The 114,836-nt window shown below is 64.6% G+C and carries 98 protein-coding genes and 1 pseudogene (1 of these 99 running past the window's edge); 44 read left to right on the top strand and 55 right to left on the bottom strand.

Translation table 11 applies throughout. The features are described from left to right. The 4 genes from BLV20_RS25680 to BLV20_RS25665 form a co-directional block, all read left to right on the top strand. Positions 1-696: the 3' portion of a DUF1329 domain-containing protein gene (locus tag BLV20_RS25680; RefSeq protein ID WP_092305220.1), read on the top strand. It extends 663 nt beyond the left edge of the window; the window shows 696 of its 1,359 coding nt (coding positions 664-1,359); the start codon falls outside the window, past its left edge; its stop codon occupies positions 694-696. Between the two features lie 138 nt (positions 697-834). Then, positions 835-1,914, top strand: coding sequence for a WD40/YVTN/BNR-like repeat-containing protein (locus BLV20_RS25675; RefSeq protein WP_092305219.1), 1,080 nt, complete (start codon positions 835-837; stop codon positions 1,912-1,914). Positions 1,915-1,929: 15 nt separating this feature from the next. Beyond that, positions 1,930-4,464, top strand: coding sequence for an efflux RND transporter permease subunit (locus tag BLV20_RS25670; protein ID WP_092305218.1), 2,535 nt, complete (start codon positions 1,930-1,932; stop codon positions 4,462-4,464). Between the two features lie 7 nt (positions 4,465-4,471). Then, the gene (locus BLV20_RS25665; protein ID WP_092305217.1) at positions 4,472-6,250 is read left to right on the top strand and encodes an acyl-CoA dehydrogenase C-terminal domain-containing protein; all 1,779 of its coding nucleotides are present in this window, start codon (positions 4,472-4,474) and stop codon (positions 6,248-6,250) included. Positions 6,251-6,349: 99 nt separating this feature from the next. On the opposite strand, the gene BLV20_RS25660 is transcribed toward BLV20_RS25665, so the two are convergent. The 3 genes from BLV20_RS25660 to fabF all read right to left on the bottom strand — a co-directional run bounded on the left by BLV20_RS25660 (position 6,350) and on the right by fabF (position 10,303). Then, a complete protein-coding gene (locus BLV20_RS25660) occupies positions 6,350-6,610 on the bottom strand; it encodes a hypothetical protein (protein ID WP_092305216.1) in 261 nt (86 codons plus the stop codon). Between the two features lie 288 nt (positions 6,611-6,898). Next, positions 6,899-8,707, bottom strand: a complete 1,809-nt coding sequence (locus BLV20_RS25655) for a calcium-binding protein (protein ID WP_092305215.1) — start codon at positions 8,705-8,707, stop codon at positions 6,899-6,901. Positions 8,708-9,034: 327 nt separating this feature from the next. Then, complete coding sequence (gene fabF / locus BLV20_RS25650; RefSeq protein WP_092305214.1) at positions 9,035-10,303, bottom strand: beta-ketoacyl-ACP synthase II; 1,269 nt, start codon at positions 10,301-10,303, stop codon at positions 9,035-9,037. 126 nt (positions 10,304-10,429) lie between these two features. On the opposite strand from fabF, the gene BLV20_RS25645 reads away from it, so the two are divergent. Beyond that, positions 10,430-10,966 (top strand): winged helix-turn-helix transcriptional regulator, encoded by a 537-nt coding sequence (locus BLV20_RS25645; RefSeq protein ID WP_092305213.1) that lies wholly within the window; start codon positions 10,430-10,432, stop codon positions 10,964-10,966. 13 nt (positions 10,967-10,979) lie between these two features. Here BLV20_RS25645 and BLV20_RS25640 read toward each other — a convergent pair whose 3' ends face one another. The 7 genes from BLV20_RS25640 to BLV20_RS25605 all read right to left on the bottom strand — a co-directional run bounded on the left by BLV20_RS25640 (position 10,980) and on the right by BLV20_RS25605 (position 17,414). Continuing rightward, positions 10,980-11,393 carry a VOC family protein gene (locus tag BLV20_RS25640; RefSeq protein ID WP_092305212.1) on the bottom strand — a complete coding sequence of 138 codons (414 nt, stop codon included), beginning with the start codon at positions 11,391-11,393 and terminating at the stop codon, positions 10,980-10,982. Between the two features lie 207 nt (positions 11,394-11,600). Then, entirely contained in the window at positions 11,601-13,064 is a 1,464-nt protein-coding gene (locus BLV20_RS25635; RefSeq protein ID WP_092305211.1) for a GDL motif peptide-associated radical SAM/SPASM maturase, read from the bottom strand. Between the two features lie 151 nt (positions 13,065-13,215). Further along, positions 13,216-13,797, bottom strand: coding sequence for a DUF1842 domain-containing protein (locus tag BLV20_RS25630; protein ID WP_092305210.1), 582 nt, complete (start codon positions 13,795-13,797; stop codon positions 13,216-13,218). A gap of 53 nt (positions 13,798-13,850) precedes the next feature. Continuing rightward, positions 13,851-14,489, bottom strand: a complete 639-nt coding sequence (locus BLV20_RS25625) for a DUF1842 domain-containing protein (protein ID WP_092305209.1) — start codon at positions 14,487-14,489, stop codon at positions 13,851-13,853. A 35-nt stretch (positions 14,490-14,524) separates the two neighbouring features. Continuing rightward, complete coding sequence (locus tag BLV20_RS25620) at positions 14,525-14,713, bottom strand: DUF1843 domain-containing protein (RefSeq protein WP_092305208.1); 189 nt, start codon at positions 14,711-14,713, stop codon at positions 14,525-14,527. 1,260 nt (positions 14,714-15,973) lie between these two features. After that, on the bottom strand, positions 15,974-16,570 hold the full coding sequence (locus tag BLV20_RS25610; protein ID WP_092305206.1) for a TetR/AcrR family transcriptional regulator: 597 nt from the start codon (positions 16,568-16,570) through the stop codon (positions 15,974-15,976). Next, positions 16,563-17,414 carry a 3-hydroxybutyryl-CoA dehydrogenase gene (locus BLV20_RS25605; protein WP_092305205.1) on the bottom strand — a complete coding sequence of 284 codons (852 nt, stop codon included), beginning with the start codon at positions 17,412-17,414 and terminating at the stop codon, positions 16,563-16,565. The genes BLV20_RS25610 and BLV20_RS25605 overlap by 8 nt, the downstream gene beginning before the upstream one ends. A 170-nt stretch (positions 17,415-17,584) precedes the next feature. On the opposite strand from BLV20_RS25605, the gene BLV20_RS25600 reads away from it, so the two are divergent. Continuing rightward, the gene (locus BLV20_RS25600; RefSeq protein WP_092305204.1) at positions 17,585-18,598 is read left to right on the top strand and encodes an AraC family transcriptional regulator; all 1,014 of its coding nucleotides are present in this window, start codon (positions 17,585-17,587) and stop codon (positions 18,596-18,598) included. 23 nt (positions 18,599-18,621) lie between these two features. Here BLV20_RS25600 and BLV20_RS25595 read toward each other — a convergent pair whose 3' ends face one another. The 3 genes from BLV20_RS25595 to BLV20_RS25585 all read right to left on the bottom strand — a co-directional run bounded on the left by BLV20_RS25595 (position 18,622) and on the right by BLV20_RS25585 (position 21,526). Further along, on the bottom strand, positions 18,622-19,245 hold the full coding sequence (locus BLV20_RS25595; RefSeq protein ID WP_092305261.1) for an HAD family hydrolase: 624 nt from the start codon (positions 19,243-19,245) through the stop codon (positions 18,622-18,624). Between the two features lie 183 nt (positions 19,246-19,428). Then, the gene (locus BLV20_RS31160) at positions 19,429-20,541 is read right to left on the bottom strand and encodes a hypothetical protein (RefSeq protein WP_139192744.1); all 1,113 of its coding nucleotides are present in this window, start codon (positions 20,539-20,541) and stop codon (positions 19,429-19,431) included. Positions 20,542-20,878: 337 nt separating this feature from the next. Next, complete coding sequence (locus BLV20_RS25585; RefSeq protein ID WP_092305202.1) at positions 20,879-21,526, bottom strand: hypothetical protein; 648 nt, start codon at positions 21,524-21,526, stop codon at positions 20,879-20,881. Between the two features lie 279 nt (positions 21,527-21,805). Here BLV20_RS25585 and BLV20_RS25580 point away from each other — a divergent pair, with 279 nt between their 5' ends. Continuing rightward, the gene (locus tag BLV20_RS25580) at positions 21,806-22,570 is read left to right on the top strand and encodes a hypothetical protein (protein ID WP_092305201.1); all 765 of its coding nucleotides are present in this window, start codon (positions 21,806-21,808) and stop codon (positions 22,568-22,570) included. Positions 22,571-23,146: 576 nt separating this feature from the next. Here the strand turns inward: BLV20_RS25580 and BLV20_RS25575 are convergent. The 4 genes from BLV20_RS25575 to BLV20_RS25560 form a co-directional block, all read right to left on the bottom strand. Continuing rightward, complete coding sequence (locus BLV20_RS25575; RefSeq protein WP_007923747.1) at positions 23,147-23,548, bottom strand: type II toxin-antitoxin system HicB family antitoxin; 402 nt, start codon at positions 23,546-23,548, stop codon at positions 23,147-23,149. Between the two features lie 35 nt (positions 23,549-23,583). Beyond that, positions 23,584-23,766 (bottom strand): type II toxin-antitoxin system HicA family toxin, encoded by a 183-nt coding sequence (locus BLV20_RS25570; protein WP_009043086.1) that lies wholly within the window; start codon positions 23,764-23,766, stop codon positions 23,584-23,586. A gap of 369 nt (positions 23,767-24,135) precedes the next feature. Further along, positions 24,136-24,417, bottom strand: coding sequence for a hypothetical protein (locus tag BLV20_RS25565; protein WP_092305200.1), 282 nt, complete (start codon positions 24,415-24,417; stop codon positions 24,136-24,138). 534 nt (positions 24,418-24,951) lie between these two features. Further along, positions 24,952-25,665, bottom strand: a complete 714-nt coding sequence (locus tag BLV20_RS25560) for a hypothetical protein (protein WP_092305199.1) — start codon at positions 25,663-25,665, stop codon at positions 24,952-24,954. A gap of 327 nt (positions 25,666-25,992) precedes the next feature. On the opposite strand from BLV20_RS25560, the gene BLV20_RS31935 reads away from it, so the two are divergent. Then, positions 25,993-28,332: a YecA family protein gene (locus BLV20_RS31935; RefSeq protein ID WP_092305198.1), complete on the top strand. Its 2,340-nt coding sequence runs from the start codon at positions 25,993-25,995 to the stop codon at positions 28,330-28,332. 179 nt (positions 28,333-28,511) lie between these two features. On the opposite strand, the gene BLV20_RS25550 is transcribed toward BLV20_RS31935, so the two are convergent. Beyond that, positions 28,512-29,126 carry a hypothetical protein gene (locus tag BLV20_RS25550; protein WP_092305197.1) on the bottom strand — a complete coding sequence of 205 codons (615 nt, stop codon included), beginning with the start codon at positions 29,124-29,126 and terminating at the stop codon, positions 28,512-28,514. 263 nt (positions 29,127-29,389) lie between these two features. Continuing rightward, positions 29,390-29,938, bottom strand: coding sequence for a YniB family protein (locus BLV20_RS25545; RefSeq protein WP_092305196.1), 549 nt, complete (start codon positions 29,936-29,938; stop codon positions 29,390-29,392). 166 nt (positions 29,939-30,104) lie between these two features. Here BLV20_RS25545 and BLV20_RS25540 point away from each other — a divergent pair, with 166 nt between their 5' ends. The 4 genes from BLV20_RS25540 to BLV20_RS25525 all read left to right on the top strand — a co-directional run bounded on the left by BLV20_RS25540 (position 30,105) and on the right by BLV20_RS25525 (position 35,040). After that, positions 30,105-30,773: an ABC transporter ATP-binding protein gene (locus tag BLV20_RS25540; RefSeq protein WP_092305195.1), complete on the top strand. Its 669-nt coding sequence runs from the start codon at positions 30,105-30,107 to the stop codon at positions 30,771-30,773. Continuing rightward, positions 30,757-33,252, top strand: a complete 2,496-nt coding sequence (locus BLV20_RS25535) for an ABC transporter permease (RefSeq protein WP_092305194.1) — start codon at positions 30,757-30,759, stop codon at positions 33,250-33,252. The genes BLV20_RS25540 and BLV20_RS25535 overlap by 17 nt, the downstream gene beginning before the upstream one ends. Beyond that, the gene (locus BLV20_RS25530; protein ID WP_092305193.1) at positions 33,242-34,330 is read left to right on the top strand and encodes a lipocalin-like domain-containing protein; all 1,089 of its coding nucleotides are present in this window, start codon (positions 33,242-33,244) and stop codon (positions 34,328-34,330) included. Before BLV20_RS25535 ends, BLV20_RS25530 begins: the two co-directional genes overlap by 11 nt. Positions 34,331-34,452: 122 nt before the next feature. Beyond that, complete coding sequence (locus BLV20_RS25525; protein ID WP_092305192.1) at positions 34,453-35,040, top strand: hypothetical protein; 588 nt, start codon at positions 34,453-34,455, stop codon at positions 35,038-35,040. 389 nt (positions 35,041-35,429) lie between these two features. Here the strand turns inward: BLV20_RS25525 and BLV20_RS25520 are convergent, their stop codons facing one another. The 3 genes from BLV20_RS25520 to BLV20_RS25510 form a co-directional block, all read right to left on the bottom strand. Further along, complete coding sequence (locus tag BLV20_RS25520; RefSeq protein WP_092305191.1) at positions 35,430-35,720, bottom strand: addiction module antidote protein; 291 nt, start codon at positions 35,718-35,720, stop codon at positions 35,430-35,432. A gap of 1 nt (position 35,721) precedes the next feature. Next, positions 35,722-36,015, bottom strand: coding sequence for a type II toxin-antitoxin system RelE/ParE family toxin (locus BLV20_RS25515; protein WP_092305190.1), 294 nt, complete (start codon positions 36,013-36,015; stop codon positions 35,722-35,724). A gap of 234 nt (positions 36,016-36,249) precedes the next feature. Beyond that, a complete protein-coding gene (locus BLV20_RS25510) occupies positions 36,250-37,644 on the bottom strand; it encodes a 2-oxoadipate dioxygenase/decarboxylase HglS (RefSeq protein ID WP_092305189.1) in 1,395 nt (464 codons plus the stop codon). Between the two features lie 353 nt (positions 37,645-37,997). Here BLV20_RS25510 and BLV20_RS25505 point away from each other — a divergent pair, with 353 nt between their 5' ends. From BLV20_RS25505 to BLV20_RS25495, 3 genes are all read left to right on the top strand, one after another. Next, a complete protein-coding gene (locus BLV20_RS25505; protein ID WP_256577874.1) occupies positions 37,998-39,086 on the top strand; it encodes a diguanylate cyclase in 1,089 nt (362 codons plus the stop codon). 93 nt (positions 39,087-39,179) lie between these two features. After that, positions 39,180-40,424, top strand: a complete 1,245-nt coding sequence (locus BLV20_RS25500; RefSeq protein WP_092305187.1) for a M20/M25/M40 family metallo-hydrolase — start codon at positions 39,180-39,182, stop codon at positions 40,422-40,424. A gap of 707 nt (positions 40,425-41,131) precedes the next feature. Beyond that, positions 41,132-41,530 carry a carboxymuconolactone decarboxylase family protein gene (locus tag BLV20_RS25495; protein ID WP_092305186.1) on the top strand — a complete coding sequence of 133 codons (399 nt, stop codon included), beginning with the start codon at positions 41,132-41,134 and terminating at the stop codon, positions 41,528-41,530. 69 nt (positions 41,531-41,599) lie between these two features. On the opposite strand, the gene astA is transcribed toward BLV20_RS25495, so the two are convergent. From astA to BLV20_RS25460, 7 genes are all read right to left on the bottom strand, one after another. Continuing rightward, positions 41,600-42,634, bottom strand: a complete 1,035-nt coding sequence (gene astA, locus BLV20_RS25490) for an arginine N-succinyltransferase (RefSeq protein ID WP_092305185.1) — start codon at positions 42,632-42,634, stop codon at positions 41,600-41,602. 55 nt (positions 42,635-42,689) lie between these two features. After that, complete coding sequence (locus BLV20_RS25485) at positions 42,690-43,709, bottom strand: arginine N-succinyltransferase (protein WP_092305184.1); 1,020 nt, start codon at positions 43,707-43,709, stop codon at positions 42,690-42,692. Between the two features lie 191 nt (positions 43,710-43,900). After that, positions 43,901-45,244: an APC family permease gene (locus tag BLV20_RS25480; protein ID WP_092305183.1), complete on the bottom strand. Its 1,344-nt coding sequence runs from the start codon at positions 45,242-45,244 to the stop codon at positions 43,901-43,903. Between the two features lie 238 nt (positions 45,245-45,482). Continuing rightward, positions 45,483-46,235 carry an N-formylglutamate amidohydrolase gene (locus BLV20_RS25475; RefSeq protein ID WP_092305182.1) on the bottom strand — a complete coding sequence of 251 codons (753 nt, stop codon included), beginning with the start codon at positions 46,233-46,235 and terminating at the stop codon, positions 45,483-45,485. Further along, a complete protein-coding gene (locus BLV20_RS25470; protein WP_092305181.1) occupies positions 46,219-47,565 on the bottom strand; it encodes a type I glutamate--ammonia ligase in 1,347 nt (448 codons plus the stop codon). The genes BLV20_RS25475 and BLV20_RS25470 overlap by 17 nt, the downstream gene beginning before the upstream one ends. Further along, on the bottom strand, positions 47,562-48,206 hold the full coding sequence (locus BLV20_RS25465; RefSeq protein ID WP_092305180.1) for a cysteine hydrolase family protein: 645 nt from the start codon (positions 48,204-48,206) through the stop codon (positions 47,562-47,564). The genes BLV20_RS25470 and BLV20_RS25465 overlap by 4 nt, the downstream gene beginning before the upstream one ends. A 2-nt stretch (positions 48,207-48,208) precedes the next feature. After that, positions 48,209-49,063, bottom strand: a complete 855-nt coding sequence (locus tag BLV20_RS25460; RefSeq protein ID WP_092305179.1) for a MurR/RpiR family transcriptional regulator — start codon at positions 49,061-49,063, stop codon at positions 48,209-48,211. Between the two features lie 267 nt (positions 49,064-49,330). On the opposite strand from BLV20_RS25460, the gene BLV20_RS25455 reads away from it, so the two are divergent. Together BLV20_RS25455 and cobF are read left to right on the top strand one after the other, a co-directional pair. Beyond that, positions 49,331-49,909, top strand: a complete 579-nt coding sequence (locus BLV20_RS25455) for a histidine phosphatase family protein (RefSeq protein WP_092305178.1) — start codon at positions 49,331-49,333, stop codon at positions 49,907-49,909. Between the two features lie 79 nt (positions 49,910-49,988). Further along, positions 49,989-50,753 (top strand): precorrin-6A synthase (deacetylating), encoded by a 765-nt coding sequence (cobF, locus tag BLV20_RS25450; protein WP_092305260.1) that lies wholly within the window; start codon positions 49,989-49,991, stop codon positions 50,751-50,753. Between the two features lie 127 nt (positions 50,754-50,880). On the opposite strand, the gene ftrA is transcribed toward cobF, so the two are convergent. Next, positions 50,881-51,858, bottom strand: coding sequence for a transcriptional regulator FtrA (gene ftrA / locus BLV20_RS25445; RefSeq protein ID WP_092305177.1), 978 nt, complete (start codon positions 51,856-51,858; stop codon positions 50,881-50,883). Between the two features lie 103 nt (positions 51,859-51,961). Between ftrA and BLV20_RS25440 the strand changes: the two genes are divergently transcribed. The 4 genes from BLV20_RS25440 (at position 51,962) to BLV20_RS25425 (ending at position 56,146) form a co-directional block, all read left to right on the top strand. Then, a complete protein-coding gene (locus tag BLV20_RS25440; protein ID WP_092305176.1) occupies positions 51,962-52,396 on the top strand; it encodes a rhodanese-like domain-containing protein in 435 nt (144 codons plus the stop codon). 783 nt (positions 52,397-53,179) lie between these two features. Further along, positions 53,180-53,959, top strand: coding sequence for an ABC transporter substrate-binding protein (locus tag BLV20_RS25435; protein WP_092305175.1), 780 nt, complete (start codon positions 53,180-53,182; stop codon positions 53,957-53,959). A gap of 316 nt (positions 53,960-54,275) precedes the next feature. Further along, positions 54,276-55,367, top strand: coding sequence for a succinylglutamate desuccinylase/aspartoacylase family protein (locus BLV20_RS25430; protein WP_371914342.1), 1,092 nt, complete (start codon positions 54,276-54,278; stop codon positions 55,365-55,367). Positions 55,368-55,429: 62 nt separating this feature from the next. Continuing rightward, on the top strand, positions 55,430-56,146 hold the full coding sequence (locus tag BLV20_RS25425) for an alpha/beta hydrolase (protein WP_092305174.1): 717 nt from the start codon (positions 55,430-55,432) through the stop codon (positions 56,144-56,146). Between the two features lie 30 nt (positions 56,147-56,176). Here the strand turns inward: BLV20_RS25425 and BLV20_RS25420 are convergent, their stop codons facing one another. The 3 genes and pseudogenes from BLV20_RS25420 to BLV20_RS25410 all read right to left on the bottom strand — a co-directional run bounded on the left by BLV20_RS25420 (position 56,177) and on the right by BLV20_RS25410 (position 58,634). Next, the gene (locus BLV20_RS25420) at positions 56,177-56,752 is read right to left on the bottom strand and encodes a DcrB/PsbP domain-containing protein (RefSeq protein ID WP_092305173.1); all 576 of its coding nucleotides are present in this window, start codon (positions 56,750-56,752) and stop codon (positions 56,177-56,179) included. A 138-nt stretch (positions 56,753-56,890) separates the two neighbouring features. Then, positions 56,891-57,797, bottom strand: a pseudogene (locus tag BLV20_RS25415) (DMT family transporter). Between the two features lie 60 nt (positions 57,798-57,857). Beyond that, positions 57,858-58,634, bottom strand: a complete 777-nt coding sequence (locus BLV20_RS25410) for an AraC family transcriptional regulator (protein WP_092305172.1) — start codon at positions 58,632-58,634, stop codon at positions 57,858-57,860. Between the two features lie 253 nt (positions 58,635-58,887). Between BLV20_RS25410 and BLV20_RS25405 the strand changes: the two genes are divergently transcribed. Beyond that, positions 58,888-60,207 carry an Nramp family divalent metal transporter gene (locus BLV20_RS25405; protein WP_092305259.1) on the top strand — a complete coding sequence of 440 codons (1,320 nt, stop codon included), beginning with the start codon at positions 58,888-58,890 and terminating at the stop codon, positions 60,205-60,207. Between the two features lie 80 nt (positions 60,208-60,287). Here BLV20_RS25405 and BLV20_RS25400 read toward each other — a convergent pair whose 3' ends face one another. The 4 genes from BLV20_RS25400 to glcD are packed head-to-tail and all read right to left on the bottom strand — an operon-like array spanning position 60,288 to position 64,518. Continuing rightward, on the bottom strand, positions 60,288-60,689 hold the full coding sequence (locus BLV20_RS25400; RefSeq protein ID WP_092305171.1) for a heme-binding protein: 402 nt from the start codon (positions 60,687-60,689) through the stop codon (positions 60,288-60,290). Positions 60,690-60,701: 12 nt separating this feature from the next. After that, a complete protein-coding gene (gene glcF, locus BLV20_RS25395) occupies positions 60,702-61,940 on the bottom strand; it encodes a glycolate oxidase subunit GlcF (protein WP_092305170.1) in 1,239 nt (412 codons plus the stop codon). Positions 61,941-61,954: 14 nt separating this feature from the next. Continuing rightward, positions 61,955-63,019, bottom strand: coding sequence for a glycolate oxidase subunit GlcE (gene glcE, locus BLV20_RS25390; protein WP_092305169.1), 1,065 nt, complete (start codon positions 63,017-63,019; stop codon positions 61,955-61,957). Then, entirely contained in the window at positions 63,019-64,518 is a 1,500-nt protein-coding gene (gene glcD / locus BLV20_RS25385; protein WP_092305168.1) for a glycolate oxidase subunit GlcD, read from the bottom strand. Before glcD ends, glcE begins: the two co-directional genes overlap by 1 nt. Before the next feature lie 256 nt (positions 64,519-64,774). On the opposite strand from glcD, the gene glcC reads away from it, so the two are divergent. Together glcC and BLV20_RS25375 are read left to right on the top strand one after the other, a co-directional pair. After that, positions 64,775-65,539 carry a transcriptional regulator GlcC gene (gene glcC, locus BLV20_RS25380; protein ID WP_092305167.1) on the top strand — a complete coding sequence of 255 codons (765 nt, stop codon included), beginning with the start codon at positions 64,775-64,777 and terminating at the stop codon, positions 65,537-65,539. 103 nt (positions 65,540-65,642) lie between these two features. After that, on the top strand, positions 65,643-65,813 hold the full coding sequence (locus BLV20_RS25375; RefSeq protein WP_007930741.1) for a metallothionein: 171 nt from the start codon (positions 65,643-65,645) through the stop codon (positions 65,811-65,813). Between the two features lie 51 nt (positions 65,814-65,864). On the opposite strand, the gene BLV20_RS25370 is transcribed toward BLV20_RS25375, so the two are convergent. Next, a complete protein-coding gene (locus tag BLV20_RS25370; protein ID WP_092305166.1) occupies positions 65,865-67,091 on the bottom strand; it encodes an MFS transporter in 1,227 nt (408 codons plus the stop codon). Between the two features lie 409 nt (positions 67,092-67,500). Continuing rightward, positions 67,501-67,728 carry a DUF6555 family protein gene (locus BLV20_RS25365; RefSeq protein WP_092305165.1) on the bottom strand — a complete coding sequence of 76 codons (228 nt, stop codon included), beginning with the start codon at positions 67,726-67,728 and terminating at the stop codon, positions 67,501-67,503. A 214-nt stretch (positions 67,729-67,942) separates the two neighbouring features. Here BLV20_RS25365 and BLV20_RS25360 point away from each other — a divergent pair, with 214 nt between their 5' ends. The 3 genes from BLV20_RS25360 (at position 67,943) to BLV20_RS25350 (ending at position 70,192) form a co-directional block, all read left to right on the top strand. Next, entirely contained in the window at positions 67,943-68,725 is a 783-nt protein-coding gene (locus BLV20_RS25360; protein WP_092305164.1) for an AraC family transcriptional regulator, read from the top strand. Between the two features lie 296 nt (positions 68,726-69,021). Beyond that, positions 69,022-69,195, top strand: a complete 174-nt coding sequence (locus BLV20_RS25355) for a DUF1427 family protein (RefSeq protein WP_007930748.1) — start codon at positions 69,022-69,024, stop codon at positions 69,193-69,195. A gap of 40 nt (positions 69,196-69,235) precedes the next feature. Next, on the top strand, positions 69,236-70,192 hold the full coding sequence (locus tag BLV20_RS25350; protein ID WP_092305163.1) for a quinone oxidoreductase family protein: 957 nt from the start codon (positions 69,236-69,238) through the stop codon (positions 70,190-70,192). Positions 70,193-70,342: 150 nt separating this feature from the next. Here BLV20_RS25350 and BLV20_RS25345 read toward each other — a convergent pair whose 3' ends face one another. Both BLV20_RS25345 and BLV20_RS25340 read right to left on the bottom strand, forming a co-directional pair. Continuing rightward, positions 70,343-71,386, bottom strand: coding sequence for a purine-nucleoside phosphorylase (locus tag BLV20_RS25345; protein WP_092305162.1), 1,044 nt, complete (start codon positions 71,384-71,386; stop codon positions 70,343-70,345). A gap of 23 nt (positions 71,387-71,409) precedes the next feature. Then, entirely contained in the window at positions 71,410-72,363 is a 954-nt protein-coding gene (locus BLV20_RS25340; RefSeq protein ID WP_092305161.1) for a nucleoside-specific channel-forming protein Tsx, read from the bottom strand. Positions 72,364-72,842: 479 nt separating this feature from the next. Between BLV20_RS25340 and BLV20_RS25335 the strand changes: the two genes are divergently transcribed. The 3 genes from BLV20_RS25335 (at position 72,843) to mnmH (ending at position 85,746) form a co-directional block, all read left to right on the top strand. Beyond that, positions 72,843-83,384 (top strand): autotransporter-associated beta strand repeat-containing protein, encoded by a 10,542-nt coding sequence (locus BLV20_RS25335; RefSeq protein ID WP_092305160.1) that lies wholly within the window; start codon positions 72,843-72,845, stop codon positions 83,382-83,384. Between the two features lie 224 nt (positions 83,385-83,608). Beyond that, the gene (gene selD / locus BLV20_RS25330) at positions 83,609-84,643 is read left to right on the top strand and encodes a selenide, water dikinase SelD (protein WP_092305159.1); all 1,035 of its coding nucleotides are present in this window, start codon (positions 83,609-83,611) and stop codon (positions 84,641-84,643) included. Next, on the top strand, positions 84,643-85,746 hold the full coding sequence (gene mnmH, locus BLV20_RS25325; RefSeq protein ID WP_092305158.1) for a tRNA 2-selenouridine(34) synthase MnmH: 1,104 nt from the start codon (positions 84,643-84,645) through the stop codon (positions 85,744-85,746). Before selD ends, mnmH begins: the two co-directional genes overlap by 1 nt. A 118-nt stretch (positions 85,747-85,864) precedes the next feature. On the opposite strand, the gene BLV20_RS25320 is transcribed toward mnmH, so the two are convergent. Together BLV20_RS25320 and BLV20_RS25315 are read right to left on the bottom strand one after the other, a co-directional pair. Then, positions 85,865-86,920, bottom strand: a complete 1,056-nt coding sequence (locus tag BLV20_RS25320; RefSeq protein ID WP_092305157.1) for a permease — start codon at positions 86,918-86,920, stop codon at positions 85,865-85,867. A 780-nt stretch (positions 86,921-87,700) separates the two neighbouring features. Then, entirely contained in the window at positions 87,701-88,375 is a 675-nt protein-coding gene (locus BLV20_RS25315) for a histidine phosphatase family protein (protein WP_092305156.1), read from the bottom strand. 324 nt (positions 88,376-88,699) lie between these two features. Between BLV20_RS25315 and BLV20_RS25310 the strand changes: the two genes are divergently transcribed. Beyond that, the gene (locus BLV20_RS25310; RefSeq protein ID WP_092305155.1) at positions 88,700-89,404 is read left to right on the top strand and encodes a glutathione binding-like protein; all 705 of its coding nucleotides are present in this window, start codon (positions 88,700-88,702) and stop codon (positions 89,402-89,404) included. Between the two features lie 208 nt (positions 89,405-89,612). Continuing rightward, positions 89,613-90,455: a PhzF family phenazine biosynthesis protein gene (locus BLV20_RS25305; protein WP_092305154.1), complete on the top strand. Its 843-nt coding sequence runs from the start codon at positions 89,613-89,615 to the stop codon at positions 90,453-90,455. Positions 90,456-90,472: 17 nt separating this feature from the next. Here BLV20_RS25305 and BLV20_RS25300 read toward each other — a convergent pair whose 3' ends face one another. Then, positions 90,473-91,504 (bottom strand): AraC family transcriptional regulator, encoded by a 1,032-nt coding sequence (locus BLV20_RS25300; protein WP_092305153.1) that lies wholly within the window; start codon positions 91,502-91,504, stop codon positions 90,473-90,475. Between the two features lie 152 nt (positions 91,505-91,656). On the opposite strand from BLV20_RS25300, the gene BLV20_RS25295 reads away from it, so the two are divergent. The 8 genes from BLV20_RS25295 to BLV20_RS25260 all read left to right on the top strand — a co-directional run bounded on the left by BLV20_RS25295 (position 91,657) and on the right by BLV20_RS25260 (position 101,756). Then, a complete protein-coding gene (locus BLV20_RS25295; protein WP_092305258.1) occupies positions 91,657-94,155 on the top strand; it encodes a flavin-containing monooxygenase in 2,499 nt (832 codons plus the stop codon). Between the two features lie 347 nt (positions 94,156-94,502). Continuing rightward, positions 94,503-95,438 (top strand): Ppx/GppA family phosphatase, encoded by a 936-nt coding sequence (locus BLV20_RS25290; protein ID WP_092305152.1) that lies wholly within the window; start codon positions 94,503-94,505, stop codon positions 95,436-95,438. 42 nt (positions 95,439-95,480) lie between these two features. After that, the gene (locus tag BLV20_RS25285) at positions 95,481-95,894 is read left to right on the top strand and encodes an arsenate reductase ArsC (protein WP_092305151.1); all 414 of its coding nucleotides are present in this window, start codon (positions 95,481-95,483) and stop codon (positions 95,892-95,894) included. 269 nt (positions 95,895-96,163) lie between these two features. Beyond that, positions 96,164-97,135, top strand: coding sequence for a Bug family tripartite tricarboxylate transporter substrate binding protein (locus tag BLV20_RS25280; RefSeq protein WP_092305150.1), 972 nt, complete (start codon positions 96,164-96,166; stop codon positions 97,133-97,135). Position 97,136: 1 nt separating this feature from the next. Continuing rightward, positions 97,137-97,631: a tripartite tricarboxylate transporter TctB family protein gene (locus BLV20_RS25275; RefSeq protein ID WP_092305149.1), complete on the top strand. Its 495-nt coding sequence runs from the start codon at positions 97,137-97,139 to the stop codon at positions 97,629-97,631. Between the two features lie 23 nt (positions 97,632-97,654). Next, positions 97,655-99,163 (top strand): tripartite tricarboxylate transporter permease, encoded by a 1,509-nt coding sequence (locus tag BLV20_RS25270; RefSeq protein WP_092305148.1) that lies wholly within the window; start codon positions 97,655-97,657, stop codon positions 99,161-99,163. 233 nt (positions 99,164-99,396) lie between these two features. Continuing rightward, a complete protein-coding gene (gene nspC, locus BLV20_RS25265) occupies positions 99,397-100,494 on the top strand; it encodes a carboxynorspermidine decarboxylase (protein ID WP_053260613.1) in 1,098 nt (365 codons plus the stop codon). Positions 100,495-100,520: 26 nt separating this feature from the next. After that, positions 100,521-101,756, top strand: coding sequence for a saccharopine dehydrogenase family protein (locus BLV20_RS25260; protein WP_092305147.1), 1,236 nt, complete (start codon positions 100,521-100,523; stop codon positions 101,754-101,756). A 546-nt stretch (positions 101,757-102,302) separates the two neighbouring features. Here the strand turns inward: BLV20_RS25260 and BLV20_RS25255 are convergent. The 3 genes from BLV20_RS25255 to BLV20_RS32165 all read right to left on the bottom strand — a co-directional run bounded on the left by BLV20_RS25255 (position 102,303) and on the right by BLV20_RS32165 (position 104,138). Further along, on the bottom strand, positions 102,303-103,001 hold the full coding sequence (locus tag BLV20_RS25255; protein WP_256577873.1) for a DUF4225 domain-containing protein: 699 nt from the start codon (positions 102,999-103,001) through the stop codon (positions 102,303-102,305). Next, a complete protein-coding gene (locus BLV20_RS25250; protein WP_092305146.1) occupies positions 102,998-103,483 on the bottom strand; it encodes an Hcp family type VI secretion system effector in 486 nt (161 codons plus the stop codon). The genes BLV20_RS25255 and BLV20_RS25250 overlap by 4 nt, the downstream gene beginning before the upstream one ends. A gap of 232 nt (positions 103,484-103,715) precedes the next feature. Further along, on the bottom strand, positions 103,716-104,138 hold the full coding sequence (locus BLV20_RS32165) for an alpha/beta fold hydrolase (protein WP_371914341.1): 423 nt from the start codon (positions 104,136-104,138) through the stop codon (positions 103,716-103,718). A gap of 465 nt (positions 104,139-104,603) precedes the next feature. On the opposite strand from BLV20_RS32165, the gene BLV20_RS25240 reads away from it, so the two are divergent. Continuing rightward, on the top strand, positions 104,604-105,008 hold the full coding sequence (locus BLV20_RS25240; protein WP_092305145.1) for a DUF1801 domain-containing protein: 405 nt from the start codon (positions 104,604-104,606) through the stop codon (positions 105,006-105,008). 105 nt (positions 105,009-105,113) lie between these two features. Here BLV20_RS25240 and BLV20_RS25235 read toward each other — a convergent pair whose 3' ends face one another. Continuing rightward, positions 105,114-105,656 carry an Hsp20/alpha crystallin family protein gene (locus BLV20_RS25235; RefSeq protein ID WP_092305144.1) on the bottom strand — a complete coding sequence of 181 codons (543 nt, stop codon included), beginning with the start codon at positions 105,654-105,656 and terminating at the stop codon, positions 105,114-105,116. 496 nt (positions 105,657-106,152) lie between these two features. On the opposite strand from BLV20_RS25235, the gene hemB reads away from it, so the two are divergent. Beyond that, positions 106,153-107,127: a porphobilinogen synthase gene (gene hemB / locus BLV20_RS25230; RefSeq protein WP_053260515.1), complete on the top strand. Its 975-nt coding sequence runs from the start codon at positions 106,153-106,155 to the stop codon at positions 107,125-107,127. A 155-nt stretch (positions 107,128-107,282) separates the two neighbouring features. Here the strand turns inward: hemB and BLV20_RS25225 are convergent, their stop codons facing one another. Genes BLV20_RS25225 through BLV20_RS25215 form a run of 3 tightly spaced genes read right to left on the bottom strand, consistent with a single transcriptional unit; the run spans position 107,283 to position 109,871 of the window. Beyond that, positions 107,283-108,803, bottom strand: coding sequence for an FAD-dependent oxidoreductase (locus tag BLV20_RS25225; RefSeq protein ID WP_092305143.1), 1,521 nt, complete (start codon positions 108,801-108,803; stop codon positions 107,283-107,285). Positions 108,804-108,855: 52 nt separating this feature from the next. Then, a complete protein-coding gene (locus BLV20_RS25220) occupies positions 108,856-109,470 on the bottom strand; it encodes a LysE family translocator (RefSeq protein WP_092305142.1) in 615 nt (204 codons plus the stop codon). Between the two features lie 32 nt (positions 109,471-109,502). Beyond that, positions 109,503-109,871, bottom strand: coding sequence for a VOC family protein (locus BLV20_RS25215; RefSeq protein WP_092305141.1), 369 nt, complete (start codon positions 109,869-109,871; stop codon positions 109,503-109,505). 196 nt (positions 109,872-110,067) lie between these two features. On the opposite strand from BLV20_RS25215, the gene BLV20_RS25210 reads away from it, so the two are divergent. Then, entirely contained in the window at positions 110,068-111,168 is a 1,101-nt protein-coding gene (locus BLV20_RS25210) for a DUF1615 domain-containing protein (protein ID WP_092305140.1), read from the top strand. Positions 111,169-111,391: 223 nt separating this feature from the next. Here BLV20_RS25210 and BLV20_RS25205 read toward each other — a convergent pair whose 3' ends face one another. The 3 genes from BLV20_RS25205 to BLV20_RS25195 all read right to left on the bottom strand — a co-directional run bounded on the left by BLV20_RS25205 (position 111,392) and on the right by BLV20_RS25195 (position 113,521). Then, entirely contained in the window at positions 111,392-111,910 is a 519-nt protein-coding gene (locus BLV20_RS25205; protein WP_092305139.1) for a phage infection protein, read from the bottom strand. A gap of 356 nt (positions 111,911-112,266) precedes the next feature. Then, positions 112,267-113,055: a DUF4349 domain-containing protein gene (locus BLV20_RS25200; protein ID WP_092305138.1), complete on the bottom strand. Its 789-nt coding sequence runs from the start codon at positions 113,053-113,055 to the stop codon at positions 112,267-112,269. A gap of 43 nt (positions 113,056-113,098) precedes the next feature. Beyond that, positions 113,099-113,521 (bottom strand): NUDIX hydrolase, encoded by a 423-nt coding sequence (locus BLV20_RS25195; RefSeq protein WP_092305137.1) that lies wholly within the window; start codon positions 113,519-113,521, stop codon positions 113,099-113,101. A gap of 151 nt (positions 113,522-113,672) precedes the next feature. On the opposite strand from BLV20_RS25195, the gene BLV20_RS25190 reads away from it, so the two are divergent. Next, on the top strand, positions 113,673-114,086 hold the full coding sequence (locus tag BLV20_RS25190) for a PaaI family thioesterase (RefSeq protein WP_092305136.1): 414 nt from the start codon (positions 113,673-113,675) through the stop codon (positions 114,084-114,086). A gap of 456 nt (positions 114,087-114,542) precedes the next feature. On the opposite strand, the gene BLV20_RS25185 is transcribed toward BLV20_RS25190, so the two are convergent. Next, positions 114,543-114,836, bottom strand: a 294-nt coding sequence (locus tag BLV20_RS25185; protein WP_139192743.1) for an integrase core domain-containing protein, incomplete at its 5' end; no start/stop codon positions are given.

The following is a 114,836-nucleotide window of genomic DNA, read 5'->3' as shown; positions in this document are numbered from 1 at the left end:
TATTACCAGATGAAGCTGTCCTACACCGGCCCGGCGCGCCGGGCCGGCGAGGCGGTGATGCTCAAGGACGCCGCCAACCCGTTGCAGCAGCCCCGTCGCGCCTGGCAATACCTGCCTGGCCAGCGGCGGGTCAAGCTGGCGCCGAACCTGGCCTACGACACGCCCAACCCGGGCACCGCGGGCGCGGGCACTTATGACGACGTTTTCGTCTTCAACGGTGCGCTGGACCGCTACGACTGGAAGCTGGTGGGCAAGCAGGAAATGATCGTGCCCTACAACACCTACAAGTTGACCTACGCCCAGGACGCCAAGTCGCTGACCACCGCCAACCACCTGGCCCCGGACTACGTGCGCTGGGAGAAGCACCGGGTGTGGGTGGTGGAGGGCACCCTCAAGGCCGGCGCCCGGCATATCTACCAAAAGCGCCGGTTCTACCTGGACGAAGACAGCTGGACCGCTTTGGCCTCCGACCAGTACGACGCCCGTGGCCAGCTGTACCGCGGCTCCTTCGCGTTCCTCAGCCAGAGCTACGACAAGCAGATCCCCGACTCCACGCCTTTCATGATCTACGACCTGGTCGCCGGCTCCTACAACATCAACGGTGTGGTGGGGCCTTACGGCGGCATCAAGTACATCGACCCGCTCTCCAAGGCGCAGTGGTCGCCGGAGTCCCTGGCCGGCAGCGGTATTCGCTGAGCCAGCGGCGCCCCGGGCATTCCCAGGCGCCCCGGCCCGCCTTGCTTCAAGCGGCGGGCCGGGGGCGCATGGACGCCAGGCTTGAACGTCGGGCGGCACGCGGTGCATGCCGACGCAGTTTTCCGAAGAGGACGCGGTATGGGTTCGTACAATAAATGCCTGCAACTGGCGCTGGCCGCCGTGCTGGCCATGGCGCAGGGCATCGCCCAGGCGGGTGGATACGTCGATGTGCTGGACCTGCCGGCCAGGGCCAGCGCCCTGGCTGCCAGCAGCCCGTTGTCGGGCGTGGCGCGGGCCGGCGAGCGGCTGGTCGCGGTCGGCCAGCGCGGCCACATTGTTTATTCCGACGACAGCGGCCAGCACTGGAACCAGGCCAGCGTGCCGGTGAGTGCCGACCTCAACGCGCTGAGTTTTCCGTCCGCGCGGCAGGGTTGGGCGGTGGGCAACGACGGCGTGGTGCTGCACAGCCAAGACGCCGGCGCCAGCTGGCACAAGCAACTGGACGGGCGCCAGATCGGCGCCTTGCTGGTCGCCCATTACGGCGCGCTGGCCAGTGCCGAGCCGGGCAACGAGCAATGGCCGCTGCTGGTCGCCGAAGGCCAGCGGCTGGAAGCGCAGGGCGCGGATAAGCCCTTGCTCGATGTCTGGTTCGCCAACGAGCGCCTCGGCTATGTGGTCGGTGTGTTCAACCTGATCCTGCGCACCGAGGACGGTGGCCAGAGCTGGACACCGTTCCAGGACCGCACCGACAACCCCCAGGGCTTTCACCTCAATGCCATCGCCTCCACCGGCGATGGGCTGTACATCGCCGGCGAGCAGGGGCTGTTGCGCAAATGGAGCGAGGCCGAGCAGCGCTTCGTCGCGCTGCCGACGCCTTACCAGGGGAGTTTTTTCGGCGTCCTCGGCAAGCCCGGCGAAGTGCTTGCCTACGGCCTGCGCGGCAACGTGCTGCGCAGCACCGACCAGGGCCGCAGCTGGACCCCGCTGCAGACGGGCCTGCACGCGAGCATCAGCGCCGGCGTTGTCGATGCCGGCGGGGCTTACCGATTGTTCACCCAGGGTGGGCAGATGCTGCTCGGGCAGGGAGCGGGCGCGGGCCTGCGCCGGGCAGCGCAACCGGCCCCGGTGTCCGGCGCCGTCCAGGCCGCCGATGGCAGGTTGATAGTGGTGGGCAGCCGTGGCGTACAGGCCTTGCCCGACAAGACTCCCACCCCTTAGAGCGAGAACCCAGACATGGGCAATATCAAGCAAGACAGCATGCCGGTGATCCGCGATGTGCGTGACTTCGACCGCGACTCCGGCAACCGGCTCGAGCGCTGGGTGTTCAACTATCGCCCGCTGTTCATGCTGCTGATGGCGCTGGCCACCCTGGTGCTGGGCTACATGGCCGCCACGCGCCTGGAGTTGCGCCCCAGCTTCGAAAAAATGATCCCGCAGAGCCAGCCCTACATCCAGAACTACCTGGAGCACCGCCAGTCGCTGCGGGGCCTGGGCAACTCGGTGCGGGTGGTGGTGGAGAACACCCAGGGCGATATCTTCGACCCGGCGTACCTGGACGTGCTCAAACAGGTCAACGACCAGCTGTTCCTCAGCGAAGGCGTCGACCGCGCCTGGATGAAGTCGTTGTGGAGCCCGGCGGTGCGCTGGAGCGAAGTCACCGAGGAAGGTTTCCAGGGCGGCCCGGTGATGCCCGACGCCTACACGGGCGAGCCGGGGCAGATCGAACAGCTGCGGCAGAACATTTCCCGCGCCGGCATCGTCGGCAGCCTGGTGGCCAGCGACTACAAGTCAAGCATGCTGATCGTGCCCCTGCTCGACAAGGCGGTGGCCGGCGGCCAGCCCATCGACTACCACGCCTTCTCGCAAATGCTCGAAGAGCAGCTGCGCGACAAGCTCGAATTCGCCGGCGACAGCGCGGCCCGCAAGGCCGGGGAGGAGGGCAAGGGGCCGTACAAGATCCGCGTGATCGGCTTCGCCAAGCTGATGGGCGACCTGATCGACGGCCTGATCCAGGTGATGATGTTCTTCGGCCTGGCCGTGCTCACCTCGCTGGCCATCATCTACCTCTATACCCGCTGTGTGCGCAGCACCTTGCTGGTGGTCGGCTGCTCGCTGATCGCGGTGGTCTGGCAACTGGGCATCGTCGCCTGGCTGGGTTACGCCATCGATCCGTACTCGGTGCTGGTGCCTTTCCTGATCTTCGCCATCGGCGTGTCCCATGCGGCGCAGAAGATGAACGGCATCATGCAGGACATCGCCCGAGGCACCCATAAACTGATCGCCGCACGCTACACCTTTCGCCGCCTGTTCATCGCTGGCGTCACCGCGCTGCTGGCCGACGCGGTGGGGTTTGCCGTGCTGATGCTGATCGACATCCCGGTGATCCAGGACCTGGCCATCACCGCCAGCATCGGCGTCGCGGTGCTGATCTTCACCTCGCTGCTGCTGATGCCCGTGGCGCTGTCCTATATCGGCGTCGGCGCCAAGGCCGCGCAGCGCGCCCTGCACATCGACGACCGGGCGCAGGCGCACAAGGGCTTCGGCAAACTGTGGGACTGGCTCGACCGTTTCACCAGCGCCAAATGGGCCACCGGCGCGGTAGTGGTCGCGCTGCTGATGGGCATCGGCGGCTTCGCGGCCAGCCTGCACCTGAAGATCGGCGACCTTGAAAGCGGCGCGCCGGAACTGCGCGCCGACTCTCGCTACAACCGCGACAACGCCTACATCACCAGCCACTACCGGCTGTCGAGCGATCTGTTCGCGGTGATGATCAAGACGCCCCCGGAAGGCTGCCTGAACTACCACACGCTGATTCTCGCCGACCGCCTGGCCTGGGAGCTGCAGCAGCATCCGGGGGTGCAGGCCACCAGCTCGCTGGTCAACTCGGTGCGCCAGATCACCGCCGGCACCTACGAGGGCAACCCCAAGCTCAACAGCATCCAGCGCAACCAGGACGTCCTGAACTACGCCGCGCAGCAGGCTTCGGTCAACTCGCCGGAGCTGTTCAATACCGATTGCTCGGTGATGCCGGTGATTGCCTTCCTCAAGGACCACAAGGCCGAGACCCTGGACGCCGTGGTGGCGATCGCCGACACCTTCGCCCTGGCCAACAGCAGCGCCGATCGCCAGTTCCTGCTGGCCGCCGGCAGTGCCGGCATCGAGGCGGCGACCAATATCGTGGTGCGCGAGGCCAACCGCACCATGCTGCTGTACGTCTATGCGGCGGTGACGCTGTTCTGCCTGCTGACCTTTCGCAGCTGGCGCGCCACCCTGGTCGCGCTGTTGCCGCTGGTGCTCACCTCGATCCTCTGCGAGGCCTTGATGGTGGCCATGGGCATCGGCGTGAAGGTGGCGACCCTGCCGGTGATCGCCCTGGGCGTGGGGATCGGCGTGGACTACGCCTTGTACCTGCTCAGCGTGCAGCTGCATTACCAGCGCCAGGGCCTGCCGCTGGCGCAAGCCTATCGCAACGCCGTGTCGTTCACCGGCCGGGTGGTGGGCCTGGTGGGCATCACCCTGGCGGCCGGCGTGGTGTGCTGGGTCTGGTCGCCGATCAAGTTCCAGGCGGACATGGGCATCCTGCTGACCTTCATGTTCCTGTGGAACATGCTGGGGGCGCTGATCCTGATTCCCGCCTTGTCGTACTTCCTGCTACGGGGCCCGGCGCTGGCGCGCCGCTCCGTGGCGGATGGCCCTGCGGCGCACGCCGACCCAAGCATTCCCCCTCAAGACCCGGGCAAGCAGCACGCCCTTAGCATTGCGGAGTAAGCCAACGATGTCCGATTACAAACCACCCCTGCGCGACATGCGCTTTGTCCTCAACGAAGTGTTCGAGGTTCCCAGGCTCTGGGCCCGCCTGCCTGGCCTGGCCGAGGTGATCGATGAAGACACCGCCGCGGCGATCCTCGAGGAAGCCGGGAAGATCAGCGCCGAAGTCATCGCGCCGCTCAACCGCGGCGGCGACGAACAAGGTTGCTCCTGGAACGACGGCGCGGTGACCACCCCGGACGGTTTCACCGCGGCCTACCGGGCCTTCGCCGAAGGCGGTTGGGTGGGCGTCGGCGGCGACCCGCAGTTTGGCGGCATGGGCATGCCCAAGATCATCTCGGCCCAGGTCGAGGAAATGGTCAACGCTGCCAACCTGTCGTTCGGCCTGTACCCGATGCTGACCGCCGGCGCCTGCCTGTCGCTCAATGCCCACGCCAGCCAGGCGCTCAAGGAGCGCTACCTGCCGAACCTGTACGCCGGCGTCTGGACCGGCTCGATGTGCCTGACCGAGGCCCATGCCGGCACCGACCTGGGGCTGATTCGCACCCGCGCCGAACCCTTGGCCGACGGTAGCTACGCGATCAGCGGCAGTAAGATTTTCATCACCGGCGGCGAGCACGACCTGAGCGAAAACATCATCCACCTGGTGCTGGCCAGGCTGCCGGATGCGCCGACGGGGCCCAAGGGCATCTCGCTATTCCTGGTGCCCAAGGTGCTGGTCGAGGCCGATGGCTCGCTGGGGGCGCGCAATTCGCTGTCCTGCGGTTCCCTCGAACACAAGATGGGCATCAAGGCGTCGGCGACCTGCGTGATGAACTTCGACGGCGCGATCGGCTGGCTCGTCGATGCGCCGAACAAGGGCCTGGCGGCGATGTTCACCATGATGAACTACGAGCGCCTGGGGGTTGGCATCCAGGGCCTGGCGCAGGGTGAGCGCTCCTACCAGAACGCCGTCGAATATGCCCGCGAACGCCTGCAGAGCCGTTCGCCGACCGGCCCGCAGGCCGCCGGCAAGGCCGCCGACCCGATCATCGTGCATCCGGATGTGCGGCGCATGTTACTGACCATGAAGGCCTTGAACGAAGGCGGGCGAGCCTTCTCCAGCTACGTGGCGCTGCAACTGGACACCGCCAGGTACGGCGCCGACGCGGCCAGCCGCACCCGTGGCCAGGAACTGGTGGCGCTGCTGACCCCGGTGGCCAAGGCGTTTCTCACCGACATGGGGCTGGAGACCACGCTGCTTGGCCAGCAGATCTTCGGCGGCCATGGTTACATCCGCGAGTGGGGCCAGGAACAGCTGGTGCGCGATGTGCGCATCACTCAGATCTACGAAGGCACCAACGGCATCCAGTCCCTGGACCTGGCGGGGCGCAAGATTGTCGGCAGCGGCGGGGCGCTCTACCGTCTGTTCGCCGCCGAGGTTCGCAACTTCACGGCCAACGCCGGCACCGAGCTTGGCGAATTCTGCAGGCCGTTGAATGCCGCCGTGGACACCCTCGACGAGCTGACCGCGTGGCTGCTGGATCGGGCAACGAGCAACCCCAACGAAATCGGCGCCGCCTCGGTCGAGTACCTGCAAGTGTTCGGCTACACCCTGTACGCCTACATGTGGGCCATGATGGCCAAGGCGGCCCTGGGCAAGGAGTCGCAAGACGATTTCTACGCCAGCAAGCTGGGCACCGCGCGCTTCTACTTCGCCCGCCTGCTGCCGCGCATCCACTCCCTGAGCGCCTCGGTCAAGGCCGGCAGCGAATGCCTGTACCAGCTGGACGCGGCGCAGTTTTGAGCGACAGCGCAGCGAGGGTGGCTGGAGGGGCGTCATGAGCTCCCCTCCAGAGCCTGGAAATTTGCAGCCAAGGTGCCTGCTCGGCACCTTGGCTGTTCGTTACGAGAGCGGCTCGATCAACCGGCCCTGATCTTTCACGGCGTTGTTGTCGACTTCAATTTTGCTGCTGGCCTGAACGTAGTAAGGGTGTTGCGCGCCATTCTTCTTCAGGGAAAGCACGAAGCCACGGCTGTCGGACCTGTCCCAGGTTTCCTGCTTGCCGTTACCGACGGAAAAGAAGCTGGTGTCTCCGTCGCTACCCCAATGATTGATGGCGACTTCGATGGGGTTGGACGAATTGTTTGTAACGGTAATACCCATATCCATATCCTTTTTAGACTGAGAATTAGCTGGGCTGGCACCGATTACTGTCCAAAAGTTGCAGGCCGTTACGGCGGCCGGCAATGTAATTGGCTGGACCAGTCAGGGCGGGTGTTGCGCATTGGAGTCTAGTCACCCGTTCAGCGCCGGCATGCCCGGGTGAAGGGATAACGGGCGCAGCAGCGGTATTCCGGACGAGAGGTCAAAGTGCTCCAGCAGAAAAGGCAGGGCCCACCGCCAGGTGGGCCCTTTTTTGTGTCTCCAGGGGCAGGGTGCGCCCCTGGCGCGTCAGACCAGGCTGATCATGTCCGCGCTCAGTTGCGCGGCATTGAAGCCGACCAGGGTGATGCTGCTGTCGCCCGCCACGATCAGGCTGTCGCTGCCTTGCTGGCTGGTGGCGCTGAGGACGTCGGCCGTGGAGCCGAACAGCGACTTGGAAAACACCAACTGATCGAAGCCGTTCTGGTGAACGTTGAAATCGCTGATCAGGTCACGGCCGAAACCGCCTACGTCGAAGACAAACAGATCGCTGCCCACACCGCCGCTGAGCATGTCGTTGCCCTGGCCGCCGACCAGGATGTCGTTCTGCGCGCCGCCGTAGAGTGCGTCGTTGCCGATGCCGCCGAGCAGGGTGTCGTTGCCGTTGCCACCGTGCAGCAGGTCATTGCCCGCGCCGCCTTCGATCAGATCGTCGCCGCCCTGACCGAAGATCAGGTCGCGCGCGGTACCGCCCTTGAGCAGGTCTGCCAGTTGCGTGCCTTCGGTGGCCTTGGCGTAGCTCTTGTCCGAGCCGAACAGGCCTTCGAAGTCGAGCTTGCTGCTGGTCACGGTAAAGGCCGGAGTGAAGGTCTGGCCCAGCAGGCCTTCGAACTCCACATGCTCGACGTCGTGCAGCTCCTTGAGGCCGTAACGCCCGTTGGTGTCGTTGAGGAACAGCGTGCCATCGCTCAGGCGCACGGCTTCGTAGCTGGTGACGGTGCCCTGCAGGAAGACTTTGTCGTCGCCCACGCCGCCGGCGACGATGTCGGTGCCGGTGCTGACCCTGAAGCTGTCGTTGTCGGAGAAACCGTCGAGGAAGTCGTCGTTCCTGCCGTCCTGCAGCTTGTCCGCGCTGTCCGTGCCGAGCAGGAAGGCCGGGGTGCCGAAGTGGTTGGAGGTGGGGGAGTATTTGTCGCTGACCCAGGTAAAGCTGCGGCTGACCGGGTCGAGGTTGCTGATGATGATGGTGCTGTCACGCTCGATGTAGTCGTAGAAGGTCGACTGGCCGATACGCTGGATAGGGTTGATGAAAATGCCTTCCAGGTGTGCGACCCAGCCGTTGGGGTTGATCACGGAGAAGGGGCCGTTGGGCCAGGTGGGCAACGCATAGACCGTGTCGAACAGGACGATGTTGTCGGTGGTTGAGGTGTAGCTGGCGTCACTGCCCTGGAGGGCCGCGAGAATCGCGCCGCTCAGGTCGGTCTGTTCGCCGATGAGCCGGTGCACGATGTCGTTTTCAAAGCCGAAGTTGAAGATGCCATCGTTGTTGCTGGCCTTGGGCGACGCCATGCCGAAGTAGTCCGAATCCTTGAAGAAACCGTCGGCCAGGTCTTCCCGGCCCAGGTACATGCTGTTGGTCACGGAGCCGCCCTGGCTGTAGCCGGTGACCAGCACGTCCTTGCCCGTCAGGTTATGGCTGGTGGCGTAGTTCTTGATCGAATCGAGCAGGTAGTCGTAGCCGTGGATATAGGAGTTGTCGATCATTGCCGGATAGCCCAGCAAGTCCATCGGCGAGTTGGTGCCGGCAATCGAAAAGCCCATTTTCACCAGCTTGCCGCTGTCGTCGTACTGGCCGAATACCTTGGCCTGGGAGCCGGATACGTTTTCGCCCTTGAAACTGCCGGTCAGGTCGAGGTGACTGCCGTCGATGCCCAGGTCGCTGGCGCTGATCTCGCGCCAGCCCTTGGGCAGGACAAAGGTGTTGCCTTCGCCCAGGACCGCCCCGGGCAAGTGGTAGAGCGCGCCTACCGTCGCTACGCCGCTGGTGTAGGTGGCCAGGCTCCAGGCATCTGAAATCAGCACGCGGCCGTCTTGGCCCTTGTAGTCGAATATCGCCATGGTTCGTTTTCCCTCACAAACTGAGAAGTCATGAAAAAAAACAAGAGCTGAAGTCTTCTTGTTCTTCTTCGCTCGGATTTCAGAGCCTGGTGACTGCGCGCTCCGGAATCTGCGCCCAAGCTACTCATTCGTCTGGAAGGCGTGGGTCGGGCAGCCAGGTATTGGCACGATCGTCCTGGAAAAAGGCGGATCCAGCCGCAATAAATTTGTCTTTATTACACTTTGGTTACCTTGAGACGGGCCCCCAGCGGCATATTCCGCCGGGGCCGCCCGAGGTTTCAGCCAGGCAGCGCTGAAACCTCCCTTCGGGCGAGGGCCATGCCCGCCTTACGCCCAGCGCCGGAACAGCACGCTGGCATTCACCCCGCCAAAGCCGAAGCCGTTGGACAAGGCGTATTCCATCGCCAGCGGCTGGGCCTGGCCACGAATCAGGTTGAGGCCCTCGGCATCGGCATCGGGGTTTTCCAGGTTGAGGGTGGCGGGGACGATCTGGTCGCGCAGCGCCAGGATGGTGAAGATCGCCTCGATGCCGCCGGCGGCGCCCAGCAAGTGGCCGGTGGCCGACTTGGTCGAGGCGATGGCCAGGTCGCTGTGGCTGCCGAACACGCGCTTGATCGCCGCCAGCTCGCCCTTGTCGCCCACCGGGGTCGAGGTCGCATGGGCGTTCAGGTGCTGGACCCGGGACGGCTCGACCCCGGCCTGGCGCAACGCCTGCTGCATGGCGCGGCGGGCGCCGTCGCCGTCTTCCGGCCCGGCGGTCATGTGGTAGGCATCGGCGCTGGTGCCGTAGCCCACCAGTTCGGCGATTGGCGTGGCGCCCCGGGCCAGGGCGTGTTCCAGCTCCTCGATCACCAGCAGGCCGGCGCCTTCGCCCATCACGAAGCCGTCGCGGGCCTGGTCGAAGGGCCGCGAAGCGCGTTCCGGGGTGTCGTTGAAGTCGCTGGACAGGGCGCGCGCGGCCGCAAAGCCGGCCAGGCTGACCCGGTGAATCGTCGCCTCGGTGCCGCCGCAGACCGCGACGTCGATTTCCCCGGCGCGAATCATCCGCGCGGCGTCGCCGATGGCCTGCACGCCCGCGGCGCAAGCGGTCACCGGCGTGCCCAGTGGCCCCTTCAGGCCATGCTGGATCGACACATGGCCGGCGGCCATATTGCTCAGGAAAGACGGAATGGTGAACGGCGAAAGACGGCGCGGCCCCTTGCTGTCGGTGGTGCGCACGGCGTCGGCGATGGCCGGGAAACCGCCCACGCCCGACGCGATGATGGTCGCGGTGCGTTCCTGCGCCTCTGCGGTCTGCGGCGCCCAGCCGGCCTGGGCCAGCGCTTCCTGGGCGGCGGCCAGGGCGAACAGGATGAAGCGGTCCATCTTGCGCTGTTCCTTGGGCGCCAGCAGGGCGTCCGGATCGAAGCCGGCCTCCGGGTCTTCGCTGCGGTCGGGAACCTGGCCGCCGATGCTAATCGGCAGGTCGCCGATCAGGGCTTCCGGCAGTCGGCGGATTCCCGACTGCCCGGCCAGCAGGCGTTGCCAGATCTGCTCGACGCCACAGCCCAGCGGGGTCAATGCGCCCATGCCGGTGACGACAATACGTTTGCTCATGGTGGTTCAGCTCCTCGGTCTGATAAGGGTATGTCGCTCTATGGACGTCACTATCATCATGAAAGTAACATGCCCGCACCGTTACCCGCATCCTGAATCGGCAACCGCGAAATCCGAGGAACCACCATGCAACGCAAGACCCTGCTTCACGACGAATGCCCGATTGCCCGCAGCCTGGAACGGGTCGGCGAATGGTGGAGCATCCTCATCATGCGCGACGCCCTGCATGGCTTGCGGCGTTTCGAGGAGTTCTCCCGCAGCCTGCAGATCGCCCCCAACATGCTCACCCGGCGCCTCAATTCGCTGGTCGAGGCCGGCCTGCTGGAGCGCCAGGCCTACAGCCAGCGGCCGCTGCGCTACCAATATGTGCCGACGGCCCGCGGCGAGGATTTTCGCGTGGTGCTGATGGCCTTCGTCGCCTGGGGCAACCGCCATTACGCGCCGGAAGGGGAAAGCGTGCAGGTAGTCGAGCGCGCCACCGGCCGGCCGGTGCAGCCGATGATGGCGGACGTGGTCGATGGCCGCCCGGTGCCGCTGGAGCAATGCACGGTGCAGGCCGGGCCGCTGGCCAGCGAAGGCGTGCGCCAGCGCTTGGGGGCCCTGCGGGCGATGGAGGAGCGCCAGGCCCAAGGTGCCGCACAGGGCTGCGGCGCCTCGGGTTAACGAACGGCGCCGGTCACTGGTCCTTTTCGCAGTTGACCATCCACGAAGCGCCGAAGCGGTCCACCAGCATGCCGAAGCGTGCCGCCCAGAACGTGGCCTCCAGCGGCATCTGCACGGTGCCCTGGTCGGCCAGCGCGGCGAACACCCGCTCGGCCTCGGCGACGCTGTCGACATTCAGCGATATGGAGCAGCCGTGGATGCCCGAATACGGCCGGTCGGGCGTGCTGTCCGAACCCATGATCGCCTGGTCGCCGACCAGCAGGCGGGTGTGCATGACCAGGTCATGGCACTCGGCAGGAACATGCTCGCGGGCGGGGCTTTCGCCGAAGGTCATCATCACTTCGAGGGTGCCTTGCAGGCACTGGGCGTAGAACTTGAAGGCGGCGGCGCAATCGCCGTTGAAGATCAGGTAAGGGTTGATTTTCATAGTCGGTCTCCCGGGTGGACAGGGCGGCGGCGGACGCGCCGGCAAGCTCGCGCGCTGACGCAACCTGATGAATCAGACCCCACTAGCAAAGCCTAAACCCGGCTGGCAGGGGGCTTGTTTTTAGACGGTTTTCTTATGGTCTTGCGGCCACTTATCACCGTCGTTGCACCCCCGGGGCGCGCCGCCGGGCTGGCGGCGCGGCCCGGGCTACATCAATGGGGTACGGGGCATTCCCAGCAGGCCGGTCAGGCGGTCCATGATCGCCTGTTGCCGGGCGCGGTCGGCCAGGTAGCCGGCCTCGGCGTCGGCCACGTCCGCCGAGCAGTGCGGGCAGGTGGTTTCGTGGGCATGGATGTACTGCGAGCAACCGCGGCACAGCGCCAGCTGGCTGGGCAGGCGTCCTTCCTCGGGGGATTTCTGCCCCTGGTTGATCCACGCCAGCTTGATCACCTGGCCGCTGTCGCTGACGCTGCCGACCGTCTCGCCGGTGTCGATGCGCTCGGTGATCAGGTCGAAGCGGCCGACCGCGAACGACGCCTTGGCCGCGTCCTCGAGTTTCACGATGCGTTCGCGCAGGCCCTTTTTCTGCAGGTCCAGGGCGCGGTAGTGGCAGTACGGATTGTTGCCGGGCTTGCCCAGCAGCGAGTGCGAAGTCCAGGTGCAGCCGCCGCGGCACACGTCGTTGTAATAGCAGGTGCGGCAATACCCCCAGAGGTCGTCGACCGAGCGCAGCCGGCCAAAATGCATGCCTTCGCTGTAGTGCCAGATGTCGTGCAGGTTCATGTCGCGCACATTGCCGCCGGAGAACCCCACCGTGGCCAGCGACGGGCAGCCCTTGACCGTGCCGTCGGCTTCCAGGGCTAGCACCGTTTGCCCGGCGGCGCAGCCGCTCCAGTGCACGCGCTCGTCGCCGAAACCGCGCCACATATGCTCGTAAGGGCCGTAATAACCGATGTTATTGCCGACGTTCATCAGCAGGCCGCGCTCCAGGCCCTCGCGGTACAGGCGCGCGAGCAACGGCATGACCTCCAGCAATTGATAGGGTTGCAGCAGCAGTTCCGGGTGGTCCACCGCGTTGCCCATGGCCACCGTCAGCTGGATCTGCCAATGGGTGGCGCCCAGTTCGATGATCTGGTCCATCAACTGCGGCAGGTCGGGCAGGGTGGCCGCGCCGATCTGCGTGTTGACGCTGACCGCGAGCCCGGCCTGCTTGGCCCGGCGCAGGGTGTCCACGGCCTTGTCGAAGGAGCCCGGGACATTGCGCACGGCGTCGTGCAGGGGCGCCAGGCCGTCCAGGGAAACCCCCACGCCGTTGAGCCCGGCCTCCACCGCGGCCTGCATTTTCGCCGGGGTCAGGTTGCGCCCGCCGGTCTGGATCGCGCAGTAGATGCCATGGCCGTGGATGGCCTGGATCAGGCGGGTCCAGTCCTTGCGCAAATAGGCTTCGCCGCCGATCAGGGTGATTTCGCGGGTGCCGAGGGCGGCCAGGGCGTCGATCACGTCGAGGCATTCCTGGGTGTTCAGTTCGTTGGGGCGCCGGTGGCCGGCGCGCGAGCCGCAATGCAGGCACTTGAGGTCGCAGGCTAGGGTGATTTCCCAGACCACATGCACCGGTACATAACGCTTGAGGTCGGTTTCGCTGAGGTAGCGGGCGGGGCGATTGGCTGACATGGGCAGTCCCTGGGCGCACACCGGTGCGCGGCACAAAGCTGGCGGATGTCCGCGTCGATCCCGGCGCTGCCGGCCCGAGCGGACACAGGGTTTGTCAGTGGCAAGCCGGGCCTGGCCCCGGCAACGCAACGCCAGGCCCGGGCGCCACTGCTCAGCGCGCTTCGAGGCGGGCGATCTCGGCGTTCAGCTGCTGCAAGGCGCTGCGCAGCGCATCGCTGCTGGCCAGTTGCTGTTCGCCCTGGCGGACCACTGCCTTGAGCTGCGCCAGGTCACCGCTGCCTTGCGCCTGCTGCACCGCCACCGCATACAGCGGCACGGGATGATGCGGCACGGGCTCGGGGTGTGGGATCGACGCCTGGCTGACCGTGGCGTGCTGCACGTCCTGCCAGTTGCCCTGGTAGCAATATTGGTAGCTGGCGAAGCCGCTGGCCCAGTCGAGCTCGAGAATCCCCTGCAGGTGGAAGGTCGCGGCGATCTGGCTGGTAGGGCCGCTGGGGTTGCCGGTAAGGCTCAGGATGATGTGGCCTTCGGTCGACGGGTGCAGCTGTGGCTGGGAATAGTCGCCCCACACATCGGCAAAGAAATTCACCGGCGGGTAGGTGCTCTTGAACACACGGGCCACGCCGCTGACTTTTTTCTGCACAGTGTTGACCAGCAGGTCGAGGGTCAGGACGGGAGCACCCAACAGCGCCGTGGCGACTTGGATGCGGGTATGGAACAGTCCGGTTTGCATGGTGCAGCTCCTTGTTCTTGTTCATGGAAATCGGGTGCGGGCACACGCCGCGGTCAGCGCCGCTCGAGCCTGCCGATCTCGTCCTTGGCCGCATCCAGCGCGCTGCGCAGTTGCGGCAACTGGTCCAGTTGCTGCTTGGCCAGGCTGGCCAGGCTCTTCATCTGGCTCAGGTCGCCACTGGCGATGGCGCCATGGATCGGCGCGGCATACAGCGGCAGGATCGGTGGGTACGGGTAGAAGGCCGCGGTGGTTTCCTGGGGCGCTTGCAGGGCGTAGTTGTTGGGGGCCGAACCCACCAGATGGGCCGGCACGTTTTCCACCGTCACCCAGCGCTGGCCGTTGTAGAACTGATAGGTGGCGATGCCGCTTTTCCAGTCGTGGTCCACCACCAGCTGGATCTTGAAGCTGATGGGCGAGTTCGAGCCGGGCCCGCCCTGGTTGCCCTGGGCGGTGACCAAGATCTTGCTGGTGCTGGGCGGCATGACGGTCAGGTAGGTGTATTGCCCCCACACATCGGACGACAGCTCCAAAGGTGGGTTGACGGCCTGGGTCACCAGCGAGGTGCCACGCACGCTTTGCTCGGGGGTGTAGACCAGGAAATCGAGGGCCAGGCTCGGCGCGCCGGGGGTCGAGTTACCGATCCGGTAGCTGAGCGGAAACAGGCCAAGATTGGACGAAATGGATCCGGACATGATTGCCTCCAGTGCATTGGAAAATGGAAACCGGCTTAGCGCCGTTCCAGACGGGCGACTTCCTGTGCCAACTGCTCGTAAGCGCTGCTCAGTTCCTTGGATTCTTTTTTCGAGGAATCGCGTTGTTTGAGCAGGGTCTTCATTTGCGGCAGGTTGCCGAGGGAGATTGCTTCTTGAATCGCCACGCCATAAGGCGTGACGGGGTGCAGCGAGGATGAACTCATGGCGTTGCCTTCCGTGGGAGTTGTAGAGACTGCGCTATCCGGCAGCTTTTGCAGTTAAGCAGGCCGGGCACGGGGCAAAGGCGGGGGCCAATAACTAACTTTGAATAGCCGTTATCGGGAAAAAATATATCCAGGCGGAACAAGCCACTGGCGCGGCCCTATAGCGCGTTTGGCAATCAGCGACCCGCCGCTTACAAGCAATGAATTCAAGCAGGCGCCCCCAACCGCCTCACCCCTGTAGCCGCTGCCGAAGGCTGCGATCGAGCCGCAGGCTCGCGACGAACTTAAGGGCGCCGAAGCCCCTGCGGGCCTTATCGCAGCCTGCGGCAGCGGCTACAGGTCGGTGTTCGTCTATGGGAATGCAGTGCGGTCACGATAGCCGCGACAAGGCCGATTTCCTTTCATACCCAGCCACCGGCATCCCCTGTAGCCGCTGCCGCAGGCTGCGATCGAGCCGCAGGCTCGCCACGAACACAAGATCGCTGAAGCCCCTGCGGGCCTTATCGCAGCCTGCGGCAGCGGCTACAGGTTGGTGTTCGTCTATGGGAATGCGGTGCGGCAACGATAGCCGCGACAAGGCCACGATTTCCTTTCGTACCCAGCCATCGGCATCCCCCTGTAGCCGCTGCCGAAGGCTGCGATCGAGCCGCAGGCTCGCGACGAACTTAAGACCGCCGAAGCCCCTGCGGGGCTTATCGCAGCCTGCGGCAGCGGCTACAGATCGGTGTTCGTTTGTGGGAATGCGGTGCGGCAACGATAGCCGCAACAAGGCCACAATTTCCTTTCATACCCAGCCACAGGCATCCCCTGTAGCCGCTGCCGAAGGCTGCGATCGAGCCGCAGGCTCGCCACGAACACAAGACCGCTGAAGCCCCTGCGGGGCTTATCGCAGCCTGCGGCAGCGGCTACAGGTCGGTGTTTGTCTGTGGGGAATGCGGTGTGGCAACGATAGCCGCAACAAGGCCACAATTTCCTTTCATACCCAGCCACAGGCATCCCCCCTGTAGCCGCTGCCGAAGGCTGCGATCGAGCCGCAGGCTCGCCACGAATTTAAGACCGCTGAAGCCCCTGCGGGGCTTATCGCAGCCTGCGGCAGCGGCTACAGGTTGGTGTTCGTCTGTGGGAATGCGGTGCGGTCACGATAGCCGCGACAAGGCCACGATTTCCTTTCGTACCTAGCCACCGGCATCCCCCCTGTAGCCGCTGCCGAAGGCTGCGATCGAGCCGCAGGCTCGCGACGAACTTAAGACCGGTCGCGGTTCAGGCCACGGCGCTTTGCGAGGAGGGGGTCAGCAGTCGTTCCAGGGCGCCGCTGAGCAGTTGCTCCAGCAGGGTTTCGCGTTCGTGGTCGGTCAGTGGCTGCTCGTCCAGCCAGCCGGGGGCACTGTTGAGCAGGCTGGCCACGGCGTGACCGGTGGCCCGTAGCGCCGCGTCGCCGAGCCGGGGCAGCGGGCCGAGGAGCGTCAGCAGGCGGTGCTCGTAATGCTCGCGCAACTGGCGCACGCGCTGCTGCTGGTCGGGGTTGAGGCAGCCGCTGTCGCGCTCCACCAGGCGGAAATGCCGCGGCATTTCCCGGTGCAGTTTCAGGTGGGCGCGGATCAGCGTGCGCAGCAGATCGTCGGGCGCCTTGCGCCGTCGTTCGATGCGTGCCAGGGTGCCGAGCAGTTCGTCGTAGAACTCTTCGATCAGGTCCAGCAGCAGGTGCTGCTTGCTCGGGTAGTGGTGATACAGCGAGCCCGGGGCCAGCCCCAGGTGACTGGCCAGCTCGCGCATGCCGACCTGGCCGAAGCCCTTGCTGGCGAACAGCTCCAGGGCCTTGTCGCGGCTTTCGGCAAAACGCGAGCAACGCTCAGCCATAGGCATAAAAGCCACGCCCGCTTTTGCGTCCCAGGTAACCGGCGGCGACCATTTCCTTGAGCAGCGGCGCAGGCCGATATTTGCTGTCGTTGAAGCCGTCGTAGAAGGACTGGAGGATCGCCAGCAGGGTGTCCAGGCCGATCAGGTCGGCCAGGGCCAGCGGGCCGATCGGCTGGTTGCAGCCCAGGCGCATGCCGGCGTCGATGTCCTCGGCGCTGGCCAGGCCTTCCTGCAATACCAGGATCGCCTCGTTGATCATCGGCACCAGAATCCGGTTGACCACAAACCCCGGGCGGTTGCCGGCGGTGATCGCGACCTTGCCCAGGCGCGTGGCCAGGTCAATGGCCAGGGCGTGGGTCGCGTCGCTGGTCTGCAGGCCGCGAATCACTTCGATCAGGCCCATCACCGGCACCGGGTTGAAGAAATGCAGGCCGATAAACCGCTCGGGCGCGACGACACTGGCGGCGAGCTGGGTAATCGACAGCGACGAGGTATTGGAAGCGATGACGCATTCGACCGACACCTGGGCGGCGATCTGTTGCAGCACCCGTAGTTTCAGGTCGAGGTTTTCCGTGGCCGCCTCGATCACCAGTTGCGCCTCGGCGAGGCTGGCGTAGTCGGTGCTGGTGCGGATGCGCCCCAGGGCGGCGAGCTTCTGCGCCTCGCTCAGGCTGTCCTTGGCGATCTGCCGGTCGAGGTTCTTGCTCACCGTGGCCATGGCCTTTTGCAGGGCGCTGTCGCTGATGTCCAGCAAGGTCACGTCGAACCCAGCCAGGGCACAGACTTGAGCGATGCCGTTACCCATGGTGCCGGCGCCAATCACACCGATATTGTGCAGATTCATCGTGGTTCTCTTCCTTCGTCCGGGCGTGTCGCGAAGCCGCCTGACAGCGTCTTGTAATGCAACCTTCGAGGCGCGAGTCTAGTGCCCGCGCCAACCCCGGCCTATGCCAAAAGCGCTCAGCCGCGCTGGCATTTTTTGCCATGTCCACAGCCACAGAGAGCAGTCATTCCATGCGGGAAAAGGATTCGGTCGCGGTCTACTTCGTGCAGGTGATGGTCCACGCCTTGCGCGAGCGGCCCGAGCGCCTGGCGGCGGTGCTGGCCGAGGCGGGCATCGATCCGGCCCTGCTCGGCCAACCCGAGGCGCGGGTGCCGGCCAGCGCATTCGCGGCCTTGTGGCTGATCCAGATTCGCGAGCTGCAGGACGAGTTCTTCCAGCTCGACTCCCACGGCATGCCGCCGGGGGCGTTTGCCCTGATCTGCCGGGGGCTGATCCAGGAGCCCACCCTGGAAAAGGCCCTGCGCCAATGCCTGGCCAACTTCAGCCTGTTCCTGCGCGACTTTCACGGCAGCCTCAGCGTGCGCGGCAAGCGCGCGGTGCTGAGTCTCGACAGCCAGCCGCGCGACGCCGCCACCGGGCGTTTTGGCGAAGAGACGTTCCTGGTGCTGATGATCAGCCTGCTGTGCTGGCTCGGCGGGCGGCGCATTCCCATCGACCGCGCCGACTTTCGTTATCCGCGCCTGTCTTTGAGCGACGATGCCTTGCTCTGGGGGCCGAACCTGACCTTTGGCGCCGAGCGCACCGAAATCGAATTCGCCAGCCGCTTCCTGCGTTTGCCGGTGGTCCAGGACCTGGCCTCGCTCAAGGTGTTCTTGCGCAGCGCGCCGCAGTGGCTGGTGATTCGTTTTCGCAACCAGCACGGCCTGGCGAGCCAGGTCTACCAACGCCTGCGCCGCAGTCATTACAGCCAGTGGCCGACGCTGGAAGCCTTCGCCGGCGAAGTGCGGGTCAGCCCCAGCACCCTGCGCCGGCGCCTGGAGCGCGAGGGCGTGTCGTACCAGGAAATCAAGGACGAAGTGCGCCGCGCCATGGCCGTCGAACTGCTGCGCCAGAGCCGCGTGAGCATCGGCGAGATCGCCGAGCGCACCGGCTTCCAGGAACCCAGCGCCTTCCACCGCGCATTCAAGAAATGGACCGGCGAAAGCCCCGGGCGCTACCGCGCGCGCTACCAGCCGGCAAGCTGACGGGTTGGCGTTCGCGGATCATTTCAAGCCGTTACGCCCAACGCCTGCAACTGCCGCCGCGTCTCAGCCGCCGAGCGGTGCTCGATCGCATTCCAGCCCAGGGCCTTGGCGGCGACGATATTCGGCGCGTGGTCGTCGATGAACGCCAACTCCTGCGGCGTCACGCCCGGCAGGTGCGCGCGAATGCGCTGCAGGGCGGTGTGGTAGATCTCGGCGTCAGGCTTGATCTGGCGTTCCTGCCCGGACACCACGATGTCGCGAAAACGCTGGAGGAACGGATAGTTGTCCCAGGCGTAGGGGAAGGTCTCCTGGGACCAGTTGGTCAGCCCGAACAGCGGCATTTGCGCCTGGTGCAGCTCCTCCAGCAAGGCCACGCCGTCGTCCAGCTGGCCGCGGAGCATTTGTGGCCAGCGCCCGTAATAGGCTTCGATCAGCGGCGCATGCTCCGGGTGTTCGGCCACCAGGCTGCGGGTCGCTTCGGCCAGGGGCCGCCCGGCGTCTTGCTGGGTGTTCCAGGCCTGGGTGCAAATGGTGTCGAGGAACCATTGGCGGCGGGCATCGTCGGGGATCAGTTGGCGGTACAGGTGGTGCGGGCTCCAGTCGAACAGCACGCCACCAAAATCGAAAACCACAGCACGAATTGTCATCAGCAAGTCCCTTTTAGCGGTTGTGGGTCAGGCGACATCCTGCGACGGTGGGATGGGCAATGCAATTTGCTGGCGGCTCTGGCCCCATGTCGATTCCAGTATTCCTAGTTGAGGACTGCATTGAAGGAAACTGCTATTCGGTTTTTTATGAGTGGAAAAGCTCAGGTTTTCAATGTCCTATTTTCAAAAAATTAATGCCTCTTCAAAGCATACATCGCCAGTATATTTGTAGACTTCTAGAAGAGCTTTTTTTGCTGCTCTGATACAGGTGTCATCATCATTAAGGGCTGAAACTATTTCTCTTGGTTCATCTAACTCTATAGCGGCTTCATTGGTTTTTTGATTCCAGGTTATGTCAATGTTTTCGAGGTTTAATGCCTTTTTTGTTGTGGAGTAATAAGGGGACCATAGGTGCTTGTCTATTGCTTCTCGGAAGTCCTGAAGTAATACCCTGGTTTTTTCATGTGACTGGATTATATCCTTGAAGAACTCCTTGTTGAGGTCTTCTATTAGTTGTGCATTTTCTATGTGGAGTGTGGAGTATTCTTTTATTTTTTCTTTGAAGTTCTTTGCAGTGATAAATTTTATTCTGGAGGTGCTTTCTTTTTTGTTCAGTATGTACTTTGATAGGTAGTCTTCAGATTCTATTGGGGATGCAAGTATTTCATCGTTGTTGAACTTTAATCTGATTAGCTCGCTGTCAATAACTGATATTAGGTTGAATTGGTAGACGACTGGTTTTTTTCTGTTTTTATTGCTTGTGTTCAAGATGTTCAGTTCATATGCTTGAGCCTTCATTAAAGAGGTTACTGAGTTGAATATGTTTTTGTCATTTTGACAGGTTGATTTTTCTTTATTGATTTCTTGAAAAGCAAATATGTCTACTTCTGGAGGGCTGAAAATTCCAGGGCACATTTTAATCATTCTATTATGATAGTTTTCTTCCCAGTCAGGTTGCACTAGATAATAAGATGTTGCGTTGTCGCTACTATACCCCTTAAAAGGTTGCCAGTTTGTATTTGGGTCGTTTATTTCTATGTCGCGAGATAAAAGTGCCCAGTAATTAGATTCGCTTTTTTTGCAGCTTATAATGATTGCTGTATAGACGGGTATGCCTGATACTTTTCTACATTTGTAAGCGAGGATGTCAATTTCTCGTACTGATTCTTCATGATCGTCGAGGTAATATCTGTTGGTAATAAGTATCCAGCCTTCAGTGCGTAATATACTTGCAATCTCATGTTCAAGTTTGAAGCCGGTTTTACAGATGTTTTCTTTTATTTTTTGAAGGTCCATGTCAGTCGAGCCTGTCTGCTAGAGTGTCTGTCCCAATGCCATGGTTTGACCACTATGCGCGCCTGGGTAGGTAGAAAACTAGCAGGTTTTAGCTTGTGTGCTATTCGACTTGGAAGTTATGAGGGGACAGACCACTATCGATGTGTTTTACATTGCGAAAAGACAATAGCCTAAAGCGATGCGGAGAAAGGTCGTTGCTCCCTACAGCGGCGGATACAGATTGAGTAAGTTTTGATAGCGGTTTTTCGTTTTACGCTACCCACCATTGAATCACTTCCAACACTGCACAACCTTCCTGGGTAAACAGGTTCCCCGCCTGGCGATGCCCTGTCACTTATCAGTCGACAATCACCCGTTCGCTCGGGTCGTCGCCCAGGCACACGCTCAGCTGCTGCCCGGCCTTGTTGAATGCGCAGGTAGGCAGGGGCGGCTTGATGAAATTCAGTGTCGGGAGGATGAATACGCCGGCCAGGATCAGTGCACCCAGGGTTCGGAGAAACAGCACATCCACGCTGGTGGCGGCGGGCCGGGGTTTGAGGCGGCCGTGGCGGTACCAGTACCAGCCGCTGGCGACAAAGCCGCAGCCGATCGCCATCGCGTAGTCCAGCTCCCAGGACTGCGGGCTGAAGATCAGGTTGCCGTCGGCGTCGTCCGGGTAGTTGACCCGCCACCAGGCACCCAGCAACAGCGGTACCAGCCCGGCAACGATCCAGGCCAGGCGCGCGCCGGGCATGCGCGTGAGCAGGGCCAGGGTCAGGCCGAGGAGGCAGGCAAGCCACACGCCGAGGTACAGCTGGAAACCCATGGCCCCGCCAAACAGCGTGCCGCTGACGTCCCGCGGGACAATCAGTTGCAGGTCGGCGAACACCATCACCGCCAGCGGGGCGGCCACGGCGATTGCGCTCAGCAGCGCGTTGATCCATGAGCACAGGGTGAACAGGCGACGGATAAGCAGGTTTGACAAAGAGGGGGCGGGCGCCAACACGTTTCTTCCTTGGGTGGTGTTCGGGGGCGCGCAGTATGCAAGGCCGCCGGCGGTTTTGCACCCGTCGCCGAAGCCGTAGCGGCAAACCGCCATGGGCGGGGCGGCGTCGCTACCTTGATGGTGTTTTTTTGCGAGCCTGCACGCTGCCAGCCATGGCTGCGGCGGGGTTGGCCTGCGACGCACGGTTGGCCCGGCCACCGCACTTTTTGCGTTTTTGCGGTTCTATTCAGGGCCAGGCCGCGCCGACCCTCCGCGCGGCCAGAGTCCAGAACGGTGCCGATGGTTTATCCGCTTTCTCGTTATTTCCCGCGTTTGTTTGGCCTGCGTCTGCGGCGCTGGCCGCTGTGGCTGGCCGCTACCCTGGTGCTCTGCGCCACGGGTTGCAGCCAGCAGCAGGGGCGCGACATGGTCCAGCAGTTCAGCAATGGCAAGCCCCAGGAGTTCTTCCAGACCAGCGTCGACCGCATGGCCACCCTGAGCATGCGCGACAACCTGCAAAGCCTTTACCTGTTGATGAACAAGCTGTACCTGCGCAACCCCAACCAGTGGCGCGAGTGGGGCTACACCGACGCCACCAGCGCCCAGCGGGAAATCCGCCGGGCCATCGAGCAGCAGAAGTCCTTGCCGGCCCTGGGCGATCGCCGCGACCTGGCGGCGTTGAGCTACGCGCTGAGCCCGGAATTCCGTGGCGACCGGGTTGGCGCCTTCATCTACGCCATCGGCAGCATGCTGGTGACCGCCCATGGCGGGCGCACTGAGTTTTTCATGACCGACACTATCGATCCGCAGTTTGTCAGTAACGCGGCGCGCAATATTGAAAAGGCTACCTGGATGCTCAGCCAGCGGCAGGGGGCTAATGGCGAGCTGTTGTTGTTTTCCAATGAGATTTCCGAGGAGGGCAGCAATCTGAGTTTTGCTGTGGAGTTCGGCAAGATTGTGGCGCGCCTCGACCTGCTGACTCAGATGCTTGACGAGCGCTACCGGCGGATTGGGTTGAACTATGCGCAGAGCTTGTTGCTGATGAATTTTTTGCCGGTGCAGTAGGGGCTTGATCTTCTTGGGTACATATCCGTTGCTGCGCGGGCTTCTGTAGGAGCAGCCGGTCGACGCTCGATTGCTCGCGATGGCGGCCGTTCTGGCGCTGCATTTTTTGGACGGTGTACATATCCATTCCTGCGGTCACGGCGGCTGGCGGTGATGTTGTGGGCTTTTCTGTAGGAGCAGCCGGTCGACGCTCGATTGCTCGCGATGGCGGCCGTTCTGGCGCTGCATTTCTTGGACGGTGTACATATCCATTCTTGCGGTTACGGCTACTTACGGTTTCGCCCTTACGGCGACTCACTTTTTTCAAACGCCAAAAAAGTAAGCAAAAACGCTTTGCCCCACCACTCGGTCCCTCGCCTAGGCTCGGCATACCCGAACGAAGGCATTGATCCGTGGGCCGCCGCCACAGGCCATCCATGGCCTGGGGCGGCTAACCCGGCATCCCTGCCGGGTTACCCACGGCTCAATGCCTGCGTTCGGCCATCGTGGTTAACGGGGCTTTCAGATCAAAAGCAAAAGCAAGACGGCGGCCTGTCGGCCGGCCTTGGTGGAGTTGTGTAGGGCGCTTTTCGGTTTTTAACGCCCCAGCTTTTCCATCGCCGCATCCGCCAGGAAAGACGACCGGCTCTTGATGTTGTGCTCGCGCACAAAGCGGTCGATGCGTTGAATCACGTAACCCGGTAGGGTCACATTGACCTTCTCGGTTTTGCCCAGGTAAGGCGTGATATCGATATCCAGCATGCCCCAGCCCATCCCTTCGAAGTCGGGGTTGGCGCGGTGTGTGCCGGTGGGCGAGGGTAGGGGAATGGCTTGTCCCTCACGGGCCAGTTCTTCGAGCATGACGTGGGCGATCTCGATGGCGGCGCTATACGCGGCCTCGAAGGTGTCGCCGGCGGTTACCGCGCCAGGAATGTCGGGAATCTGGATGCCGGTAGCCGTGTGCTCGTCGCCCCACTCGATGCAGATGGGATATTGCACGGGGATCTCCTCATAAGGTGCGAAGGCCGAAGGGGCTATATCAGCCCGGCCAGTTTCTTGATGGCCCTGACCGTCCCCCGTGGCAGATCCTTCTTCGGGTGCGGCACCGGAACGGTCTCGGGCCGGTAGGGATGCTTGAACAGATGATGGCTGCCGGTGACGCGCTCCAGCACCCAGCCTGCGGCTTCAAGCTCCTTGATCAGCTGTCTGCTTTGCACCTCCATCTCCTTATTGGGGTGAGAGGTGCTTTATAACTCCAGGCGCATAATAACGCAGGTTGAATTGTGTGTCTGGAGTTATGTATCGGGTTCAGAGGGCACATCGCTATGGAATCGACGCCCTGTAGCCGCTGCCGAAGAATGAGGCTGCGATCGGCTGCGCAGCAGACGCAAGTCCTGCCTCCCGGCTTTACCTGTTACACCGCATGGCCAGGTTTGGCGTGCGCTTCGTCGGAATGCCGCCCAACCCAATCGCAAGCCGCATTCTTCGGCAGCGGCTACAAACAGCATTTCAGGTTTGATCAGAGACTCAAATGTCGGGGCCGCTGCGTGCCCCGACCCAGTTTCCTCGCCACAGCTCAATAGCGCTCAGGGCTCCTGCGCCGTACGCCACTGAATCACCTCCAACACCGCACAGCCTTCCCGGGTCAGCAAATGCACCCCACGCGTCACCCGCGTCAGATCGCAGTCGGAAATATCTTTCAGGTTAAGCGTGGACAGGCTGTCCATCAGGTCGCGCACCACGGTGAAACGATGGGCTGCACAAGCCGCCAGATCGCTCAAGGGCGCACTGCTATCGAGGTAGAAAACGGGAGCATCGGCGTCGTGGGTGTCGACGGGGGTGAAGCGGGAAGTTTGATGGTCAATCATCGGTGCAGCTCCTATGAATAGAGCAACCACCTTTCGCGGCCAAGCGAATTAGGGTGGCGGCTGTACGCGGGTTGGCCGACCGGGCATAGGACACCGGCACACCCGAAGGTGTCCCACGCACAGCCGCCATGACACAAAACCGCAGGCACAAAAAAAGCGCCTGCGATGGTGTATGGACGCTGATGCGTTCCTATGCTCGACCGGCCAAGGTCGTTCGCGGATTTTGCCGCGAGCGCGAACTATAGGGGCCGCGCTTGAGCGGCGCAACCGCGTATTGGTGGGGAATGTTTGAGTGGTTGTGTCGGAGCGTTAGTAGCGATGGCAGTGGTGCGTAATGCACTGACTTCACCAACCGTTTACGTGGGTAGTCCGCTCGTGAGCGGTCTTCTTAAGTGGCAAGAAGGAGTCAAAAACAACCATAGGTGAATTGGTGCTTCTGATCCGCTTCTGGCAGTACTCACAGGCATCCTTGGGTCGATAGCTGTTCCTCGCAGTGTTCAATTTCCGGCACCTGTTTTAAGTTTTAACGAACGCTCAGAGTTGAGAGTAGGCGGTGTCGAAATTGCTCAAAGCTTCTTTGACCTTATATCGAAGCATCAGCGATGCGGAAAGCTTGACCATTGCCTCGAAAAGCACGTGTCCTGATTGAATCTCACACTGACCTACACATCGTCCGGCATATTCACCGGACTCATATGCATAGAGCGTGTAGAAAACCCTAGAAGGTTCTCGGTTTAACCCGGCTGTAATATGTGATACCGAACTATCCCTAGCGGCATTTTCAGGCAACGAAAACTCCAGCACGTCATCAAATGGAATGAACATCGCAGAGGCGGACATCACAAACAGACTCGCGATATCCAGTGCCTCCTCAACTATTTCAAGCTCAGGTGTTTTATATTCATGCTCAAGAATATTTCGCATGTTAACTACTTTGCGCAAAAGACTGGGTGCCAATAACCCTAGCGCTCTCAATCGCTCTATTTTTTTCGGCACGTTCCATCTTAATGACGGGTAGCCAAAAGAGATTAGCAACTGATCAAGCTGACAGACTATCGCACGCTTCACATTAGTCGTTGCATTGACAAGTGCCGATAAACCGCCTCGTTCAAAATCGTCTTCCGCTAAACTCAAGAATTGGATAGGTGAGGTTTCCAGCTCCGTCATTGTGAAGCCGCCACCACCCGGCGCTACTGCACATTTGCTCATATCGAATTCATGAACGAGGCAAAACTCTTTGATATCCATCTCACGACCCAGCGAATGTGCGGCCCGAAGGGCTGCTGTCGAAGTAGTGTATCAGCGACGTCACTTGGATTATCAAGTCGACGCCTGTAGATAAACTCGAAGGCACTGGCTACCCAGAGAGTTTTAACCGGTCGACGTCACGCGAAAGTCAAAGCGCAGTGTACCGACCGGTTGAATCCACAGCCCAAAGCATCCCGTCGGATTCGTCTAGGAAATCACTAGCGATTCATAACTATGAACGCTAGACGTACAGATGCGACTACCTATGTCAAGCGAGTGAGGCTCGCTTTGGCAAATCCGAATTCATCAAATCAGGCTTGAATAGTTATGGACGAAAAAGAGCAGGAAAAGGTCGCTGTTTCTCTGTTGAGAAGCATGGAGGCCACCGCGGCCCGCTTACGCGAGCTGATTGTTTCAATGCCGCCGCATGATCTGCTCGGATACATTTACGCCCAGTACATGATGAAAGCGATGTCAGACCAGAGCATTGCTGAGGGGGAGGGGCAGCACGAAGTAAATGCTCCGTCTGATCTGATTAACCAAAATCAGTTTCTGTTGGAGTATGTGCACGCGGTTCTAGCATCAGATGCGGCCTCTGCGAATGTGACATTTGACGAAGTCCAGTGCGCGGAGCTTTTTGAGCTTTCCAGCAAACTGCGAGAGCAGGCCATGCTTTTCGCCGTGGTCTCATCAGCCAGTACTAAAGACGGCGTCTTCGGTCCAGACACGGCTGACATTGAATTCCGCGCGAAATCCACCTGGATCATGTTACGCGGGAACCGCTACCAAGTCCTGGAAGGCGAGTTCTATCGCTATGTTCTTGCACCTCACGATGACGTTTTGAAGGAAGTATACGGCGTCAGCGCTGCCGATATTGCTGAAGGTTTTCAGGCCATGGCTAATGCCACGCGTTCTGGGCATGCCGACGCTGTCTTGGTGATGATGAACCAACTCGAGGCGGCACAGGCCTTCGCCAAGATACAGGGAAAGCCCCTAGAACAAGTTATGGAGGCGTGGCTTGAGGCCAATGCCGAACAAACGGAAGCTGCCAGGCAAGCAATGGAGGACATGTTTCGGGGGGGTATTGCCAACGTGAGTAGGCATACAAAGTTGCCGTCGACACTACTGGCGGATTTGGCATACCAGCGCGGAGAAGAAACCGAGTTCTTCTCCGCGGGTGATTTCGCGGGAACACCCTACCGAACACTACCTGCCCGTAAGAAACCACTCATCCAGCTTGGATCGGACTACTACGCCGTCGACCCATGTTTCACCCGTGATTCGGGGTATCGTGCACTTCTCTACAACCTTCTTCAGCGAAAGCCCGACTACAAGAAGAGCTTTGAATATCGGCAGAAGATGATGAGCGAAGCATCATTCGCCGACATTCTGGCCGTGCAGCTTTCTGGTTCTATGGTTTTCCAAGAGGTCTACTACAAGGACCCTGTCACAAGGCAGTGGTCCGAGAACGACACGCTCGTCCTTCTTGATGACGTACTGTTTCTGGTTGAGGCCAAGGCTGGTGCGGCAGCGACCATCGCATCACCAGCGCTCGATTTCGGCCGCCACGCCCAGTCAGTGCAAGATCTGGTAATCAAGGCGTACAAACAATGTGAGCGTTTCTTCAACTATCTAAATTCTGCTGATGAGGTACCGCTCTATCACTTGGTGGACGGCAAGTATGAGGAATGCGGTCGCATTCGCCGATCCATCTATCGAGTGATGGTGCCGATGGGGTTGACGGTTGAGTCCTTCTCGCCCTTCTCGGCGTACTGCAAGGAATTGCCGCAGATTGAGCCGTTACTTGGGAAGCATGCTTTCGTCTCGTTATCCATTGACGACCTGTTTGTGCTCAGGCGTTTTCTTCCTACGACCGGAGGGTTCGTCCACTACATGGAGGTCCGGCAAGCCGTGGCAGGCATGCGTCAGGCTCATCTGTTCGATGAGTTCGACCACCTAGGTGCGTACCTGAAGAAAAACCGTTTCGATCAAACCATTGCCGAACAGATGAAGGGCGATGTGGGGAGCATGCTCATATGGGATGGTATGAGCGACATTGTCGACAGGTGTTTCGAGGGTGAAGACTGGGAAAGCAGACCTATCCCGATGCAGGACTTTCCGGAGGAAGTGCTGAAACTGCTTAACGTGCTTGATACCACCCGAGCAAGCGGATGGCTTTCCGCAGATAACCACATCCGAGATCTAGGACACGAAGGGCGGAAAAATCTGGCCAAGCTGCTCTCAGACCTCAGCCCAACTCTAAGCCGGTATCCTGCTCGCTACTTCACTCTGGGTGGAGAGGGGGAGCCGCTCTTCGTTTGGCTTCAACGATACGACCAACAAACTGACTGGGCCAAGGTAAACGACAAGGCCAGCGCAGCTGCCTTGGCCATTAAGGCTCCAAACGTCATCGGCGTCGTAGTAGAGGCTACAGCTGACGGGATCTACCACAGGGCAAGAGCATTTACGGCCCATATACCGCTAGAGCAAACAGAAGAAAATGCCAATATCTACGAGGATGCTGCGCAAATGACTCAACCTGGGCGGTCGTTGAGTCTTAATCGGCCCAAAATTGTCTCTCAGCCTTTGAAGATCAAGAAAACGGGACGCAACGATCCGTGTCCGTGCGGCAGTGGCGCAAAGTTCAAAAGGTGTCATGGTCGCTAAATACATGTCATAACGGACGATCAAGACCATTAATTCAGCGGCCTTGATTCCGGCTTTCGACGGCAAATTGAGAGGGCTGAAAACAGCCAGTCATGGGTGGCTGCTTCTGACCGGTTCTTGCCTGTCGCATAGAGACGGATCACGACCAATCGCACCCCCTCGTTGAGGGGTGAGGTGACCTACCTCACAACCACGTATTGGTCTGCGCCAACGGAATACTTGTATGGCACGCCACCGGTGATAAGAAAGTCCTCCGCAGTGGGATCTATACCATTGAGGGCAAGAAAGTGGATAAGGTAAATACCTGGAGTTTCGAGGTTCTGTACGAACGTGAGCTCGTAGCTTTCACCTGCTCCAACATTCACGAACGTTAGTGGCGTACGGTTGGGAGTTCCCGAATATCGACCCGAAAGGAGGTTGATTGGTTTCTGGTAGATTGGTTTCCCTTCAGTGAAGGTCACGGGCACAAGCGTCAAGGCATCATCATCCAGAGTAACTTTGCTTTCCTTGTTGCCGAGGTTGGACAGAATCACCTTAACCTGAAGCAAGTGCTGACCATCCATGAGTGGCTGAACCGTTGATTCAACCTTTGCCTGGATATGTGGTTTTTGTGTGGTCTTCTGATTCAGGTCCTTGAGTGTGTATTCAGTGACTTCCTTTTCCTTTTTTACATACATGCTGGAGTAATAACCCCACATCGCGACGATGATCGCAGCGATTATTGTCGTGGCTTGGGCGAGGATCTGAGTTCCAAGATGGACTTTTTCAATTTTGCTGAGCGAATTCTGTGACATTTTTGGCTCTCTGCTGAATAGACGAGGCACTATTACTTGGGTAAGCCAGGCTTGGCTTTGAACGGCTCTTCTATCAGTACGTATATATATGAACTGGGTTGCTGTTTGCTGCCGATATGATCATTGCTGCATGTGGACCATTTTGTGTTTTGGCTCCCATGGCGACTTCATGCATTAGAAACTCTCTGAAAAGGCCTCCGTGATTTGGCGCAACCCATGAACATCTATCACCGAGCACAGACAGCTCAATCCACCACCGGACATTACAAAATCCGCAACACCCACAACACCCCCAAATAAACCACCCCAATCCCCACCGGCAGCACACAAAGCAGCCGAACCTGCGAAAAGAACGAAGGCACGGCCTCCACCGGAGTCGAGTCTTCCAGTTGCTGCAACGTCATGACCGCGACACCTTCCTCCGCTGGCGCGTTGAGCCGGGCCTGGATCAGGGGTTCGACTGCTTCGACTTTGCGCATCAGGGTGCGGCCCCAGGTGAACAGGGCTGCGCCGATGAAGATCAGCAGGTAGATCACCAGGAATTTCCAGTGGGGCGGGTTGCTCAGGCGGATGAAGTCGGGGGTTGGGCTGTTGTCCCAGAACCAGTCCAGGGGGCGGGTGTTTTCGTAGACGGTGAACATGAAGTTCTTGATCGGGCGGTTGATGGTCGCCGCGGCGGTGGTGTAGCTGTCCAGGCGCCAGTGGAGCATTTTCAGGGTGGAAAACACGGTGGAGATCAAGGCGCCGGTAAACAGCAATGCGCCTGCGGCGATGGCCAGCCGGTATTTCAATTGGGCCTGGGTGTAGTTCATCTGTGCGTCCTGCGATGAAGAAAAGGGGGCGCAATACTATAGTTCTCGACCCCTGGCCGATAGGGCCGCGCCGGACGAGGCGGCCTTGGCGCCTGGCAGGTTTCAACGGGCCCACCTATAACCCGGGCTATCCTTGAACCCCATCTTCCGTTGGACACCCCCGCCCATGCTGCACGCGCAAGGCGTCTTCAAAAGCTACCCCACCCCCCAGGGCCCGCTGCCGGTGTTGCAGGGCGTCGACCTGCACCTGGAGCAGGGCGGCAGCCTGGCGCTGATGGGCGAGTCGGGCAGTGGCAAGAGCACGTTGCTGCATTTGATCGCCGGCCTGGACCGGGTCGATGGCGGCAGCATCCGCATCGGCGAGCAGCAGCTGGAGCGGATGAACGAGCACCAGTTGGCCAACTGGCGGCGGACCGAAGTCGGGCTGGTGTTCCAGCAGTTCAACCTGATCGGCAGCCTGCGGGTGGCCGACAACCTGGAGTTCCAGGCGCGGCTGGCCGGGCGTTTCGATGGGCGCTGGCAGGCGCAGTTGGTGGAGCGCCTGGGCCTGGGCGATTTGCTGCGGCGTTACCCGGAGCAGCTGTCCGGCGGCCAGCAGCAGCGGGTGGCCCTGGGCCGTGCGCTGGCCGGCAAGCCGCGCCTGCTGCTGGCCGACGAACCCACCGGCAGCCTCGACGAAGCCACCAGCGACGATGTGCTGCAGCTGTTGCTGGAGTTGCTGGCCGATACCCCCACCAGCCTGTTGATGGTCACCCACAGCCAGCGGGTGGCCAGCCGCCTGGGGCGCATTGCGCTGCTGCACGGCGGGCGCCTGGCTGATGCGGGCGGGCGCTGAGGTGCGGGTTTTCTGGCATGGCCTGCGGGCGCTGCTCAGCCATTGGCGGCGGCACCCGGTGCAGTTTTTCAGCGTGCTGACCGGGTTGTGGCTGGCCACCAGCCTGCTGACCGGGGTGCAGGCGCTCAACAGCCAGGCGCGCGACAGTTACGCCAAGGCCAGCCAGCTGATCGGCGGCGCGCCCCAGGCCAGCCTGGCCACGGCCAACGGCGCGGCGTTTTCCCAGGAGGTTTTCGTCGGCCTGCGCCGGGCTGGCTGGCCGGTGTCGCCGGTGGTGCAAGGCCGGCTGACGCTCAAGGGCCATGCACAGCCGCGCCTGCAATTGCTGGGCATCGAACCGCTGTCGCTGCCGGCCGGTGCCGCGGTGGCCGGCCAGGTGCTGGACACCGCGCGCCTGCTCGAATTCGTCACCCCGCCGGGCCGCACCTGGATCGCCCCGCAAACCCTGCACGCTTTGGGCTACCGCGAAGGCGATCGGCCGTTGACCGCGAGCGGCCAGCCGCTGCCACCACTGCACAGCCAGGCGGACATGGCCCCGGGGCTGTTGCTGGTGGACATCGGTTTTGCCCAGCCCCTGCTGGGCTTGCCGCAGCAGCTGTCGCGCCTGTTGTTGCCGGCGGATTTCGCCGCCAGCGCGCCACACTTGCCCGATGAGTTCAAGGGCCTGCTGGTGCTCAAGCACGGCGCCGAGGAAAACGACCTGGCGCGCCTGACCAAGAGCTTTCACCTGAACCTGGATGCCCTGGGGTTTTTGTCGTTCCTGGTGGGCCTGTTTATCGTCCACGCTGCCATCGGCCTGGCGCTGGAACAGCGTCGCGGCCTGTTGCGCACCCTGCGCGCCTGCGGGGTCAGCGCGCGCCTTTTGGTGGTTTGCCTGTGCGTCGAGCTGGGTGTGCTGGCCTTGCTCGGCGGCCTGGCCGGGGTGCTCAGCGGTTACCTGCTGGCCAGCGTGCTGCTGCCCGATGTCGCCGCCAGCCTGCGCGGCCTGTATGGCGCGGAGGTGGCGGGGCAGTTGAGCCTGAGCCCGGGCTGGTGGCTGAGCGGCATCGGCCTGAGCCTGCTCGGCGCCTTGCTGGCGGGCGCCAACAGTGTGTTGCGGGCGGCGCGCCTGCCGCTGCTGGCGCTGGCCGACCCCCAGGCGTGGCACCAGGCATACGCGCGCTGGCTGCGGCGCCAGGCCTGGGTGGCGACGGTGCTGGCGGCGATGGCGGGCGCGGCCTGGGCCTGGGGCGACAGCCTGGGCAGCGGTTTTGTGCTGCTGGCGGGCTTGCTGCTGGGCACCGCCCTGGGCTTGCCGGTGTTGCTCAATGGGCTGCTCAGCGCGCTGCTCGGGCGCAGCCGCTCGGTGCTCGGGCAGTGGTTCGTCGCCGATTGCCGGCAGCAGTTGCCGGCCTTGAGCCTGGCGTTGATGGCGCTGCTGCTGGCGCTGGCCGCCAATATCGGCGCGGGCAGCATGACCGCCGGCTTTCGCCAGACCTTCGACGATTGGCTGGAACAACGCCTGAGCGCCGAGCTGTACATCAACCCGCAGACCCCGGCCCAGGCGCGGCAGCTGCAACGCTGGCTGCCCGAGCAAGCGGCGATTGCCGCGGTGCTGCCCAACTGGCAGGTGGCGCTGCAACTGCAAGGCTGGCCGGTGGACCTGCACGGGGTAATTGACCACGCCCATTACCGCGAGCACTGGCCATTGCTCGAGGCCCTGGACGAGCCTTGGGCCCGGCTGGCCAGCGCCGACACGCTGATGCTCAGCGAGCAGACGGCGCGTCGGCTCAAGGTGCGGCTGGGCGACCGGCTGGCTATTCCCGTGCCCGTGGGGCAGTGGGCGCCGCAAGTGGTGGCGATCTACGCCGACTACGGCAACCCCAGGGGCCACCTGCTGGTGAATGCAGAGCGCCTGCTGGCGCACTGGCCGCAACTGACGCCGAACCGTTTCAACCTGCGCATCGAGCCGTCCGCCGTGGCGCCGCTGGTCAGCGCCTTGCAACAGCGCTTTGACCTCGACGACAGCCGCATTGTCGAGCAGGCGCAGCTCAAGGGCTGGTCCAGCCAGGTGTTCGAACGCACCTTCGCCGCCACCGCCGCGCTCAACAGCCTGACCCTGGGGGTGGCCGGCGTGGCGCTGTTTATCAGCCTGCTGACCCAGAGCCAAAGCCGCCTGGGCCAGCTTGCACCGCTGTGGGCGCTGGGGGTGAGCCGGCGCCAGTTGATGCTGCTGAACCTCGGGCAGACCTGGCTGCTGGCCTTGCTGACGTTGATCCTGGCGGTGCCGCTGGGCATCGCCCTGGCCTGGTGCCTGGACACGGTGATCAATGTCCAGGCGTTTGGCTGGCGCTTGCCGTTGCGGGTGTTCCCGCTGCAATTGCTGCAACTGTTGGCCTTGGCGATGCTCGCCACCTTGCTGGCTTCGGCCTGGCCGTTGCTGCGGCTGTATCGCAGCCAGCCGACGGATTTGCTCAGGACTTTCGCCCATGAAGATTGAGCGCCTGCTTGGCCTGTTGCTGGTCTTGCTGCTGGGCGGTTGCGACCCAGCCGACGAGCCGGCGCAAGGTTTCGCCGGCCTGGGCGAGGACGCCGCGGCGTTCACCCAGGTGGTGCCGGGGCGGGTGTTCAGTTTCCCGGCCGACCACGGCGCCCACGACGGTTTTCGCATCGAGTGGTGGTACCTCACGGCGGACCTCAAGGCCAGCGACGGCCAGCGCTTCGGCGTGCAGTGGACGCTGTTTCGCAGCGCCTTGCGCGCCGAGCCCGACCAACCCGGCTGGCAGGCACCCTATATCTGGCTGGGCCACGCCGCCGCGACTTCGGCCACCGCCCACCACGCCGCCGAGCGTTATGCCCGGGGCGGGGTGGGGCAGGCTGGGGTGACCGTGCAGCCGTTCAAGGCCTGGATCGACGACTGGAGTTTCAGCAGCCAGTCCGCCGAAGCCGACGCCACTGCCGACCCCCTGGCCCGCATGCAGTTGCAGGCCAGCGGCCCGGGGTTCGCCTACCGCTTGCAGCTGCGCAGCGACAAGCCCCTGGTGTTGCAGGGCGAGGCGGGCTATAGCCGCAAGTCCGAGCTGGGCCAGGCGTCCTATTACTACAGCCAGCCGTTTTTCCAGGCCAGCGGCAGCCTGCGGATCGACGGCCAGACCTATGAGGTCAGCGGCCCGGCCTGGCTCGACCGCGAGTGGAGCAGCCAGCCCCTGGCGGCCGGGCAGAGTGGCTGGGACTGGTTCTCGCTGCACCTGGACAGCGGCGAGCGGCTGATGCTGTTCCGCGTGCGCGAAGACAAGCGGCCGCCCTATATCACCGGCACCTGGATCGACCCCGGCGGCCGCACGCAAACCTTGCACAAGGACGATATCCAGCTCACCCCGCTGGAGGACTCGCAAGTGGCGGGGCGCACGCTGCCCACCCGCTGGCGCCTGCGCATCCCCGGCCACGGCCTGGATGTGCAGGCCGAGGCGCTCAACCCCAAGGCCTGGATGAACCTGCGCATTCCCTATTGGGAAGGGCCGGTGCACCTGAGCGGCAGCCATGCCGGCAGCGGTTACCTGGAAATGACCGGTTACTGAACTTGACGGCGCGCAACAAAACGCCCGAAGTTGCCGACGCGGTTGCTGGCGGCGTCTATGCTCAAGCGGCACCGCACCTTTGCCGGGCGCGGGTCTTGTCTTTCATTACAAGGATGACGTCTATGAAGCCGCTTCACTCACTGGCCAGGGCCGTTGCCTTGGCCACTTTGTTGTCTGCCGCCAGCCTCCATGCCTCTGCCGCCGACATTCCGTTGGCCGGCACGGTGGAGGCCGATGAACTGGTGACCAAGGTGCTCTCCGTGGATGCCCCCAACCATCGCGTGGTGCTGGAAGGCGCCCAGGGCCAACCGGTGCATGTGCAACTGAGCGACCAGGCCAAGAACCTCGGGAAACTGAAGGTCGGCGACCAGGTCAATGTGCGCGTCACCCACGCGGTCGTCGCGGTGCTGGACACCAATGTGGATAAGGGCCTGCCGGGTTCCGCCGAGCGCACCGGGGTGATCCGCGCCAGCAAGGACAATCCCAACCCGGGCGGCGAAGCCTATCGCCAGGTCCAGGTGCAGTTGAAGATCATCGGCATCGACTTGAAGAAAAACCAGCTGACCTTCCAGGGGCCGGCGGGCAACAAGAAGGTCCTGGACGTGGAGAAACCTGAAGTCCAGGCGCGGCTCAAAGAGCTCAAGGTCGGCCAGAGCGTGGTGGTGACCTATACCGATGTGTTGCAAGTTACGACGCAGCACGAAAGTTGAGAGAGGTGCGCGTCGGTCGTTGTGGCGGCCGGCGCGCCGGATCTCGGGGCAGGCCTTGAAAGGAATTGAACGAAGGTGAGCGAAATGAAAAATTTTCCGCGAGCTTTGTGTTCAGAATTCTTCAGAATATGTGCACGGACTTTCTTTAGTCGTTCGATTAAAATAGTTCTCGTTCGCCCGGTGCAAGGGCTCTTTACCGGTGCATGGATTGCCAGGCCAGAGCACTGGGCGAACACCCTCTTCGGGGTTCCTCCCGGCCTTTTGCGCAATATCCTCTAACGCCCCCGCAACCTGGCATCAGCGGTTGTCGGCAACGCCGGTTTCCTTCCCCCGCCAGACTCTCGATCACCCCCCGCACCTTGCCCGGTATGTTTCGCGCCGCCTGCGCTTCAGCTTCGGGGCACGGTGGTGCACAGCTGCAGGCCTAGCGCGCGCATGACCTTGACCACGGTGTCGAAGCGCGGCTTGGCGCCCGGGGCAAAGGCCTTGTAGAGGCTGGCCCGGCCCTGGCCGGTGGTCTTGGCGATTTGCGTCATGCCGCGGGCCCGGGCGACATGGCCCAGGGCGCGGATCAGCTCATCGGTGTCGCCGTCGGCCAGGACCTGGGACAGGTATTCGCTGATCGCCTGGTCGTTGTCGAGCAGGGTGGCGATGTCGAAGGCAAGCAGTGTGTTGGACATGTCAGAACTCCTTGGCCAGGTAACGGGCCTGGCAGATATCGGCAGGCTGGGTGGACTTGTCGCCGCCCAGCAGCAGGACGATCAGCGTATTGCCGCGAAGCGTGAAATAGATGCGGTAGCCGGCGCCCATATTCACGCGCATTTCCGAGAGGCCGCCGCCCAGGTTTTTCACATCCCCAAGGTTGCCCGCCGAAGCTCGCTCGATACGCCGAGCGATGGCTATCCTGGCGCGCAGGTCCCGTAGCGTGGTGTGCCATTGGGCAAAGGCGGTCGTCTGCAGGATCTCGTAATCCATGAGTGACTGTATCCATATAGAGACAATATTAAAAGGTGCATTAACCCTTCAGGCGACTGACGGCGCCCTTGCAGGTGTCATGGAAGGTAAGCAGCAGAGGCGTGGGCGAGGCGGGCTGTTTGGTATCGGCATGTTGTCGAACAGGGTTGTTGCAACACCTTGTCGCTATTGCCTGGGGGTGGGGGGCGGGAAAGCCCGGCATCGGCCGTGCTGGCCGATGCCGGGCAAGGCCGATCAGAGCGTCGGCAGGCCCAGCGCCGTGGCGCATTCGTGCAGCGAGCGCTGTTGAGTGTCGGCATACAGCCGCAGTTCATCGATGGTCGGGCGCCCCAGGGCCTGCTCGAAAGCCTGCCGGTTGGAGTGGCTGGCGTAGTGGCTTTGCGCATCGTCGCCGAGGTTGGATTGGAAGATCCCGGCGGCGCTGACCGGCAGGAAATCCTCGTACACCAGCGGCTCGGCGCGTACATGCCCGGCGCGGAGCAGAGCCTCCAGGGTCGTCGGCCGACCCGCCTGCTGGCGCGCGGCCAGGCCCTGCTCGCTGACGAAGTAGCGGAAGTAGGCCAGGCCCTGTTCACGCATCGCTTCGTGGTTGTCGGGGAAGGCGCGGAAGTGCTCGGCCATCAAGCTGTTGTAACGCTCGGCATTGGCTTCGTTAGGGAAGTCCCCCAGGGCGTCGCGCGCGGCGTTCAACAACTGGTCGTACAGTGCCCGGCCCTTGGGGGTGAGGGCGGCGCCGCGCTGTTCGATCTCGCCGAAGCGCGCGCTGTGGCTGCCGCGGCTGTCGGGCTGGTCGGCAAAGGCCACGGCTTCCTCCAGCGCCTTGAAGCTGGTCTGGCGCAAGAGGATCGGGCATTCGCGGCGTGGCGGGCCTTCGATCACCGCCTTGGGCGTGATGCCGTGGGCCGGCATCAGCGCCTGCACCTGGTCGATGTCCAGGGTGCGCGGCGTCAGGTGGTTGATGTGCGGCCCCTTGAACGCCACCACGTCGGCGATCAGCCGGTGCTGGGCGCTCAGTTGCTGGTACTGCGCCGCCGTGACCGTGGCGTGGTGGTGCCAGCGGAAGGTCTCCAGGGCCTGCTCGACGAATTCGTCGGCGCCGCGGTCGTCGAGACCGCCCCGGGTTTCGGCCTGTTCGATCAGGGCCAGGGCGCGCGGGGTGAAGATGGTCCGGCGGGCCAGCACCGCTTCGGCGAAGTCGCGCAGTGACGGGTTGTCGATCAGTTCCAGGCGCAGCAGCGAGGTGAAGACCCGGAACGGGCTGACCTGCAGGGCGCTTTCATGCACCGCGCGAAAGGCCGTGGAATGCACCGGCACGCCGGCCGGGGTGAGGTCGTAATAACCCACCGGCTGCATGCCCATCACCGCGAACAGGCGGCCCAGGGTCGCCAGTTCCGTGGCGGTGCCGACGCGAATGGCGCCGTGGCGCTCCAGGTCCAGGCGCTGGATCTCGCCGGTGCTGCGCAGTTGCCGGGCGATCTTCGGGTCGCTGCCCAGGACCTGGGCGTTGACCTGGGCCACCAGTTCCATCAGGGCGCCGTACAGCGGCACCTCTTCGCGGTACATGTCCGACATCGCCCGTGAAAAACGCTGGCGGATCAGGTCTGGGCTGACGAAACTCTGCTGGCTCATAAACAAGGGTTCCCGGTGCAGTGAGACAAAGAGGGTAGCGGTGTTGGGAGGGTAGCGGTGTTGGCTGGGCCTGATTCTGGTCGGCGCGGGGCGCTGCTGACAAACGAAGTTTCTTCCGGACTTCATTCTGCAAATGAATGCAGGCCACAGCGCCGCGCCCGGAAGGCCGGTGGCGGGTTGGCGGCTTGCTGGCCGGGGGGGCGGGGGAGAATGTCCGGGCGATTTCCGCCTGTGTGGAGATCCGCCGCGATATTCGGGGGCTGAGCGGTGATGGCTATTTGACGGCGCGCTGATAGACTTCCAAAACGACCGCATTCGATGACTGCGTACCGTTCAACGGAGGCGACTTGGCCTTGACGCCGCACAACGGAGGAAAGGGACTTTCACTGGCCAGGAGGCTGTACAAATCGCGGATTCTGGGGCTGGCCCTCGGGTTTCTCTGCGTGGCGGCGGGCATGTACCCGCTGCACCCGTCGCCCTGGGTCTGGGCGTTCATGCTGTTCAACGCGTTCATCTGGCCGCACCTGGCGTACCAGTGGGCACGCCGCGCGCGCGTGCCGTTCTGCGGCGAGCACCGGAACCTGCTGATGGACGCCTTTCTCGGCGGGTTCTGGGTCGCGGCCATGCATTTCAACCCGCTGCCGACCACCACCACCTTGTCGTTGATGGCGATGAACAATATCGCCCTGGGCGGCGTGCGCTTTTTTCTCGCGGGCTGCCTGGCGCAAGTGCTGGGGATCGCGGTCGCGCTGCTGCTGTTCGGCGTCGGCTTCGTGCCCCAGACCAGCGCGGTGCAACTCTATGCCTGCCTGCCGATGCTGACCCTGTATCCGCTGGCCCTGGGGTATATCTGCTACCGGCAGGCCAATGTGCTGGCCCTGCACAAGCGCGAGTTGCTGGCCCTGAGCCGCACCGACAGCCTGTCGGGCCTGCTCAACCACGGGGCCTGGAAGGACCAGCTGGAAATCGAATTCCAGCGTTGCCGGCGCCAGGCGGCGAACCCCAACCAGGGCGGGGCCATCGCGCTGATCGACATCGACCATTTCAAGGCCATCAACGACACCTACGGCCATGTCGCCGGCGACATTGTGTTGCGCCAGTTGAGCAAGCTGCTCAAGCAGAACCTGCGCATCAGCGACCAGGCCGGGCGTTACGGCGGCGACGAATTCTGCGTGATCCTGCCGGATGTGCCGCTGGAGCACGCGGCGGAGCTGATGGAGGCCTTGCGTTGCCGTTTCGGCGGGCTGGGCTATGAACAGAACCCGGCGTTGCAGGTCAGCCTGAGCATCGGCCTGGCCGCCTATTCGCCGGAACATGGTGATGCCCTGGACTGGTTGAACGATGCCGACCAGGCCTTGTACGAGGCCAAATCCTCCGGCCGCAACAAGGTCAGCTACCGGCGCGGCGGCCGTTCTCCCAGGCGCCTGCTCAACTCACTATGAGGCCGGCCGCGCTGCATTGCGCCAGCATGGAGAGGGGCGAATTTGTCAGGTAGGGTGGGCGAGCACCTTCCGACACGAAACAAGGATCGATTCATGACGCAAACCTCTCCTCGCTCGTTGCTGGCCGCCCGTATCGGCCTGACCCTCGCCCTTGGCCTGCTGGCTCCCCAGGCCTTCGCCACACCCCACCCGCAAGTCCACAACGATGCGCAGCACTACCAGGGCGATGCCCTGAAATTGCTGGAGCGCCTGGTGAACATCGACTCGGGCTCCGGCTACGAGACGGGGCTGAACCAGGTGAGCGACATCGCCATCGCCGAGTTGGAAAAGCTCGGCGCCCGCATTGAAAAAGTCCCCAATGGCAGCGCCGGCGGCAGCCATGTGCTGGCCACCCTCAAGGGCACCGGCAAGGCCAAAATCTTGCTGATGGCGCACATGGACACGGTGTTCAAGGAAGGCACCGCGGCCGAGCGGCCGTTCCGCATCCAGGACGGTCGCGCCTACGGGCCGGGGGTAATGGACGACAAGGGCGGCATCGTCGCCGGGATCTATGCGCTGAAGGTCCTGGATAACCTCAAGTTCAAGGACTATGCGCAAATCACGTTCCTGCTCGATGCCAGCGAGGAAACCGGCTCGGAGATCGCCACCGAGCTGATCAAGAAAACCGCCAAGGCCCATGACGTGACCCTCAACCTGGAGCCGGGGCGCCCGGCCGATGGCCTGGTGGTGTGGCGCAAGGGCAGCGCCACGGCGCTGGTGGAGGTCAAGGGTAAGGCCGCTCACGCCGGCGTCGCGCCGGAGCTGGGGCGCAATGCGGCGATGGAGGCGGCGCACCAGATCCTGCAACTGGGCAAGCTGGGGGACGAAGAGAAGAAAACCACCATCAACTTCACTGTGCTCAAGGCCGGCGACCGCACCAATGTGATTCCCGACCAGGCCACCGCCAAGGCCGATGTGCGGGCGGCGGTGCCGGAGGAGTTCGACCGCATCGAGAAGGACCTGGCGCGGGTCTCGGCCAACAAGCTGATCGCCGACACCGAGGTCAAGACCACCTTGCAGCGCGGCCTGCCGCCAATGCCGCAGACCGAGAAGTCCGACGCGCTGGTGGCCATGGCCCAGGGCATCTACGGCGAGCTGGGGCGCAAGCTGACCATCGAAGGCAGCGGCGGCGCGGCGGATTCCAGCCTGTCGGCCGGCGTCGGTACGCCAACCCTGGACGGCTTCGGCATCGTCGGCGGCAACATCCACACCGCCGAGGAATACGCCGAAGTCGACAGCGTGGCGCCACGCATCTACCTGCTGGCGCGGATGATCATGGAACTGTCGGCCAAGCCCTGATCCGCATTCCAACGGCCATCACCTGTAGCCGCTGCCGAGCCCGCGAGGCTGCGACAAGGCCCGAAGGGCCTTCATGGGTCTCGAGATCGCCGCGTCCCCTTCGGGGCCGATCGCAGCCTTCGGCAGCGGCTACAGCCGCGCATCGTAGGAGCGAGGCTTGCCCGCGAAGACTGCCATCACCTGTAGCCGCTGCCGAGCCCACGAGGCTGCGACAAGGCCCGAAGGGCCTTCATGGGGCTTGAGATCGCTGCGTCCCTGCGGGCCGATCGCAGCCTTCGGCAGCGGCTACAGCCGCGCATCGTAGGAGCGAGGCTTGCCCGCGAAGACTGCCATCACCTGTAGCCGCTGCCGAGCCCACGAGGCTGCGACAAGGCCCGAAGGGCCTTCATGGGGCTTGAGATCGCTGCGTCCCTGCGGGCCGATCGCAGCCTTCGGCAGCGGCTACAGCCGCGCATCGTAGGAGCGAGGCTTGCCCGCGAAGACTGCTATCACCTGTAGCCGCTGCCGAGCCCGCGAGGCTGCGACAAGGCCCGCAGGGCCTTCATGGGTCTTGAGATCGCCGCGTCCCTTCGGGGCCGATCGCAGCCTTCGGCAGCGGCTACAGCCGCGCATCGTAGGAGCGAGGCTTGCCCGCGAAGACGGCGGCGCAGGCACCTTCGCTGCCCCTGCCTATACTCGAAAGCCTCGTCCCCCAAGCGGAGCCATCCATGAGCAGCAACCACCTCACCGAATACTGTGACGCCAGCCCGCCAGTGCGGGCGGTGTTCGACGACATCATGCGCACCCGCCAGGTCGAGCAGGTGAACAATTTCTGGAAATGCCTGGCGGCCCATCCGCCGACCTTGCAGCGTATCTGGGAGAGCCTCAAGGAAATCATGGCCCCGGGGGCGCTCGACCCCTTGACCAAGGAACTGATCTACGTGGCGGTCAGCGTCACCAACAACTGCCCGTATTGCATCGCTTCGCATACCGCCGCGGCGCGCAAGGCGGGGATGACCGATGCGATGTTCGGCGAATTGCAGGCGGTGGTCGGCATGGCCAATGAAACCAATCGCCTGGCCAATGGTTACCGGGTGCCGCTGGATGACGGATTCAAGCTCGAATAAAGCGGTGATGCGACAGGGCGCCTTGGCGCTGCTCGGGCATCAGCCAGCGCCATGCTCAACGCGGTGTTTTCAGGCCGCCGCGGCCTTGGCCTGGGTGGCCAGCAGCGGCACGGTGCGCACCAGGTCGCCGGGCTGCACTTGCAGGCGCTTGGCGCTGAGGCGATCGACCAGCAGGCAGCCGGACACCAGGCGGCCACGGGCGCTGGTGACGCGGCAGCTTTCCAGCCGGCGGTTGTGGATCAGCCAGATGGGCGCGTCGTCGTCCGGGGTGCCGACCAGCAACGGCAGCACCTGGCTTTCGCGTACTGCGCGGACTTGCCCCAGCTCGGCCTCGATCACCGGCCCGCCGTCGAAGATGTCGATATGCCCCTGATAGGCAAAACCTTCGTGGCGCAGGATGGCCAGCGCCGCCTCGGCGTTTTCGTGCGCCTGGCCGATCGCGGCCTGGGCCGGCTCGCTGAGCAGGCAGGTGTACAGCGGCTGGCGCGGCAGCAGTTCGGCGATAAAGGGTTTGTGGCCGAGGCTGGAGAGGTGGTCGGCCTGGACGAAATCCATCTGCAAGAAATGCCGGCCCAGGCTGTTCCAGAACGGCGAGCAGCCATTCTCGTCGCCTTTGCCGCGCAACTCGGCGATCAGCTTGTCGCCGAACAAATGCGGGAACTCGGCAACGAACAGCAGGCGCGCCAGGGACAGCAGGCGGCCGTTGGTTTCGCGGCGTTGGTCGGGGCGCAGGAACAGCGAGCAGAGTTCCGATTGGCCGGTCATTTCATTGTTCAGGAACAAGGTCGGGATCTGCCGCCGGATCCCCAGGGTCGGCGCCGAATTGACGGTCATGCCGACCCGGTAGCTGTACCAAGGTTCGCGCAGGCCGACCGCGCCGGTCAGGGCACTGATGCCGATCACTTGCAGGTCGTCGTCCTCGAGCACGAACAGGTAGTCGGCGTCGGCCCGTTCCACCTGTTCGGCGAAGGTGCGCTGGGCCCAGCGGATGCGATGGGTCAGGCGTTCCTGGTTGGCTGGCAGGCTGGTCAGCCCCAGGCCCGCGCGCTGGGCCAGGGCCATCAGGGCGGGCAGGTCGGTCACGCGGACCGGGCGAACGATCATGATGCAACTCCTTCTGCACGCCTGTTCAGGCCGCGAATGCAAATGTATCCCAGGGTCATAGGGCTACCAGCCTTACCGGGTCGCCGGGTAGCAGGTGCAGGGCCTGGAGTGTCTGGGCGTCGAGCTCGACCCGGTCTCCCGGCGCCTCGTCCAGATGTACCAGGGCGGCGCGGTATTGCCCCAGCCGTTCGTTGCTGGCCAGCCAGGCCCGGCCGTTGCCGCTCTGCTGGCCGCCCGGGCTGGCCTTGGCCAGCAGGCTGTGGCGAATGGAGCGAATGCCGCTATGGCGGGCGTACAGCGTCGGGCCGCCGTCGAACAGGTCGACATAGTGGTTGGCTTCGAACCCCTCGCGCAGCAGGATCTCGTAGGCCTCGCGGCCCTGCGGGTGGACCTGGCCGATGCAGTCCTGGGCGGCCTTGGGCAGCATCGGGATGTAGATCGGGTACTGCGGCATCAGGTCGGCGAGGAAACTGCGGCTTTGCAGGCCGCACAGGCGCTCGGCCTCGACATAGGGCAAATCGAAGAAGTGCTTGCCCAGGGCATCCCAGAACGGCGAGTGGCCGTCGTCGCTGCTGTAGCCGACGATCTCGGTGATGCTGGTGTCGGCAAAGCGCGACCCATGGGCGGCGATGAACAGCAGGCGAGCCCTGGAGAGCAGTTCCGCCACGGGGCTGCCGACCAGGTCGGCGTCGATGTGAAAGCCGCGCAGCAGGCTGTGGTTGCTCAGGTCCTGGCACAGCGACAGGGTCGGCACGCCATGCTGCACGTTCAGCTCCCGCGAGTTGCTGATGAAGGGGCGGTTGCGCAGGCTGTAGAAGGGCGTGCGATACCCGGCCATGGCGAGGATTTCCGAACAGCCGCGCAACTGGTCGCGGGCCTGGTCGTGCAAGACAAAAAAATAGTTCTCCGGCCCCGGCGCCTGCACGCTGGCGGCGAACGAGGCGCAGGAGTCGAGAATCTTGTCCAAAAGGTGCTGTCGGTCGTCCGGCAGGGAGGTCACCCCCACCAGGCTTTCACGGGCCAGGCGTTGCAACTCCGGCAAATCGTCTGGCGCAACTGGGCGTAAGACCAGCATGGACGTACTCCTGTATCAAAATGATCGACGCCTGGCCAAAAGGCCCTGGCGCCAAACCTGACTATCACTGTCGGTTTCCACGCATTACTGCCACGGCCCGCGAAGACGGGCGATGGCCCGCAGGCACCTGGCGGCGCCCGCTCGGGTTCGCCGGGGCACCTTCATGGTGCTCCGGCGGCCGGGGGTATCGATTAAAGAGGTTCGGCCAGCGCCGTGTTGGCGCCCAGCTTGTTGAGGAAGAACAGGTAGACCAGGCCGATGGCAATCCAGATGCAACCGAGCTTCTGCGCATCGACCCCCATGTTGTACATGATCGCGCAGACGATTAGGAAGCCCACCACCGGGCAAATCAGGTGACGCAGCACCTGGGTCGATTTGTTGCGGCGCCAGTAGTGATTGATCACGGTCAGGTGCAACAGCATGAAGCCGCTCAGGGCGCCGAAATTCACCAGGGAGGTGAGGGTGTCCACCGAGTTGATGAACAGGTAGCAGATCAGCAGCGACAGCACCGCCACCAGGTAGATGCTGATGTGCGGCGTGTTGTGCCTGGGGTGGACCTTGGCGAGGATCTTCGGCAGCTTGCCGTCGCGGGCCATGCCGAACAGCAGCCGCGAAACCGCCGCTTGCGAGGTGATGGCCACCGCCACGCCCCAGGCCAGTGCGGTAGCCACCGCGGTCAGGGTGGCCAGCCAGCTGCCGCCGGCGATTTCGGCGATCTCGTAGAAGGCCGTGTCCGCCGACTTGAAGCCCATGCCGGCGGCCAGGTCGGTGGCGATCCAGGTCTGCGCCACGAAGATCGCGCCCATCACCAGCAAGGTGATCAGCGCGGCGCGGCCGACGCTCTTGCCCGGCTCGCTCTTGACCTCTTCGGCCAGGGTCGAGATGGCATCGAAGCCGAGGAACGACAGCACCGCGATCGACACGCCCTGCATCAGCATGCCGAAGTGGAATTTCTCCGGGCTGTACAGCGGCGCCAGGGTCAGCTGGCCGTTACCGGCGCCGCCGTGCAGGGCGTTCCAGGCATAGAACAGGAAAATCCCCAGCACCACCAGCTGCGCCAGCAGAAACACGATGTTCATCCGCGCGGTGAAGGTGATGCCGCGCAGGTTGACGAAGGTGGCGCTGACCAGGAACGCGAGGATGAAGCCGACCTTGGGAATGTCCGGGTACAGGTGGTTCAGCGCCATGGCCGCGTAGACGTAGAGCAGCGGCGGTATCAGCAGGTAGTCGAGCAGCATCAGCCAGCCGGCGATGAACCCGACATGGGGGTTGAGCCCGCGCTGGGCGTAGGAATAGACCGAGCCGGCAATGGGAAAGGCGCGGGCCATGCTGCCGTAGCTCAGGGCGGTGAAGATCATCGCCAGCATGCCGATGATGTAGGCCAGCGGCACCATGCCCGGTGCTTCCTGGTTTACATAGCCGTAGACCCCGAACGGGGCGATGGGGATCATGAAAATCATCCCGTAGACCACCAGGTCGCGCAGCGTCAGGCCGCGCTTGAGTTCCTGTTTGTAGCCGAATTCTTCAATCTCCATGAAGAGGTTCTCCTTGTCAGCCAAAGGGGGGCGGGTGCCTGTCACGGTGTCGAAGGACGACCGGGGCAGGCAATGTATTTGAACCTGGCAGGTTTAAAGACACGCCACGGCGGTTTCTTATAGTTGTTATACCGGTACAGCAAACAGCTTTTTACAACGACAACTCGGGGCTGGCTCTCAGCCTTTGTTCAATTGTTGATTACACGCATTCATTACCACCGTTCATGACCTCCGGCGATTACAGCAGCGGTGCCAGGTAATCCGTCCAGCACTGGATGGCTTGCGGGGTCCGCAACAGGTCGTTGCGCACCTCGATCAATACCGAATCCAGCCCGCGGGCATCACCGTGCGCCGGCACCGTCATGTCGCTCAAGGCATCGACCTTGTAGGGCTCGTTGCCGGCGATCTTTACGTCGTGCACCGCCATGCCTTCCAGCAGGTGCCGCGCATAACCCTCGGCGCGGTCGAACAGCACGCCCATTTCCAGCGTGCGGCGCTGGCCGTAATAGAGCGGGGTAAAACTGTGGATGCCCACCACCCGCACCGGCCGGCCCGCGGCCAGGCGCGCATCGATCAGCGCGCTCAGGCGTGCATGAAAGGGCCTGAACAACTGCTTGCGGCGGTACTCGCGGGTGGCCTCGTCGAGGTGCTGGTTGCCCGGGATCTGGTAGATCTCGCTCTGCAGCGGAATGCTGTCGTGGGCCTGGCACGGACGGTTGAGGTCAATCAACAGCCGCGAATAATTGGCCGTCAGCAAGCTGGCGCCAAGGGTCTGCGCCAGGTTTTCCGCCAGCTCCAGGGCGCCGGGGTCCCAGGCGATATGTTCGCGCGCCGCTTGCGGGTCCAGGCCGAGGTCGTTGAGCGCCGCCGGGATATACCGGCTGGCGTGCTCGCAGACCAGGATCAGCGGATGCGCGGAGTCTTCGCGCAGCAACCGGTAGGCCGGCCGGGTATAGAGCCCCAGTTCAGCGGTTTCAGTACAGGTGTGCATAGTGTTCACAGAGTTGGGCAGGGGTCAGGTGCTCAGTCAGTTCCACTTCCTTGTTCTTGACGGCGAGGTAGGTTTCCAGCAGCGGGGCGGGCAAGGCTTGCAGCAGCTCCTCGCAGTTGCGCAGGCAGTCCAGTGCCTGCGGCAACGAGGCCGGAAGGGCGACGATGCCGCAACGCTCGCGCAGTTCGGCGCTCAGCTCGTCGGGCACTTCATCGGTCACGGCGCGCAGCGCCAGCTTCTGCTGGATGCCCAGGCGCCCGGCGATCAGCACCACGGCCATGGCCAGGTGCGGCGAGGCGGTGGCGTCCAGCGCGCGAAATTCCAGGTTGTACTGCGGCGCCAGCGGCTTGCCGCCGATGCTCACGGTGGGGCAGATGCGCAGCGAGGCTTCGCGGTTGCGCTGGCCCAGGCAAGCGTAGGAGGCGCTCCAGTGATGGGGCTGCAAGCGTGCGTAGGAAATCGGCGTGGGCGCGGTAAAGGCGCAAAGCGCCGGCAGGTATTTGAGTACCCCGGCCGCCCAGTGCTGGCCGAGGGACGACAGGTCGTTGGCTCGCCCTTGCTCATACAGCACCGGGCTGCCGTCCAGGTCTTGCAGGCTCAGGTGCAGGTGCACGCCATTGCACACCGCGTGCTCCGCGGTCTTGGGCGCGAAGCTCAGGCCCTGGCCGAGCTGCCTGGCGATCTCGCGGGTGACTTCGCGCACGTTCACCGCGCGGTCGGCGGCGGCTACGCCCAGGGTCGGCCGGCAGGTGATTTCGTATTGGTGCTTGCCGTATTCGGGGAGGAACATTTCCGGCTCGACGCCCGCGGCGCGCAAGGCGCTGAGCAGCCAGCCACCGAACTCGGCGCCCTGGCGCTGGGCCTGCAGGGAGAAGGCCAGGCGCTCCGGCTGCGCGCTGGCGCCGTGCAGGTTGAATTCATGCTCGAAGGCGGCGTTGACCTGCAGCCCCAGCTCGCTGGCGTAGCGCTGCACCTCGTTGCGTAGCAGGGTGCGCGGGCAAGCCGCCCAGGGCCGGCCGTCGGTCTCGCAGATGTCGGCGTGGATGAAGTCCAGCGGCGCGGCGCTGGCGTCCGGGCCGTTGCCGACCTGCACCCGGCTGGCCAGGTCGGGGATCAGCCGCAGGTCGCCACGGGCGCCCCAGGGGTTGGGCTCGGCGATGATGTCTTGCGGGGTCAACGCGCTGTTGGCCGGCACCCAGCCGCAGCCGGCGCTGGCGTAACGCTCCAGTTCGTCGCTGGGGAACGAACGGCCACGGCTGACGCCGATCAGGTCGGTGGTCAGCAGGGTGGTCATGGCCACTGGCGTCAACGGCTCGGAGTTCCGGCTCATGCCTGCATCTCCCGCAGGCGGCCGAGCACGGTCTGGGTGTCGGTGATCCAGCAGTAACCCTTGATCGCATTCAGGCAGGCCTGGTGCCGGGCCTCGGTGTAGGTGGCGCAGGCGTCTTCCACCAGGGTCACCAGGTAGCCGCGGTCGGCGGCGTCGCGCACGGCCATGTCGACGCACTGGTCGGTGACGATGCCGGCGACGATCAGGTGGCGGGTCTGCAGGTTGCGCAGCACGTAGTCGATGTTGGTCGAGTTGAAGACCCCGGACGAGGTCTTGGGCAGGACGATTTCGTTCTCCTGCGCCGCCAGCGGAGCGATGATCGCCGCCTGCGGGCTGCCCTTGGGCAGGTGCATGTCCGACAGCTTGTGGTCCAGCGAGCGGTCGCGGCCATCGGCGGTCAGGCTTTCGATAAGGGTGTGCAGCACGTTCTGCCGGGCGCCGCGCATGGCCGCCAGGAGCTGCTGCTGGTTGGGAATCACCTGCTCGCGGGTGCGCTGGAGGAAGTACTCGGCGTCCGGCACCTGCAAGTGCGGGTCGAACTGCGGCTCGAGCCAGGCCCGTTGCATGTCCACCAGCAGCAGGGCGGTGTGATCGACGGTAAAGGGCAGGTCGCGGGGCGAGTGGTGGGGAAGGCAGATCATCCTTATTTGTCCTCCAGCAGGTGAGTGGCGAATTCGTTGCGCAGGGCGTCGATGCCTTCCAGGCGTCGATCCAGGTCGCTGCTGCGCAGGGTCAGGCTGGCCACCAGCGCCTCGACCTGGGCCAGGGCCGGCACCAGGGTGTCGAAGGCCGAGGCCGATTCCACCGGGGCGCTGATAATCAGGTCCGCCAGCTCCCGCAGGGGCGAGGCGTAGATGTCGGTGAACAGCACCACCCGCGCATGCCGCGCCTTGGCGGCGGTGGCCACGCGCAGGGCCTGGCTCTGGTAGCGGCGGTAGTCGAACAGCAAAACGAGGTCCTGGCGCTGCACGTCGTACAGGCGGTCGGGCAGTTGCGCGTTGTCTTCCAGGGCCATGCAGCCGGGGCGCATCAGGCGCAGGTGATTGAGCAGGTAGCTGGCGAGAAAGCTGCTGAAACGCCCGCCGTAGCAGTACAGCGCGTGGCGGCTGTCCAGCAGCCAGTCGACCAGGATGCGCACGTCTTCGGGCTGGGTCAGGGCCTGGGTCTGTTCCAGGCTGCGCAGGCTGCCTTGTAGGTAGTGGCCCCAGGCATCGTCCTGTTGAACGCGGGCCCGTGGCTGCAACAGCGTGCTGGGCGAGCGCAGGCGGTCGTCCATGTCGCTGAGCAGCGCTTCCTGGAACTGCGCATACCCGCCGAAGCCGAGTTTCTTCACCAGCCGCACGATGGTCGGGTCGCTGACGCCGGCGTATTCGGCCAGGCGCGACATGGGCCCCAGGCCATTGCGCGGGTAATGGTCGAGCAGGGCACGGATAACCTTGCGCTCCGAGGGCGTGAGGTCAAGGGCCGGGTCGGTGATCAGGTCTCTGAGAGAGGGCATGCGACGCCTTCGTGGCTGACTGTCGTTTTTGTTTCACTGAAAGTAAAAACAGTATTTATGTAATTTACGCTACATGTCCAGTGAAAAATCCTACCGCCCCCAACGCCGCCGAGGGTGGCCTGAAGGCCTCTGTTTATGGGCTGTCCGGCTGTTTTCCGGGCTCGCGGCCAGTGCGCAGGCGCGGGATGTTAGGAAACCGCCGGCGACCAATGATACAAACGCAGCCGGCTTTGCCCATTGCGTTCATTCACCGTCGAGAGATTCCCCGTGCCGGCCACCCGCCTGACCCTGATCTGCCACGCCCGAACCCTTGCCCAGAAGCTCGCGCGTTTTCCCCTGGACGAACCGCTGGAAATGGATTGGCAGGCGCTGGCGGGCTCGCGGGCCGGCGCGTTCAAGCGCCCGCCGCGCCTGCTCAGCGGGCCGGAGCTGCGGGCCCGGCAAACCGCCGCCCTGTATGGCGCCAGCGTGGAAATTGAGGCCGCGCTGCGCGACTGTGACCTGGGCGACTGGCAGGGCCTGGCCATCGACGATCTGCAACGCGAGCAGCCCCAAGCCCTGCAAGCCTGGCTGGCCGACAGCCATTCGGCGCCCCATGGCGGCGAGTCGGTGGCGCAGCTGTGCGAGCGCGTCGCTTCATGGCTGGCAACGCTGCGCGAGCAACCGGGGCATGTGCTGGCGGTGACCCATCCGCTGGTCATCCGCGCGGCGCTGGTGCATGTCATGCAATGCCCGCTGGCCAGCTTCAATGCCATCGATGTCGAGCCGCTGGCCCGGGTCGAGCTGCGCTTCAACGGGCGCTGGCGGTTGCGCCTCGACGGCGAGCCCGGAAGCCGATCGCGATAGGCCGCCCGGCGGCCGTTCCAGGATGTGCCGCGCCAACCCGGCCATACTCCAGCACAGTATCGACAGCGAGATTCTTGCCATGAAAACCCTCCTGATCATCGGCATCGGCGCCGGCAACCCCGACTACATCACCATGCAGGCGGTCAAGGCGCTCAATCGCACCGACGTGTTCTTCCTGATGGACAAGGGCCAGGGCAAGGACGCGCTGATCGACCTGCGCCGGGAAATCTGCGAGCGCTACATCGAGCAGCCCGGCTACCGTTTTGTGCAAGCGCAAAGCCCGGAGCGGCGGCGTGGCGCCGAGGTGGATTACCAGGCCAGCGTCGCCGAGCTGAACCGCGACAAGCAGCGCACCTTCGAGCGCCTGATCGACGAGGAACTGGCGGACGGCGAAACCGGCGCCTTCCTGGCCTGGGGCGACCCGGCGCTGTACGACAGCACCCTGCGCATCCTGCAGGCGATCCTGGACAGCGGCCGCTGTGTCTTCGAGTTCGAGATGATCCCCGGCATCACCAGCGTCCAGGCCCTGGCGGCGCAGCACAAGGTGCCGTTGAATCGCATCGGCCGTTCGGTGGAGATCACCACCGGCCGGCGGCTGGCGGCGGGGCAGGTGAGCGATGCCGACAGCCTGGTGGTGATGCTCGACGCCGAGGATGCCTATCGCCAGGTGGCCGACCAGGATCTGCACATCTATTGGGGCGCCTACCTCGGCACGCCGGAGGAAATCCTCATCGCTGGCCGGCTCAAGGAGGTCGCGGGGCAGATCGCGCAAGTGCGCCAGGCGGCGCGGCAGGCCAATGGCTGGATCATGGACACCTACCTGCTGCGCAAGCCCGAGGATTGAGGAGGGCTGGGCAGGCGGGTTCGCGGGCAAGCCTCGCTCCTACAGAGGCGGGTTTCGTTGGCGTGACCGAAGGGCTGCTTCCGTAGGAGCGAGGCTTGCCCGCGAAAGCGTCCTCCCATTTACCCAATCACTCGGCGACCACTTTCTCCCCGCGCCCGAACCGCTCGCGATATGCCGAGGGCGGCAGGCCCACCACGCTGCGAAAGGCCACGCGAAAGCTTTCCACCGAGCGGTAGCCGCAGCGCAGGGCGATGGTTTCGGTGTGCTCGCTGCCGCTTTCCAGCAATTCCCGCGCGCGGGCCAGGCGTTCGTGCTGCAGCCAGGCCTTGGGCGAAACGCCGGTGGCGTGGTTGAAGCGCCGCAGGAAGGTGCGTTCGCTCATCAACGCCTGGCTGGCCAGGTCGCGCACTTCCAGTGGTTCATGCAGGCGTTCGCGGGCCCATTGCATGACCCGCGACAGGTCGTTGCGCGGCGTGCGGCTGACCGGCGCCGGAATGAACTGCGCCTGGCCGCCGGTGCGCTGCGGCGACATCACCAGGCGCCGCGCCACCGAATTGGTGACGTGGGTGCCGAAGTCGCGGCTCACCAGATGCAGGCAGGCGTCGATGCCGGCGGCGCTGCCGGCCGAGGTGATGATCTGCCCCGCATCGACGTAGAGCACGTCCGGGTCCACCAGGATGGCGGGGAAACGCTCGGCCAGCTCATCGGTGTATTGCCAGTGGGTGGTGGCGCCCTTTCCGTCGAGCAGGCCGGTGGCCGCCAGGGCGAATACCCCGGAGCAGATCGACAGCAGCCGCGCCCCGCGCGCATGGGCGCGCACCAGGGCTTCGCCCAGCCCGGGCGGCAATGGCTCGCTGCGGTGGCGCCAGCCGGGAATGACGATGGTCCGCGCCTGTTCCAGCAGCTCCATGCCGCCATCGGCCAGCACCTGGATGCCGCCCATGGCCCGCAGCGGCCCGGGCTCGACGGCGACGATACGGTGTTCGTACCAGGGAAAATCGAACTCCGGACGGGCCAGGCCGAAGATCTCCACGGCGATGCCGAACTCGAAAGTGCAGAGGCCGTTGTAGGCCAGGATCGCGACTAAACCGGGGGCGTTGTGCATTTGGCGGAAAGTTACCAGTCAGTGTCTTGTGCGCCACTGTAGCGGCGCCGGGCCTGTCGATAAAGTCCTCTCACACCCAACGTTGTTTTTTGGAGACGCTGCAATGACCAGCCTGGTTCGTGAAATTCCCGCCGCCCCCTCGGCCATCGCCCTGATGCATTTCTCCAACCGCCTGACCTTCGAGACCGATTGCTCGGATGTCTTCGGCAGCCAGGAAGCCGGGGAGGTCGATTTCGTCCTGCTGGACGTGCGCGGCCCGCTGGCCTTCGAGCGCGGCCATGTGCCGGGGGCGATCAGCCTGCCGGGGCGCCTGATCAATGCCGAACGCCTGGCGGCTTACCCGCGCGATACGCTGTTCGTGGTCTATTGCGCCGGGCCACACTGCAACGGCGCCAACAAGGCCGCGGTCAGGCTGGCGGCGCTGGGCTATCCGGTAAAGGAAATGATTGGCGGCTTGACCGGCTGGCTGGATGAAGGCTTCGCGCTCAGCGTGGCGCTGGAGCAGCCGGCGAACACTGTGATGGGCTGTGCCTGCTGAGCCGTCCGCCAGATCGTCGAGGCCCTGCGGGCCTATCGCAGGCTGCGCCAGCGGCTACAGGATCGCGTTCGGCAGGCCCACTGTAGCCGCTGCCGAAGGCTGCGATAGGTCCGCAGGACCTCCGACAATACCCGCCGCAACTCACCACACCGCCTGCCACCGCCGGCAAGGCCGCCAGGCGAACACCGGCAGCCAGATCGTCGCAGGCTGCGCCAGCGGCTACAGGATCGCGTTTGACCCGGCCCCTGTAGCCGCTGCCGAAGGCTGCGATAGGTCCGCAGGACCTCCGACAATACCCGCCGCGACTCACCACACCGCCTGCCACCGACGGCAAGGCCGCCTTCCAGCCAGGCGAACACCGGCAGCCAGATCGTCGCAGGCTGCGCCAGCGGCTACAGGATTGCGTTCGGCAGGCCCACTGTAGCCGCTGCCGAAGGCTGCGATAGGTCCGCAGGACCTCCGACAATACCCGTCGCAACTCACCACACCGCCTGCCACCGACGGCGAGGCCGCCTTCCAGCCAGGCAGACACCGGCGGCCGGGTCGGCTTCCCTGGCGCAGCGGGCAGGGCGTATATCCGACTGCCGGCATGGTGCACAGCCCACGCTTTTGCACCACCACGGGGCGGGCCAGGCGTCGCGCGGACACTGTCGTGGTTTTATATAAGTATTTGTCGCATAAACACAATTTGCCTCCCCGGAGCCACTCTAGACTGCTGGCCACTTCGATTTCCCCCAATCGAATATTTCTGCCAATAAAAGCCTCCGTCTACGGGAGTTATAAATGAAGAAGCTTGTGCTGTTCGGTGCCCTGGCACTGTCCATGTTGTCCCTGACCGCCGTGGCTGACGATGCCAAGCCGATCCGTATCGGCATCGAAGCCGGCTACCCGCCATTCTCGATGAAAACCCCCGACGGCAAGCTCACCGGTTTCGACGTGGATATCGGCGATGCCCTGTGCGAGCAGATGAAGGTCAAGTGCACCTGGGTCGAGCAGGAATTCGACGGCCTGATCCCGGCGCTGAAAGTGCGCAAGATCGACGCCATCCTGTCGTCCATGACCATCACCGACGACCGCAAGAAGAACGTCGACTTCACCATCAAGTACTACCACACCCCGGCCCGCTTCGTGATGAAGCAAGGCACCGAGGTCAAGGACCCGCTGACCGAACTCAAGGGCAAGAAAGTCGGGGTGCTGCGCGCCAGTACTCATGACCGTTTCGCCACCGAGGTGCTGGTACCGGCCGGGATCGAGCTGGTGCGCTACGGCTCCCAGCAGGAGGCCAACCTGGACATGGTTTCCGGTCGCATCGACGCGCTGCTGGCCGACTCGGTCAACCTCGACGACGGCTTCCTGAAAACCGACGCCGGCAAGGGCTTCGCCTTCGTCGGCCCTGAGTACAACGATCCGAAATACTTCGGTGGCGGCGCCGGCATCGCCGTGCGCAAGGGCGATACCGCCCTGGCCGAGAAATTCAACACCGCCATCACCGAGATCCGCGCCAACGGCAAGTACAAGGCCGTGCAGGACAAGTACTTCAAGTTCGACGTCTACGGCGAGTAATTCGCCGGGTTGAAAAAGGCGGCTACCGTGAAGACGGCGCCGCCTTTTTCATGGGCGCTATTTACCCCGTGCGACGGGGCGCTCCTGTAGCCGCTGCCGAGCCCGCGAGGCTGCGATCGACCCCGCAGGGGGCGCAGGGACCTTGAGATGGCTGAAGGCCTTCGGCCTTATCGCAGCCTGCGGCAACGGCTACAGAAGCCACGCCACCCGGCAGCGAACGACGACCTTTTCACGGCCGCGCGAATGCCTCAGTCTACGGACCCCGCCGAACTCCATTTTTCTTCCGGAGCCTTTCATGTAACGCATCGACCATTCCTTGCCCTGGAGCCACCTGGGCACCCAGCGCCAGCTCAGCGTGTTCCGTTTTGGCAGCGGCAGCCGCAAGGTCTATATCCAGGCCAGCCTGCACGCCGACGAACTGCCGGGCATGCGCACCGCCTGGGAACTGAAAAAACGCCTGAGCGAGCTGGAGGCCCAGGGGCAGCTCAAGGGCGTGATCGAACTGGTGCCGGTGGCCAACCCGATCGGCCTCGACCAGCACCTGCAAAGCAGCCACCTGGGGCGTTTCGAAAGCGGCAGCGGCAAGAACTTCAACCGCGCCTTCGTCGAGCTCAGCGGCCCGGTGGGCGATCTGATCGGCGACCGCCTGGGCAGCGATGCGGCGGCCAACGTCGCCTTGATCCGCCAGACCATGGGCGAAGTCCTCGACCGCCTGCCGGCCCCGACCTCGCAGCTCCAGGCCCTGCAACGCCTGTTGCTGCGCCATGCCTGCGACGCCGACATCACCCTGGACCTGCATTGCGATTTCGAAGCGGCAATCCACCTCTACGCGCTGCCCCAGCACTGGCCGCGCTGGCAACCCCTGGCCGCGCGCCTGAAGGCCGGCGTGGCGCTGCTTTGCGAGGACTCGGGCGGCAGCTCGTTCGACGAGTCCTGCTCCACGCCCTGGCTGCGCCTGGCCCGCGATTTCCCGCAAGCAGCCATTCCCCCGGCCAACCTCGCCACCACCCTGGAACTGGGCAGCATGGGCGACACCCGGGTCGAACAGGCCCAGGCCAACTGCGAAGCGATCCTCGGCTTTCTCGCCGAGCAGGGGGTTATCGGCGGCCAGTGGCCGGCCACCCCGGATGCCTGTTGCGAGGGCATGCCGTTCGAAGGCACGCAATACCTGTTCGCCCCGCACCATGGGGTGGTCAGCTTTTTGCGGGAGGCCGGCGAATGGGTGGAGCAGGGCGACGCGATCTTCGAGGTGGTCGACCCGCTGAAGGACATCGTCACCGTGGTACGCAGCGCCACCAGCGGCGTGCTGTTCGCCCTGGACCGCAGCCGCTACACCGAGCCGGGCATCTGGCAGGCCAAGGTCGCCGGCCGCGAGCCGATGCGCAGCGGCAAGCTGACCAACGATTGAGCCCCGCGCCTGGCCACTGAACCGCGTTTGCCCCTGGGCGGGCGCCAACCAAAGGACCTGCCATGTTCAAGTTTCTGTCCCTGTTACTGCTGTGGGTCTGCGCCGCCGCCCAGGCGCAAACGGTGCTCCACGATGACCTGCCGCTGCTTTATCTGGAGCAGGCGCCGGCCGATTCACGCGACCGGCCGCTGGTGATTTTCCTGCACGGCTACGGCAGCAACGAGCAAGACCTGTTCGGCCTCAAGGACGCCTTGCCGGCCGATTACACCTACCTCTCGGTGCGGGCTCCGCAGACCGTGGAAGAGGGCAGTTACCAGTGGTTTCACAAGCAGGGCGAAGGCGCCTATGACGGGGTGACCGCCGAGCTGGCCGACAGCGCCAGGCTGATCGACGAGTTCGTGCGGCAGGCGACCGCCAAGTACCACACCCGCGCCGACCGGGTGGTCCTGGTGGGCTTCAGCCAGGGCGCGATCATGGCCTACGAGCTGGGTCTGCGCCGCCCCCAGGCCGTCCGCGGGATCGCCGCGCTGAGCGGAAAGATCCTGCCGGTGCTGCGCGAGCAGCTCAACAGCGGTGCCGGCCTGGAGCGGCTGGCGATCTTCATCGCCCATGGCACCGCGGACATGCGCCTGCCGTACAGCGACGGCTCCGACGCCGACAGCCTGTTGCGCGGCCTGGGCCTGAGCCCGCGATTCCATGCCTACCCGGGCGTCGGCCACAGCATCAGCGCCAGTGAATTGCAGGATTTGAACCGCTGGTTGCTCAGCCTCAACCCCTGAGCCGACTGACCGTGGCGGCCGCTGCGGGGCTTATTTGCCGACGATCTGGCCGATCAGCTTGTCGTGGTTGGCCTTGTCGCCGATCCGCGAAATCACCTGCACCACCGCCATGCGGTTGCCCGAGCCGGCCAGCAGGGTGGAGCTCTGGGTCATGCCGCCGCCCTGGGTCGCGGTGCTGTCGATCTGGCGCAGGCCGAGGCCGTTGCGGGTCATGCTTTTTTCGCTCTGCTTGCTGAAGTCCGGCAGGGCCGCGGCCTGTTGCGAAAGAAAGCCCGACACCGCGCTGTCGAGGAACTGCGCGTCGTTGTCCTTGGCTTGCACCGCATCGGGGATCAGGTTTTCCGCGACCATGACCACGGTCTTGGTGCTGGCGTTGGTGTACAGGGTGCCGGTGGCGCCGGCGGTGCCGCTGGCTTCGTCGCCGGCCGGCAGCGGGTTGGCGATAAAGCCCTTGGGCAGGCTGAACTTGAACTTGCCGCCCAGCAGCGAGACGGTCTCGACCTTGGCCTTATTGCTGGTCGGCTGGGCCGCGGACACCTCCAGGGCGCTGAAACCGGCCAGTGCCGCCAGGACCAGGACCGCGGCGTGTTTACCGAACAGGGACATGCAGATTCTCCAGAGTGAGCGCGTGGGGGCGCGCATCTTCCCACGGCCATTGCGCGGCACTCCAGCGGGATATGCGGCGGCGTGAAATTTCGGATAAAAGGGCGTGGGAGCGGCTTCGTGGGGCTTATCGGACGCTCCTCAACCCTGGGCAGAACGGGCTCCCGACGTCGCCAGCACCGCCCCGGCGATAATCAGCAACGCCGGCACCAGCAGCCACACACTGGCCGGGCTTTGCCCGATGACGATCAGCAGCAGGGTGGAGATCAACGGCGCCAGGTACGACAGCGCGCCGAGCGTGGCCAGGTTGCCGTGTTTGGTGGCGTGGTCCCAGGCGAAGAAGGCCAGGCCGACCGGGCCCAGCCCCAGGCTGAGGATCGCCAGCCATTGCTTGAGGTCCGGTTGCACCGGGCTTTCGAACATCAGGTGGCAGAGCAGCCCGGCCAGCGCCACCAGCCCGCAGATGCCGCCGATCAGGCTGCTGGGCACGCTGCTGAAACGGCGGTTGAGCACCGAGTAGCCGGACCACACCAGGGCGCAGCCGAACGCCGCCAGGTAACCCGCCACCGGCATCGCGCCGACCTGGCTGGAAGCGCGCTGCTGCATGATGAACGCGGTGCCGGCCAGCCCCAGCAAGGCACCGGTCAGTTGCCGGCCGCGCAGCGGTTCGCCGCCGGCCCTGGCCGCCAGTAACACGATCAGCAACGGCCAGAGGTAGGCGATCAGGCTGGCCTCGGCGGCCGGCGCGGCTTTCAGGGCGAAGAAATACAGCGCGTGGTAGGCAAAGATCCCGCCGAACCCCAGGGCCCAGACCGGCCAGGGCTGGCGCCAGCCACGAAAACCGGCGCGCCCCCGCAAGCCGAGCAATACCAGGCTGGCGCCGCAGGCCACGGCAAAGCTCAGGGCGAGCAACTGGAAGGGGGGGAATGCCGGCGGTGAGGGTGGTCAGCAGCGCCAGGCATGACCAGAGGAACACCGCGATCACGCCGATGGCGGTGGCGGCGCCGCTGCGGGAGGGGGCGAGGCGGGTTGAGTGGATTGCGGTCATAGGCACACCGAGGCAAGAGCGGTGTGGCCAGCATAGAAGCCGCCGCGACGGCGGTATTGATCAGGCCTGCCGAACTCTTGTCGCAGCCTGCGCCTGGGCGTCGCGAGCGGCCTTGCGCAGGGCGGCCGGGGTCTGGTTGCGCGCCTTCTTCAAGGCGTGGGTCAGGGCACTCTGATCGGCGTAGCCGACCCGCTGGGCGATCTCGCTGATGGGCAGCAGGGTACGGCCGAGCAGGTCGATGGCGCGGTCCAGGCGCAGGGTCGAAATGTAGGCGAAAGGCGTGCTGTGCATGTCCCGCTCGAACAGCAGGTACAGGCTGCGCTCGCTGACCCCCGCGGCCTGGGCGATGGCGCGGGCGCTCAGCGGGCTGCCCAGGTGCTGTTCGATATAGGCCAGGGCCCGCGCCAGTGCCTGGCGTTGCGGCGCGCTCGGCGTCGGGCGGGCCAGGCAGGCCAGCAGCAGGGCGCTCCAGGCGCTGGCGACCGGGCTGGAGGAGCTGAGCAAGGCGCCGCCGTGGTTGGCATAGCCAAGCAGGTGGCGGATCTGCGGGTCGATGGCGAAGAAGCGGGTATCGGCCAGAGACGGTTCGCTGTCGGGGCTATCCAGGTCGAGCACCAGAAAGGTATTGCGGCGTTCGGCCAGGAACGCATGCCGGGCGCCCGGGGCAATCAACACGCCCTGGCTGGCGTCGACCTTGCCACCACGGCCGTCCACCTCGATCTCCATCGCCCCCGACTGCGGCAGCACGATCTGCGGAAAATCGTGATCGTGCAGCTCGACCTGCCCGGAATACGAACGCATCGCCAGGGCGACAGTGGGTTGGGCTGGAGTGTTCATGGCGCTGCTCCGCGGATGGCTGTCCGCATCATGCCTGAAAACACTGGTGCTGTAGGAGTGGCCGGTCGGTGCGGGGTGGTTTGGGAAAGGGGGGCGGCTCATCTGTTGTGGTGACTGATATGCCGCTATCGCGAGCAAGCTTCGCTCCTACAGAGGCAGGCTGCAAAAGGCCGGGGCAGGGCGCTGTCAAGGCTTGGGCCGGCTCGTCGAAACCACTAAGCTGGGCCACCGTTCCCGCCTTCCGGATGCCCGCGTGAAATTTACCCTCCCGAAAATCGGTACCGCACCGTTCTGCCCGCCGGAAGTCGCCGGCACTATCGTGGTCGACCCCAGCGCGCCGCTGTTCAAGCGGATCCTGCGGTTCGCCGGCCCCGGCCTGCTGATTTCCATCGGTTACATGGACCCCGGTAACTGGGCCACGGCCATCGAAGCCGGTTCGCGCTATGGCTACAACCTGCTGTTCGTGGTGCTGCTGGCGAGCCTTGCGGGCATGGCCGTGCAGTGCCTGTGCTCGCGCCTGGGCATCGCCACCGGGCGCGACCTGGCGCAGCTCTGCCGGCAGCGCTACAGCACCCGCACGGCGCGCAGCCAATGGCTGTTGGCGGAGGTGTCGATCATCGCCACCGACCTGGCCGAAGTCCTCGGTTGCGCCCTGGCGTTCCACCTGTTGCTCGGGGTCTCGCTGACCACCGGGATTGTCATCACCGCCTTCGACACCCTGCTGATCCTGGCCCTGCAGAACCGTGGCTTCCGCCGCCTGGAGGCGATCATGCTGGTGCTGGTGGGCACCATCGGCCTGTGCTTTTTCGTCGAGCTGCTGTTGATCAAGCCTTACTGGCCGGACGTGGCGCGCGGCTTCACGCCGTCGCTGGCGGCCATCGGCGAGGCGGCGCCGCTGTACCTGGCGATCGGCATCCTCGGCGCCACGGTGATGCCGCATAACCTGTACCTGCACACCTCCATCGTGCAGACCCGCCTGGTGGGCCAGGACGAGGCTAGCCGGCGCGATGCGATCAAGCTGGCGCGCATCGACACCATCGGCTCCCTGGCCCTGGCGCTGCTGGTCAACGCGGCGATCCTGATCCTCGCCGCCGCGGCTTTCCACGGCACCGGCCACACCGAGGTGGTGGAATTGCAGGACGCCTATCACCTGCTCGATCCGCTGGTGGGCGGGGCGCTGGCCAGCGTGCTGTTCGGCGTGGCCCTGCTGGCTTCCGGGCAGAGTTCGACCTTCACCGGCACCATCGCCGGCCAGGTGATCATGGAGGGCTACCTCAACCTGCGCCTGCCGTGCTGGCAGCGGCGCCTGATCACCCGCGGCCTGGCGCTGGTGCCGGCGTTCGTCGGCGTGTGGCTGATGGGCGACGGCGCGGTCGGCCAGTTGCTGGTGCTGAGCCAGGTGGTGCTCAGCCTGCAATTGCCGTTCGCCCTCTACCCGCTGATCCGTATGACCAGCGACCCGCGCTTGATGGGCGTGTTCGTCAACCGCTGGCCGACCCGCGTCCTCGCCTGGAGCCTGTTCGCGATCATCAGCGGCGCCAACGCCTGGCTGATCGCGCAGTTGGTGATGTAAGTCGAAGGATTGACCAACCCGCTCCCGCTTCCGTAGGAGCGAAGCTTGCTCGCGATGGACCGCGCAGCGGTCCCGATCTTTCAATCCAGCGCCTGGGCAGCAAACCTCGCCACCTGGGCATCCTCCCCGGACTTGACCCCGGACACCCCAACCGCGCCAATCACCTGGCCCTCGAAGAGCACCGGCACGCCGCCTTCCAGCGAAGTCAGCAGCGGCGCCGAGAGAAATGCCGTGCGCCCGCCGTTGACCATTTCTTCATAACCCTTGGACTCGCGTCGGCCGAGGGCCGCGGTGCGGGCCTTTTCCACGGCGATATAGGCGCTGACCGGCGCGCAGCCGTCCAGGCGTTCGAGGGCCAGCGGATGGCCGCCGTCGTCGACGATGGCGATGCTCACCGCCCATTGGTTGCGCTCGGCCTCGTCCCGCGCGGCGATCAGAATGCGCTGGACTTCGCGCTGGCCCAATATGGCTTTGCTGTGCATGGCGTGCTCCTTTCAGGGGGTGTCTGGCCGCGCGGGCGGCAGGGCGGCTTCGACCAGTTCGATCCAGTGCCGCACCGGGGTTCGCCCGGCGCCGTCGAGGTGGGTCTGGCAGCCGATATTGGCGGTGGCTATGACTTCGGGGTGGCCGCTTTCCAGGGCATTGAGCTTGTTGTCGCGCAGTTGCCGCGCCAGCTCGGGCTGGGTCAGCGAATAGGTGCCGGCCGAGCCGCAGCACAGGTGGCCGTCGGGCACTTCGGTCAGTTCGAAGCCCAGGCGCTTGAGCAGCGCCTCCACCGCGCCGCCGAGTTTCTGCGCGTGTTGCAGGCTGCACGGGCAATGGAAGGCCAGGCGCTGGCTACCGTGGGCCTGCAACTGCTCCAGCGGTTCGTCGCGCAGCACTTCCACCAGGTCCCTGGCCAGGGCGCTGACCCGCTCGGCGCGGGCGGCATAGCGCGGGTCGTGGGCCAGCAGGTGGCCGTAATCCTTGATAAAGGCGCCGCAGCCGCTGGCGGTCTGCACCAGGGCTTCGGCGCCGTTTTCCAGGTGCGGCCACCAGGCGTCGATATTGCGCCGCGCGCGGTCGAGGCCCGTGGCCTGGGCGTCCAGGTGGTAATCCACGGCGCCGCAGCAGCCGGCCTCGCTCACGGCGCGCACGGCGATGCCCAGGCGGTCGAGGACCCGCGCCGTCGCCGCGTTGGTATTGGGCGACAGGCTTGCCTGCACGCAACCTTCCAACAACAGCACCTGCCGGGCGTGGGCCGTGGCCGGGCGCGCCTTGGCCGGCGGGACCTGGCGCGGCAGCTTGCCTTGCACGGCTTCGGGCAGCCACGGCCGCAAGGTCGCGCCGGTGCCGAGCAGCGCCTTGAACAGTGCCGGGTTCGGCGCCAGGGCGCGCAGGCCCTGGCGCAGCAGGCGCTGGCCGAGGGGCCGGGGCACGGCGGCATCGACCACGGCGCGGCCGATGTCCAGCAGGTTGTGGTAATCGACCCCGGACGGGCAGGTGGTTTCGCAGTTGCGGCAGGTCAGGCAGCGGTCCAGGTGCAGCTGGGTCTTGGCCGTGGCCTCGTGGCCTTCCAGGACCTGCTTGATCAGGTAGATGCGCCCTCGTGGCCCGTCCAGCTCGTCGCCCAGCAGCTGATAGGTGGGGCAGGTGGCGTTGCAGAAACCGCAGTGCACACAGGTGCGCAGGATGCTCTCGGCCTCCGCGGCGCGGGGCAGCTGGCGTGCTTGCTCGCTCAAGGTGGTTTGCATGCGCGGGCCTCCGTTCAGAGCTCGGCGTAGAGCCGGCCGGGGTTGAAGATCCCTTGCGGGTCCAGTTGCGCCTTGAGCTGGCGGTGGTAGCGCAGCAGCACCGCTGGCAGCGGCTGGAACGGGCTGTCCAGCAGGCCGTGGCTGTAGCAGGTGGCATGGCCGCCGACGCGGCTGGCGAGTTCGCGGATGCGCTCCGCGGGCGCCGCGGATTTCAGCCAGCGCTGGGCCCCGGCCCAATCTATTAACTGCTGGCCGGGCAGCTCCAGAAGTCCCGTGTCATTGGGCAGCGACAGGCGCCACAGCGGCAGGCCTTCGTCGAAGAACGCCAACTGTTGCTCATTGAGATTGGCCCAATAGTTAGCGGCCAAGGGCTCGCCGCCGAGACGGTCACGGGCCGCGGCCACCGAACCTTCGCCGCCTTCCAGGCGCAGGTGCAGGCGCTGGCCGTCGTGGCTGGCGGCGCTGATGGGCAGCGGTTGCTGGCCCCAGTCGGCGAGGCGGGCCAGGGCCTTGGCGCTGTCCATTTCCAGGCTCAGGCTGAGGCACTGGCGCGGTTTGGGCAGGACCTTGAGCGACACCTCAGTGAGCACTCCAAGGCAACCGTAGCTACCCACCAATAAACGTGAGAGGTCGTAGCCGGCGACGTTTTTCATCACCTCGCCGCCAAAGCGCAGGTGCTTGCCGGCGCCGGTGATCACCCGGCTGCCAAGCACGAAGTCGCGCACCGAACCGGCCCAGGGCCGCCGTGGGCCGGACAGGCCGGTGGCGACCATGCCGCCGACGGTGGCGCCGTCGCCGAAAGCCGGCGGTTCGCAGGCCAGCATCTGCCCGGCGGCGTCCAGCGCGGCCAGCAGTTCCCGCAGCGGCGTGCCGGCGCGCACGGTCACCACCAGCTCGGTCGGCTCGTAGCGGACGATGCCGCGATGGGCGCGGGTGTCGAGCACTTCCCCGGCGCTCATGCGCCCGAGAAAGGCCTTGCTGTTGCCGCCCTGGATCAACAGCGGGGTATTGCCGGCCAGCGCCTGTTCGACCTGTTGCAGCAGCGCGCCGCTGGCGTCGTTATCCGCGGGTGCCGTCATCAGAAACGCTCCAGCTCGGGGAAGGGCAGTTGCCCGGCGTGCACGTGCATGGCGCCGAATTCGGCGCAGCGGTGCAGGGTCGGGATGTTCTTGCCGGGGTTGAGCAGGCCACCGGGGTCGAAGGCCGCCTTGACCGCGTGGAACAGGCTCAGCTCGTCGCTGTTGAACTGGGCGCACATCTGGTTGATTTTCTCCCGGCCGACCCCGTGTTCGCCGGTGATGCTGCCGCCCACCGCCACGCACAGCTCGAGGATCTTGCCGCCCAGGGCTTCGGCGCGTTCCAGTTCGCCGGGCTGGTTGGCGTCGAACAGGATCAGCGGGTGCATGTTGCCGTCGCCGGCATGGAACACATTGGCCACCCGCAATTGGTATTCGGCGGACAGCGCGGCGATGGCCTTGAGCACCCCCGGCAGTTCGCGCCGCGGAATGGTGCCGTCCATGCAGTAGTAATCCGGCGACAGCCGGCCCACCGCCGGAAAGGCGTTCTTGCGCCCGGCCCAGAAACGCACGCGTTCGGCCTCGTCGCGGGCCTGGCGGACCTCGGTGGCGCCGGCCCGTTCGAGCACCGCGCGGACCCGCTCGCAATCGTCGTGGACATCGGCTTCGACGCCGTCCAGCTCGCACAGCAGGATGGTCTCGGCGTCCACCGGGTAGCCGGCGTGAATGAAGTCCTCGGCGGCGCGAAGCGCCAGGTTGTCCATCATTTCCAGGCCGCCGGGAATGATGCCGGCGGCGATGATATCGGCCACCGCATGGCCGGCTTTCTCCACCGAGTCGAAGGCCGCCAGCAGCACCTTGGCCAGCTGCGGCTTGGGCAACAGCTTGACCGTGACTTCGGTGATGATCCCGAGCAGGCCTTCGGAGCCGGTGAACAGCGCCAGCAGGTCGAAACCCGGGGCGTCCAGGGCGTCGCTGCCCAGGGTCAGGCGTTCGCCTTCGACGCTGAGGATCTCCACCTTGAGCAGGTTGTGCACGGTCAGGCCGTATTTCAGGCAATGCACGCCGCCGGCGTTTTCCGCGACGTTGCCGCCGATCGAGCAGGCGATCTGCGAGGACGGGTCGGGGGCGTAATACAGGCCGAACGGCGCGGCGGCCTGGGAGATCGCCAGGTTGCGCACCCCCGGCTGGACCCGCGCGGTGCGCGCGGCGGGGTCGATATGCAGGATCTGGTTGAAACGCGCCATCACCAGCAGCACGCCCTGTTCCAGGGGCAGGGCGCCGCCGGACAGGCCGGTGCCGGCCCCGCGCGCGACCACCGGCACGCGGCGTTCGTGGCAGATTTGCAGCAGTTCCTGCACCTGCTCGATATGCCGCGGCAGGGCCACCAGCATCGGCGTGGTGCGATAGGCCGACAGGCCGTCGCATTCGTAGGGCTTGAGGTCTTCCGTCTGGTGCAGCAGGTCGAGGTCGGGCAGGCGCTGGCGCAGCACCTCGAGCAATGCCGCTTTATCGACGCTGGGCAGCGCGCCGTCGACGCGTTCGTCGTAGAGGATATTCATGGCTGGCTAACGACCCTGAGTTGTTTTTATGGGCGCTCGGCTGGCTAGGGGCTGTTCCCGTTTGGTGACAGGCCGCTCAGTTGCATCATTGGCCCGGCTGGCCTTACTGTCCACGGGGCCGAGCGCTGGTCGAACCAGTTTGTTTCGCTCCGCTTGTCGGGTTTTTTATAAAAATCCAGGCATATCAGCAGGATGGCTTGGCGACCCGCTTGATCGGGTTTTTTTTTCGCGGCTGGTCATACCAGTGGAGGGGCGCATGCACAGGAGCGATTCGGGGCGGCATCAGGTGGCGGATGTGGTCTGTGAGCGCATCGAACGCCTGATCGTCGATGGCGTGCTGAAGACCGGCCAGTTGCTGCCCTCGGAGCGGCGCCTGACGGAAAAGCTCGGCGTCTCGCGCACGGCCTTGCGCGAGGGCCTGAAATTGCTGCGGGCGCGGGGCATCATCGAAACCGAACAGGGCAAGGGCTCGTTTGTCGCCCAATTGTCGGGGCAGGGCGCGACTTCGGCGCTGATGCATTTGTTCAGTTCCCAGCCGCGCACCCTCTACGACCTGTTCGAAGTGCGCAGCCTGCTGGAAGGCGAGTCGGCGCGGCTGGCGGCGTTGCGCGGCACCGAGGCCGATTTCGTGCTGATCGGCCGCGCTTATCAGGCGCTGCTGGACGCCCACGACCAGAAGCTGGAGGCCTCGGCCCACGCGCGCCTGGACCACGCTTTCCACCTGGCGATCTGCGAGGCCTCGCACAACCCGGTGCTGGTGCAGACCCTGCGTTCGCTGACCGACCTGTTGCTGAATTCGGTGTTCGCCTCGGTCAATAACCTCTACCACCGCCAGGCGCAGAAAAAGCAGATCGACCGCCAGCATGCGCGGCTCTACAACGCTGTCACCGGGCGCCTGCCGGAACAGGCGCGCAAGGCCGCCATCGCGCATATCCAGGGCATCTGCGACAACCTGCGGGAAATCGAGAACGAGGAGCAGCGCCTGGTGCGCGCGACCTTGCGCCTGGAAGGCTGGAACTGAGGGCGCCGCGACCAGGGGCCAATGGCGGCGATGGGCAGCCACTACACTGCTAGAGACGCGGCCACATCCGCGTCGTCGACGACCACCACAAAGGAGTCCCCCCATGTCCAACGAGACTTGTGCCTGTCCAGGCTGCACCTGCAAGGTCGGCGCCCATGCCATTGTGCGTCACGGCAAGCACTACTGCTGCCAGGCCTGCGCCAGCCACCACGCCAACGGCGAACCCTGCGCCTCTACCGAAGGCTGCGATTGCGCCAAGGGCGCGCATCACTGAGCGTTTGCGGTAGCACGGTGCGAACGCAGTGGAGCCAGGGCGGCTCCACGTTCAACTGCCAGCCTCCTGGTCGGTCTCGAGGGTCGGGGCGGCGAGGGGGCTGCGTGCCTTGGCGAACCAGCAGAGGGCCGCCGCGCCCAGTAGCGTGGTCGATAGCGCCAGGAGCAGGATCACCCGTTGCGTGCCCAGCGGCGCGGCGAGCACGGCCACCAGCAAGCCGGCCAGGGGTTGCGAGAGGTTGTTGAGCAAGGTGATCACGCCCACGGTCTTGCCGAAGTCCCGGGGTGGAATTACCCGCTGGCGGCTGCTGCGGATGTAGATGTTGAACATCTTGTCGAAGCCGACAATCAGCAGGAAGCCCAGCACATAGCCGGCCAGGTTCGGGCTCAGGGCGCTGATGAAGGCGCCCGCGGCGATCATCGAATAGGCCACGCCCCCCAGCACCCGCAGGGGCAGTGCCACCCGGGCAAGAAAGAACAGGATCAGGATGGTGGTCAGAGCGCCGGCCGCCTGGAGCCAGGCGTAGGTGTCCTTGCCGGCGCTGTACTGGCCGATCACCATGGCCGCCGAGGTGGCCAGGGTGACCCCGACGATCAGGTTGACCCCCACCGCCAGGGTGATGATCTTTTTCAGCTCCGTCAGCTCGCGGATATGCCCGAAGGCGATACGCAGGGGCTGCAGCCAGATGTCCTGGTGCTGTTCGAACACCTCCAGGGTGACGTGGCTCAAGCGTTGCCACAGCCGCATGCTCAGGTCGGCCAGCAGGAACAGTGCGGCGATCCACAGCACCACCCAGTGCCAGGCCCAGGCTTCCAGCAGCAGCGCCGCCACCAGCGGTCCGAGGACCAGCCCGGTCTGGTCGGCGATCTGCGAGTAGGACAGGGTCTTGGTGTAGCTGTAGTGCTGGAAGACATGCGGCATCAGCACCTCGCGGGCCATGATGCCCTGGGTGGTCAGCACCCCGCACAGCGCCGACAGCGCCACGACCCAGGCGATGCCGCCGAAGACCCCGTACAGCAGCACCGCCAGCACGCAGAGCAGCGCCCGGTAGACCTGGCTGATATGCAGGATGCGGATCGGCGAGAACTTGTCGCACAGGGCCCCGCACAGCGGAAACGCGAGAAAGCGCGGCAGCGACTCGACGAAGAACGCCAGTCCGGCCCAGGACGCGCTGTTGGTGGCCTGGAACACCACCAGCGGCACGAGGAACAGCAGGATCTGATCCGCCAGCCGCGACAGAAACAGCGAGATGAAAAAAGCCAGGTAATCCTTGCGCATGGTGACTTCCTGTCGGTGGGTGGCGGGGCGGCCAGCGATGAAATAACACGCCGGCGGGGGCTGGCGATAGTGCTGCGGCGATTCATTCGGCACGCAGCGGGAATCAGGCGCCAGGGCACGGGGTAGAGCGCTTGTTCCGTGAATTGCGGGGCTGGGCAGGCGCGACGTCGACCAGCGCCGCTATCAGGTGGGGAGCCGCAGCGGAGCGATGAGCGAGGCGATGAACTGGAGCGTCCAGGACGATTGCGGCGGCCAAGGCGCGGCCGAGGGGCAATCGGCGATTTGCGCAGGGGACAGGGGACAGGGGCAGGGCGACCTGCGGCCAGGCCATGGCTTTAACCCGGGCACCTTGCCGCGTGTGGTGGCCGACAAGGTGCCCGGGAGCCTGATGCAAGGGGAAACGGCGAGGTCAGGTCGACGGTCGCCAGGTGACGTTCTCGATACCGAATTTTTCCGCCAGGGGTTTGCTGGTCTTTTTCACCCGTTCCAGGCCAAAACGGCCGATGCGGCCGACACCGGCGTCGCAGCTCGCCCAGTGCCATGCCTCGGCGTTGTCCATCTTCTCCGAGCGGATGATGAAGGACTTGGGTTGGCCGTGCAGGGTGTATTCGATGACGAAAAGTTTTGCGTTGTTCATAAATCTATCAATCCTCCCTGTGATGATTTAAGTGACCAGCGCGCGCCGGGAAAAATTCACTCCGCTCATCGAGCAAAGGCACCAGCGGTAAGGCCGGTATCCGAACGGCTTGCCGGCTGTCGAGTGGGGGCTCGCCTGGGGGGCTTTTCGCGGTTTTCCGGGCCGATTGCCGGGGTTAACATGGGCGCCCCCTGCCTGACGACGAAGCCCGGCCATGGCCCTTGCCGCACCTCCCGATCTGACTGACACCGATGTGCCGGTGCAACCCCTGGCGCGCACCTACCCGCGTGGCCTGTTCATCGAGCCCCACGAACATGCCTGGGGCCAATTGCTGTATGCCATGAGCGGGGTGATGTGGGTCGAGACGCCGAACGAGGCGCTGGTGGTGCCGCCGCAACGGGCGGTGTGGCTGCCGCCGGGCGTGCTCCATGGGATCCGCGTGGTCAGCGACCTGCAGATGCGCAACATCTACCTGCGCCCGTGCCTGGCGGCGACCCTCGACAGCCAGGTGCAGGTGTTGCAGGTGGACAACCTGCTGCGCGAGCTGATCGTGCGCCTGGTGGAGCATGACGGCGCGCCGCAGCCGGAGTACTACGACGCGCTGGTGGGCCTGGCCTTGCTGGAGCTCAAGCGCGCCCGTCGCTCGCGGCTGAAAATCGCCTTGCCGGACAGCTCCGACCGGCGCCTGGCCAGCCTGTGCCAGGCGGTGATGGCCGCGCCTTCGCTGGATATCTCCTTCGAGCAGCATGCCGAGACGGTGGGCGCCAGCGTGCGCACCCTGGCGCGGCTGTTCAAGGACGGCCTGGGCATGGGCTTCGCCGAGTGGCGCCGCCAGGTGCAACTGGCCACGGCCGCCGCCGAGCTGATCCAGGGCGTGCCGGTGGGCACCATCGCCCGCGAACTGGGTTATTCCCCCGGCAGCTTCAGCGACATGTTCCGCCGCGAGCTGGGGCTGGCTCCGTCGCAATATGCGGCCGGGGAATTGCGTCGCGGCTGAGGCCGGGAGCCTGGCGCCTGGCGATAAAGGCGTTGTGGCAGGTCCATGGCGTTCGCGAGCAAGCTTCGCTCCTACGGGATGGGCAACGGTCCCCGTAGGAGCGAAGCTTGCTCGCGAAAGCGCCGTAACTGGCCCGCCACAGAATCCGCACCATCAGCAAACCAGGCCCCCACGGCCCGCCGCCAGATTGGCCGAAATCCTGAAGTGCTTGGCCGGTTGCCCGGCTCGGCGTTCCCTAGACTCCCGGCATGCCCAATCGCCGCCGCCCGGGCGCGGCGCACTGCCTGGAGTCCGTCATGCATTACCTCATCTCCCTGGCGATCGGCCTCGGCGTCGGATTGCTCTACGGCGCCCTGAACTTTCGCTCGCCGGCGCCGCCGGCCATCGCCCTGGTCGGGCTGCTCGGTATGCTTGCCGGCGAACAGCTGTGGCCCATGGGCCGGCAACTGGTGAGCAACTGGTTGTCCTGAGGCTTGCCGATTCTTTTTATTCCCCTTGATGGAGGTGCTTATGCACGCCCTGCAATTTTCCAAGACCGGCGATCTGGCTTCGCTGCACTACGTCGAGGTGCCGACCCCGGTGCCGGCGGCCGATCAGGTGCTGGTGCAGATCAAGGCCGCCGGCCTCAACCCCAGCGACGTGAAGAACGTGCTCGGGCGTTTTCCCTACACCACTTTGCCGCGCATTCCCGGGCGGGATTTCGCCGGGGTGGTGGTGGACGGGCCTCGGGAGCTGGTGGGGCAAGAAGTCTGGGGTACCGGCAAGGAGTTGGGGTTCTACGCGGACGGCTCCCATGCCCAGTACGTGGCGCTGTCGGCCAAGGGCGTGGCGCACAAGCCGGCGCACCTGAGTTTCGCCCAGGCCGCGAGCCTTGGCGTGCCTTACACCACCGCCTGGGATGCCCTGGAGCGCAGCGCGGTGGGCGCCGGGACCACGCTGCTGGTGATCGGCGGCGGGGCGGTGGGCAGCGCCGCGCTGGCCCTGGCGAAGGTTCGCGGGGCCCGGGTGCTGGCCGCCGCGCGGCGCCCGGAACAGGTCGAGGCCCTGCAGGCGCAGGGGTTCCAGGCCTTGCAGCTGGGCCAGCCGGAAGACCTTGGCGCCCAGGTCAACCAGGTATTCGCCGGCGGCGCCGAGGTGATCTTCGACACCACCGGCTTCTGGCTGCCGGCCTCGGTCGCGGCCCTGGCGCCGTTCGGCCGGATCGCCATCATCGCCGCGCCGGTGGACGGCCAGGTGCAACTGCCGGCCCTGGGCCTGTATCGCAAGGGCGGTTCGGTGGTCGGGATCAATTCGCTGCTGTACGGCGTGCAAGCCTGCGCGGCTATGCTCGAGCAGTTCGGCCGCTTCTTCGATGAGGGGTTGTTGCCGTTGCCCCAGGGGCTGTGCGAATCGCCGCTGGAGCAGGGCGTGGAGCGCTATCACCAAGTGAACCAAGGCAGCGGCGAAAAGGTGATTTTGCTGCCGTAAGGGCGGCCAGCCCACCTGAATCGGCAGGCTGCCCCGGCTTTGTGTAGCCGCTGCCGAAGGCTGCGATAGGTCCGCAGGACCTCGACAACCTCAAGATCGCCACGCCCCTTCGGGTCGATCGCAGCCTGCGGCAGCGGCTACAGGTTGGGTTTAGGCCTCGGGCACGCCTTTCTCCCATGCCGACCAGTTCTTCAGGATGTCCTGCACCAGCGGGTTGCCGGTGCGATAGAGGTTTTCCAGGGCCGGGACAAAACCGCCCTGGTCGGCGTACTTGAGCAGGTTGTCGACCTCGCTGCCGCCCGGCTCGGGGCGGTCGAAATCGGAGCCGGCGCGGACCACCGCCAGCCGCTGCACGTCCACCCGGCCTTCGCGGCTGGCGCGCAGCAGGGCCTCGTAGGTCGAGTTGTCTTCCTGCTGGGTGGTGCAGTACTCGCCCTTGTTGTCGGTCAGCAGGCGGGTCCAAACCTCGGCCCGCTCGCTCAGGCGCGTGCCGGAAAACCAGGTGTTGCCCGCCAGGGTGTCGCACCGCGTCACCACCGGCGGCTGGTTGGCCGGGGCCGCCGGGTACTTGAGGCGCCAGGCCGCCGACTCCTTGCTTTCGCTCAGGCTTACCCGACGCGACAGGGCGAAGGCCTTGGCCTGCAGTTTCGGGTTGAGTTCGAAGACTTCGGTCTTGTAGTCCAGCGGCGGCTTCTCGTTCGGGCCCTGGGTATTGATGCCCAGGTAGCCGGTCGGCCAATCCTTGGGCGCATCGCGCGAATCCAGTTCCCACTGGGTGCCGAATTCCACCAGGTAATGGGCCCAGGCGGTGGTGCCGATGGTCCCGTGTTTCGGGCTGATACCGGCAATCCCGGCGACCAGGAAATAGCTTTTGCGCAAGTCGAATTGCGGTGACAGGGCCAATGCCAGGGTCGAGGCGGCGGCGTTGGTCTGGCCCATGCCGGTGACCAGCAGGCAGACGTCGCGGGTGTTGCAACGAATCGTCGGGTACTGCGCCGACAGCCCCGGTACGCGCACCTGCTGTTTCAGTTCCAGGCGCTCGATCCAGTGTTCGGCCTCGGGGGCGAACATGGTGATCAGCATGACCTTGGGCTTGATCGGCGTCGCCGGGGCCTCGTCGGCCCAGGCCGTCGAAGCGAGCAGGGCGCCGCAGGCCAGGCCCACACAGAGGGAAAGACGAGTAATCGCGTGCATAAAAGCCTCCATTGCTTGAATGATCAGAACTGGTAACCGATGCCGGCGTAGTAACCCCAGCCATTGGAACGGGCGCGGAAGTCGCCATCGCCGAAATTCAGCTCGCTGCCGTCCTGCCAATTGCCGCCGTTGTGAAAGTAACGCCCGACCAGGGTGAAGCGCAGGTGGGTGAAGGCGTACAGCAGCACGTTGGTGGACACCGTGGCGTTGGCCGTGCGGGCCGGGTTGTCCTGGTGCAGGTCCGAGCCGAAATCGAAGTTGGTGAAACCTATGTAGGTCAGCGACGCGCCGTTGCCGAAGGTGCTGATGGGCACGATGTACTTGAGCTGGGCCCGGTAGCCGTCCCAGGAATATTCATTGCTGGCGCCGTAGTTTTCCCACTGGTAGCGCCCGTAGAAGTTGGCCGACAGGTTGACCCGCGAATGGGTGTCGATGTCGGTGCCCAGGCCGCTGTACAGGGTGTTGGCGCGGTTGGCGCTGTTGCTGCCGTGGTCGTAGATCCAGTCGAAGGCCAGGTACCACTCCTTGAACGGACCGATGGCCAGGCTGCGTCCGGCCAGGGAGTCGATGGAGATCCGCGGTTCGTGCTCCATGAACACCGGCGAGCCGTGGTCCCACACGCCTTTGTCGTGGCTGTTGCCGATGTTGAAGATCTTCGGGATGTCGATGTAGCCGTACAGTTCGAACGGCCCCTTGCGGCCGAAGTATTCGTATTCCAGGTAGATATCGTCGGCCGGTTGCGGGCCGAAACTGATGTCCTTGCTGCCAATCAGTGTCAGGTCCTGGTTGTACCAGTCCGACAGATATGCACCTTTTTTGGGCGGATTGGCTGGCGGGCTGAGCGTTTCGCCCTGGGCCGAGTCGTCGACGGTTTGTGGCTGGGCCTGGGCGCTGCTGAGTATTCCTGTAACGGCGCTCAGTAGCAGGGAAACAGCAAGCGTGCGGCAGGACACCGAAGGTCGGAGAGGTGAATGCATTGAAAGTCCTTTTCGTGCAGTAAAAGGCCATTGCCGGCCATGTGAGGTGAACGTGTAGCGAACGACGCTCACGCAAACGTTTGCACAGGTTGTACCAACCTGGCCCGTTGCATTGAAAAAAGTCAGAAAATGGCGGCGAAATGGTCAGATAATTCGCAAAGCGCTGAATGGCAGGGCGCTGGCGTCTTTATGAGGGGAAGTGTCAACGCTGATAAAGAATTGTTTTTATAAGTTATTGATAAATAGCAATTTATTAGTCTTTGTCGGCGTTTTGTCGGTCAATTCTTACCATAGTATTAATGCTATTTAATCCCGGTTTTCGTCTCTGCCCCCGCAAAGCTCGACTAGGTTTCTGGCACGGAGCATTTTCCGCCACGGTCAGGTCTTTGAAGTCAGTGCGTGTCGATTCAGGACGTTGCTGAGCGAGCAGTCTGCGCATTCATGGATGAACGGCTTGACCCTTTAGCAAGGAGTTGAGCGTGGACAAGGTTCAGGTCAGGGATGCCGTCAATCCTCTTTCCCCCCTTTCTCTGGCAGTGCGCCTGGGTCTTGCCGGGTTGCTGCTTAGCCTGGTCAGCCCTTCGGCCATGGCCACCTGTTCCACCGTCGGCAGCGTCGTGACCTGCAGCGGAGTGCCGGGCCTGCCGCTGTTTCTCAACAATTTTTCCAGCGCCACCGATGGCTTGACGGTCAATGTCAACAGCGGCGCGCAGATGAACGCGACCCTGGGCGGCAAGGTGCTGAACCTGACGGGCAGCAACATCACCCTGAACAACGCCGGGATCATCGACCCGGCGCTGCTGGGCCTGGTCTCGGTATTGAGCGGCGGGGCCTTCATTGGCAACGGCGCGGCGGGTGTGGTCAACGTCACCAACACTGTCACCGGGATCATGCGTGGTACCGGGCAATTGCTCGGCCTGAACCTGACCAGCCTGGACGGCGCGGCGCTGAACATCAACAACGGTTCCGGCGGCGTCACCACCATCGTCAACAACGGCACCATCACCTCGACGGGCCTGTCGCTGCTGAGCGTGACCCTGGCGGACACGCCAGTGGTAGCGGTGTACGGCGGCTCCGAAGTGAACATGACCAACAACGGCACCCTGGAAGGGCGGGTCGCCTTCGAGAGTTCCAGCGGCGGCAATACCTTTATCAACACCGGCACCATCCAGGGTGGGGTGTCGATGGGCGTGAACAGCACCAACACCTTCACCGCGGTCACCGGTTCCAGTGTCAGCGTCGGCGACGGGATCAACATCAGCCTTGGCCTCGGCGGCCTGCCAGGCATCAACCTGACCTTCGCGCCTACCGGCAAGGTCGACGGCGGTGCGGGCGGTATCAACACCCTGATCCTGCAGAACACCATTGGCCCCGGCGGCGGCACTGCCGGCAGCGGCACGGTGTCGAGCGACAACTACATCAACTTCAACAACCTCACGCTCAACAGCGGTACCTGGACCTTGCAGGGGCCCATGGTCAGCGGCAGCACGACCCTCAACGGCGGCATCGCCCAATTCAATGACAGCACCACCTTTGGCAGCGGCTTGCTGACCAGCAATGGCGGGGTCCTGGAGGCCAGCACCGGCGGCCTGACCCTGAACAACCTGATCAGCCTGGGCGCGGGTGGCCTTACCGTGCAGGGCGGCAACGACATGAGCCTGGCCGGGGTGATCTCCGGCACCGGCGGCCTGACCAAGAGCGGCGTCGGCCAGTTGAGCCTTGCCGGCGCCAATACCTACAGCGGCAACACCAGCCTCAGCGCCGGCTCGGTATTGCTGGGCAACGACCTGGCCTTTGGCAGTGGCACGCTGAGCATCGATGGCACGGCCACGCTGTCGACGTCCGGCGCCATCACCCTGAATAACCTCGTCAGCCTCAACAGCAGCATGATCGCCACCGGCGCTGGCAGCCTGACTCTGGCGGGGCTGGTCAGCGGCAGCGGCGGGATCACCAAGGCCGGCACCGGCAGCCTGCTGCTCAGCGGCGTCAACAGCGGCTATTCGGGCACCACCACGCTGAGCGCCGGCACCCTCAGCGTGAGCAACGACAGTGCCCTGGGCAGCGGCGGGCTGACCGTCAGCGCGGGCGCCAGCCTGGACAGCAGCACCGCAGTGAACCTGGCCAACGCCGTGACCCTGAATGCCAACCTGACCACCCTCGGCAGCAATGCCCTGACCCTGAGCGGGGTGGTGGCCGGCACTGGCGGGCTGATCAAGAACGGTAGCGCCGACCTGACCCTGAGCGGAGCCAACACCTATTCGGGCCCTACCTCGCTCAATGGCGGCACGCTGCTGGTCGGCTCCAGCACCGCGCTGGGCACCGGCACCCTCAACGCCAGCGCGGGCACCACCCTGGACGCCACTGCGGCCGTGAGCCTGGGCAATGCCATCAACCTTGGCGGCGACCTGACCCTGGGCGGCAGCCAGGACCTGACCCTGGACGGGGTGATCAATGGCACTGGCGGGTTGATCAAGGACGGGGGCGCGGCTCTGACCCTCAATGGCGTCAACGGCTACCTGGGCGATACCGCTCTCAACAGCGGCTCGCTGATTCTCGGTTCGAATACGGCGCTGGGCCTCGGCGCCCTGAACACCGCCGGCGGCACTACCCTGGATACCAATACCGCGGTGACCCTGGCCAATGCCGTGAACCTCACCGGCAACCTGAGCCTGGGCGGCAGCGCCGACCTGACCCTGGACGGCGTAATCGGCGGCAGCGGCGGCCTGACCAAGGATGGCGCCGCCAACCTGATCCTCAATGGCGCCAACACCTTTCTTGCCGGCACTGTCCTCAATGGCGGCACCCTGACCCTGGGCAACGCCGATGCGCTGGGCAGCGGCGCGCTGACCGTGGGCGGCGCGGCGACGCTCGACAATACCGCCAGCATCAGCCTGGCCAACGATGTCACGCTCAACGCCGACCTGACCCTGGCCGGCAGCAACGCCCTGGCCCTCGATGGCCTGGTCAGCGGCACCAGCGGGTTGATCAAAAATGGCGCGGCCAGCCTCACGCTCAACGGCGCCAACACCTACCAGGGCGGCACCACCCTGAATGCCGGGGGGCTGATCCTGGGCAACGGCGCGGCATTGGGCAGCGGCGACCTGACCGTGGCCGGCGCCGCTATCTTGAGCGGCAGCGGCGCGCTGACCCTGAACAATGGGCTGCATCTCGATGCCAACCTGACCGTGGACGCCAGCAACCCGCTGATCCTGGCTGGAGTCATCGACGGCACCAGCGGGCTGATCAAGACCGGCAGTTCGAGCCTGACCCTCAGCGGCAACAACAGTTACCAGGGCACGACCGCGCTGAACGCCGGTTCGCTGATCGTCGGCAGCAATACCGCCCTGGGCACCGGAGCATTGAATACCGCCGCCGGCACCCTGCTCGATGCCAGTACCGCGGTCACCCTGGGCAATGCCATCAACCTGGGTGGCGACCTGACCCTGGGCGGCAGCCAGGACCTGACCCTGGGCGGGGTCATCACTGGTGTGGGCGGGCTGGTCAAGAACGGCACGGCCGACCTGACCCTCAATGGCAGCAATGGCTATCTGGGCAATACCACGCTCAACGCCGGCACGCTGATCGTCGGCGCCGACGCGGCCCTGGGCAGCGGTGTGTTGAACGCGGCCGCGGGCACCACCCTGGACGCCAATACCGCCGTCACCCTGGGCAACCAGGTGAACCTGGCGGGGGCCTTGAACATCGGCGGCAGCGCCGACCTGACACTTTCCGGTGTCATCAACGGCGCCGGCAGCCTGGTCAAGGACGGCAGCGCCAACCTGGTGCTCAACGGCAGCAATGGCTTCCTTGGCGGCACTACCTTGAATGCCGGCACCTTGACCGTTGGCGCCGATGCGGCGCTGGGGCTCGGTGCATTGACCGTCGGCGGCGCGGCGACCCTGGACAGCAACACCGCCGTGACCCTGAACAATGACGTGGCGCTCAATGCCAACCTGACCCTCGGCGGCAGCAATGCGCTGACCCTGGACGGCGTGGTCAGCGGCACCGGCGCACTGGTCAAGAACGGCACGGGCGAGCTGGAACTCAACGGAGCCAACGTCTACGCCGGTGGCACCAGCCTGAATGCCGGCACCCTGACCCTGGGCACCGCCACGGCATTGGGCAGCGGCGGCTTGAGCGTGGATGGCGCGGCCACCCTGGACACCAGCGCGGTCATGACCCTGGGCAACGACATTGCGCTCAACGCCGACCTGAGCCTCGCCGGCAGCAACAACCTGACCCTGGGCGGCGTCGTCAGCGGCGGCGGGGCGCTGATCAAGAACGGCCTGGGCGACCTGAGCCTGTCGGGCAACAACACCTTCACCGGCACCCTGGACATCAATGCCGGTAGCGTCAGCACCCTGAGCACTGGCGCCCTGGGCAATACCTCGGGCGCCACTATCAGCGCCGGGGCCAGTCTCAACCTGGGGGCCGACGACAGCCTGGCGAGCCTGACCGGCAGTGGTGCGGTACAGGTTGGTGCGGGCGCTACCCTGAGCGTCGGTGGTGTCAGTTCCAGCAGCACCTTCGACGGCAGCCTGGGCGGCAGCGGCAGCCTGACCAAGGTCGGCAGCGGCACCCTTGGCCTCACCGGCGTCAACGGCATTACCGGCGACACCCTCATCAACGGCGGCACCCTGGATGTCAGCGGCTCGCTGGGCAGCGCCAACGTCAGCGTCGCCAGCGGCGCAACCCTGACCGGCAGCGGCTCGTTGCTGGGCGCGCTGAATGTCGCCGATGGCGCTCACCTGGCCCTGAGTTCGGGCAGCACGCTGTCGGCAGGTTCGCTGGTGCTGGGCAGCAACGCCAACCTCGACGCCAGCCTCGGCGCGCCGTCCACCACCTCGCTGCTCAATGTCGGCGGCAACCTGACCCTCGACGGCAAATTGAACGTCACCGACGCCGGCGGCTTCGGCGTGGGCGTGTACCGCTTGATCGACTACACCGGCAGCCTGGTCGACCTCGGGCTGGACATCAACAGCGTTCCCGCGGGGTTCAGCCTCGGCGACCTGCAGGTGCAGACCTCGGTGGGCAACCAGATCAACGTGCTGGTGGCCGCGCCGAACGTCAACATCCGTTTCTGGGACGGCAGCCAGACCATTGCCAACGGCAGCGTCGACGGCGGCAGCGGTACCTGGAGCAGCGCCGGCAGCAACTGGACATCGTCCGACGGCGTGCTCAACCAGGCCTGGGCTGGCGATTTCGGGATCTTCCAGGGCACCGCGGGCACCGTCATTGTCGACGGTGCCCAGACCTTCACCGGCCTGCAATTCACCGCTGACGGCTACAACCTGGTGGCGGGCACCGCCGGTACGCTGACCGCGGTCAACGGCACCGGTGGCAACACCGCATTGCGGGTCGATCCGGGTGTCACCGCGACTATCGGCGTGGACATCAACGGCAGTGGCACCCTGGCCAAGCTTGACGCCGGCACGCTGGTGCTCAACGGCACCAACACCTACAGCGGTGGCACTTCGCTCAATGGCGGCACCCTGGTGGTCGGCAACGACTCGGCGCTGGGCAGCGGCCAACTGACTGTCGCCGCCGGCACCACCCTGGACAGCAACACTGCGGTCAGCCTGAACAACGCGCTCACCCTCAACGGCAACCTGACGGTGGCCGGCAGCAATGACCTGGCCCTCAACGGCGCCATCGGCGGCACTGGTGGCCTGATCAAGAACGGTGCAGCCGACCTGACCCTGGGCGGCAATAACAGCTACCTGGGCCCGACCGCCTTGAATGCCGGCGGGCTGATCCTGGCGTCCAACACGGCGCTGGGCAGTGGCGCGCTGAACGCCGCTGCCGGCACCACCCTGGATGCCAGCAGCGCGGTCAGCATCGGTAACGCCGTGAACCTGGCCGGCAACCTGGAGATCGGCGGCAGCGCCGACCTGACCCTCGCCGGGCCGATCAACGGTGCCGGCAGCCTGAGCAAGGACGGCAGCGCCAACCTGACCCTCGACGGCGCCAACGGTTTCCTCGGCGGCACCACCCTCAATGCCGGGACCCTGACCCTGGGCAATGCCGCGGCCTTGGGCCTGGGCAACCTGACGGTGGCTGGGGCCGCCACCCTGGACAGCAATACCGGCCTGACCCTGGGCAACAACCTGGCGTTGAACGCCGACCTGACGGTGGGTGGCAGCCAGGCCCTGACCCTGGACGGGGTAATCAGCGGTACCGGGGAATTGAGCAAGACCGGCACGGCCAACCTGACCCTCAACGGTATTAACACCTACCAGGGCGGCACCACCCTGGATGCCGGCAGCCTGACCCTGGGCAGCGCTACGGCCCTGGGCAGCGGCGCCTTGACGGTGGCGGGCAGTGCGACGCTGGACAGCACCGCACCGCTGACGCTGGCCAACGACCTCAACCTCAATGCCGCGCTCAGCGTGGCGGGCAGCAACGACCTGACCCTGGCCGGCACCCTGGCCGGCAGCGGCACCCTGACCAAGAACGGCGCGGCCGACCTGCTCCTCAGCGGCAGCAATACCTTCAGTGGCCAATTCAACGTCGTCGGCGGCAGCCTGAGCACCCTGGGCGGTTCGGCGCTGGGCAGCGACGCCGGGGTCAACCTGGCCAGCGGTACCCAGCTCAACCTGGGCGGCTCGGCCAGCCTCGCCAGCCTGACCGGCAGTGGCACGGCGCAGGTGGGCGGGGCCAGCACCCTGAGCATCGGCGGCAGTAACCTGAGCAGCACCTTCAGCGGCAGCCTGAGCGGCAGCGGCCTGCTGAGCAAAGTCGGCAGCGGCACCCTGACCCTGGACGGCAGCAACAGCCTGACCGGCGATACCAGCGTCAATGCCGGCACCCTGAACGTCAGCGGTTCCCTGGCCAGCGCCAATGTGACGGTCAACAACACCGCCACCCTGGCCGGCACCGGCAGCCTGGGCGGTGCGGTAACGGTCGCCGACGGCGGCCACCTGAGCCTGAGCAGTGGCAGCACCCTGACGGTGGGGTCGCTGGTACTGGCGCCGAACGCCAACCTGGATGTCGGCCTGGGCACGCCAGTGGTGGGTGGCGGCACTTCGCTGCTCAACGTCGGCGGCAACCTGACCCTCGACGGCACGCTCAATGTCAGCGATATCGGCGGCTTCGGCAGCGGCGTGTATCGCCTGATCAACTACACCGGCAGCCTGACCGACAACGGCCTGGCGGTCGGCAGCGTACCGGGCAGCGTGGTGCCGGGCGACCTGCAGGTGCAGACCGCTGTGGGCAGCCAGGTCAACCTGCTGGTGACCGCGCCCAACACCACAGTGCAGTTCTGGGACGGCGGCCAGCTCACCGGCAACGGCGCCATCGACGGCGGCAACGGCACCTGGGCCAGCGGCACCAGCAACTGGACCAACGTCGACGGCACCCTCAATCAGAGCTGGGGCAACAGCTTCGCGGTGTTCCAGGGTGCGGCCGGCAACGTTGCGCTCAACGGCACGCAAAGCATCACCGGCATGCAGTTCGTCACCGATGGCTACCACCTGATCGATGGCAGCGCCGGCGCGCTGAACGCGGTCAACGGCGCCACCGGCACCACGGCGATCCGCGTCGACCCGAACGTCACCGCCACCCTCGACGTGGACATCAACGACGCCGGTACCCTGGCCAAGCTCGACAGCGGCACCCTGGTGCTCAACGGCAGCAATGGCTACACCGGCGGTACCGCACTCAACGGCGGCAGCCTGGTGGTGGGCAGCGACAGCGCCCTGGGCAGCGGGGCATTGACCGCGGCCAACGGTACCAGCCTGGACAGCAATACCGCGGTCAGCCTGGGCAACGCCGTGGTCCTCAACGGCGGGTTGACGCTCGCCGGCTCCAACGACCTGACCCTGGGTGGCGTGGTCAGCGGCAGCGGCAGCCTGATCAAGAACGGCGCGGCGAACCTGACCCTCGATGGCAGCAATAGCTACCAGGGCGGTACCCAGCTCAACGGCGGCGAACTGAGCCTGGGCAGCAACACGGCCATCGGCAGCGGTGCCTTGAGCGTCGGCGGCAACGCCCAGCTCGACAGCAGCGCTGCATTGCAACTGGCCAATGCCATCAACCTGGGCGCCCAGCTGACCCTGGCCGGTACCCAGGACACCAGCCTCAGCGGCGCCATCGGCGGCAGCGGCAGCCTGGTCAAGAATGGTAGCGGCGCCTTGTTGCTCAGCGGCGCCAACAGCTACACCGGCGGCACGACCCTCAACAGCGGCAGCACCACCGGCGATACCTCAAGCCTGACCGGCGCAATCCTCAACAATGCGGCGCTGACCTTCGCGCAGAACAGCGACGGCACCTACAGCGGCAACCTCAGCGGTAGCGGCACCCTGAGCAAAACCGGCAGCGGCGAACTGTTGCTCAGCGGCACCAACAGCTTCACCGGCGCCACCAGCGTGCAAGCCGGCTCGCTGTGGGTCGACGGGACCTTGAACAGTGCCACGGTGGATGTCGCCGCCGGCGCGACCGTGGGCGGCAGCGGCGAAATCGCTGGCAGCCTGCAACTGGCCAGCGGTGCCACCCTGAGCGCCGGCGGGGCTGCCACACCGCTGTCGGTGGGCGCCTTGAGCCTGGCTTCGGGAAGCACGCTGGACTTCACCCTGGGCCAGGCCAGCAGCTCGACCACGGTGGTCGACGTGGCCGGCAATCTGACCCTCGACGGCACCCTCAACGTCACCAACGGTGGCGGGTTCGGTGTCGGCATCTACCAGCTGTTCCGCTACGGCGGCAGCCTGACCGACAACGGCCTGGTCTACGGCACGCTGCCGACCGGCGTGCTGCCTGCGAGCCTGACGCTGCAGACCGCGCTGGCCAATCAGGTGAACCTGCTGGTGCAGGGCACGCCGGGCGAGGTGCAGTTCTGGAACGGCGGCAAGACCAATGCCGACGGCACCATTACCGGCGGCAGCGGCACCTGGGGGCCGGGCACCAACTGGACCGACCCGAACGGTACCCAGAGCCTGGGCACCAACAACCAGTTCGCCGTATTCGGCGGGCAGGGCGGTACGGTTACCGTGGTCGGCAACCAGGGCTTCACCGGCCTGCAGTTCCTCGACCCTGGCTACAGCCTGGTCGCCGGGGAGGGCGGCAGCCTGAGCCCGACCAATGCCGCCGATGGCACCCTGGCCGCGGTGCGGGTCAACGCCGACGTAACCGCGCAGATCGATGCGCCGCTGGTGGGCACTGGCGGAATCAACAAGCTCGACGCCGGCACCTTGCTGCTGACCGGCGCCAACACCTACACCGGCGGCACCACTGTCAGCGGCGGCACCCTGGCCGGTAACACCACCAGCCTGCAAGGCCGCATCCTCAACAATGCGCGCCTGCTGTTCAGCCAGAACCGCGCCGGGCGTTTCAACGGCGTGCTCAGCGGCACTGGCAGCCTGGTCAAGCAGGGCAGCGGCCTGTTGCTGCTGACCGGCAACCAGCCGTTCAGCGGCACCGTCGCGGTCGAGCAGGGCGAATTGCAGGTCGGCGATCGCAGCACCCCGAGCGTGCTGGCCGGGCAAGTCACGGTGGCCAACGGCGCCGCGCTGAGCGGCAACGGCAGCGTCGGTTCGCTGGACAACCACGGCCTGACCCAGTCTGGCGGCGCCGCCGGCACCTTGAGCGTGGCGGGCAACTTCAGCAACGCCGCGGACGGTGTGCTGGACCTGACCGTGACATCGCCAACCAGCACCGTGCTGGCCGTGGGCGGGACCGCCAGCCTCGGCGGTGGCCTGCAAGTGCGCTCACTGGCGCCTTACACCGGCAACACTGTCTACTCGCTGATCACCGCCGGCGGTGGCGTCAACGGTACGTTCAGCAGCACCAGCCTGCCGTCCCTGGCCTTCCTCGACACCTCGCTGGTGTATGGGCCCAACCAGGTCGGCCTGGCGGTCAGCCGCAACCAGACCACCTTCGCCGAAGTGGCGGCCACCCCCAACCAGCGGGGTGTCGCCAGGGCGCTGGAGAGTTACACCGGCGCCGAAGGTTCGGCCGGCGATGTGCTCAGCGACCAGGTCGTCAATCTGGATCGCGCCTCGGCCCGTGCCGCTTTCGACAGCCTGTCGGGTGAGATCCACGCCAGTACCGCCAGTTCGCTGCTCGAGGATTCGCGCCATGTGCGCGATGCGCTCAACGACCGCATGCGCCAGCCGGGCTGCGGTACCGAGGAGGATGAGCTGCGGCGCACCCTGGCACCCGGGGAAAACCGCCTGAGCCGTGAAGGGTGCCAGGACCAGGACGAAATGGTCGGCTGGCTGCGGGTGCTCGGCTCCTGGGGCGACATGGAAGGCGACAGCAACACCGCCAGCCTGGATCGCAACCTGTCCGGCTTCATGCTCGGCACCGACCGCCAGCTTGGCGATCAGTGGCGCGGCGGGGTTGCGGCCGGCTACACCCACAGCGACATCGACGCGCAACGGCGCCAGTCCGACGCCACGATCAACAGCACCCACCTGGCGATGTACCTCAACTCCCAGCATGACGCCCTGGCGGTGCGCCTGGGCGCGGCCTACAGCTGGCACCGGATCAGCACCAAGCGCAACGTCAGCGTCGGCAGCTACAACGATCGCCTGAAAGCCAACTACGACGCGCGCAGTGCCCAGGTGTTCGGTGAGGTCGGTTATGCCCTGGAGGCGGCAGGCGTGGCGCTGGAGCCGTTCGTCGGCCTGGCCTACGTCAACTACGACAGCGATACCGGCCGCGAAAAAGGCGGGGCCGCGCGCTTGAGCGCCGACTCGAGCCAGGACATCACCTTCTCCACGGTGGGCCTGCGGGCCGGCAAGCGCATCACCCTGGGCAACGGCTCGCAGATCACACCGCGTGCCGCCCTGGGCTGGCGCCATGCCTACGGCGATACCCAGCCCGACGCCGACATGACTTTCATCGAAGGCGGCGGTTCGTTCACCACCCAGGGCGTACCGATCGCCAAGGACAGCGCGCTGGTCGAGGTTGGCCTGGACTACCAGATCAGCCCCGCCGGCAAGCTGGGTATCGGCTATTCGGGCCAGCTGTCCCACGACAACCGCGACCATGCGATGACCCTCAGTTTCACCCTCGGCTTCTGATCACCCCCGTGGTTTCCTGTAACCGCCCGAAAGGGCGGTTTTTTTTTGCCGCGATGCTGCAGGCGGGGCCGGCTGGAGCAGCGGCATGCAACTGCCTGCGCAACGTCTGGCGTAAAAAAGCGCGCTGCAGGGCTCGGCCGCCCGCGACGGGTCGATGGCCCAGGACACTCCCAGAGGCCGGGGCTCTGTTAGAATCGCCGGTCCACGACTTCCAGAGGTGCCCCATGAGCGAGCCGATTCGCCTGACCCAGTACAGCCACGGCGCGGGTTGCGGTTGTAAGATTTCTCCCCAGGTCCTGGAGGTGATTCTGGCCGGCAGCGGCGCGCAGAACCTCGACCCGAAACTCTGGGTCGGCAATGCCTCGCGCGATGACGCGGCGGTGTACGCCATCGACGAAGAGCGCGGCGTGGTCTCGACCACCGACTTTTTCATGCCGATCGTCGACGATCCGTTCGATTTCGGGCGCATCGCCGCGACCAACGCCATCAGCGACATCTACGCCATGGGCGGCGATCCGTTGATGGCCATCGCCATCCTCGGCTGGCCGGTGAACGTGCTGGCGCCGGAAATCGCCCGCGAAGTGATTCGCGGCGGTCGCGCGGTTTGCGACGCGGCCGGCATTCCCCTGGCTGGCGGCCATTCGATCGACGCCCCGGAACCGATCTTCGGCCTGGCCGTGACCGGGCTGGTGGAAAAGCGCCACATGAAGCGCAACGACACCGCCACCGCCGGTTGCCTGCTGTACCTGACCAAACCCCTGGGCATCGGCGTGCTGACCACCGCCGAGAAGAAAGGCAAGCTGCGCAGCGCCGACGTCGGCCTGGCCCGCGACTGGATGTGCACGTTGAACAAGCCCGGCAGCCGCTTCGGCAAGCTCGAGGGTGTGACCGCGATGACCGACGTCACCGGTTTCGGCCTGCTCGGGCACCTGGTGGAAATGGCCGACGGCAGCGGCTTGACCGCGCGCATCCACTACGACCGTGTGCCGCGCCTGCCAGGGGTCGAGTATTACCTCGACCAGGGCTGCGTGCCGGGCGGTACCCAGCGCAATTTCGACAGTTATGCCGACAAGCTCGGGCGCATCCAGGCCCTGCACAAACTGGTGCTGTGCGACCCGCAGACCAGCGGCGGGCTGCTGATCGCGGTGACCCCCGAGGGCAACGCGAATTTCCTCGCCGTGGCCGCCGAACTGGGCCTGGAACTGGCGCCGATCGGTGAACTGATGGAACGACAGAGCAACGCGGTCGAGGTGATCTGATGCCCATCGATATCACCGATTACCGCGAAATCTTCCTCAACGACCGGCCGATGATGGACACCCGCGCGCCGATCGAATTCAGCAAGGGCGCCTTTCCCGGCGTGGTCAACCTGCCGCTGATGACCGACCACGAGCGGCAGCGGGTCGGCACCTGCTACAAGCAGCAGGGCCAGCAGGCGGCGATCGTCCTCGGGCACCAGCTGGTGTCCGGGGCGATCAAGGCCGAGCGCATCCAGGCCTGGGCCGACTTTGCCCGGGCCCACCCCGACGGCTACCTGTATTGCTTCCGCGGCGGCCTGCGTTCGCAGATCGTCCAGCAGTGGCTCAAGGACGAGGCCGGCATCGATTACCCGCGGGTCGGCGGCGGCTACAAGGCCATGCGCACCTTCCTGCTCGATACCCTGGATGACGCGGTGGCCGAGTGTGATTTTGTCCTCCTCGGCGGCATGACCGGCATCGGCAAGACCGAAGTGCTCCAGCAGTTGGACAACAGCCTGGACCTGGAAGGCCATGCCAACCATCGCGGCTCGAGTTTCGGCAAGCACGCCAGCGGGCAGCCGTCGAATATCGATTTCGAGAACCGCCTGGCGGTGGACCTGCTGAAAAAGCGCGCGCGCGGCATCGACAGGTTCGTGCTGGAAGACGAGAACCGCATGATCGGCAGCTGCGCCTTGCCGTTGCCGCTGTATCAGGGCATGCAGCGTTTTCCGATGGTCTGGCTGGAGGACGGCCTGCAAGGGCGGATCGAGCGGATCCTGCGCGACTACGTAATCGATCTGTGCGCGGAGTTCGTCGCGGCATATGCCGAGGAAGGTTTCGCGCGGTTTTCCGAGCGCCTGCTGGAAAGCCTGAACAACATCCGCAAACGCCTGGGCGGCGAGCGTCACCAGCGTCTGTACCAATTGCTGGAAGCCGCCCTGGCCGAGCAGGCCCGCAGCGGCAGCGTGGACCTGCACCGGGCCTGGATCGAAGGCTTGCTCAAGGAATATTACGACCCGATGTATGCCTTCCAGCGCGAAAGCAAGGGCGCGCGCATCGAGTTCGTCGGCGAGCAGGCGGCGGTGCTGGAGTATTTGCACGAGCGGGCCAGGTCCAGGGTCTGAATGGGCCATGGAGCAGGGCCTTTCGCGGGCAAGCCTCGCTCCTACAGAAGATCGTGAGCCTGTGTAGGAGCGAAGCTTGCTCGCGATGGCGTCCGGGCGGACGCCATCGAACTTTGGGTTACAGCAGCGCCGCGCCAATCAACCCGCACACCACGCCGATCAGCATGGTCAGCCCGGCAACGGTCATCAGCACCCGTGCGTCGAAATCCTTGCGCAGCATCAGCAGCGACGGCAGGCTGATGCTCGGCAGGGTCATCAGCAGGGCCACCGCCGGGCCGGTGCCCATGCCCAGGGTCATCATGGTCTGCACGATAGGGATTTCCGCGGCGGTGGGAATCACGAACAGCGTGCCGACGATCGCCAGCGGTACCAGCCACAGCAGGCTGTCGCCAATCGCGCCCTCGACATGCGGGAACAGCCAGACCCGCGCCGCGCCCAGCACCAGCACCGCCAGCACATAGATCGGAATGGTGCTCCAGAACAGCTGCCACAGGCTGCGTGCCCAGCGGCTGAAGAACGCGCCTTCATTGCCCGTACTGGCCTCGACCACGGCTTCCACCGCCGCCTCCGGCAGTTGCTCGGGACGGGCGATGCGCTGGGCCACCAGCGACACCCCCAGCACCAGCACGATCCCCGCCACCAACCGCAGCGCGGTAAAGCCCCAGCCGAGGACGAAGCCCATGAACACCAGGGTCGCCGGGTTGAGCACCGGGTTGGCGATCCAGAAGGCCAGCGCCGCGCCCACCGAGACATTCTGTCGACGCATGCTGGCGGCCACGGGTGCCGCGCAGCAGGAACACATCATGCCCGGCAAGGCAAACAGGCCGCCGCGCAGGGTCGAGCCGAAACCGGCGCGGCCGAACAGGCGCAGCAACCAGTCCCGCGGGATCAGCACTTGCAGCAACGAACCGAGGATCACCGCCAGCACCGCGGCCTTCCAGATCGCCAGGAAATACACCTGGGCATAGGCCAGGGCGGCGTTCAGCGCCGAGGAGGGCTGATCGTTGATGATCGAGGCTCCGATGCTGTGGCTGTCGGCGGCGATAAAGGCCTTGGCGTAGTAGGGCGACCACTTGACGAAGTAGAGGCCGACGCACGCCACCAGGACGAACAGGGCGGGTTTCCACCAGAACGACCAGCCCCGGACGGGGCTGGCAGGGGCAAGGCTGGACATGAAAATGCTTCCGGGCAATGACGTTAGGCCGCGAATTTTAGCGCAGTGGCCCGGTCGGCGCTGAATTTGGTGTGGCCGCTGCCGCAGGCTGCGATCGAGCGGTACGCTCGTGGGGATCTTGCGGGCGCTGGAGACCCTGCGGGTCTATCGCAGCCTCGCGGGGCTCGGCAGCGGCTACAGGGGGGACACCTCGATATTTCGCTCGGGCTCGATGCTTGTGTAGCCGCTGCCGCAGGCTGCGATCGAGCGGTACGCTCGCGGGGATCTTACGGGCGCTGGAGACCCTGCGGGTCTATCGCAGCCTCGCGGGCTCGGCAGCGGCTACAGGGGAGGGGTGACGCCCTCGATATTCCGCTCGGGCTCGATGCTGTGTAGCCGCTGCCGCAGGCTGCGATCGGGCGGCACGCTCGCGGGGGGCTTGCGGGCGCTGGAGACCCTGCGGGTCTATCGCAGCCTCGCGGGCTCGGCAGCGGCTACAGGGAAGGGGTGACACCCTCGATATTTCGATCGGCCCGATGCTGTGTAGCCGCTGCCGCAGGCTGCGATCGAGCGGTACGCTCGCGGGGGGCTTGAGGGCGCTGGAGACCCTGCGGGTCTATCGCAGCCTCGCGGGCTCGGCAGCGGCTACAGGGAGCGGTGACACCCTCGGTATTTCGCTCGGGCTCGATGTTGTGTAGCCGCTGCCGCAGGCTGCGATCGAGCGGTACGCTCGTGGGCGCTGGAGGCCCTGCGGGTCTATCGCAGCCTCGCGGGCTCGGCAGCGGCTACGGTGTTCGGCTATCAGGTCGGGCAGTTTTCTTCGCCGTTATCCAGGCCTTGCTTGTAGCTGCGGCTATCGAGGGTGGCCTTGCCGTTTTGCCAGGTCAGGGTCAGCACGTAGAGCGAGTCGAAGTCGTTGGAGGCCCAGTCGTCGGTGATGGTGCGCTTTTCGCCGACGGCTTCGCGGGCGACCTTGTTGATCAGTTCCGGCAGGTAGCCGTGGGACCAGGCGGTATAGATGATCGAGTTGTGGTAGCGGTCATGCAGCAGCTCGTCGGCCAGTTCGCTGGTGTCGTTGGCCGAGAATTCGATGTTCACCGGCAGGCCGAGCTTGATGGCGCTGGGGCTGATGGTCATCAGCGGACGGATGTAGCTGTAGGAATTGTCGAGTTCGCCTTCCTCGACATTGCGCGTCGGGTTGGCGGCGAATACGTAATTGGCCTTGCCGAATTTTTCCGGCAGCAAGGACGCCAGGTCGATGGCCCGGTTCAGGCCCTGGCAGTTGAGCTGGCCGAGGCCGCCGGCGGGTTTTTCCGCGTGGCGCAGGAAGACCAGGGTCTGGGTGCCGTCCACCGGCTGGGCGCGACTTTCGCTGGACTCCAGCGACAGCAGCAGCGCACTGGTCAGCATCAGCGCCGGAAAGAACACATAGGACCGGCGTTGCAGGCGTTGGGTGAAATTCAGCAGATTCTTCATGGATCGTAGGTACTTCAGCGCAATCGGTTAAGGCTGACAAACCTTTCCACGGCGAGCTCCCGGCACCGCGTGGTTTTCCCTGTCATTGAACGGATGTTCTACCCGTAGGTAGCTCAGAGTCCCGGGATGTCTTTTGGTTCGATCCGGCGTGGACTGCGAGTGTGGCCCCGTTACTTTATCCGTACCGCTGTCTGGCTGCCGGGAAGCTTAACCACCGGATGTTTCGAATTTAAGAATGCGCGTCGCGGACCGATGCTTATAATCGAGCGCCGCCGCCCGGCCCCGGGCCACGGTCTTTCATCTGATTGTCACTGGAAGCCTGTCATGACCGATCTCTCCGCATTTCCCATCACGCAGAAGTGGCCCGCGCAGTACGCCGACTGGATTCAGTTGTATTCCTTGCCGACTCCCAACGGCGTCAAGGTCTCGATCATGCTCGAAGAGATCGGGCTGCCCTACGAGCCGCACCGCGTCAATTTCGAAAGCAACGACCAGATGTCCCCCGAATTCCTTTCGCTGAACCCGAACAACAAGATCCCGGCGATCCTCGACCCGCACGGTCCGGGCGATCGGCCGCTGGCCCTGTTCGAGTCGGGGGCGATCCTGATCTACCTGGCGGACAAGAGCGGGCAGTTGCTGGCCCAGGAGTCCGCGGCGCGCTATGAGACCCTTCAATGGCTGATGTTCCAGATGGGCGGTATCGGCCCGATGTTCGGCCAGCTGGGCTTTTTCAATAAATTCGCCGGCAAGGACTACGAGGACAAGCGTCCGCGCGACCGCTACGTGGCCGAGTCCCGCCGCCTGCTGAGCGTGCTCGATGGCCGCCTGCAAGGCCGCGACTGGATCATGGGCGAGCGCTACACCATCGCCGATATCGCCATCTTTCCCTGGGTGCGCAACCTGATCGGCTTCTACGAAGCCGGCGACCTGGTGGGCTTCAAGGACTTCGCCAACGTGCAGCGGGTGCTGGAGCGTTTCCTCGCACGCCCGGCGGTGATCCGCGGCCTGGAGATCCCCAAGCCGGTCTGACTGCCCTCTCTGTAGCCGCTGCCGCAGGCTGCGATCGACGACGCAGTCGTCGCAAAAGGCCTGATGCGTTGTGCCAGATACACCGCGTCGTCAGGTTCTACGACGACTGCGTCGTCGAGCGCAGGCTTCGCCAGCGGCTACAGGTATGCTTTTTTGCAGGTCAGGCCGGTTCCAGACCTGGCCGTGTTCATTCAGACAAGGACCCGTAATGAGCCGCTTCGATTTCAAGCAAGTAGATGTCTTCAGCAACGAGCCGCTCAAGGGCAACCCGGTGGCGGTGGTATTCGGCGCCGACGAGTTGAGCGATGCGCGCATGGCGGCGTTCGCCAACTGGACCAACCTCAGCGAAACCACGTTCCTCCTCGAACCCCGCGACCCGCGGGCCGATTACCGCCTGCGGATTTTCACCACCCTGCAGGAACTGCCGTTCGCCGGCCATCCGACCCTCGGCAGTTGCCACGCCTGGCTGGAGGCCGGCGGCGTGCCCAAGGGCGAAGAGATCGTCCAGGAATGCGCGGTCGGCCTGGTGCGCATTCGCCGCAACGGCGCGGACCTGGCGTTTCTCGCCCCGCCGTTGCTCAAGTCCGGCCCGGTCGAGGCCGGGTTGCTGGAGCAGGTGCGCCAGGGCCTGAGGCTGGCGCCCGGGGCCATTCTCGACGCGCAATGGGTGGACAACGGCGCCGGCTGGCTGGCGGTGCTGCTGGCCGAGCGCGGCCAGGTGCTCGACCTGCAACCCGACTATTCGCAGCTGAGGGGCCTTGCGGTGGGGGTGATCGCGCCCTGGAGCCCCGAGCACGATGGCGACGCGGCGCAATTCGAAGTGCGCGCCTTTATCGCCGGCGACGGCATGCCGGAAGATCCGGCCACTGGCAGCCTCAACGCCGGCATCGCCCAATGGCTGCTGGGCGCCGGCCTGGCCCCGGCGTCCTACGTGGTCAGCCAGGGCTTGAGCATGGGGCGGGCAGGGCGCATCCAGGTCGATCGGATCGGCGATGACGTCTGGATCGGCGGTGCGGCGGTGACCTGTATCGACGGCAGCCTGCGGCTCTAGCCCGGCCGGGGCGCTGCCTAGGCGGGCCTGGATGCCTGGCGGTAGGTGCGAGGGGATACGCCGTACCAGCGTTTGAAGGTCTGGGAAAAACTCGACAGGTCGCTGTAGCCCAGTTTTTCGGCGATGGCCGTCAGCTTCAGCGCCGGGTCGCCAAGCAACGCCAGAGCAGCGGCGCTGCGCGATTGATCCAGCAACTGGCGGTAGCCCGTGCCTTCTTCCTGCAGGCGCCGTTTCAACGTGCGCTCGCTGAGGTTGACCAGGCTGGCCATGGTCGCCAGGTCGGGCGCCGGGCCCAGCGGATTGATCTCCAGATACTGGCGGACCTTGCTGGCGGTACCGGCTTTGGGGCTCCGGCGTTCCACCAGTTGCACGCACAGGCGCTCGCACATCGAGACGGTGACGGAATTCGCCTGGGGCAACCGGCGCTTCAGCAGCGCGCGATCGAAGGCCAGGCTGTTGCTGCCGGCCAGGTAGTCGGGGCGGATACCCAGCAGCGTGTCGGCATGGGCAACCGATCGATTCACCGGGCGTTTTTTCTTCAGGGTAAAACGCGCCAGCGAGAATTCGCGGTCAGCTATTTCCTTGAGCAGCACCGCTGCGGCGGTCATGTCGCGCTCGACCACGAAGTTCCTGATCGACTCATCGTTCAATGCCGGCTCGGTAAACGTCAGGACGCCTAGCGAGGACTCCTCATGGTAGGCGATCCGGGTAAACGCATAGGTCAGGGGCAAGAAACGCAAGGCCAGTTTCAGCGCATCGCCGGCGGTGGCGCTGCTGATCAGGCCATAGCCGAACAGCCCGTAGGTCGAGAAATGGTAGCGGGCTCCCACTTCATAACCCAGCCCGCGCGGATGCCCCAGCAGGTCGAGCAGGTTATTGATCAGGCGCAGTTCCTGCGCGCTCGACAGCTCGAAATACGGGTCGGCCAGCTTGCCCAGCGTCAGCCCCGAGCCTGCCAGCAATTGCGCCGGCGCAAGGCCTTTTTCGCGACCAAAATCTACCAGTAGCAGGGCGCTGGCCGGTCCCCGCGTCAATTCCAGCTGGCTCATGCTTTTTACCCGTCAGGCAAGGCAGTTGGCCTGAACTCTAAAGTATTTGTCCCGTTGCGTCATGGGCCTGGCGCAGGCGGGCAAGGATGATGAAAGGCATCGGGATGCCCGATATCCCGCCTGCCCATGACGACAATAAAAACGAGGTGCGCATGTCCACATTCGAGTCAGACCTGAAATCGCCGCCGCTCACCGCGGTGATCATCGGTGGCGGTTTCGCCGGCATCGGCATGGCCGTTGCCCTGCGCAAGGCCGGTGTCACCGACTTCGTCATCCTGGAGAAACAGCAGGATGTCGGCGGCGTCTGGCGCGACAACAGTTACCCGGGCGCCGCCTGCGATGTGCCGTCGCACCTGTATTCGTTTTCATTCGAAGCCAACCCCGGCTGGACACGAATGTTCGCCCCGCAAGCCGAAATACAACGTTATCTGCAGCACTGCGTGGACAAGTACGACTTGCGCCGCCATATCCGCTTCGGCGCGACGGTGCAGGGGGCGCAGTTCGACGAGGCCCGTGCGCAGTGGCAGGTCACTGAAACCTGCGGGCGCGCGCACCGCGCGGCCTTGCTGATCAGCGCCACCGGCCAGCTCAGCCAGCCGGTATGGCCCAGGTTCGAAGGCATGCAAGCGTTCAAGGGCCAGGTGTTCCACTCCGCGAACTGGGACCATGGCTACTCGCTGGCGGGCAAGCGGGTGGCGGTGATCGGGACGGGCGCTTCGGCCGTTCAGTTCGTGCCGGCCATCGCCGACTCGGTGGCCCAGCTCAGCGTGTTCCAGCGTTCGCCGGCCTACATCCTGCCGCGCCCCGATCGCGCCTACAGCGCCGAGGAGCAGCGCCGGTTCGCCAGTAAGCCCTGGCGCATGGCGCTGCACCGCGCCGCCATCTACCTGCGCTACGAGTCCCGGGCCCTGGGTTTCACCCGCCTCAAGGGGCTGATGAAATGGGCGGTCGGCGTGCCGTTTCGCCGCTTGTTGAAGCAGTCGATCAGCGACCCGCTGCTGCGCCGGCAACTGATTCCGGATTACCCCATCGGCTGCAAGCGCATCCTGCTGTCCAGCGATTACCTCAAGACCCTGGCCAGGCCCAATGTGCAGTTGATCACCGAGGGCATAAGGCGCATTACCGAGCAGGGCATCGAGACGATGGAGGGCCAGCATCACCCGGTCGACGCGATCATCTACGGCACGGGGTTCGCGGCGACGCGGTTCCTTGCGCCGATGACGATCGTCGGGCGCGGCGGCGTGGACCTGCATCACGCCTGGGGGCAGGGCGCACGCGCCTACCTGGGGCTGGCGGTACCGGGCTTTCCCAACTTCTTCATGTTGTACGGCCCCAATACCAACCTGGGGCACAACTCGATCATCTACATGCTCGAAAGCCAGATTTCCCATGTCCTGCGCTGCTGGCGCGCGATGCACAAGGCCGCGGCCACCACGGTCGAGGTCGATGAGCAAGCCGACCAGCGCTTTCACCAGCGGGTACAGCGCCAGCTGGCCGGTTCCGTGTGGAGCGGTTGCAAGAGTTGGTACATCGACGAAGCGGGCAACAACAGCACCACCTGGCCGGGTTTCACCTTTTCCTATCGCTGGCTGACGCGCTATTGGCCATTGCACGCCTATCGGTTTTCCAGGGTGCTGGCGAACGAGTCGGGCCAGGTCTACGGGCAGGCGATTGCCGAGCCCCGCGATGGCCTCGAAGTGTTCAATGCCGGCTTGTTGCGCCAACTGCTGCGGCTCGGCTTCCGGGCGCTGATCGGCCCGCCGCGCGGCATCGCCACGCAGCGGCGCATCGTCGATGGCCTGTCGTGGTTGATGCCGGGCTGCGCCGGGGTGGTCCAGAGTCGGTTGCACGTCGCCGGGGTCGCGGTGCATGTGCTTACGCCGCATAACAGCGGGCCGGACGGGGTGATGCTGTATCTGCATGGCGGTGCCTTTTGCCTGGGCAGCCCGGCGACTCACCGCAGCGTTACCAGCCGCCTGGCCCGGGAAGCGGGCATGCCGGTCTGGGTGCCTGACTATCGGCTGGCGCCGGAGCAGCCCTTTCCCGCGGCCCTGGAAGATGCGTTGGCCTGCTACCAGGCGCTGCGGGCGCAAGGCTATGCGGCGCGGCAGATCCTGCTGGCCGGCGACTCCGCCGGAGGCTCCCTGGCCCTTGCGCTGGCGCTCACCCTGCAACAGCGCGGTGAGCCCTTTGCCGCGGGCATTGTGCTGTTGTCGCCGGTGACGGATACGACATTGAGCGGGGCGACCTTCACCACCCGCCAATACGCCGACCCCATGCTGCGACGCGACTGGCTCGAGCAGGGGCTGCGGGCCTACGCCGCTCCTGCGCATTGCCTGCCGCACAGCCCATTGACCGCCGATTTGCGCGGGTTGCCGCCGATGCTGATCCAGGTGGGGGATCAGGAATTGTTGCTGGCGGACTCCACACGCCTGGCCGAACAGGCGCTGCGTTGTGGCGTGCCATGTCATCTGCAGGTGCATGGGGCGCGGTGGTATGTGTTCCAGCTGCAAGCGTTCTACCTGCGCTCGGCCAGGCAAGCCCTGCGTTCGGCGGCAGGGTTCGCGCGCCGCTGCCTGGCGGAGGGGCGCGAGGATGCTGGCGCAACGGCTCCGGAGGCGGTGGCCGAGAAAGTCGCCAGTCTGGAGTAAGCGGCGGGCCGGCTTCTCGCTCCGCCGTTGCCAGGGTTTCGGGCGGCAAGCTGCGCGGATTTCAGGCAAAAAAAAGCTGCCCACAGTGGCAGCGTAAAGGAGAGCACGCGTTGTATGGGGGTCAGTGTCGCCGCGAATAATGACAGGCTGATGACAGGCCCGCCGCCACAGCGCCCCTGAAAGCGCTGCGGCGGCGGGGAGGGCGAGAAGCTGATTCGCAGGGCATCAAGCAGCTAGGTCGGGGCTGTCATCTTTGCGTCATCGAGGCCATGGCAAGATCGCCGCAAACCGTCCGGGTAACCGGCAGGTCGCGGCCTGCCGGTTGATGAACTGCAAGGAATCCCTCCATGAAAGGCGACGCCTCCCTGTTCGCAGCCATTGATCTTGGGTCCAACGCGTTTCGCCTGGTGATCGGCCAGCCAGTCCGGCGCAGCCAGGGCTTTATGATCCAGCAGGTGAAGACCCTGCGTGAGCCGGTGCGCTTGGCGGAGGGTTTCCAGGGCGGCACCCTCGACGAGCTGGCGCTGGACCGCGGCTGGCAGGCGCTGGCGCGCTTCGGCAAGAAGCTGCGCGGTTTCGAGGCCGGCCGGGTGCGGGCCGTGGCCACCAGCGCGGTGCGCGAAGCCGACAATGCGCCGCTGTTCCTGGCCAGCGCCGAGCGCCACCTGGGTTTTCGGATCGATGTCATTTCCGGGCATGAAGAAGCGCGGCTGGTGTATGCCGGCGTGGCCCATGCCGTGCCGGGCTTCGAGCGCATGCGGCTGGTGGTGGACATCGGCGGCGGCTCCACCGAATTGATCCTGGGCCAGGGAGCCCAGCCCTTGCTGACCGAAAGCATCGCCCTGGGCAGCCGGACCTTCGGCGCGCGCTATTTTCCGGGCGGCGCGGTCTCGGCGCACGCCCTGCAGGAAGCCGAGCGCCTGGCCTGCCTGAAGTTCGAGCAAGTCGCCCGACGCTATCGCCCGCTGGGTTGGCAGCAGGCCATAGGTTCCTCGGGCACCGCCCGTTTCCTGGCCAAGGTGCTCAAGGCCAACGGCCTGAACGACTATGGCCAGGACGGCATCACCTACGGCGGGCTGCTGCGCCTGTCGTTGCGCCTGCTGGAAGCCGGGCACGTCAAGCGCCTGAGGCTGGCCGGGTTGCAGCCCCATCGCCTGGGCATCCTGCCCGGCGGCCTGGCGCTGATGCTGGCGGCGTTCAAGGCGTTTGGCGTCACCCATATGACGCCCTCGGAGCCAGGGCTGCGCCTGGGCGTGCTGCATGGCTTGATCAGCAATCACTGAGCGTTGCTATTCCAACAAAATTGAACCAGGGGAAATCGCTCCATGACTGAGAAACGCCGCGTGCTTTTCGTTTGCGCCAGGAACGATGCCTGTTCGCTGATGGCGGAGGCCTTGCTGCGCCACGCTGATGCCGAACGCTTCGAGGCCTTCAGTGCCGGCCTGCTGGCCAGCGCGATCGACCCGCGCACCCTGGAGTCGCTCGAACATATCGGTATCGACAGCCACGGGCTGCGCAGCAAGGCCCTGGATGAGTTCGCCGGGCAGCCGTTCGACTACGTCATCAGCCTGTGCGACAAATCCCGCGAAGAGGTCGCGCGCATGCCGACTTCCGGCGAGGTGATCGTGTGGAACTTCGAGGACCCGGTCACCAGCGACAAGCATGAGCCGTTCCGCCACGCCCTCCAGGAAATCCATGATCGGATCCACATGTTCATCACCGTGAAGACCCGCCCGTAAGCCGCAGCGCTCGGGCGCCGATCCCGCTTCGCTGAGCCGCAGCGCCCGAGCCCCGCCGGCCGCCATTTCTGCCCTGCGGGGCAACCTTCCCACGCCGCTGCTTACCGGGCGCGCCGGGCCGTGGACCGCGGTTTTACCCGGCCTCGCCGCGGGGCCCGCGCCTTTGGCGGCCGCCTGCCGCTGGCCGTCTACACTTACCCGCAAGCCATGCAGGGTTGCTGCCCTGGGCACTTTCAACCCACAAAAACAATAGTCTCGGGAGAAACCTGATGTTCATTGCACTGCGTCGATTCAGCCGCGGCCTGTCCCTTGCCGCCACCTTGGGCGCCATCGCCTTCGCCACGCCGGCCCTGGCCCTGGATACCGTCAAGTTCATGGCCCCCGGCTCGGTGGGTGGCGGCTATGACCAGACCGCGCGAATCCTGGGCAAGGCCCTGGTCGAGGCCGGCACGGCCAAGTCGGTCACCTTTGAGAACAAGGGTGGCGCCGGAGGCACCCTGGGGCTGGCGCAGTTCGCCAACAGCACCAAGGGCGACCCGAATGCGCTGCTGGTGGTGGGGGCGATCATGGTCACGGCGGTGGAACAGAACAAGCCGCAGATCAGCCTCAAGGACGTAACGCCGATTGCCCGGCTGTTCACCGAATACAACGTGCTGGCGGTGCGCGAGGATTCGCCCTACAAGACCCTCGAGGACCTGCTCAAGGACTTCAAGGCCAACCCGGCCAGCATCAAGTGGGGCGGTGGCTCCAAGGGCTCGATCGACCATATCGGCATCGCCGAGCTGGCGAGCAAGATGGACGTAGCGGTGAACAAGGTGAACTACGTCGCCTATGCCGGCGGCGGGGAAGTGGTGGCGGCGACCCTGGGCGGCCACATCACGGTGATCACCGGCGGTTATGCCGAGCTGGCCAAGTACGTGCAGTCCAAGCAGTTCCGCCTGCTCGCCATCGGCGCTCCGGAGCGCGTGCCGGGCATCGAGGCGCCGACCCTCAAGGAGCATGGCTACGACGTGATCATCGGCAACTGGCGCGGGGTCTACGGCGCGGCCAAGCTGACGACCGAGCAGCGCAAGCAAGTCACCGACGCGGTGCTGGCCGCCACCAACAGCAAGGTCTGGCAGGACAGCGTGAAAACCAACGCCTGGTCGCCGAGCATCCTCACCGGCGATGAGTTCGGCCAGTTCGTCGACCAGGAGCACCAGCGCCTGCGGGCGATGCTGGTCAAGGTCGGGCTGCTCTGAAATGGCCGCGCCCGGCAGGATAGTGCCGACGCAGCTGGCGATCGGCCTGGGGCTGATCGCCATCAGCCTGGTGCTGGTCATCGGTGCCTTGCGCTTTCCGCCCGAGATGGGCTTCGTCGTTCTCGGCGCCCATGTCTACCCCAGCGCCGTCGGCGCCTTCCTCGGTGCCGTCGGCCTGTTGCTGAGCTATCAGGCCTGTACCGGTGGCTTTCGCGAACTGGCCGCCCACGACGACGAAACCGCCCGGGCCTTGCCCGGCGGCAGGCTGGGGGCGGCCTGGGTCACCGCCGGCCTGGTGGCGATTGCCTTGCTGATCAACCTGATCGGTTTTGTCCTGGCCGCCGCCTTGCTGTTTGCCAGCTCGGCCCGCGGGTTCGGCAGCCGGCACCCGGTGCGCGACCTGGCCATCGGCATCGCCCTGACCCTGCCGATCTACTGGCTGTTCAACGCCGGGCTGGGGGTGGCCCTGCCGCCCCTGGTCAACGCCTGGATCTGAACCGGGCCGAAGGAGGTCACAAGGTGGATATTCTCGCGAGCCTGGCGACAGGTTTCTCCGCGGCGCTGGCGCCGATCAATCTGCTCTGGGGGTTTATCGGCTGCCTGCTGGGCACGGCGATCGGCGTGTTGCCGGGTATCGGCCCGGCGCTGACCGTGGCCCTGTTGTTGCCGATTACCGCCAAGGTCGACCCCACCGGCGCGCTGATCATGTTCGCCGGCATCTATTACGGCGCGCAGTTCGGCGGTTCCACCACCTCCATCCTGCTCAATACCCCGGGCGAATCGTCGTCCATGGTCACGGCCCTGGAAGGCAATCTCATGGCCCGCAACGGCCGCGCCGGGCCGGCCCTGGCCACCGCGGCGATCGGCTCGTTTTTCGCCGGCACCATCGCCACGGTGCTGCTGACGCTGTTCGCTCCCATCGTCGCGCTGCTGGCGCTGAAGTTCGGCCCGGCGGAGTATTTCGCGATCCTGGTGCTGTCCTTCACCACGGTGTCCGCGGTGCTCGGCGCGTCGATGCTGCGCGGGTTCGCCTCGTTGGGGCTGGGCCTGGGCATTGGCCTGATCGGCCTGGACTCGACCTCGGGCATTGCCCGCTACACCCTCGGCGTGCCCGAGCTGGTCGACGGCATCGAAGTGGTGCTGGTGGCGGTCGGCCTGTTTGCCGTGGGCGAGGCCTTATACAGCCTGCTGTACCAGAAGGAAGCGGAGGCCGGCCGGCATCGCCTGACGTCGTTGTGGATGACCCGCGCGGACTGGCGGCGTTCGCTTCCCGCCTGGCTGCGGGGCACGTTGATCGGCTTTCCCTTCGGCTCGATCCCGGCTGGCGGTGCGGAGATCCCGACCTTCCTGTCGTATTCCACCGAACGCAAGCTGAGCAAGTACCCGCAGGAGTTTGCCGCCAGCAAAGGGCAGGGCGCCATCGAAGGGGTGGCCGGCCCCGAGGCCGCCAACAACGCCAGCGCGACGGGGTCGCTGGTGCCGTTGCTGACCCTCGGCATCCCGACCTCCGCCACCGCGGCGATCCTGCTGGCGGCGTTCCAGAACTACAACCTGCAGCCGGGGCCGTTGCTGTTCCAGACCTCGGGCGAGCTGGTCTGGACCCTGGTGGCCTCGCTCTACATCGGCAACGTCATCCTGCTGGTGCTGAACCTGCCGTTGGTCGGCTTGTGGGTGAAGCTGCTGCGGATTCCCCGGCCGTACCTCAATGCCGGGATCCTGGTGTTCGCCTCCATCGGCGTCTACGGCATGCGCCATTCGTCCTTCGACCTGTTGCTGATGCTGGCGATCGGCTGGGGCGGGGTGCTGATGCGGCGTTTCGACTTCCCCGTCGCCCCGGTGATCGTCGGCATGCTGCTGGGGCCGATGGCGGAAAAACAACTGCGCAACGCCTTGTCCATCAGCCAGGGCGACTGGTCGGTCTTTATCACCCAACCCATCGCCGCGGCCTTTCTCGGGCTGACCCTGCTGGTGCTGACGGTGCCTTACCTGCTGCACGCCCGGGGCATCAAGTTGCACGAGGACGATTGAGCGGCACGGCGCTGCGCATTATCGACCAGCGTCACTTCAGAACGTCATGCCAGGCCCCTAGGATAGGCACTGGCAGGCGCTTTCCGTGCGAGGCCATGGCCTGCGCGGGAGCCGATCGGCAAGCAGTGCCGAGGCACTGACCCGGCGAGCGGTGCTTTCTGCCCTTTCGATACGCGGCAAGTGAAGGCACAATGCGCATCCTTTTTTTGGCTGGCCTGGCCGGAGGCCTCGAAATGATCAAAACGCCGTACTACCTCATCGACAAACAGAAACTGCTCGGCAACATGGAGAAGATCGCCTACGTGCGCGAGCAGTCCGGTGCCAAGGCCCTGCTGGCGCTCAAGTGCTTCGCCACCTGGTCGGTGTTCGACCTGATGCAGCAGTACATGGACGGCACCACGTCGTCGTCGCTGTACGAGCTCAAGCTCGGCCGGCAGAAGTTCGCCGGCGAGACCCACGCCTACAGCGTGGCCTGGGCCGACGATGAAATCGAAGAGATGCTCGACAACTGCGACAAGATCATCTTCAACTCCATCGGCCAGCTGCAGCGCTTCGCCGAAGCCTCCGCAGGCAAGGTCCGCGGCCTGCGGGTCAACCCCCAGGTAAGCAGCTCCGACTACCTGCTGGCCGACCCGGCGCGTCCGTTCAGCCGCCTGGGCGAATGGGACCCGGTGAAGGTCGAGGCCGTCATCGAGCAGATATCCGGCTTCATGTTCCACAACAACTGCGAGAACGCCGACTTCGGCCTGTTCGACCAGATGCTGGGCACCATCGAGGAACGTTTCGGCCACCTGCTGCACAAGGTCGAATGGGTCAGCCTCGGCGGCGGCATTCACTTCACCGGCGAAGGCTACGACCTGGACGCGTTCTGTGCGCGCCTCAAGGCGTTCTCCGAGAAGTACGGTGTGCAGGTCTACCTGGAGCCAGGCGAAGCGGCGATCACCCAGAGTGCCTCGCTGGAAGTCACCGTGCTCGACACGCTTTACAACGGCAAGCACCTGGCGGTGGTCGACAGCTCCATCGAAGCGCACATGCTCGACCTGCTGATCTATCGCCTGAACGCCAAGCTGGCGCCCAGCGCGGGCGAACACACCTACATGGTGTGCGGCAAGTCTTGCCTGGCCGGAGACATCTTCGGCGAATACCAATTCGATCGTCCGCTGACTATCGGCGATCGGCTGTCGTTTGTTGACGCGGCGGGTTACACCATGGTCAAGAAAAACTGGTTCAACGGCCTGAAAATGCCGTCCATCGTAGTGAAACAACTCGACGGTAGCGTCGAAGTGGTTCGTGAATTTGGGTTCGAAGACTACCTGTCCAGCCTCTCGTAAGCTGGCGGAAAGGAGAGATAAAGAAATTGAAGAAGAACGTTCTTATCATTGGTGCAGGAGGTGTCGCCAAGGTGGTGGCCCACAAGTGCGCGCAGCACAACGACGAACTCGGTCGTATTGCTATCGCGTCGCGCAACATCTCCAAATGCCAGGCCATCATCGACAGCGTCAAGGCCAAGGGCAGCCTCAAACAGCCCGCTGAAATCAAGGCCTATGCGCTCAACGCGCTGGATATCGAGGCGACCAAGGCGCTGATCCGCGAGACCGAATCGCAGATCGTCATCAACGTCGGTTCCGCCTTCCTCAACATGTCGGTGCTGCGTGCCTGCATCGATACCGGCGTGGCCTACTTGGACACCGCCATTCACGAAGAGCCGGGCAAGATCTGCGAGACGCCGCCCTGGTATGGCAACTACGAGTGGAAGCACCTCGAGGAATGCCAGCAGAAGAACGTCACCGCCATTCTTGGCGTGGGCTTCGACCCGGGTGTGGTCAACGCCTATGCGGCCCTGGCCAAGCAACAGTATTTCGACCGCATTGATTCGATCGACATCCTCGACGTCAATGCCGGTTCCCATGGCAAATATTTCGCCACCAATTTCGACCCGGAAATCAATTTCCGCGAATTCACCGGACAGGTGTGGAGCTGGCAGGACAGCCAGTGGACCAGCAACACCATGTTCGAAGTCAAGCGCACCGACGACTTGCCGGTGGTCGGTTCGCAAAACCTGTACCTGACCGGTCACGATGAAGTGCACTCGCTGTCGAAGAACCTCGACGTGCCCAACGTGCGTTTCTGGATGAGCTTCGGCGAGCACTACATCAACGTGTTCACCGTGCTGAAGAACCTGGGCCTGCTCTCCGAGCAACCGGTCAAGACCGCCGAAGGCCTGGAAGTGGTGCCGCTGAAAGTGGTCAAGGCCGTGCTGCCCGATCCAGCCTCGCTGGCCCCGGGCTACACCGGCAAGACCTGCATCGGCGACCTGGTCAAGGGCACCAAGGATGGCCAGCCGCGCGAAGTCTTTATCTACAACGTGGCCTGCCACGAAGAAGCCTTTGCCGAAACCGACAGCCAGGGCATTTCCTACACCGCCGGCGTACCGCCGGTGGCCGCGGCCCTGCTGGTGGCCCGTGGCGAATGGGACGTGCAGCGCATGGTCAACGTCGAGGAGCTGCCAGCCGAGCCGTTCCTCAAGGCGCTGGACGTGATGGGCTTGCCCACCCGCGTCAAGGACGAGAACGGCGACCGTCCGTGGAACTGATTTACCTCTCGCTGTAAAAAAACCAGGTGCGCCCCGCATGGGCGCACCTGGCTCTCGCTCCCCATCCTCTCTTGTGCCCGGATAATTCCGTCCCGCATTCAGCACCATGAGGCGACCGCATCTATTCGGCCACCCGAAGCCAACACGGCTCGAGGCGAGTGTTCGTTCGGCTAACTTTACAATCTCAGGGGTTGGGCAAAACCAGAAAGTTATTTTCGTGAGAACCAGCGTCTTGGTTTATCTTTGCTTGGAATGCAAGTTGTTTGAAGGAGTGCACTTATAAATGCGATCCGTCGAATTAAGTAATTGGTCGAAATTATATCTTTGGTTGATGGGAAAAATAATATATAGCCATATCTGGCTGCGTTTAGCTGAATCATTCCCCAGAATATTGCGCATGAAAATAAAAGCCAGAACCATCCAGCCTTGAAGTTTTCCCCTGATTTCTTTTTAACGGTATGGCGAAATGCTAAAAAGGCAGTCAGTGAAAAAAACAAGTACAGCGTGGCCGCAACTATCGAATTATTTGTCACTGGCTTTAGCTTCTTAGTGCATGGAGTTTATAGTTATTCCGTCAGATAGCACTTCGAATGACAATGCTGAGTTGCTTGTGGCTTTATATGCGCGAACATAATCCGTCCGGATATATCTGAATAGGCGCCAAGCATCTGGCTTTAATACCATTCTCCCGGCGCCATATGCTGAAAGTTCTAAGTCAGCAGCCCCATAAACCATATTCCCTTCAAACGCGCCACCGCCGAATAGTTTTGCCCCCTCCTGATAAACCTTCCTGACGGGGCCTTGGATGTCAGAGCGATTCTCTAAAAGGTTACATCCGTTTTCATACATGTTATTGGCGCCATGGACCATCATGAGTGAGCCTGGGAATAAGCACAGCGTACCGGCTGAGCCATAGCAAATCCCAGCGCCTGCTGCAAATTGAAATGCTCCAGCGATTACTCCTACGCCTTTTTGAGCAACCTCCAATGACTGGCTCAGCAGGCTATTCTGTTCGTTCTTAAGGTCTTGCAGCCCCTGCTCAGGGCTTTTATTACCCTGCGCGACATCATTAACAATGCTTTTGGCGTAATAAGCGACTTCGCGGTTGAACTGCAAACGCAGCGTGCCGTCTTTAATGTGTCTAACGGCTAATGTGCTGGCTTGGCTTCCGAGTTTTCCAGCCGCGGCACTGACCATCCAGTAATCGCAGCTACCCGGCATGCAACTTTCATTTTCTGGTTTCATTCGTTATTTCCCCACGTAGTGTATCCGCTGGTGCCAGCAGCGTGGTGAGTCCAAGTGATCTCTCGGTAACGGATGGCTACATGTTCTTGCGGTTCGGCGTCGTTCTGCAAAATGGCGTGAGGCATTTCAAGTGTTAGATCGGCAATAATCCCGCCACTGATTGATACTGAATAGAATTTTTTCTGCATGCCAAAGGACGACACGCGATAAAAACTAATTGTGCAGTTTATTTCCTCTTGGGTTGAAAGTGCTTGAGCGAGGAGTGGCGAGGATTTATCAACGCTTTTTGAAATAATGATGGGGCTATGTGTTGGCTTATTAATATTTCCAATGTTGACCATTTTGTGGCTGTAAGACATCACCATGATTTCGTCGGTATGCCCCGTCTGACACTTATTGCCGATAGAGTCTTGGGTTGAGCAGCCTGCTGAAATCAAGCCTTGAGCTTTACCAGAGATGGTCATGTATCCGTGGTTAGCCATATACGAATATCCTTTAATGGTTTGGGGCGTAACCCCTGTATCTAACCAACATGAGGCCTTGAGCGGTATTAGACACTTCTGATAGATGCAAATAATCTGAGCCAACGGAAAATGGGATGCAGGCCGGTGCGGCTGAATGCAAGCTCACTCGCATTTAATGCGAGTAGAAGGGGCCGTTAATCGCAATTAATCTGAGCCGAGCACGGCCGTTTTCGATTGCAAGCCGTTACAGCTAGGCGTTATCGATCCGCAAGTGTTGATCCACCGCATCGAGAACCACCTCCATCGTCTCGCGGTGCGGCATGTGACGGCAGTTCTCCAGGATCAGGCAGCGCTGGCGCGCGGTCGCCAGCCGGGCGATGCGTTCGGGGTGCAGCAGCGAGCCGTATTCGTCGTCCGCGCCATGCAGCACCAGCAGCGGGCAGTCGATGGAGGCCACGGAGCTTTCAAGGGTCCAGGCCTGGAAGGCCGTCAGCACCCAGGGCGCCTTGGCGCCGTGATACCGCTGCAGGCGTTCCAGTTGCCCGGGTGCCTGGAACTGCTCCTTGGCGAACTGGATGCCGCTGCGGGTGCGGTCTTCGACGAAGGCTTGCGCCGACTCGGTGACCAGCGCCTGGCAACGCTGCGGATAAAGCGCCGCGCAGGTTGCCGCCATGGCTCCACCCCACGCTATGGCCGAAGGCCACGAAACCCTCGATGTTCCAGCCGGCCAGCAGCCGCGGGAAAAAGTGCTCGGCCTCGTCCCGGATAAACTCCATGGGCAGCTCGGGAAAATCCCGCCACAGTTCCACGCAGCCAAGGGAGTCGTGAAACAGCACGATCGGCGGCCGCTCGCGGTGGGCGGCCGCCGGCCACCAGCAACGGGAAAACAGACGGCCATCGGGTGTATCGATCCAACGGGATTCTTCGCTGACAGAAGCAGGCCTTGCAGTCCTCGACTTACCGTTCAGGGGGCAGCGGGTAACCTAGCGTGGCCGTTGCCGGGAAGGCAATCGGCATATCCGCGACGAATGGGGGGGCAGGCCCGGTGCAACGTTCGTCGCCGACCTGGAGGGAATTGGCCCGTCGGCGATACTCAAGTGTCGGGTGAACTCACCAGAGAATGATCAGGACGACCAGGATGAAACAACAGACCAGCGACACCACGCCGGCGGAGCAGGACGATTGCGCCTCCCGGCTTATCGACGGACGCATCGAGGAACTGGGCGATTGGCGTGGCGAGACCCTGGCCGGGGTCCGGGCGCTGATCCGCCAGGCCGACCCGCAGGTGGTCGAGGAATGGAAGTGGCGCGGGGTGCAGGTGTGGTCCCACGGCGGCATCCTCTGCACTGGCGAGACCTACAAGAATGTCGTGAAGCTGACCTTTGCCAAGGGCGCCGCGCTGGACGACCCGACAGGCCTGTTCAATGCCAGCCTGGAAGGCAACACCCGGCGGGCGATCGATCTGCATGCGGGCGACAGCCTCGACGAGGCCGCCTTGAAGGCGCTGATCCTGGCGGCCGTGGCGCTCAATACCTCGCGCTGAGCGGGGCGCTCGCATCTTTCGGCGCTGGCGGCGGCAGTGGCGGCATGGCGTGCGGGCAATAAAAACCCCTTGCCGGTTTCCCGGCAAGGGGCGGGCTGGCCTGGGTCATTCGGATTTGATCGGTACGACCTTGTCCGCATTCAGGGCGGCGGGTTTTTTCGGTAGCGAGATGCTCAGCACACCTTTGCTGAAGCTCGCTTCGATTTTCTCCGCGTCGACCCCCTTGGGCAGGTTGAACACCCGTTCGAACGATCCGTAATGACGCTCGCTCAGGTGGTAGCCCTTCCTGTTTTCTTGTGTTTGCTCTCTTTTTTCACCCTTGATGATCAGGCTGCCGTCGGAGACCTTGATTTCGATATTGTTCTGATCCATGCCGGGCAATTCGGCAGAGATTTCGAAGCTCTCGTCTTTCTCGGTGATATCGACGGCAGGCATGCTGTGGCCGATCAGTTCGCGTCGCCAGAGTGGATCGACATCGAACAGCCCGCGGCTGAAGGGAGACAGGCCAGGGCCGCGACCGAAGTCTTCGAACAGGTGGTCGACCTGTTGCCGAAGTTTTTCCAGGGGCAGCCACAGGTCGCCCATGGACGAGCGCCGGGGAGCCTTGTCTTCAGTCTGGATCGGCATCTTTTTCACGGAGTTGGCCATTTTTGCTTCCTCCTGAGTCAAGGGGGGGGCCGTGAACGTCCTTGTGGCGACCCGCCACGACAGAACGCCAACCGGGTTCGCTGCCTGCAAGCCCGGTTCTTGCGCCCGCGGCCGCCATCGCGCGAAAGGGTGCTGCCAGGGGCTCGATTGGACTCCTCGATGTCGTACCCGGCAGCCGATTCGCCTGGGCCTGCCTCTAACGGGCGCAAGGTCCTGCACACGCGACGACAAATGCCCCAGGCACTGGCTTTCAATGCCGGCCCGAGCATTTCGGCGTGTCTTGTTTAGATCAAAAAACACCGCGACAGTTTCGCCGCCGAGCATTTGCCTGACAGACGTAACTCCAGGCTTTCCCAGCATTGTTACGCCAATGGAAACGCAGTCTTGGCGACTCCGCGTTTGTGCCGGTCGGGGCTTGGGGCATAAGCTTCGCTCTTTTTAGCTGCGGTCTTTCGCAGCCCACCTTGTTCCATTTGGCCTGTCCTGAGGAAACCCCATGTCCAGCCAGTTCCCCCAAGCCCGTCCCCGTCGCCTGCGCCGCAGCGAACAGATGCGCAGCCTGTTCCAGGAAACCGAGTTCACCCTCAACGACCTGGTGCTGCCGATTTTCGTCGAGGAAGAGATCGACGATTTCGTGCCGATCAAGAGCATGCCGGGGGTGATGCGTATTCCGGAATCGAAGCTGGCCGGGGAGATCGAGCGCTATGCCCGCGCCGGGATCAAGTCGGTGATGACCTTCGGCGTTTCTCACCACCTGGACAGCAACGGCAGCGACACCTGGAACGACAACGGCCTGGTGTCGCGCATGTCGCGCATCGCCAAGGACGCGGTGCCGGAGATGATCGTGATGTCCGACACCTGCTTCTGCGAATACACCGACCACGGTCACTGCGGCGTGCTGCACGGCCATGAAGTGGACAACGACCAGACCCTGGTCAACCTCGGCAAGCAGGCGGTGGCGGCGGCCCGCGCCGGCGCCGATGTGATCGCGCCGTCGGCGGCCATGGACGGGCAGGTCCAGGCCATTCGTCGCGCCCTGGACGAGGCGGGCTTCAGCCAGACCGCGATCATGGCCTATTCCACCAAGTTCGCCTCGGCGCTCTACGGTCCGTTCCGCGAGGCCGGCGGCAGCGCCTTGAAGGGCGACCGCAAGAGCTACCAGATGAACCCGATGAACCGCCGCGAAGCGGTGCGCGAGTCCTTGCTGGACGAACAGGAAGGCGCGGATTCGCTGATGGTCAAGCCGGCCGGCGCTTACCTGGACATCATCCGCGACATCCGCGAGGCCTCGCGCCTGCCGGTGACCGCGTACCAGGTCAGCGGCGAGTACGCGATGATCAAGTTCGGCGCCCAGGCCGGCGCCATCGACGAGGCGCGCGTGGTCCGCGAAAGCCTGGGCTCGATCAAGCGCGCCGGCGCCGATTTGATCTTCACCTACTTCGCCATGGACCTGGCGCTCGCCGGGATCTGACGCGCTCCAGCGGTGTTCCAGATGTAAATGTATCGCCCTCAAGGGCCCTATCGCGGGCAAGCCTCGCTCCTACAAAATCTGTAGGAGCGAGGCTTGCCCGCGATGACGTCAATCCAGACGCTGCATAATCCCGTCGACGAATTTATCTGCCCCTCTCAAAGGGTAATCTTGCGCTCCTCGAAATACCGCTCCAGCACCCTCGGGTCCGCCGATTTCTCGGCCAGCGCCACGTAGGTGTCCGGCCGCAGCAAATAGAAAGCGTTGCGCGCGAGGCCAGCGGCCTGGTGCGCCGGTTCCCAGTCGAACACCGTCAACGGCATCTGCCGCTCGGCGCACCAGGCGCGCAGGGCGTCGCTGGTGACGCCGTACACATGCACCTGCCACCCCAGGTGGTCGAGGCTGGCGAAGTTGTCGGTGACCGCACCGTGGGCCCAGGGCAGGCGGTCGCCGCCGTGGACATGGCCGGCGCTGCCGCAGCTCAGCGGCATGTCGCGGTAGTTGAGGGTGATCTGCGACACCGTGCGGAACAGGAACTCGCGGGCCGCTTCCACCGACGTCACCTTGGGGATCAGCAGCGGCGCCAGGCGGGTGCGCAGCAGGTTGGCGATCGGCCCGTCGGCGGTGACGAAGCTGAACACCCGGTCGGTGGTGGCCACCAGGCGCCGGGCGAACTCGATGCGCTCGAACTCATAGGTCGCCAGCAGGTGCTCCTCGGCCTTGCCGTTGAGCACCGCGGCGAGCTTCCAGGCCAGGTTGATGGCGTCGCCGATGCCGGTGTTCATGCCCTGGCCGCCGGCCGGGCTGTGCACATGGGCGGCATCGCCAAGCAGGAAGGCGCGGCCCTTGCCGAAGTGCTGGGCGACCCGGTGATGCACGCGGTAGGTGGAGAACCAGTTGACCTGGTCGACCTGCACCTTGAGGTTGTCCATGGCGCGCCGGCTGACGTCCTCGAACCTGAGGGTTTCCGCCTGTTCGGCGCGTTCGTCGCGCACCGTGCCGATCAGCCGCGCCCGGCCTGTGCCGGCCAGCGGAAACACCGCGAGGAAATCCGCCTCGTCGAGGTCCGCGTGCAATTCGCCATTGAGCGCCGGCCCCTGGGCGTCGACGTCGGCCACATAAAACACCTGCTGATAGGTGCCGCCGGGAAAATCGATGCCCAGGGTCTTGCGCACCGTCGAGCGGGCGCCATCGCAGCCGGCCAGGTAGAAGGCCTGGCAGGTTTCCTCCTGGCCGTCGGCGCCGCGCAGCTGGGCGCTGACCAGGTGGCCGTGGTCGGTGAAGCCCAGCAGCTCGGTCTGGCGCTCGACCGTCACGCCGAAGCGTTCCAGGCGTTCGATCAGCAATTGCTCGTGCTGGTCTTGCGGGTAGATTTCCAGGAACGGGTAGGGCGTCAGGTCGGCGCCGATGGCGCTCAGCGGCAGGTGGGCGGCCTGTTCGCCCTTGACCCAGAGGTTGGCGGCCGGCACCCGATGGCCCTGCTCGAGGATGGCCTGGGTCAGGTCCAGCTGGCGGTACAGCTCAAGGGTCCGGGCCTGCACCGCCAGGGCCCGCGAGGTGGTGCCCGGGCCGGCGGTCTGGTCGAGGATGCGCACCTTGACCCCCTGCCGGCTCAGCCACAACGCCAGAACCAGGCCGGTGGGGCCGGCGCCAATGATCAGTACGTCGCTGCGGTTCATGTCCTTGCCCTCGTCGAGAGATCAATGTCATGCCGGTTTCGTGTAGCAGGTTTCAGCGCTGGGCGAACGCCAGGTTCAGGCCCAGGGCGGCGAAGCTCGCGGCAAAGCTGCGACGCAGCCAGTTCTGCACCTGGGGCGACTCGATCACCGCCTTGCGGAACAGGTTGGCCAACAGGCCGTAGGCGACGAATACGGCGAAGGTCATCGCCATGAACACGCCGCTCAGGCCGAGCATCTGCATCGCCGGCGACGTGCCGTCGTGGCTGATGAACTGCGGCAGGAAAGCCAGGAAGAAGATCGTCAGCTTGGGGTTGAGGATGTTCAGCAGGCAGGCCTTGAGCACCAGGCCGCCAGCGCTGGTGGCAGGAGCGCTGGTGTCCACGGCGAAGGCCGAGCGGTCGCGCCAGGTGGCGTAGGCCAGGTACAGCAGGTAGGCGACCCCCGCGAACTTCAAGCCCTGGAAGGCCAGCGCACTGGTGTGCAGGATGGCCGACAGGCCCAGCACCGAGGCCAGCAGGTGCGGGACTATCCCGGCGGTGCAGCCGATGGCGGTGAACAGGCTGGCGCGCTTGCCGGCCACCAGCGCCGTGGAAATGGTCAGGATCACGCCGCTGCCGGGGATCAGCACGACGATCAGCGAGGTCACGAGAAAATCCAGTGAAAGCATGGTGCAAGGCACTCCAGGGCAGGTGACGGGGCTCAGGTCTGGCTGAACACTTCCAGCAGGTGGCCGTCGGGGTCATCAAAATACACCCGGCGACCGCCTTCGTGGCGGTTGATTTCATTGGCTCGCTGCTTGCCCGGGTCGGCCCAGAACGCCAGGCCGCGCTGGCGAATGCGTTGCAATATCGGTTCGAAGTCGGCGGCGGCGACCACAAAGGCATAGTGCTGGGAGGCGATGGGCGGGTCGTCGTTGTAGTAATCCAGGGACACGCCGTTATCCAGCTGCACCACCAGCATCGGGCCGAAGGGCAAGGGGGGCGGCAGGCCAAGCAATTGCACGAGAAAATCCGCCGACCGTTGCTTGTCGCGGCACCAGACGATGGTGTGGTCAAGTTGCACGCTCATGGCGGGCCCTGCCTGTTGTGTTTCGGTGGGCGATGAGGTTTCAGATTAGGTGAAATTCGCCGCCGGTCACGGGGAATGCTCAAATGGCCTGTCGCCGGCACGGAACAGCGCGGCGCCTCGAGGGTCGATATTGGCGGCCGCGCGTCTTGCTCAACATCTTCCAGGCGCGGGCCGCCTTCAAAATTACTGGGAAGCCATGTCTAGAAAACCTCTGTACTCACTTCGCTGGGCCGGCGTCGCGGCCGCGCTGGCCCTGGCCGGTTGTGCCGGCCAGCTCGGTTCACGGGCGCCAGCGCCAAGCCCGGCGCAGGTCCAGGCCCAGGTGGTGCGCCTGCTGCCGGCCAAGGTCGCCGACCGCCAGGGCTGGGCCCGGGATATCCAGGTGGCCTTTACCGCCCAGGGCATCGAGCCGAGCAAGAGCAACCTTTGTGCAGTGCTGGCGGTGACCGAGCAGGAGTCGACCTATCAGGTCGACCCGCCGGTGCCGGGGCTGGGCAAGATCGCCCGTAGCGAAATCGACCGCCGCGCGGCCAAGGTGCATGTGCCGTCGATGCTGGTCGGCGCGGCGTTGCAGATGCGTTCGTCGAACGGCAAGTCCTACAGCGACCGCCTGGCCGCGGCGCGCACGGAGAAGGAACTGAGCGCGATCTTCGACGACTTCATCGACAGCGTGCCCATGGGCAAGACCCTGTTCGGCGGTTTCAACCCGGTGCACACCGGCGGGCCGATGCAGGTCAGCATCGATTTCGCCGAGCAGCAGGCGCGCAATTATCCCTACAGCGTGGACGGCTCGATCCGCCGCGAGGTGTTCAGCCGGCGTGGCGGCATGTATTTCGGTATCGCCCACCTGCTCGGTTACCCGGTGAACTACCCGCAGCCGCTGTACCGTTTCGCCGACTTCAACGCCGGCTGGTACGCCAGCCGCAACGCCGCGTTCCAGAACGCCCTGAGCGTGGCTTCGGGGATTTCCCTGGCGCTGGACGGCGACCTGATCCGCCATGACTCGATCATGCCCGGCAGCACCGAACTGGCGGTGCGCGCCCTGGGTAAATCCCTGGACATGCGCAACCCGAGCATTCGCAACCAGTTGGAGAAGGGCAACAGCCTCGAATTCGAGGACACCAAGCTGTACAAACGAGTGTTCGCCCTGGCGGAGCAGGCGCAAGGCAAGGCCTTGCCGCGCCAGGTGCTGCCGGGCATCCAGCTGAAAAGCCCGAAAATCACCCGCAAGCTGACCACCGCCTGGTTCGCCAAGCGAGTGGATGAGCGGTATCAGCGCTGCATGGCGAGGTTGTAGCCGCTGCCGCAGGCTGCGATCGGCTGCGTAGCAGACGCCTGTGGGAGTAGGAGTATGACGTTGCATTGTTTCGGCCGTTGCGTCGGAATGCCGCCCAGATCGATCGCAGGCTTTGCCAGCGGCTACAGGGGCGTGGCGATCGACAGGGGCTGACAGTGCCTTGAAATGAAAAAAGCCCGGCTGATAAGGCCGGGCTTTTTTTCGAGTACTGCGGACCGCGCAATCATACGGCGCGACGCTTGATCAGACGATCGGAGCCACCTTCGGCAACGCGGCGTTCGATCAGGCGATCAGCACCACCTTCAGCGACACGACGTTCGATCAGACGATCGGAACCACCTTCGGCGACGCGACGTTCGATCAGGCGATCAGCACCACCTTCGGCAACGCGGCGTTCGATCAGGCGATCAGCACCACCTTCAGCGACACGGCGTTCGATCAGACGGTCGGAACCACCTTCGGCAACCCGGCGTTCGATCAGGCGATCGGCGCCACCTTCGGCGACGCGGCGTTCGATCAGGCGGTCGGAACCACCTTCGGCAACCCGGCGTTCGATCAGGCGATCGGAGCCACCTTCGGCGACGCGGCGTTCGATCAAGCGATCGGCACCACCTTCGGCGACACGTTTTTCAATCAGGCGATCCGAGCCGCCTTCGGCGACAACCGGGTAGGCCGAGGACGCGGCAAAAGCGTTGGCTGCAAGAACCGAGAAAGCGATGCTGAGAAGGACTTGGCGTTTCATGGTGGTGTGCTCCGGGGGTGCTGTTTGGTTGGTATGGAGCAGATGGTACGCGGCGGATTTTTTTTGAGAATTTCATTGAATCGATGGTGACCATCGACGCCAATGATAGCGGCGCGAAGCCCTGGAATAGAGCCTTGCACCGAGGATTTGAAGGGGCAGGGCGGCGCATGATCGCGGTCCGGCGCGCTCCGCCAGTGGGCCGCGGTGGCGGCATTTGCCCGGCTTCCACCCCCGGCGCAGGACCTATAGAGGCGAGCGTGCTCGCGATAAAAATTGCCGGCGCAACCCGCTCCCGGCCCAGGCATAAAAAAGCCCGGCGCATCAGGCCGGGCTTGTTGCAAGGCAGCGGCGTGGATTCAACGACGGCGCACGAACCGGCGCCACAGCCAGACCCAGATCATCACCAGCGGGAAGGCCAGGACCAGGAACGGCAGCACATAGCTGCCTTTTTCCAGGGCTTCGGCGGTGCCGTAGGCAAGGTTGTCCAGCAGGTTGTCGAACGCCCGTTGCAGCTTCGAACCGCGCTGGCTGCTGTCGGTGGGCACGAAGTTCAGGGTCAGGCGGTTGGTGTCGAGCCGGCGCTGTTGGCCGGCGGCGGTCTGGGCCAGGGCCTGCAGGTCGTTTTCGATGCTTGCCTGTTCCTTGCTCAGGGTAATCAGGTCGCTGACGGTGATGTCCTTGCGCGCCGCCAGTTGGTCGAGGCGTTGCTGCTGGGCCTTGAGCCGCTCCTGCTGGCGCTGCACGTCGGCCACGGCGTCGGCCAGGTCTTCGGCGCTGGTGATGCGCTCGCCGATTTCGGCGCCCTGGGCGGCCAGCGCGACGATGGGCTCGACGCCGTCGGGCACGATGCGCAGGATCACCTGGGCGCGGTATTCACCCTGTTGCAGGCGCAGGATATTGCAGGCGCCGAACTGGGCGCTTTCGCAGGCTTGGCGGGTGGCGTCCAGGCGCGGCGCGATCTGCGCCGAGGGCAGCGACAGGCTCAGTTCATGCTCGTAGGCCAACTGCGCGCCGGCCTTGCCCTGGGCGCCACCGATCGCCACCGAGGACGAGCGGTCGCTGGGGGAGCAGGCGGCCAGCAGGCTGCTGAGCAGGATGCAGGCAAGGGTGCCTGGGCGAAGGGTTTTGCGGTCCTGGCGGTGCATGGTTTCTCCTTGAATGGGGGGCAAGCGGTTGTTTGCAGCGGCCTCAGAGCAGGTCGAGCAGGCCGTGCGGATAGACGTTGAGGCGATTGTCGCGGATCAGTTGCAGGCTTACCCAGCGCACAACGAACCGGTGGCCGTCGGTTTCGACACCCTCAAGTTCGGTCGCGGCATAAAAGTGCCGATCGACAAAATGCGCTTCATGGATAAAGACAATTTCATGGCCGGGTGTGCCGTCGAACACGAACAGATTCTCCAGCACTCCCAGCAGCTTGATGTCCTGGATCTCGGCACCGATTTCTTCCAGCACTTCGCGTTTGGCGGCGCTGGCTGAGGTCTCGCCAAAGTCGATGCCGCCACCGACGGGCATCAGGTAGCGCTCGTTCTTGCCCGGGTCGAAACCTTCGGCCAGCAGGATGTGCTGGCCCTGGCGAAAGACGCACACGGATTTGGCTCGGATGGTTTGCATGGCGCCTCGGTCCTTTTGAGTTGCGATGGGATGGTGCGGCTTATCGCGGCAGATTTGCCGCGCTGATCTCGATAGCCGCGGGACGGGTTGTGGATTACACCTTGAGTGCACCGCGCCCTGCGGCCGCCAATCATACAAGCAAGGTATCGTCATGACTGATTTTCCATTGCCTGAAGGCTACGCTCCGCTTTCGCGCAGCAGCCCGCTGCTGGAGCTGATCGGCCCGGTGTATTGCCGTGGCAGCGGCTTGCAACTGGAGCTCGGCCTGCGCGCCGACCGCCGCCATGCCAATGGGCGCGGCACCGTGCACGGCGGCATCCTCGCCACCCTGGCCGATATCGGCATGGGCTACGCCATGGCCTTTGCCAGCGACCCGCCGTTGTCGCTGGTTACCGCCAGCATGCACCTGGATTACCTGGGCGCGGTGCAGGTCGGCGAATGGATCGACGTGCGCCTGGAACATTCCAAGCGCGGCCGGCAGATGGCCTTCGCCACCGTCACCCTGCAAGTCGGCGAGCGGGTGGTGGCCAGGGCCAACGCGGTGTTCGCGGTGCCTGCTGGCTGAGCCTGGGCATATCGCTGCGAGCTTTGTGTAGCCGCTGCCGCAGGCTGCGATCGGGTTGGGCGGCACTCCGACGCAGCGGCCGTAATGAGGCGACGCGGTATTGCTGAAAGACCTCGTTGCCAGGCTTGGCGGCTGCTGTGCAGCCGATCGCAGGCTGCGCCAGCGGCTACAGGGGGCGGTGCAGATGGCCTTTGCCCACGGTGACGCTGCAAGTCGGCAAACGCCTGGTGGCCAAGGCCAGTGCGGTGTCTGCTGGCTGAAGCTGGACGTATCGCTGCGAGCTTTGTGTAGCCGCTGCCGCAGGCTGCGATCGGTCGCGCAGCGGCCGTAACGAGGCGACGCGGTATTGCTGAAAGACCTCGTTGCCAGGCTTGGCGGCTGCTGCGTCGGAGTGCCGCCCAACCCGATCGCAGCCTGCGGTGAACTGGTCAAGTAATCCTGGACACCGATTACGGTCTACGCCGCCCGTTTCTCCCTCGCGATCGGCGACCAATAGTCGTTGTAACTGTGAGGCCTGATCGTGTTGTAGCGCGTGACGTAACGCTGCACATCCACGCGGGCCTCATGCTCCGAGTCGTAGCCTGTTTCAGGCACCCACTCCGATTTCAAACTGCCAAAGAAACGCTCCATCGGGGCGTTGTCCCAGCATTCGCCTTTACGACTCATGCTTTGCCGGTGTCCATGTTCCAGCAGCTCATTTCTGAACTTATGGCTGGTGTACTGGCAACCTTGATCGGAGTGAAACAGCAC

It is taken from the genome of Pseudomonas sp. NFIX28 (genome assembly GCF_900107395.1).
Taxonomy (GTDB): domain Bacteria; phylum Pseudomonadota; class Gammaproteobacteria; order Pseudomonadales; family Pseudomonadaceae; genus Aquipseudomonas.
This window is presented reverse-complemented; position numbering and strand designations above follow the sequence as displayed.

Coding starts and splice junctions, on each gene's coding strand:
- BLV20_RS25675 (WP_092305219.1), top strand. CDS start 835: ATGGGTTCGTACAATAAATGCCTGCAACTGGCGCTGGCCGCCGTGCTG.
- BLV20_RS25670 (WP_092305218.1), top strand. CDS start 1,930: ATGGGCAATATCAAGCAAGACAGCATGCCGGTGATCCGCGATGTGCGT.
- BLV20_RS25665 (WP_092305217.1), top strand. CDS start 4,472: ATGTCCGATTACAAACCACCCCTGCGCGACATGCGCTTTGTCCTCAAC.
- BLV20_RS25660 (WP_092305216.1), bottom strand. CDS start 6,610: ATGGGTATTACCGTTACAAACAATTCGTCCAACCCCATCGAAGTCGCC.
- BLV20_RS25655 (WP_092305215.1), bottom strand. CDS start 8,707: ATGGCGATATTCGACTACAAGGGCCAAGACGGCCGCGTGCTGATTTCA.
- fabF (WP_092305214.1), bottom strand. CDS start 10,303: ATGAGCAAACGTATTGTCGTCACCGGCATGGGCGCATTGACCCCGCTG.
- BLV20_RS25645 (WP_092305213.1), top strand. CDS start 10,430: ATGCAACGCAAGACCCTGCTTCACGACGAATGCCCGATTGCCCGCAGC.
- BLV20_RS25640 (WP_092305212.1), bottom strand. CDS start 11,393: ATGAAAATCAACCCTTACCTGATCTTCAACGGCGATTGCGCCGCCGCC.
- BLV20_RS25635 (WP_092305211.1), bottom strand. CDS start 13,064: ATGTCAGCCAATCGCCCCGCCCGCTACCTCAGCGAAACCGACCTCAAG.
- BLV20_RS25630 (WP_092305210.1), bottom strand. CDS start 13,797: ATGCAAACCGGACTGTTCCATACCCGCATCCAAGTCGCCACGGCGCTG.
- BLV20_RS25625 (WP_092305209.1), bottom strand. CDS start 14,489: ATGTCCGGATCCATTTCGTCCAATCTTGGCCTGTTTCCGCTCAGCTAC.
- BLV20_RS25620 (WP_092305208.1), bottom strand. CDS start 14,713: ATGAGTTCATCCTCGCTGCACCCCGTCACGCCTTATGGCGTGGCGATT.
- BLV20_RS25610 (WP_092305206.1), bottom strand. CDS start 16,570: ATGGCTGAGCGTTGCTCGCGTTTTGCCGAAAGCCGCGACAAGGCCCTG.
- BLV20_RS25605 (WP_092305205.1), bottom strand. CDS start 17,414: ATGAATCTGCACAATATCGGTGTGATTGGCGCCGGCACCATGGGTAAC.
- BLV20_RS25600 (WP_092305204.1), top strand. CDS start 17,585: ATGCGGGAAAAGGATTCGGTCGCGGTCTACTTCGTGCAGGTGATGGTC.
- BLV20_RS25595 (WP_092305261.1), bottom strand. CDS start 19,245: ATGACAATTCGTGCTGTGGTTTTCGATTTTGGTGGCGTGCTGTTCGAC.
- BLV20_RS31160 (WP_139192744.1), bottom strand. CDS start 20,541: ATGGACCTTCAAAAAATAAAAGAAAACATCTGTAAAACCGGCTTCAAA.
- BLV20_RS25580 (WP_092305201.1), top strand. CDS start 21,806: ATGGTTTATCCGCTTTCTCGTTATTTCCCGCGTTTGTTTGGCCTGCGT.
- BLV20_RS25565 (WP_092305200.1), bottom strand. CDS start 24,417: ATGATTGACCATCAAACTTCCCGCTTCACCCCCGTCGACACCCACGAC.
- BLV20_RS25560 (WP_092305199.1), bottom strand. CDS start 25,665: ATGGATATCAAAGAGTTTTGCCTCGTTCATGAATTCGATATGAGCAAA.
- BLV20_RS31935 (WP_092305198.1), top strand. CDS start 25,993: ATGGACGAAAAAGAGCAGGAAAAGGTCGCTGTTTCTCTGTTGAGAAGC.
- BLV20_RS25550 (WP_092305197.1), bottom strand. CDS start 29,126: ATGTCACAGAATTCGCTCAGCAAAATTGAAAAAGTCCATCTTGGAACT.
- BLV20_RS25545 (WP_092305196.1), bottom strand. CDS start 29,938: ATGAACTACACCCAGGCCCAATTGAAATACCGGCTGGCCATCGCCGCA.
- BLV20_RS25540 (WP_092305195.1), top strand. CDS start 30,105: ATGCTGCACGCGCAAGGCGTCTTCAAAAGCTACCCCACCCCCCAGGGC.
- BLV20_RS25535 (WP_092305194.1), top strand. CDS start 30,757: ATGCGGGCGGGCGCTGAGGTGCGGGTTTTCTGGCATGGCCTGCGGGCG.
- BLV20_RS25530 (WP_092305193.1), top strand. CDS start 33,242: ATGAAGATTGAGCGCCTGCTTGGCCTGTTGCTGGTCTTGCTGCTGGGC.
- BLV20_RS25525 (WP_092305192.1), top strand. CDS start 34,453: ATGAAGCCGCTTCACTCACTGGCCAGGGCCGTTGCCTTGGCCACTTTG.
- BLV20_RS25520 (WP_092305191.1), bottom strand. CDS start 35,720: ATGTCCAACACACTGCTTGCCTTCGACATCGCCACCCTGCTCGACAAC.
- BLV20_RS25515 (WP_092305190.1), bottom strand. CDS start 36,015: ATGGATTACGAGATCCTGCAGACGACCGCCTTTGCCCAATGGCACACC.
- BLV20_RS25510 (WP_092305189.1), bottom strand. CDS start 37,644: ATGAGCCAGCAGAGTTTCGTCAGCCCAGACCTGATCCGCCAGCGTTTT.
- BLV20_RS25500 (WP_092305187.1), top strand. CDS start 39,180: ATGACGCAAACCTCTCCTCGCTCGTTGCTGGCCGCCCGTATCGGCCTG.
- BLV20_RS25495 (WP_092305186.1), top strand. CDS start 41,132: ATGAGCAGCAACCACCTCACCGAATACTGTGACGCCAGCCCGCCAGTG.
- astA (WP_092305185.1), bottom strand. CDS start 42,634: ATGATCGTTCGCCCGGTCCGCGTGACCGACCTGCCCGCCCTGATGGCC.
- BLV20_RS25485 (WP_092305184.1), bottom strand. CDS start 43,709: ATGCTGGTCTTACGCCCAGTTGCGCCAGACGATTTGCCGGAGTTGCAA.
- BLV20_RS25480 (WP_092305183.1), bottom strand. CDS start 45,244: ATGGAGATTGAAGAATTCGGCTACAAACAGGAACTCAAGCGCGGCCTG.
- BLV20_RS25475 (WP_092305182.1), bottom strand. CDS start 46,235: ATGCACACCTGTACTGAAACCGCTGAACTGGGGCTCTATACCCGGCCG.
- BLV20_RS25470 (WP_092305181.1), bottom strand. CDS start 47,565: ATGAGCCGGAACTCCGAGCCGTTGACGCCAGTGGCCATGACCACCCTG.
- BLV20_RS25465 (WP_092305180.1), bottom strand. CDS start 48,206: ATGATCTGCCTTCCCCACCACTCGCCCCGCGACCTGCCCTTTACCGTC.
- BLV20_RS25460 (WP_092305179.1), bottom strand. CDS start 49,063: ATGCCCTCTCTCAGAGACCTGATCACCGACCCGGCCCTTGACCTCACG.
- cobF (WP_092305260.1), top strand. CDS start 49,989: ATGAAAACCCTCCTGATCATCGGCATCGGCGCCGGCAACCCCGACTAC.
- ftrA (WP_092305177.1), bottom strand. CDS start 51,858: ATGCACAACGCCCCCGGTTTAGTCGCGATCCTGGCCTACAACGGCCTC.
- BLV20_RS25440 (WP_092305176.1), top strand. CDS start 51,962: ATGACCAGCCTGGTTCGTGAAATTCCCGCCGCCCCCTCGGCCATCGCC.
- BLV20_RS25435 (WP_092305175.1), top strand. CDS start 53,180: ATGAAGAAGCTTGTGCTGTTCGGTGCCCTGGCACTGTCCATGTTGTCC.
- BLV20_RS25425 (WP_092305174.1), top strand. CDS start 55,430: ATGTTCAAGTTTCTGTCCCTGTTACTGCTGTGGGTCTGCGCCGCCGCC.
- BLV20_RS25420 (WP_092305173.1), bottom strand. CDS start 56,752: ATGTCCCTGTTCGGTAAACACGCCGCGGTCCTGGTCCTGGCGGCACTG.
- BLV20_RS25410 (WP_092305172.1), bottom strand. CDS start 58,634: ATGAACACTCCAGCCCAACCCACTGTCGCCCTGGCGATGCGTTCGTAT.
- BLV20_RS25400 (WP_092305171.1), bottom strand. CDS start 60,689: ATGCACAGCAAAGCCATATTGGGCCAGCGCGAAGTCCAGCGCATTCTG.
- glcF (WP_092305170.1), bottom strand. CDS start 61,940: ATGCAAACCACCTTGAGCGAGCAAGCACGCCAGCTGCCCCGCGCCGCG.
- glcE (WP_092305169.1), bottom strand. CDS start 63,019: ATGACGGCACCCGCGGATAACGACGCCAGCGGCGCGCTGCTGCAACAG.
- glcD (WP_092305168.1), bottom strand. CDS start 64,518: ATGAATATCCTCTACGACGAACGCGTCGACGGCGCGCTGCCCAGCGTC.
- glcC (WP_092305167.1), top strand. CDS start 64,775: ATGCACAGGAGCGATTCGGGGCGGCATCAGGTGGCGGATGTGGTCTGT.
- BLV20_RS25375 (WP_007930741.1), top strand. CDS start 65,643: ATGTCCAACGAGACTTGTGCCTGTCCAGGCTGCACCTGCAAGGTCGGC.
- BLV20_RS25370 (WP_092305166.1), bottom strand. CDS start 67,091: ATGCGCAAGGATTACCTGGCTTTTTTCATCTCGCTGTTTCTGTCGCGG.
- BLV20_RS25365 (WP_092305165.1), bottom strand. CDS start 67,728: ATGAACAACGCAAAACTTTTCGTCATCGAATACACCCTGCACGGCCAA.
- BLV20_RS25360 (WP_092305164.1), top strand. CDS start 67,943: ATGGCCCTTGCCGCACCTCCCGATCTGACTGACACCGATGTGCCGGTG.
- BLV20_RS25355 (WP_007930748.1), top strand. CDS start 69,022: ATGCATTACCTCATCTCCCTGGCGATCGGCCTCGGCGTCGGATTGCTC.
- BLV20_RS25350 (WP_092305163.1), top strand. CDS start 69,236: ATGCACGCCCTGCAATTTTCCAAGACCGGCGATCTGGCTTCGCTGCAC.
- BLV20_RS25345 (WP_092305162.1), bottom strand. CDS start 71,386: ATGCACGCGATTACTCGTCTTTCCCTCTGTGTGGGCCTGGCCTGCGGC.
- BLV20_RS25340 (WP_092305161.1), bottom strand. CDS start 72,363: ATGCATTCACCTCTCCGACCTTCGGTGTCCTGCCGCACGCTTGCTGTT.
- selD (WP_092305159.1), top strand. CDS start 83,609: ATGAGCGAGCCGATTCGCCTGACCCAGTACAGCCACGGCGCGGGTTGC.
- mnmH (WP_092305158.1), top strand. CDS start 84,643: ATGCCCATCGATATCACCGATTACCGCGAAATCTTCCTCAACGACCGG.
- BLV20_RS25320 (WP_092305157.1), bottom strand. CDS start 86,920: ATGTCCAGCCTTGCCCCTGCCAGCCCCGTCCGGGGCTGGTCGTTCTGG.
- BLV20_RS25315 (WP_092305156.1), bottom strand. CDS start 88,375: ATGAAGAATCTGCTGAATTTCACCCAACGCCTGCAACGCCGGTCCTAT.
- BLV20_RS25310 (WP_092305155.1), top strand. CDS start 88,700: ATGACCGATCTCTCCGCATTTCCCATCACGCAGAAGTGGCCCGCGCAG.
- BLV20_RS25305 (WP_092305154.1), top strand. CDS start 89,613: ATGAGCCGCTTCGATTTCAAGCAAGTAGATGTCTTCAGCAACGAGCCG.
- BLV20_RS25300 (WP_092305153.1), bottom strand. CDS start 91,504: ATGAGCCAGCTGGAATTGACGCGGGGACCGGCCAGCGCCCTGCTACTG.
- BLV20_RS25295 (WP_092305258.1), top strand. CDS start 91,657: ATGTCCACATTCGAGTCAGACCTGAAATCGCCGCCGCTCACCGCGGTG.
- BLV20_RS25290 (WP_092305152.1), top strand. CDS start 94,503: ATGAAAGGCGACGCCTCCCTGTTCGCAGCCATTGATCTTGGGTCCAAC.
- BLV20_RS25285 (WP_092305151.1), top strand. CDS start 95,481: ATGACTGAGAAACGCCGCGTGCTTTTCGTTTGCGCCAGGAACGATGCC.
- BLV20_RS25280 (WP_092305150.1), top strand. CDS start 96,164: ATGTTCATTGCACTGCGTCGATTCAGCCGCGGCCTGTCCCTTGCCGCC.
- BLV20_RS25275 (WP_092305149.1), top strand. CDS start 97,137: ATGGCCGCGCCCGGCAGGATAGTGCCGACGCAGCTGGCGATCGGCCTG.
- nspC (WP_053260613.1), top strand. CDS start 99,397: ATGATCAAAACGCCGTACTACCTCATCGACAAACAGAAACTGCTCGGC.
- BLV20_RS25255 (WP_256577873.1), bottom strand. CDS start 103,001: ATGAAACCAGAAAATGAAAGTTGCATGCCGGGTAGCTGCGATTACTGG.
- BLV20_RS25250 (WP_092305146.1), bottom strand. CDS start 103,483: ATGGCTAACCACGGATACATGACCATCTCTGGTAAAGCTCAAGGCTTG.
- BLV20_RS32165 (WP_371914341.1), bottom strand. CDS start 104,138: ATGGCGGCAACCTGCGCGGCGCTTTATCCGCAGCGTTGCCAGGCGCTG.
- BLV20_RS25240 (WP_092305145.1), top strand. CDS start 104,604: ATGAAACAACAGACCAGCGACACCACGCCGGCGGAGCAGGACGATTGC.
- BLV20_RS25235 (WP_092305144.1), bottom strand. CDS start 105,656: ATGGCCAACTCCGTGAAAAAGATGCCGATCCAGACTGAAGACAAGGCT.
- hemB (WP_053260515.1), top strand. CDS start 106,153: ATGTCCAGCCAGTTCCCCCAAGCCCGTCCCCGTCGCCTGCGCCGCAGC.
- BLV20_RS25225 (WP_092305143.1), bottom strand. CDS start 108,803: ATGAACCGCAGCGACGTACTGATCATTGGCGCCGGCCCCACCGGCCTG.
- BLV20_RS25220 (WP_092305142.1), bottom strand. CDS start 109,470: ATGCTTTCACTGGATTTTCTCGTGACCTCGCTGATCGTCGTGCTGATC.
- BLV20_RS25215 (WP_092305141.1), bottom strand. CDS start 109,871: ATGAGCGTGCAACTTGACCACACCATCGTCTGGTGCCGCGACAAGCAA.
- BLV20_RS25210 (WP_092305140.1), top strand. CDS start 110,068: ATGTCTAGAAAACCTCTGTACTCACTTCGCTGGGCCGGCGTCGCGGCC.
- BLV20_RS25205 (WP_092305139.1), bottom strand. CDS start 111,910: ATGAAACGCCAAGTCCTTCTCAGCATCGCTTTCTCGGTTCTTGCAGCC.
- BLV20_RS25200 (WP_092305138.1), bottom strand. CDS start 113,055: ATGCACCGCCAGGACCGCAAAACCCTTCGCCCAGGCACCCTTGCCTGC.
- BLV20_RS25195 (WP_092305137.1), bottom strand. CDS start 113,521: ATGCAAACCATCCGAGCCAAATCCGTGTGCGTCTTTCGCCAGGGCCAG.
- BLV20_RS25190 (WP_092305136.1), top strand. CDS start 113,673: ATGACTGATTTTCCATTGCCTGAAGGCTACGCTCCGCTTTCGCGCAGC.